This is a genomic window from Burkholderia sp. APQ4-4ca (genome assembly GCF_057837105.1).
Genome location: NZ_JBYQCG010000076.1, coordinates 1 through 113348, shown reverse-complemented (window position 1 = coordinate 113348; position 113348 = coordinate 1). Strand labels below are relative to the sequence as shown.

General features: G+C 67.1%; 95 protein-coding genes and 3 pseudogenes (1 of these 98 running past the window's edge). 67 read left to right on the top strand and 31 right to left on the bottom strand.

Annotation, left to right across the window (positions count from 1 at the left end):
* Nucleotides 1-237, top strand: partial view of an Lrp/AsnC family transcriptional regulator gene (locus tag AC3IFE_RS08830; RefSeq protein WP_006479115.1) — the 3' portion only. Its footprint begins 246 nt before the window's first position; 237 of the gene's 483 nt are visible here — the last part of the coding sequence; the start codon falls outside the window, past its left edge; its stop codon occupies nt 235-237.
* Between the two features lie 796 nt (nt 238-1033).
* Here the strand turns inward: AC3IFE_RS08830 and AC3IFE_RS08825 are convergent.
* On the bottom strand, nt 1034-2683 hold the full coding sequence (locus tag AC3IFE_RS08825; protein WP_089469725.1) for an IclR family transcriptional regulator: 1650 nt from the start codon (nt 2681-2683) through the stop codon (nt 1034-1036).
* 178 nt (nt 2684-2861) lie between these two features.
* Here AC3IFE_RS08825 and AC3IFE_RS08820 point away from each other — a divergent pair, with 178 nt between their 5' ends.
* The 3 genes from AC3IFE_RS08820 (at nt 2862) to AC3IFE_RS08810 (ending at nt 6785) form a co-directional block, all read left to right on the top strand.
* Nucleotides 2862-3821 carry an MBL fold metallo-hydrolase gene (locus AC3IFE_RS08820; protein ID WP_006482658.1) on the top strand — a complete coding sequence of 320 codons (960 nt, stop codon included), beginning with the start codon at nt 2862-2864 and terminating at the stop codon, nt 3819-3821.
* 167 nt (nt 3822-3988) lie between these two features.
* Entirely contained in the window at nt 3989-5341 is a 1353-nt protein-coding gene (locus AC3IFE_RS08815) for an MFS transporter (protein WP_489190259.1), read from the top strand.
* Nucleotides 5342-5435: 94 nt separating this feature from the next.
* Entirely contained in the window at nt 5436-6785 is a 1350-nt protein-coding gene (locus AC3IFE_RS08810; protein ID WP_089469727.1) for an MFS transporter, read from the top strand.
* 118 nt (nt 6786-6903) lie between these two features.
* Here the strand turns inward: AC3IFE_RS08810 and AC3IFE_RS08805 are convergent, their stop codons facing one another.
* Complete coding sequence (locus AC3IFE_RS08805; protein ID WP_489190257.1) at nt 6904-7704, bottom strand: SDR family NAD(P)-dependent oxidoreductase; 801 nt, start codon at nt 7702-7704, stop codon at nt 6904-6906.
* A 133-nt stretch (nt 7705-7837) separates the two neighbouring features.
* Here AC3IFE_RS08805 and AC3IFE_RS08800 point away from each other — a divergent pair, with 133 nt between their 5' ends.
* Together AC3IFE_RS08800 and AC3IFE_RS08795 are read left to right on the top strand one after the other, a co-directional pair.
* Nucleotides 7838-8797, top strand: a complete 960-nt coding sequence (locus tag AC3IFE_RS08800; protein WP_301737857.1) for a GlxA family transcriptional regulator — start codon at nt 7838-7840, stop codon at nt 8795-8797.
* Between the two features lie 87 nt (nt 8798-8884).
* Nucleotides 8885-9022: pseudogene (locus AC3IFE_RS08795) on the top strand (epoxide hydrolase); the annotation flags it as partial.
* Between the two features lie 106 nt (nt 9023-9128).
* On the opposite strand, the gene AC3IFE_RS08790 reads toward AC3IFE_RS08795, so the two are convergent.
* A complete protein-coding gene (locus tag AC3IFE_RS08790; RefSeq protein ID WP_089469730.1) occupies nt 9129-9620 on the bottom strand; it encodes a 2,4'-dihydroxyacetophenone dioxygenase family protein in 492 nt (163 codons plus the stop codon).
* Between the two features lie 158 nt (nt 9621-9778).
* On the opposite strand from AC3IFE_RS08790, the gene AC3IFE_RS08785 reads away from it, so the two are divergent.
* The 3 genes from AC3IFE_RS08785 to AC3IFE_RS08775 are packed head-to-tail and all read left to right on the top strand — an operon-like array spanning nt 9779 to nt 11878.
* The gene (locus AC3IFE_RS08785) at nt 9779-10267 is read left to right on the top strand and encodes a MarR family winged helix-turn-helix transcriptional regulator (protein WP_489190256.1); all 489 of its coding nucleotides are present in this window, start codon (nt 9779-9781) and stop codon (nt 10265-10267) included.
* A gap of 37 nt (nt 10268-10304) precedes the next feature.
* Nucleotides 10305-10640: a hypothetical protein gene (locus tag AC3IFE_RS08780; RefSeq protein ID WP_089469732.1), complete on the top strand. Its 336-nt coding sequence runs from the start codon at nt 10305-10307 to the stop codon at nt 10638-10640.
* The gene (locus AC3IFE_RS08775; RefSeq protein ID WP_489190255.1) at nt 10637-11878 is read left to right on the top strand and encodes an MFS transporter; all 1242 of its coding nucleotides are present in this window, start codon (nt 10637-10639) and stop codon (nt 11876-11878) included. The genes AC3IFE_RS08780 and AC3IFE_RS08775 overlap by 4 nt, the downstream gene beginning before the upstream one ends.
* A gap of 31 nt (nt 11879-11909) precedes the next feature.
* On the opposite strand, the gene AC3IFE_RS08770 is transcribed toward AC3IFE_RS08775, so the two are convergent.
* Nucleotides 11910-12860, bottom strand: coding sequence for a LysR family transcriptional regulator (locus AC3IFE_RS08770; RefSeq protein ID WP_301737855.1), 951 nt, complete (start codon nt 12858-12860; stop codon nt 11910-11912).
* 105 nt (nt 12861-12965) lie between these two features.
* Here AC3IFE_RS08770 and aptA point away from each other — a divergent pair, with 105 nt between their 5' ends.
* Both aptA and AC3IFE_RS08760 read left to right on the top strand, forming a co-directional pair.
* Complete coding sequence (gene aptA / locus AC3IFE_RS08765; protein ID WP_301737854.1) at nt 12966-14321, top strand: omega-aminotransferase AptA; 1356 nt, start codon at nt 12966-12968, stop codon at nt 14319-14321.
* Nucleotides 14322-14370: 49 nt separating this feature from the next.
* Entirely contained in the window at nt 14371-15888 is a 1518-nt protein-coding gene (locus AC3IFE_RS08760; protein ID WP_489190254.1) for a CoA-acylating methylmalonate-semialdehyde dehydrogenase, read from the top strand.
* Nucleotides 15889-16017: 129 nt separating this feature from the next.
* Here AC3IFE_RS08760 and AC3IFE_RS08755 read toward each other — a convergent pair whose 3' ends face one another.
* Nucleotides 16018-16392: a COG4315 family predicted lipoprotein gene (locus AC3IFE_RS08755; RefSeq protein ID WP_050010995.1), complete on the bottom strand. Its 375-nt coding sequence runs from the start codon at nt 16390-16392 to the stop codon at nt 16018-16020.
* 408 nt (nt 16393-16800) lie between these two features.
* Here AC3IFE_RS08755 and AC3IFE_RS08750 point away from each other — a divergent pair, with 408 nt between their 5' ends.
* A complete protein-coding gene (locus tag AC3IFE_RS08750; protein ID WP_089469736.1) occupies nt 16801-17178 on the top strand; it encodes a nuclear transport factor 2 family protein in 378 nt (125 codons plus the stop codon).
* A 95-nt stretch (nt 17179-17273) separates the two neighbouring features.
* Here the strand turns inward: AC3IFE_RS08750 and AC3IFE_RS08745 are convergent, their stop codons facing one another.
* The gene (locus AC3IFE_RS08745) at nt 17274-18077 is read right to left on the bottom strand and encodes a helix-turn-helix transcriptional regulator (RefSeq protein WP_301737852.1); all 804 of its coding nucleotides are present in this window, start codon (nt 18075-18077) and stop codon (nt 17274-17276) included.
* A gap of 132 nt (nt 18078-18209) precedes the next feature.
* Between AC3IFE_RS08745 and AC3IFE_RS08740 the strand changes: the two genes are divergently transcribed.
* Together AC3IFE_RS08740 and AC3IFE_RS08735 are read left to right on the top strand one after the other, a co-directional pair.
* Nucleotides 18210-19616 (top strand): APC family permease, encoded by a 1407-nt coding sequence (locus tag AC3IFE_RS08740; RefSeq protein ID WP_489190253.1) that lies wholly within the window; start codon nt 18210-18212, stop codon nt 19614-19616.
* A 64-nt stretch (nt 19617-19680) separates the two neighbouring features.
* Nucleotides 19681-20790, top strand: coding sequence for a DmpA family aminopeptidase (locus AC3IFE_RS08735; RefSeq protein WP_301737851.1), 1110 nt, complete (start codon nt 19681-19683; stop codon nt 20788-20790).
* Between the two features lie 147 nt (nt 20791-20937).
* On the opposite strand, the gene AC3IFE_RS08730 is transcribed toward AC3IFE_RS08735, so the two are convergent.
* Both AC3IFE_RS08730 and AC3IFE_RS08725 read right to left on the bottom strand, forming a co-directional pair.
* On the bottom strand, nt 20938-21150 hold the full coding sequence (locus AC3IFE_RS08730) for a hypothetical protein (protein WP_069616510.1): 213 nt from the start codon (nt 21148-21150) through the stop codon (nt 20938-20940).
* A gap of 136 nt (nt 21151-21286) precedes the next feature.
* Nucleotides 21287-23470 carry an FUSC family protein gene (locus AC3IFE_RS08725; RefSeq protein ID WP_301737849.1) on the bottom strand — a complete coding sequence of 728 codons (2184 nt, stop codon included), beginning with the start codon at nt 23468-23470 and terminating at the stop codon, nt 21287-21289.
* Nucleotides 23471-23669: 199 nt separating this feature from the next.
* On the opposite strand from AC3IFE_RS08725, the gene AC3IFE_RS08720 reads away from it, so the two are divergent.
* Nucleotides 23670-24617, top strand: a complete 948-nt coding sequence (locus AC3IFE_RS08720; RefSeq protein ID WP_089469741.1) for a LysR family transcriptional regulator — start codon at nt 23670-23672, stop codon at nt 24615-24617.
* Nucleotides 24618-24777: 160 nt separating this feature from the next.
* On the opposite strand, the gene AC3IFE_RS08715 is transcribed toward AC3IFE_RS08720, so the two are convergent.
* Both AC3IFE_RS08715 and AC3IFE_RS08710 read right to left on the bottom strand, forming a co-directional pair.
* Nucleotides 24778-25080: a DUF4148 domain-containing protein gene (locus tag AC3IFE_RS08715; protein ID WP_089469742.1), complete on the bottom strand. Its 303-nt coding sequence runs from the start codon at nt 25078-25080 to the stop codon at nt 24778-24780.
* A 213-nt stretch (nt 25081-25293) separates the two neighbouring features.
* The gene (locus AC3IFE_RS08710; protein WP_489190252.1) at nt 25294-26436 is read right to left on the bottom strand and encodes a porin; all 1143 of its coding nucleotides are present in this window, start codon (nt 26434-26436) and stop codon (nt 25294-25296) included.
* Between the two features lie 337 nt (nt 26437-26773).
* Between AC3IFE_RS08710 and codA the strand changes: the two genes are divergently transcribed.
* The gene (codA, locus tag AC3IFE_RS08705; protein WP_489190251.1) at nt 26774-28015 is read left to right on the top strand and encodes a cytosine deaminase; all 1242 of its coding nucleotides are present in this window, start codon (nt 26774-26776) and stop codon (nt 28013-28015) included.
* 167 nt (nt 28016-28182) lie between these two features.
* On the top strand, nt 28183-29517 hold the full coding sequence (locus AC3IFE_RS08700) for a chloride channel protein (RefSeq protein WP_489190250.1): 1335 nt from the start codon (nt 28183-28185) through the stop codon (nt 29515-29517).
* Between the two features lie 338 nt (nt 29518-29855).
* On the opposite strand, the gene AC3IFE_RS08695 is transcribed toward AC3IFE_RS08700, so the two are convergent.
* Nucleotides 29856-30647, bottom strand: coding sequence for an IclR family transcriptional regulator (locus AC3IFE_RS08695; RefSeq protein WP_089469745.1), 792 nt, complete (start codon nt 30645-30647; stop codon nt 29856-29858).
* A 159-nt stretch (nt 30648-30806) separates the two neighbouring features.
* Between AC3IFE_RS08695 and AC3IFE_RS08690 the strand changes: the two genes are divergently transcribed.
* The 5 genes from AC3IFE_RS08690 to AC3IFE_RS08670 all read left to right on the top strand — a co-directional run bounded on the left by AC3IFE_RS08690 (nt 30807) and on the right by AC3IFE_RS08670 (nt 35191).
* On the top strand, nt 30807-31583 hold the full coding sequence (locus AC3IFE_RS08690; RefSeq protein WP_089469746.1) for an ABC transporter substrate-binding protein: 777 nt from the start codon (nt 30807-30809) through the stop codon (nt 31581-31583).
* Between the two features lie 88 nt (nt 31584-31671).
* Nucleotides 31672-32328, top strand: a complete 657-nt coding sequence (locus AC3IFE_RS08685) for an amino acid ABC transporter permease (protein WP_489190248.1) — start codon at nt 31672-31674, stop codon at nt 32326-32328.
* Nucleotides 32325-33080, top strand: a complete 756-nt coding sequence (locus tag AC3IFE_RS08680) for an amino acid ABC transporter ATP-binding protein (protein ID WP_489190247.1) — start codon at nt 32325-32327, stop codon at nt 33078-33080. Before AC3IFE_RS08685 ends, AC3IFE_RS08680 begins: the two co-directional genes overlap by 4 nt.
* Complete coding sequence (locus tag AC3IFE_RS08675) at nt 33077-34372, top strand: NAD(P)/FAD-dependent oxidoreductase (RefSeq protein WP_489190245.1); 1296 nt, start codon at nt 33077-33079, stop codon at nt 34370-34372. The genes AC3IFE_RS08680 and AC3IFE_RS08675 overlap by 4 nt, the downstream gene beginning before the upstream one ends.
* Nucleotides 34373-34450: 78 nt before the next feature.
* Nucleotides 34451-35191: a class I SAM-dependent methyltransferase gene (locus AC3IFE_RS08670; protein WP_489190244.1), complete on the top strand. Its 741-nt coding sequence runs from the start codon at nt 34451-34453 to the stop codon at nt 35189-35191.
* Between the two features lie 25 nt (nt 35192-35216).
* Here AC3IFE_RS08670 and AC3IFE_RS08665 read toward each other — a convergent pair whose 3' ends face one another.
* Both AC3IFE_RS08665 and AC3IFE_RS08660 read right to left on the bottom strand, forming a co-directional pair.
* Nucleotides 35217-36638: a cytochrome-c peroxidase gene (locus AC3IFE_RS08665; protein WP_489190243.1), complete on the bottom strand. Its 1422-nt coding sequence runs from the start codon at nt 36636-36638 to the stop codon at nt 35217-35219.
* Nucleotides 36639-36733: 95 nt separating this feature from the next.
* Nucleotides 36734-38410 (bottom strand): phospholipase C, encoded by a 1677-nt coding sequence (locus tag AC3IFE_RS08660; protein ID WP_489190242.1) that lies wholly within the window; start codon nt 38408-38410, stop codon nt 36734-36736.
* Between the two features lie 345 nt (nt 38411-38755).
* Here AC3IFE_RS08660 and AC3IFE_RS08655 point away from each other — a divergent pair, with 345 nt between their 5' ends.
* Nucleotides 38756-39667 (top strand): EamA family transporter, encoded by a 912-nt coding sequence (locus AC3IFE_RS08655; protein WP_489190241.1) that lies wholly within the window; start codon nt 38756-38758, stop codon nt 39665-39667.
* 33 nt (nt 39668-39700) lie between these two features.
* Here AC3IFE_RS08655 and AC3IFE_RS08650 read toward each other — a convergent pair whose 3' ends face one another.
* Nucleotides 39701-40174: an Lrp/AsnC family transcriptional regulator gene (locus AC3IFE_RS08650; RefSeq protein WP_069616529.1), complete on the bottom strand. Its 474-nt coding sequence runs from the start codon at nt 40172-40174 to the stop codon at nt 39701-39703.
* 322 nt (nt 40175-40496) lie between these two features.
* Between AC3IFE_RS08650 and AC3IFE_RS08645 the strand changes: the two genes are divergently transcribed.
* From AC3IFE_RS08645 to AC3IFE_RS08620, 6 genes are all read left to right on the top strand, one after another.
* Entirely contained in the window at nt 40497-41882 is a 1386-nt protein-coding gene (locus AC3IFE_RS08645) for an amino acid permease (RefSeq protein WP_301737841.1), read from the top strand.
* Nucleotides 41883-41928: 46 nt separating this feature from the next.
* Nucleotides 41929-43131 (top strand): amino acid aminotransferase, encoded by a 1203-nt coding sequence (locus tag AC3IFE_RS08640; RefSeq protein ID WP_069616531.1) that lies wholly within the window; start codon nt 41929-41931, stop codon nt 43129-43131.
* Nucleotides 43132-43299: 168 nt separating this feature from the next.
* Nucleotides 43300-43698, top strand: coding sequence for a DUF488 domain-containing protein (locus AC3IFE_RS08635; protein WP_089469754.1), 399 nt, complete (start codon nt 43300-43302; stop codon nt 43696-43698).
* A gap of 111 nt (nt 43699-43809) precedes the next feature.
* Complete coding sequence (locus AC3IFE_RS08630; RefSeq protein WP_489190239.1) at nt 43810-44100, top strand: DUF1488 family protein; 291 nt, start codon at nt 43810-43812, stop codon at nt 44098-44100.
* A gap of 16 nt (nt 44101-44116) precedes the next feature.
* A complete protein-coding gene (locus tag AC3IFE_RS08625; protein WP_006479066.1) occupies nt 44117-44356 on the top strand; it encodes a hypothetical protein in 240 nt (79 codons plus the stop codon).
* Between the two features lie 152 nt (nt 44357-44508).
* Nucleotides 44509-44859, top strand: a complete 351-nt coding sequence (locus AC3IFE_RS08620) for a metal ABC transporter ATPase (RefSeq protein ID WP_089469756.1) — start codon at nt 44509-44511, stop codon at nt 44857-44859.
* 28 nt (nt 44860-44887) lie between these two features.
* Here AC3IFE_RS08620 and AC3IFE_RS08615 read toward each other — a convergent pair whose 3' ends face one another.
* The 3 genes from AC3IFE_RS08615 to lhpI form a co-directional block, all read right to left on the bottom strand.
* Entirely contained in the window at nt 44888-45661 is a 774-nt protein-coding gene (locus AC3IFE_RS08615) for a helix-turn-helix domain-containing protein (protein ID WP_489190237.1), read from the bottom strand.
* Between the two features lie 16 nt (nt 45662-45677).
* On the bottom strand, nt 45678-46082 hold the full coding sequence (locus tag AC3IFE_RS08610) for a response regulator transcription factor (RefSeq protein ID WP_089469758.1): 405 nt from the start codon (nt 46080-46082) through the stop codon (nt 45678-45680).
* A 169-nt stretch (nt 46083-46251) separates the two neighbouring features.
* The gene (gene lhpI, locus AC3IFE_RS08605) at nt 46252-47187 is read right to left on the bottom strand and encodes a bifunctional Delta(1)-pyrroline-2-carboxylate/Delta(1)-piperideine-2-carboxylate reductase (RefSeq protein ID WP_489190236.1); all 936 of its coding nucleotides are present in this window, start codon (nt 47185-47187) and stop codon (nt 46252-46254) included.
* A gap of 264 nt (nt 47188-47451) precedes the next feature.
* On the opposite strand from lhpI, the gene AC3IFE_RS08600 reads away from it, so the two are divergent.
* From AC3IFE_RS08600 to AC3IFE_RS08570, 7 genes and pseudogenes are all read left to right on the top strand, one after another.
* Nucleotides 47452-48189 (top strand): FadR/GntR family transcriptional regulator, encoded by a 738-nt coding sequence (locus tag AC3IFE_RS08600; protein ID WP_489190235.1) that lies wholly within the window; start codon nt 47452-47454, stop codon nt 48187-48189.
* 115 nt (nt 48190-48304) lie between these two features.
* The gene (locus tag AC3IFE_RS08595) at nt 48305-49426 is read left to right on the top strand and encodes a branched-chain amino acid ABC transporter substrate-binding protein (RefSeq protein ID WP_489190234.1); all 1122 of its coding nucleotides are present in this window, start codon (nt 48305-48307) and stop codon (nt 49424-49426) included.
* Nucleotides 49427-49493: 67 nt separating this feature from the next.
* A complete protein-coding gene (gene lhpH / locus AC3IFE_RS08590) occupies nt 49494-50501 on the top strand; it encodes a trans-3-hydroxy-L-proline dehydratase (RefSeq protein ID WP_489190233.1) in 1008 nt (335 codons plus the stop codon).
* A gap of 177 nt (nt 50502-50678) precedes the next feature.
* Nucleotides 50679-53264: a penicillin-binding protein 1A gene (locus AC3IFE_RS08585; protein ID WP_489190232.1), complete on the top strand. Its 2586-nt coding sequence runs from the start codon at nt 50679-50681 to the stop codon at nt 53262-53264.
* A 114-nt stretch (nt 53265-53378) separates the two neighbouring features.
* Nucleotides 53379-53584: pseudogene (locus AC3IFE_RS08580) on the top strand (PilZ domain-containing protein); the annotation flags it as partial.
* A gap of 223 nt (nt 53585-53807) precedes the next feature.
* Nucleotides 53808-54137, top strand: a complete 330-nt coding sequence (locus tag AC3IFE_RS08575) for a DUF4148 domain-containing protein (protein ID WP_089469763.1) — start codon at nt 53808-53810, stop codon at nt 54135-54137.
* A gap of 373 nt (nt 54138-54510) precedes the next feature.
* Complete coding sequence (locus AC3IFE_RS08570) at nt 54511-54915, top strand: lysozyme inhibitor LprI family protein (protein ID WP_489190231.1); 405 nt, start codon at nt 54511-54513, stop codon at nt 54913-54915.
* An 82-nt stretch (nt 54916-54997) separates the two neighbouring features.
* Here AC3IFE_RS08570 and AC3IFE_RS08565 read toward each other — a convergent pair whose 3' ends face one another.
* Nucleotides 54998-55645, bottom strand: coding sequence for a response regulator (locus AC3IFE_RS08565; protein WP_006479054.1), 648 nt, complete (start codon nt 55643-55645; stop codon nt 54998-55000).
* Nucleotides 55642-57741: a PAS domain S-box protein gene (locus AC3IFE_RS08560; RefSeq protein ID WP_489190230.1), complete on the bottom strand. Its 2100-nt coding sequence runs from the start codon at nt 57739-57741 to the stop codon at nt 55642-55644. Before AC3IFE_RS08560 ends, AC3IFE_RS08565 begins: the two co-directional genes overlap by 4 nt.
* 321 nt (nt 57742-58062) lie before the next feature.
* On the opposite strand from AC3IFE_RS08560, the gene AC3IFE_RS08555 reads away from it, so the two are divergent.
* The 9 genes from AC3IFE_RS08555 (at nt 58063) to AC3IFE_RS08515 (ending at nt 75450) form a co-directional block, all read left to right on the top strand.
* The gene (locus AC3IFE_RS08555) at nt 58063-58533 is read left to right on the top strand and encodes a universal stress protein (RefSeq protein ID WP_089469766.1); all 471 of its coding nucleotides are present in this window, start codon (nt 58063-58065) and stop codon (nt 58531-58533) included.
* A gap of 292 nt (nt 58534-58825) precedes the next feature.
* Nucleotides 58826-59332: a cupin domain-containing protein gene (locus AC3IFE_RS08550; protein WP_089469767.1), complete on the top strand. Its 507-nt coding sequence runs from the start codon at nt 58826-58828 to the stop codon at nt 59330-59332.
* A 183-nt stretch (nt 59333-59515) separates the two neighbouring features.
* Nucleotides 59516-60541 carry a DedA family protein/thiosulfate sulfurtransferase GlpE gene (locus tag AC3IFE_RS08545; protein ID WP_489190228.1) on the top strand — a complete coding sequence of 342 codons (1026 nt, stop codon included), beginning with the start codon at nt 59516-59518 and terminating at the stop codon, nt 60539-60541.
* A gap of 526 nt (nt 60542-61067) precedes the next feature.
* On the top strand, nt 61068-62375 hold the full coding sequence (locus AC3IFE_RS08540) for a two-partner secretion domain-containing protein (protein WP_489190227.1): 1308 nt from the start codon (nt 61068-61070) through the stop codon (nt 62373-62375).
* A 108-nt stretch (nt 62376-62483) separates the two neighbouring features.
* The gene (locus AC3IFE_RS08535; protein ID WP_489190226.1) at nt 62484-70289 is read left to right on the top strand and encodes a hemagglutinin repeat-containing protein; all 7806 of its coding nucleotides are present in this window, start codon (nt 62484-62486) and stop codon (nt 70287-70289) included.
* The gene (locus AC3IFE_RS08530) at nt 70252-70539 is read left to right on the top strand and encodes a hypothetical protein (RefSeq protein WP_489190225.1); all 288 of its coding nucleotides are present in this window, start codon (nt 70252-70254) and stop codon (nt 70537-70539) included. The genes AC3IFE_RS08535 and AC3IFE_RS08530 overlap by 38 nt, the downstream gene beginning before the upstream one ends.
* Before the next feature lie 270 nt (nt 70540-70809).
* A complete protein-coding gene (locus AC3IFE_RS08525) occupies nt 70810-72477 on the top strand; it encodes a ShlB/FhaC/HecB family hemolysin secretion/activation protein (RefSeq protein WP_489190358.1) in 1668 nt (555 codons plus the stop codon).
* Between the two features lie 443 nt (nt 72478-72920).
* Nucleotides 72921-74303 carry an amino acid permease gene (locus AC3IFE_RS08520; protein WP_489190224.1) on the top strand — a complete coding sequence of 461 codons (1383 nt, stop codon included), beginning with the start codon at nt 72921-72923 and terminating at the stop codon, nt 74301-74303.
* Between the two features lie 211 nt (nt 74304-74514).
* Nucleotides 74515-75450, top strand: a complete 936-nt coding sequence (locus AC3IFE_RS08515) for a universal stress protein (protein WP_489190223.1) — start codon at nt 74515-74517, stop codon at nt 75448-75450.
* A 487-nt stretch (nt 75451-75937) separates the two neighbouring features.
* Here AC3IFE_RS08515 and AC3IFE_RS08510 read toward each other — a convergent pair whose 3' ends face one another.
* Entirely contained in the window at nt 75938-76372 is a 435-nt protein-coding gene (locus tag AC3IFE_RS08510) for a hypothetical protein (RefSeq protein WP_489190221.1), read from the bottom strand.
* A 539-nt stretch (nt 76373-76911) separates the two neighbouring features.
* On the opposite strand from AC3IFE_RS08510, the gene AC3IFE_RS08505 reads away from it, so the two are divergent.
* Nucleotides 76912-77166 (top strand): DUF3562 domain-containing protein, encoded by a 255-nt coding sequence (locus AC3IFE_RS08505; protein WP_089469772.1) that lies wholly within the window; start codon nt 76912-76914, stop codon nt 77164-77166.
* A 188-nt stretch (nt 77167-77354) separates the two neighbouring features.
* Nucleotides 77355-79154, top strand: coding sequence for a methyl-accepting chemotaxis protein (locus tag AC3IFE_RS08500; RefSeq protein ID WP_489190220.1), 1800 nt, complete (start codon nt 77355-77357; stop codon nt 79152-79154).
* A gap of 35 nt (nt 79155-79189) precedes the next feature.
* On the opposite strand, the gene AC3IFE_RS08495 is transcribed toward AC3IFE_RS08500, so the two are convergent.
* Entirely contained in the window at nt 79190-80230 is a 1041-nt protein-coding gene (locus AC3IFE_RS08495) for a sigma-54 interaction domain-containing protein (RefSeq protein WP_489190219.1), read from the bottom strand.
* Nucleotides 80231-80618: 388 nt separating this feature from the next.
* Between AC3IFE_RS08495 and AC3IFE_RS08490 the strand changes: the two genes are divergently transcribed.
* The 4 genes from AC3IFE_RS08490 to AC3IFE_RS08475 all read left to right on the top strand — a co-directional run bounded on the left by AC3IFE_RS08490 (nt 80619) and on the right by AC3IFE_RS08475 (nt 84389).
* On the top strand, nt 80619-82613 hold the full coding sequence (locus AC3IFE_RS08490; RefSeq protein ID WP_489190218.1) for a hybrid sensor histidine kinase/response regulator: 1995 nt from the start codon (nt 80619-80621) through the stop codon (nt 82611-82613).
* A gap of 66 nt (nt 82614-82679) precedes the next feature.
* A complete protein-coding gene (locus AC3IFE_RS08485) occupies nt 82680-83090 on the top strand; it encodes a BON domain-containing protein (RefSeq protein WP_489190217.1) in 411 nt (136 codons plus the stop codon).
* A gap of 80 nt (nt 83091-83170) precedes the next feature.
* Nucleotides 83171-83716, top strand: a complete 546-nt coding sequence (locus AC3IFE_RS08480) for a hypothetical protein (RefSeq protein WP_489190215.1) — start codon at nt 83171-83173, stop codon at nt 83714-83716.
* A gap of 49 nt (nt 83717-83765) precedes the next feature.
* Nucleotides 83766-84389: a DUF4142 domain-containing protein gene (locus AC3IFE_RS08475; protein ID WP_489190214.1), complete on the top strand. Its 624-nt coding sequence runs from the start codon at nt 83766-83768 to the stop codon at nt 84387-84389.
* A 31-nt stretch (nt 84390-84420) separates the two neighbouring features.
* Here the strand turns inward: AC3IFE_RS08475 and AC3IFE_RS08470 are convergent, their stop codons facing one another.
* The 3 genes from AC3IFE_RS08470 to AC3IFE_RS08460 all read right to left on the bottom strand — a co-directional run bounded on the left by AC3IFE_RS08470 (nt 84421) and on the right by AC3IFE_RS08460 (nt 86102).
* Nucleotides 84421-84924: a PRC-barrel domain-containing protein gene (locus AC3IFE_RS08470; protein WP_489190213.1), complete on the bottom strand. Its 504-nt coding sequence runs from the start codon at nt 84922-84924 to the stop codon at nt 84421-84423.
* Between the two features lie 103 nt (nt 84925-85027).
* Complete coding sequence (locus AC3IFE_RS08465; RefSeq protein ID WP_089469779.1) at nt 85028-85459, bottom strand: CBS domain-containing protein; 432 nt, start codon at nt 85457-85459, stop codon at nt 85028-85030.
* 394 nt (nt 85460-85853) lie between these two features.
* A complete protein-coding gene (locus tag AC3IFE_RS08460) occupies nt 85854-86102 on the bottom strand; it encodes a hypothetical protein (protein WP_089469780.1) in 249 nt (82 codons plus the stop codon).
* Nucleotides 86103-86223: 121 nt separating this feature from the next.
* Between AC3IFE_RS08460 and AC3IFE_RS08455 the strand changes: the two are divergent.
* From AC3IFE_RS08455 to AC3IFE_RS08435, 5 genes and pseudogenes are all read left to right on the top strand, one after another.
* A pseudogene (locus tag AC3IFE_RS08455) lies at nt 86224-86516 on the top strand (hypothetical protein); the annotation flags it as partial.
* Between the two features lie 305 nt (nt 86517-86821).
* The gene (locus tag AC3IFE_RS08450; protein ID WP_041492268.1) at nt 86822-87133 is read left to right on the top strand and encodes an ATP-binding protein; all 312 of its coding nucleotides are present in this window, start codon (nt 86822-86824) and stop codon (nt 87131-87133) included.
* A gap of 203 nt (nt 87134-87336) precedes the next feature.
* Nucleotides 87337-88218, top strand: a complete 882-nt coding sequence (locus AC3IFE_RS08445) for a MipA/OmpV family protein (protein ID WP_089469781.1) — start codon at nt 87337-87339, stop codon at nt 88216-88218.
* Between the two features lie 95 nt (nt 88219-88313).
* Entirely contained in the window at nt 88314-90008 is a 1695-nt protein-coding gene (locus AC3IFE_RS08440) for a VRR-NUC domain-containing protein (protein ID WP_489190212.1), read from the top strand.
* Nucleotides 90005-92305 (top strand): ATP-dependent DNA helicase, encoded by a 2301-nt coding sequence (locus AC3IFE_RS08435; protein WP_489190211.1) that lies wholly within the window; start codon nt 90005-90007, stop codon nt 92303-92305. Before AC3IFE_RS08440 ends, AC3IFE_RS08435 begins: the two co-directional genes overlap by 4 nt.
* 9 nt (nt 92306-92314) lie before the next feature.
* On the opposite strand, the gene AC3IFE_RS08430 is transcribed toward AC3IFE_RS08435, so the two are convergent.
* On the bottom strand, nt 92315-93088 hold the full coding sequence (locus AC3IFE_RS08430; RefSeq protein WP_089469784.1) for an IclR family transcriptional regulator domain-containing protein: 774 nt from the start codon (nt 93086-93088) through the stop codon (nt 92315-92317).
* A 202-nt stretch (nt 93089-93290) separates the two neighbouring features.
* On the opposite strand from AC3IFE_RS08430, the gene AC3IFE_RS08425 reads away from it, so the two are divergent.
* Nucleotides 93291-93767, top strand: a complete 477-nt coding sequence (locus AC3IFE_RS08425) for a hypothetical protein (RefSeq protein WP_489190210.1) — start codon at nt 93291-93293, stop codon at nt 93765-93767.
* Between the two features lie 243 nt (nt 93768-94010).
* Here AC3IFE_RS08425 and AC3IFE_RS08420 read toward each other — a convergent pair whose 3' ends face one another.
* Both AC3IFE_RS08420 and shiA read right to left on the bottom strand, forming a co-directional pair.
* The gene (locus AC3IFE_RS08420) at nt 94011-95312 is read right to left on the bottom strand and encodes a UDP-N-acetylglucosamine 1-carboxyvinyltransferase (protein WP_301737822.1); all 1302 of its coding nucleotides are present in this window, start codon (nt 95310-95312) and stop codon (nt 94011-94013) included.
* 210 nt (nt 95313-95522) lie between these two features.
* Nucleotides 95523-96830, bottom strand: a complete 1308-nt coding sequence (gene shiA / locus AC3IFE_RS08415; protein WP_089469786.1) for a shikimate transporter — start codon at nt 96828-96830, stop codon at nt 95523-95525.
* A 360-nt stretch (nt 96831-97190) separates the two neighbouring features.
* On the opposite strand from shiA, the gene AC3IFE_RS08410 reads away from it, so the two are divergent.
* Nucleotides 97191-98318 carry a 4-hydroxyphenylpyruvate dioxygenase family protein gene (locus AC3IFE_RS08410; protein ID WP_301737821.1) on the top strand — a complete coding sequence of 376 codons (1128 nt, stop codon included), beginning with the start codon at nt 97191-97193 and terminating at the stop codon, nt 98316-98318.
* A gap of 242 nt (nt 98319-98560) precedes the next feature.
* On the opposite strand, the gene AC3IFE_RS08405 is transcribed toward AC3IFE_RS08410, so the two are convergent.
* The 3 genes from AC3IFE_RS08405 to AC3IFE_RS08395 all read right to left on the bottom strand — a co-directional run bounded on the left by AC3IFE_RS08405 (nt 98561) and on the right by AC3IFE_RS08395 (nt 101154).
* The gene (locus AC3IFE_RS08405; protein ID WP_489190209.1) at nt 98561-99901 is read right to left on the bottom strand and encodes a type II toxin-antitoxin system HipA family toxin; all 1341 of its coding nucleotides are present in this window, start codon (nt 99899-99901) and stop codon (nt 98561-98563) included.
* A 2-nt stretch (nt 99902-99903) separates the two neighbouring features.
* On the bottom strand, nt 99904-100311 hold the full coding sequence (locus AC3IFE_RS08400; protein WP_089470574.1) for a helix-turn-helix domain-containing protein: 408 nt from the start codon (nt 100309-100311) through the stop codon (nt 99904-99906).
* 177 nt (nt 100312-100488) lie between these two features.
* Nucleotides 100489-101154, bottom strand: a complete 666-nt coding sequence (locus AC3IFE_RS08395) for a cation diffusion facilitator family transporter (RefSeq protein ID WP_489190208.1) — start codon at nt 101152-101154, stop codon at nt 100489-100491.
* Between the two features lie 469 nt (nt 101155-101623).
* On the opposite strand from AC3IFE_RS08395, the gene AC3IFE_RS08390 reads away from it, so the two are divergent.
* On the top strand, nt 101624-102643 hold the full coding sequence (locus AC3IFE_RS08390) for a DNA-binding protein (RefSeq protein WP_489190207.1): 1020 nt from the start codon (nt 101624-101626) through the stop codon (nt 102641-102643).
* Between the two features lie 103 nt (nt 102644-102746).
* On the opposite strand, the gene AC3IFE_RS08385 is transcribed toward AC3IFE_RS08390, so the two are convergent.
* The gene (locus AC3IFE_RS08385; RefSeq protein WP_489190205.1) at nt 102747-104318 is read right to left on the bottom strand and encodes a hypothetical protein; all 1572 of its coding nucleotides are present in this window, start codon (nt 104316-104318) and stop codon (nt 102747-102749) included.
* A 284-nt stretch (nt 104319-104602) separates the two neighbouring features.
* On the opposite strand from AC3IFE_RS08385, the gene AC3IFE_RS08380 reads away from it, so the two are divergent.
* From AC3IFE_RS08380 to AC3IFE_RS08345, 8 genes are all read left to right on the top strand, one after another.
* A complete protein-coding gene (locus tag AC3IFE_RS08380) occupies nt 104603-105223 on the top strand; it encodes a TetR/AcrR family transcriptional regulator (RefSeq protein WP_489190204.1) in 621 nt (206 codons plus the stop codon).
* Between the two features lie 234 nt (nt 105224-105457).
* On the top strand, nt 105458-106516 hold the full coding sequence (locus tag AC3IFE_RS08375; protein WP_489190202.1) for an NADP-dependent oxidoreductase: 1059 nt from the start codon (nt 105458-105460) through the stop codon (nt 106514-106516).
* A 91-nt stretch (nt 106517-106607) separates the two neighbouring features.
* The gene (locus tag AC3IFE_RS08370) at nt 106608-106907 is read left to right on the top strand and encodes a putative quinol monooxygenase (RefSeq protein ID WP_089469792.1); all 300 of its coding nucleotides are present in this window, start codon (nt 106608-106610) and stop codon (nt 106905-106907) included.
* 146 nt (nt 106908-107053) lie between these two features.
* The gene (locus AC3IFE_RS08365) at nt 107054-107509 is read left to right on the top strand and encodes a (2Fe-2S)-binding protein (RefSeq protein WP_089469793.1); all 456 of its coding nucleotides are present in this window, start codon (nt 107054-107056) and stop codon (nt 107507-107509) included.
* Nucleotide 107510: 1 nt separating this feature from the next.
* On the top strand, nt 107511-109730 hold the full coding sequence (locus AC3IFE_RS08360) for a xanthine dehydrogenase family protein molybdopterin-binding subunit (RefSeq protein ID WP_489190201.1): 2220 nt from the start codon (nt 107511-107513) through the stop codon (nt 109728-109730).
* 15 nt (nt 109731-109745) lie between these two features.
* Nucleotides 109746-111050 carry a c-type cytochrome gene (locus AC3IFE_RS08355; RefSeq protein WP_489190200.1) on the top strand — a complete coding sequence of 435 codons (1305 nt, stop codon included), beginning with the start codon at nt 109746-109748 and terminating at the stop codon, nt 111048-111050.
* Between the two features lie 153 nt (nt 111051-111203).
* Nucleotides 111204-112649: an NAD-dependent succinate-semialdehyde dehydrogenase gene (locus AC3IFE_RS08350; RefSeq protein ID WP_089469796.1), complete on the top strand. Its 1446-nt coding sequence runs from the start codon at nt 111204-111206 to the stop codon at nt 112647-112649.
* A gap of 334 nt (nt 112650-112983) precedes the next feature.
* A partial coding sequence (locus tag AC3IFE_RS08345) for a helix-turn-helix domain-containing protein (RefSeq protein WP_489190357.1) occupies nt 112984-113348 on the top strand: 365 nt, incomplete at its 3' end.

Here is a 113348-nt window from a genome sequence, read left to right as displayed (position 1 = left end):
CGCCATGAGGACGACGCGCTGGCGCGCTTCGGCGCCGAACTGGCGGCGCTGCCGGAAGTGCTCGAGGCGTATCTGGTGTCGGGCGAGTACGACTACTGGATCAAGGTCGCGGTGGACGGCACGGCGGGCTACGAACGCTTCCTGCGCGAAAAGCTGTACCGGATATCGAGCATCCGCCACAGCCGTTCGATGTTCGCGCTGCGGTGCATGAAGGATGTGCCTTCGATTCAGGTGTGACGGAAGGGAGATGGAAGCGCGACCGGCGTGGCAACGGCGCGCGGATGCGGCGAGGCACTGGCGCGAACGTAACTGGTGAAAGGCTGAAAGGGAAGGCTGGCCGTGAAGACGGGCCGTTGACCCACAAAAACGGATGAATCTTCCGATTACGATTGCCGGGCGCTAATCGCCGTCGCTTTTCATGCGAGCAACCGGCTTGCAGCAAGCGATTCGCGCCGATACATACGAATCGGCGCCTATATCGGCCTGAAACGCGGCCTCGACACGATCTTGAAACGCTCGCCGCCCGGCGAGCGTATTCGGCCGGGACGGGCCCGGCCGGCCTCTTCCTATCCGACCGGCGCACCCGTCCGGTGCCCGGTGCAACAGCCGCTCGCGGTGCGCGTCAGCGCAAACGCATCAGGCGGCTGGCGGTTCGCTCAGCGCGGCAGGCGCGCGTGTGCTTCAGCGATGACTTCGCAGTTCTCGAGGTGCAGTGCCCAGGCTTCCGCAAGCAGCTCGCCAACACGTGCGAGCCAGCCAGTGGATTGGGTGGAACGATCGGAGACATTAGACGTTTGCATGACGAAGCCCCATATAGGTGGCGAGTTAGGGATAACCCTAATCATAGCGAAACGACCTCGTCTTGTGAAATGCGATTTCGTTATATGAGAATTACTAACAATTTATGTTGCTGCTGCGCAACATGAATATTGGCTGTCCGCGCGTGTCGGATAGGCGTGACGAGGCCGTGCCAGCACGGCCCCGCGGGCAGAAAGAAAGGGAGTCGAACGTACGGTGTGGGGAAAGGGCGCGGCTACCGGCCGATCCACCCGAAGCGCCAGGACAGCCGTCGCGTCGCCGCGCGCAGTGCTTGCGCCAGCTCGCTGTCCGGCCCGCGCGGGAAGCCGCGCGACGAGCCGATGATCGCGATCACGAGGCGGATGCTGCCAGTGTGATCGAACACCGGCGCGGCGATCGTCCCGATACCGGGCACCGGCGCGTCGAATGCGAAATCGAGTTCGTCCGCGCGGATCGCCGCGAGCCGTGAGCGGAAGGCCGCGTCGTCCGGCGCGGTGCGCGCGCCGGCGAGGCGCACCGGCTCGTTGGCGAGCAGGTCGGCCAGCACGTCGTCGGACATGCCCGACGCGAAAATCCGCCCGATCGCCGTATTGACGAGCGACATCACGGTGCCCACCTGCAGGCTCACGTGCTGCGGCCGCGCCGATTCTTCCAGCCGGATCACGGTCGGCCCGAGCGGCCCGAGCGTCGCGGCGGCCACGCTCATGTCGGTCGCGCCGGCGAGCGCGACGATCTCCGCTTCCGCGTCGCGCGTCGGCGACACGCGTTGCATCGCGATCAGCCCGAGCGCCTGCGCGAGCGGGCCGCCGTTGAAGCAGCCGGCGTCGTCGCGGCCCAGCAGGCCGATCTTCTGCAGGCTGACCAGATGCGGAAACGCCTTCGCGGCCGGCATGCCGGCCGCCGTCGCGAGATCGCGCAGCGGCAATGCGCGGCCGGCCGACACCAGCGCGAGCAGCAGGTCGCCGGTGCTGTCGAGCGCATTGATCCCGCGCTGCGCCTTCGCGTCGTCGCCCAGCGCGGGCGGTACGCGTGCGGTGCCCGGCGCCGGCGCGGGCACCGGCTCCGCCGGTTCCGCGCCGAGCGACGCGGTGGCCTGCCGCGCCGCATCGCGCAACGCCGCCGCGATCGGGCCATCCCAGTCGACATCGATCGATCCCGTCGAACCGATCACGGTCAACGCGAGCTGCAGGCGCCCGTGCGCATCGAGAACGGGCACGCACATCCCGCTGACGCCCGGGCTCGGCCGGTCGATGCTGCGTTCGATGCCGCGCGCGCGGATGGCGTCGAGGTCCGCGTGTCGCGCGTCGGCGTCCGTCACGCGCGATGCGTGTTCGGCGCCGGCGAGCGTATCGCCCGCGCCGGCCTGACTGGCCGCCATCGCACCGATTTGCGCGGCGTCGCCGAACGCGCGGAACACCCGGCCGGTCGCCGTGGTGTCCAGCGACATCACCGAACCGACGTGCAGGTTCATGTGTAGCGGATAGCCGCCGTGCTCGATGCGCACGATCGTCGGGCCGAGCACGCCCGGCACCGACAGCGCGACGCTCAGGCCGACCGTTTCCGCGAGCCGCGCCGCATGCGGCAGCGTCGCGCGGTAGGCCGGCTGGCGCTCGATCGACATCAGCCCGAGCCGCAGCGACAGCGGGCCCGGCTCGTAGTTGCCGGTGATCGCATCGCGCTTCACGAGCGCGAGCCGCGTCAGGCTCACGAGATAGGTGTGCGCCTGCGCGGTGGAGAGATCGGCCGCCGCGGCCAGCTCCGACAGCCCGAGCGGCTTGCGCCGGCGCGCGAGCGCGTCGAGCAGCCGGCCGCCGACCTCGACGCTCTGGATGCCGCGCTGCGCCTTGGGCGGCGCATCGTCCGCGCTGACTTCGTGGTTCTGCACGCGATGATTCTTCCGTTGACGAAACCCCGCATGGTATCCGACGCCGTTTTTGGCGCCAGCCCCGCAGGTTTACCCGTATTAAACAATAGCAAGCAGATTTGCCATTGACAAATATTCAGGGCAGGCAGATGATCCGCTCATTCCCCTCAACACATGGCTCGCAGCCACGGAACGCACAATGGCCAAAGCATTCGCCTCCCAAGCCGATCTGGAAGAGAAGAAAGTCACCTGGACGAAGCTGTCCGAGAACGCGTACGCGTACACAGCCGAAGGCGACCCGAACTCGGGCGTGATCATCGGCGACGACAGCGTGCTGATCGTCGACACGACCGCGACGCCCGCGATGGCGCAGGACCTGATCGCGAAGATCCGCAGCGTGACCGACAAGCCGATCAAGCACGTGGTGCTGTCGCACTACCATGCGGTGCGCGTGCTCGGCGCGTCCGCGTACTTCGACGAAGGCGCGCAGCACGTGATCGCGAGCCGCGGCACGTACGAGATGATCGTCGAGCGCGGCGAGGCCGACATGAAGTCGGAAATCGAGCGCTTCCCGCGCCTGTTCGCCGGCGTCGAGACGGTGCCGGGCCTGACCTGGCCGACGCTCGTGTTCGAGCGCGAGATCACGCTGTTCCTCGGCAAGCTCGAAGTGAAGATCATGCACGTCGGCTCGGGCCACACGAAGGGCGACACGATCGTGTGGCTGCCGTCGCAGAAGGTGCTGTTCTCGGGCGACCTCGTCGAATACGACGCTGCGTGCTATTGCGGCGACGCCCAGCTCGAACAGTGGCCGGCCACGCTCGAGGCGCTGCGCGCGCTCGGCGCCGAGAAGCTCGTGCCGGGCCGCGGCCCCGCGCTGCTGAATCCGGCCGAAGTGAACAAGGGCCTCGACTACACGAAGGATTTCGTCACGACGCTGCTCGCGCAGGGCCGCAAGGCCGTCGAGCGCAATCTCGACCTGAAGGCGGCGATGGCGCTCACGCGCGAAGCGATGGACCCGAAGTTCGGCCACGTGTTCATCTACGAGCACTGCTTGCCGTTCGACGTGTCGCGCGCGTTCGACGAGGCGAGTGGCATCGCGCATCCGCGCATCTGGACCGCGCAGCGCGACAAGGACATGTGGGCCGCGCTGCAGGATTGAACGGCACGCGGCGGCGAGGCGGCGTTCGCATGATCGCCTCGCCGTTTCACTGAGGGTTGCGGCATCCGCGGCGGCATCCGTATCCGGTCTCACAAGAAAGCAGGGCGCATGCACGCCCTCGGAGACTGCCGCGCGATCGATATCGCGCGGCCCGTTTGGAGAGAGACATGCCTCAATCGCTTCCCGCCGAAGCGACGCTCGCGCACGCGAGCGCGTCGGCGCCGGCTTCCGCATCCGCATTCGACGACGCGCTGCTGTTCCGCAAGATCGCGTGGCGGATCGTCCCGTTCCTGTTCCTCTGCTACGTCGTGTCGTTCCTCGACCGCATCAACATCGGCTTCGCGCAGTTGCAGATGAAGCACGATCTTGGCTTCAGCGATGCGATGTACGGCCTCGGCGCCGCGGTGTTCTACGTCGGCTACGTGTTTTGCGAAGTGCCGAGCAACATGCTGCTCGCGCGGTTCGGCGCGCGTCGCACGTTCACGCGGATCATGCTGCTGTGGGGCCTCGCGTCGACCGGGATGATGTTCGTGTCGCAGCCGTCGCATTTCTACGTGCTGCGCTTCCTGCTCGGCGTGTTCGAGGCCGGCTTCTTCCCCGGCATCGTGCTGTACCTGACCTACTGGTTTCCCGCGAACCGGCGTGCGGCGGCGATCTCCGTGTTCTTCGCGGGCGTCGCGGTGGCCGGCGTGCTCGGCGGCCTGATGTCCGGCTGGATCATGCGCGACATGAGCGGCGTGCTCGGGCTGCACGGCTGGCAGTGGATGTTCGCGATCGAAGGCGCGCCGGCGATCCTGCTCGCGTTCGCCGCGTTCACGTTCCTCGTCGACCGGCCGCAGGGCGCGACGTGGCTCACGTCCGACGAAAAGGCCCGCGTCGCCGCGCTGTGCGCCGAAGGCCGCGCACACGGCAATGCGCACGACGGACGCAGCGTGATGGCCGCGCTCGCGAACCCGCGCGTGTACCTGTTCGCGTTCATCTATTTTTCGCTGACCTGCGCGTCGCTGACGCTCAACTTCTGGATGCCGCTGATGATCCGCGATTTCGGCGTGACCGACGTCGTCGCCGTGAGCCTCTACACGGTCGTGCCGAATGCGGTGGGCGCGGTGGGGCTGGTGCTGATCGCGCGCCGCTCGGATCGCACCGGCGAGCGCCGCAAGCACTTTGCGTGCTGCACGATCGGCGGCGGTCTCGCGCTCGCGGCGCTGACGCTGCACCTGCACAGCTTCGCGGCGATGCTTGCATGCCTGTCGATCGCGGCGACGCTGATCTTCGCCGCGCTGCCGATCTTCTGGGCCGTGCCGACCCGCTACCTGTCCGGCCACGCGGCCGCGGCCGGGATCGCGTTGATCAGCAGCATCGGGATCACGAGCGGCATCGTCAGCCCGTGGGTGATCGGGATGATCCGCACGCGCACGGGCAGCATGGATCTCGCCGTGTATCTGCTGGCCGCGCTGCTGGTCGCGAGCGGCGTGGCGCTGATGGCGGGCGTGAAGGGCGAATCCGCGCGGCGCGGTTGACCGTCGATTTCGGCCGGTCGCCGTCGGCGGGCGGCGGCGACCGCCGTCGCGTTTCACGTCCGGCCCGTATTCGCATCCATCGAGGAGACGATCGATGTCCATCCCCCTGCAAGCGGACGCCGCGCACGCGGCTGCGTCCGGCCCCGCCGCGTCCGGCAACGACGCGCTTTACCGCCGCATCGGCATGCGCATCGTGCCGTTCCTGTTCGTCTGTTACATCGTGTCGATCCTCGATCGCAGCAACATCGGCTTCGCGCAGTTGCAGATGCGGCAGGATCTCGGCCTGACCGACGCGATGTACAGCCTCGGCGCGGTGCTGTTCTTCGTCGGCTACGTGCTGTTCGAGGTGCCGAGCAACGCGCTGCTGCGCCGCTTCGGCGCGCGCCGCACGTTCGCACGGATCATGGTCCTGTGGGGGGCGGTGTCGGTCGCGATGATCACCGTCGACAGCGCCAAGCAGTTCTACGTGCTGCGCTTCCTGCTCGGGCTGTTCGAAGCCGGTTTCTTCCCCGGGGTGGTGTTCTACCTGACGTACTGGTATCCGGCGCGCCGTCGCGCGTCGGTGCTGTCGATCTTCTACGCGGGCGTCGCGGTGGCCGGGATGATCGGCGGGCTGCTATCGGGATGGCTGATGCGCGGGATGTCCGGCGTGCTCGGGCTGCACGGCTGGCAATGGATGTTCGCGATCGAGGGCGCGCCCGCGATCCTGCTCGGCGTGATCGCATGGTTCTGGCTGTGCGACCGCCCCGAACACGCGCGCTGGCTGTCCGGCGACGACCGGCAGCGGCTCGCGGCCGATCTGGCCGCCGATCGCGCGGATGCGCCCGCGCACGCGGCTGTTTCGCTGCGGCAGGTGCTGACCGAACCGCGCACTTACCTGTTCGCGTTCATCTATTTCTCGCTGACGACCGCGCTGCTGATGCTGCTGTTCTGGATGCCGCTGATGATTCGCGAATTCGGCATTCACGATGTCGTGCACATCAGCCTGCTGTCGATCGTGCCGAACGCGATCGGCGCGGCCGGGCTGATCGCGATCGCGCGGCGCTCGGACCGCAAGCGCGAACGCCGCCGGCATTTCGCCGTGTGCGCATTCGGCGGCGCGGTGGCGCTTGCGTTGCTGACGCTGCACCTGCCGAGCATCGTCGCGATGATGGCGCTGCTGTCGATCGCGGCGATGCTGATCTTCGCCGCGCACCCGGTGTTCTGGGCCGTGCCGTCCGCGTATTTCGCGGGGGCCGGCGCGGCGGGCGGGATCGCGCTGATCAGCAGCATCGGCGTATCGAGCGGGATGATCACGCCGTGGATCGTCGGCGTGATCCGCACGCGCACCGGCAGCATGGATGCGGCGATGCTGATGATCGCCGGATTGCTGGCCGCGTGCGCGGTGGCGATGCTGCTGGGCGTGCGCGCGACGCCGCGGGAGCCGGCGCACGCGCCGCGTTGATCGACCTGCGCCGGATGCATCGACGCGGCGGGCCGGACGATGCCGGCCGGCCCCGCCCGGTGAGCAACGGCCACGCGAGATGCCGGCCTGGCCCGGGCGCGATGCCGATACCGTCCGGCTAGCGCACGGCCGCGTAGCGCGGCGCGGGCGTATCGGCCGACAGGTGCGGCGCCATCGTGCGGCGCGCGGCCTCGTATGCGTCCCATTCGTCGCCCGCGTGCAGCGACGGGATCGTCACGAGTTCGCCGCGATCGAACCCGACCAGCGCCGCATCGACCATGTCCGGGGCCGCCATCACGATTTCCTTCGGCAGATGCTCGAGCGGCAGGCCGCCCGTCTGCCAGAAATCGGTGGCCGTCGCGCCGGGCAGCACGGCCTGCACCTGCACGCCCTTGTCGGCGATTTCGTGATGCAGCGACTGGCTGAACGCGAGCACGAACGCCTTGCTGCCGCCGTACACGCCGTTCAGCGTTTCCGGCGAGATCGCGACGATCGACGAAATGTTGATCACCGCGCCGCGGCCGCGTGCGACGAAGCCGGGCACGGCCGCATAGGTCAGCCGCATGAGCGCGGTCACGTTCAGGTCGATCATCCGCGTCATCGCGTCGACGTCGCTGTCGAGCAGCGGCGCATGCGTGCCGATGCCCGCGTTGTTCACGAGCAGCGTGATGCTCGCGTCCTGTTTCAGCTTCGCTTCGACGGCGGCGAGCGCCGCGCGGTCGTTGAGGTCCGCGTCGACGATCTCGACGCCGCGCTGCGTGTCGTTCGTGATGCGCTCGGCGAGGGCGCTCAGCCGGTCGCGATTGCGCGCGACCAGGATCAGGTCGTAGCCGCGGCGCGCGAGGCGATCGGCGTAGACGGCGCCGATGCCCGACGACGCGCCGGTGATGAGGGCGGTACCGCGATGTGCTTGCGTCATGAATGTGCTCCGTTTCGATGAGGATGGCCGGATGGCGTGAAGGCATTCTGGCCTCGAAACGCGGCGACACAAATGACGTAGATGGGTATGATTCCGGACATCGGGCCATTCGGCACGAAACCGGAGAACGCAGATGCACCGAATCGGCTTTCTGATCAGCGACGGCTTCCAGATCATGGCGCTCGCCGCGCAGTCGGTGTTCGAGTACGCGAACGTGGGCATGGACGCGCCGTTCTACACGATGGACAACTATTCGGTCGACGGCGGCGACGTGCGCTCGTCGCTCGGGCTGCCGGTCGCCACGCGCGCGCTGCGCGGGCGGCTCGGCGTCGACACGTGGATCGTCGCGGGCGTCAACGATCCGCTCGCCGCGCCGGCGCCGGCCGGCGTCGTCGCCTATCTGCGCCGCGCGAATGCGCATGCGCGGCGGATCGCCGGCATCTGCACGGGCGCGTTCGTGCTGGCCGAGGCCGGGCTGCTCGCGCAGCGTCGCGCGACCACGCACTGGGCGTTCGGCCGCGACATGCAGCGGCACTACCCGGAGATTCGCGTCGAGGACGACCGGATCTTCATCGTCGACGGCCCGATCTGGACGTCGGCCGGAATGACGGCCGGCCTCGATCTCGCGCTCGCGATGGTGGAAAAGGACCTCGGCGCCGACGCCGCGCGGTCGGTCGCGCACAAGCTGGTGATGCATCAGCGCCGCGCCGGCGGCCAGTCGCAGCATTCGGAAATGCTCGAACTTGCGCCGAAATCCGACCGGATCCAGAACGCGCTGAACTACGCGCGGCAAAATCTCGGCCGCGCGCTGACCGTCGAGGAGCTGGCCGAGGCCGTGCACCTGAGCCCGCGCCAGTTCAGCCGCGTGTTTACGCTCGAAACCGGGCAGTCGCCGGCGAAGGCGATCGAGCGGCTGCGGCTCGAATCGGCGCGGCTGATGATCGAACAGAGCCGCCATCCGCTCGACGTGATCGCGAAGGAGAACGGCTTTCGTGACCGCCGGCACATGCGCGACGCGTTCGTGCGCGGGTTCGGCGTGCCGCCGCAGGCGTTGCGGCGCGACGCACGGGCGGATGAGCGGGAAACGGGCTGACGCGCGCGGCCGCACGCCAGCGCGGGTCGGAAAAATCGCGCAGAATTTCGTCGACATGTTTCGCGAGGAGACACGATGCACGCCGAGCCGTTCAACAGTTGGCTCGAACGCGTGTTCGACGTGGCGCAGTGGACCGACATGCCGAGCGGCGGTCATTTCGCGGCGATGGAAGAACCGGATTTGCTTGCCGACGATATTCGGCGGTTTTTCAGGCGTTTTCGATAACGCGCGGAGCGGCCGGCGAAGCGGGTGAAGGACGCCGGTGGCCATCCTGGCGACCGGGTGCGGCCGCATCGCGCGGATCGCGCCGCGCCGACGCCTGTCCCGAGTCTTACCGCGTAACGAACGCCGTGGCCGCATCCGGCGCCGTACGCGCATGCTTGCGCTGGCGCAGCAGCGCGACGCGGCAGTTCTCGCGCGCCGTTTCGCGGCCGTCGTCGTCGAGCAGCACGAGGTCGCCGCGCATCACGTTCAGCGTGATCACGTCCTCGCCCGGCGCGCCGAGCGTTTCCGGCGTATGCACCGAGCCGGCCGGTTCGAGCACCGTCGAGCCGGCGTGCGCGACCCAGTCGTATTCCCGGTAGCGCCATGCACCCTGCAGCGTATGGACGAACACCTCGCCGTCATGCCGATGGCGCGGCAGCGTGCCGCCGGCCGGCATCTTCAGCAGCGCGGTGAGCGTGTCCTCGGCCGCGTTGATGTGCAGGTACTTGATCGCGAGCCCCGGCAGGTCGGCGCTCATCGGCAGCCACGGCAGCGCGTCGCCGGGCAGGCACGAGATCGGCGGCAGGTCGGTGGAGAACGGGGCGGACGGCTGCGTCATGGCGGAAGGCGGCGCGGAAACGGGAGAAGCCCGCATTATCGCAGAGCCGGCTCGAGCGGCCGGACGGAGGCGGCATCGCGGCGAAAGCGGGTGCGGGTGCGGGTGCTCCGATCCTTACACGATTAAATATACAGCCAAACTGTACAGTTTGGCTGTCGATGTGCTATCTTGAATTCATGAATTCCCCCTTGTCTCCCCCTGACACGCTCCCGCTGGCCAGCCTCGCCGGCGAACTCCGCATCTCGGTCGGCAAGCTGATGCGGCGAATGCGGGAGCAGGCCCATCCGAACGACCTCACGTCCTCGCAGAAATCGGTGTTGCTGCGGCTCGATCGCGACGGCCCGGCAACCGTGTCGGCGCTCGCACGTGCCGAAAGCGTGCGTCCGCAGTCGATGCGCGTGACGGTCGCGACGCTGGAGGCGCTCGGCGCGGTCGCCGGCGCGCCCGATCCGACCGACGGCCGGCAGACGCTGATCGCGCTCACGCCTGGTTTCCGCAAGGTGCTGCAAGCGAACCGCGCGGCCAAGGACGACTGGCTGTTCCGTGCGCTGCACGCGCAACTGTCGGCGGCGGAACAGGCCGAGCTCGCGGCGGCCGTGAAGCTGTTGCAGCGGCTCGCCGAATTCCAGGACCCGGCACGTCCGTAAACCGTATCGACCCGCTCGCCGAAAGGATGGCCCGCCCATGAACTTCCTGCATCTCGTGTCGTACTTCTTCTGCGGCGCGTTTCTCGCGAACGCCGTGCCGCATCTCGTCAGCGGCCTGCGCGGCGAGCCGTTCCAGACGCCGTTCGCGAATCCGCCCGGGCGCGGGCTGTCGTCGTCCACCGTGAACGTGGTGTGGGGCGTCGTGAACCTCGTCGTCGCTTATGCACTCGTGCGCCGGATCGGCGATTTCGACCTGAAGATCACGGCCGACGCGGCGGCGTTCGGTCTCGGCATCCTCGTTCTGGGGCTGTTCCTCGCGCGGCATTTCGGCGAACTGCACGGCGGCAACGCGCCCGACCGGGAGCGGCGATGAGCGTGCCGGCCGCGGGCGTGTTCCGCTCGCTTCGCAGCTTCAACTATCGCGTGTGGGCGATCGGGTCGCTCGTGTCGAACATCGGCACGTGGATCCAGCGCACCGCGCAGGACTGGCTCGTTCTCACGCAGCTCACGCATCACGACGCATCGGCGGTCGGCACGGTGATGGCGCTGCAGTTCGGCCCGCAATTGCTGCTGTTGCCGTGGACCGGCTACGCGGCCGACCGCTTCGACCAGCGCAAGCTGCTGATGGCCACGCAGGCGCTGATGGGTGCGCTGGCGCTCGTGCTCGGCGTGCTGACGGTCACCGGCGCCGTGCGGCTCGAGCACGTGTATGTGTTCGCATTCCTGTTCGGCTGCGCGTCGGCGTTCGACGCGCCGGTGCGGCAGACCTTCGTCGCGGAACTCGTCGGCGACCGCGAGCTTGCGAACGCGGTCGCGCTCAATTCGACGTCGTTCAACGCCGCGCGGATGGTCGGCCCGGCGGCGGCCGGCTTCCTGATCGCATCGGTCGGCACCGGCTGGGCGTTTCTCGCGAACGGGCTCAGCTTCTTCGCGGTGCTGGCGTCGCTGTCGCGGCTTCGGGAAGACGAGTTGCGCGCGAACGTACGGGCCGGCCGCTCGCGCGGCAGCCTGCTCGACGGGTTCCGCTACGTGTGGCGCCGCCCGGACCTGACCGCGATCCTCGTGATGCTGTTCCTGATCGGCACGTTCGGGCTCAATTTCCAGTTGTTCATTTCGACGATGGCCGCCAGCGTGTTTCACGTCGATGCGCGCGGGTTCGGCTTCCTGTCGTCGATGATGGCGGTCGGCACGATCTCGGGCGCGCTGCTCGCCGCGCGCCGCGAGCAGCCGCGGTTCCGTCATCTGTGGATCGGCGCGGCGCTGTTCGGGCTCGGCTGCACGTTCGCGGCGCTGGCGCCCGGCTACTGGTCGTTCGCCGCCGCGCTGGTGCTGACCGGCATCGCCGCGATCACCTTCATGAACTCCACGAACAGCTTGATGCAGCTCTCCACCGAGCCGGCGATGCGCGGCCGCGTCATGGCGCTGCGCCTCGCGGTCGCGCTGGGCGGCACGCCGATCGGCGCGCCGGTGGCCGGTTGGGTCGCGAACCATCTCGGCCCGCGCTGGGCGCTCGGCGTCGGCGCGGCGTCCGGGTTTGCCGCGGCGCTCGTCGCGACCCATTTCGTCACGCGCGGGCGGGCGCGGCCGCGCGCGGCCGACGACGGGGCCTGAACGAAACCGAAACCGAAACCGAAGCCGCCGGCTAAGCCGCCGGCAACACCGCCGCATGCGCGGCTTCGAGGCACGACTGGAACAGCAGCGCCGCCCGCGACGGCCGCGGCGAGCGCCGCAGCAGGCTCACGAACCGGCACTGGTAATTGAACCGGTGCGGCGCGATCGGCTGCATCAGCCCCTTGTTCTCGAAACTCTCCGCGTAGTGATCGGGCAGGAAGCCGAGATAACGGCCCGACAGGATCAGCGTCGCGATCGACTCCTGGTCCGACGCGGTCGCGCTGCGCGTGAGCTTCGCGCGGTGGCTCAGCTCCATGTTCGGGGAATGGAAGCCGAGCCCCGCGAATGCGTGGTGGCGGATCGTCGTCCACGTGAGCTTGCCGTGCGGCGCGTCGAAGAGCGGATGCTGGCGGCCGCAGTAGAGCAGCATCCGTTCGTCGAACAGCGCCGAATACACGAGGCTGCCCGAGTTGCGGTGCGCGGGAATGATCCCGACGTGGTAGCTGCCGTCGATGACGCCGCGCTCGACCTCGTTGATCGACGCGACGTGCAGGTTCAGCGCGACGTCGGGCGCTTCGTCCGCGAACTGGCGGATCGCGTCGCCCAGGCGCGCACGCGGGTTGGTCGCCGTCTTGTCGAACACCGCGATGTGCAGTTCTCCGCCCATCTTGTCGTGAATGCCGTCGATCCGGCTGCGAAACGCTTCCATCGACGCGAGCAGCCGCAGCGTTTCCTCGTACACCGTCTGTCCCTCGGGCGTCAGCGTGAAGCCCGCACGGCCGCGCCGGCACAGCACGAGGCCGAGCCGCGTTTCCAGATCCTTCACGTGCCGGCTGATCGTCGAGATGCCGATATTCAGTTCCAGTTCGGCCGCCGCCATCCCGCCGCACTGCACGACGCCCTTGAAGACCCGCAGCAGGCGGAGATCCATGTCGCTGAGCTGCCCGAGCAGCGCGCGGCTCTTCGGTTTCTTTGCTTGCATGGTTGCGCAAGTGAACATTGATATTGCGATATTCAAAAGACTAATTGGCGTCCCGACAATGCGCAATATCAATACGAGAAGGAGGGGCGCGCCGCGCCGACCGACATGACCGACATCACCACCGCCCAGCACGACGACACGAACCTCCGCACCGATGCCGCATGGCTCGACGCGCACTGGATGCCGTTCACGGCCAATCGCCAGTTCAAGGCCGATCCGCGCCTGATCGTGTCCGGCAAGGGCGCGTATTACACCGATGGCGAAGGCCGCAAGATCTTCGACGGCCTGTCGGGCCTCTGGTGCACGGGACTCGGTCACGGCCGCACGGAAATCGTCGAGGCGGTGAGCCGCCAGGTCGCGCAGCTCGACTACGCGCCGGCCTTCCAGTTCGGCCACCCGAAATCGTTCGAGCTGGCCAACAAGATCAAGGAACTGACGCCGGCCGGCCTCGACTACGTGTTCTTCACGGGCTCGGGCTCGGAAGCGGCCGACACGTCGCTGAAGCTGGCCCGCGCGTACTGGCGCGCGAAGGGCAAGGGCACGAAGACGCGCCTGATCGGCCGCGAGAAGGGTTACCACGGCGTGAACTTCGGCGGTATCTCGGTCGGCGGGATCGGGCCGAACCGCAAGCTGTTCGGCCAGGGCCTCGACGCCGATTTCCTGCCGCATACGCAACTGGCCGAGAACAAGTTCTCGCGCGGGATGCCCGAACACGGCGCGGAACTGGCCGACCGCCTGCTCGAGCTGATCGCGCTGCACGACGCGTCGAACATCGCGGCCGTGATCGTCGAGCCGTTCTCCGGTTCGGCGGGCGTGGTCGTGCCGCCGAAGGGCTATCTGAAGCGCCTGCGCGACATCTGTACCGCGCACGACATCCTGCTGATCTTCGACGAGGTCATCACGGGCTTCGGCCGGGCCGGCGCGATGACGGGCGCCGACGCCTTCGGCGTGGTGCCGGACATCATGAACTTCGCGAAACAGGTGACGAACGGCGTGCAGCCGCTCGGCGGCGTGATCGCGACGAAGGAAATCTACGATACGTTCATGGCCGCCGGCGGGCCCGAGTACATGCTCGAGTTTCCGCACGGCTACACGTATTCGGCGCACCCGGTTGCATGCGCGGCCGGCGTCGCGGCGCTCGACTTGCTGGTGAAGGAAGATGCGGTGGCCCGCGTGCGCGATCTCGCGCCGCATTTCGAGGCGGCCGTGCACGGGCTGAAGGGCCAGCGCCACATCGCGGACATCCGCAACTACGGGCTGGCCGCCGGCCTGACAATCGCCGCGCTGCCGGGCGAGCCGGCGCGGCGCCCGTACGAGATCGCGATGCGCTGCTGGGCGAAGGGTTTCTACGTGCGCTACGGCGGCGACACGATCCAGCTCGCGCCGCCGTTCATCGCCGAGAAGCGCGAGATCGACAACCTCGTCAACGCGCTGTCCGACGCACTGAACGAAGTGGACTGAGCCCGTGCGCGCTCGAAGCGACAACCGAATTCACGAACGAGCCTGAACGATGAAACACGACAGCAATGTGACTTCCACCGTCGGCCACCTGATCGACGGCAAGCGCGTCGACGGCGGCAGCCGGGTCCAACCGGTGTTCGACCCGGCCACCGGCGAATCGCACAAGAGCGTCGCGCTCGCCGACAAGCTGACCGTCGAAGCGGCGATCGCATCCGCGCAGGCCGCGTTCCCGGCCTGGCGCAACACGCCGCCGCTGAAGCGCGCCCGCGTGATGAGCCGCTTCAAGACGCTGCTCGAGGAGCACGCGGAAGAACTGTGCGCGCTGATCACCGCCGAGCACGGCAAGGTGCTCGCCGACGCGATGGGTGAACTGCAGCGCGGGATCGAGAACGTCGAATACGCGTCCTACGTGCCCGAACTGCTGAAGGGCGAGCACAGCAAGAACGTCGGCCCCGCGATCGATTCGTGGAGCGAGTTCCAGGCGCTCGGCGTGGCCGCCGGCATCACGCCGTTCAACTTCCCGGTGATGGTGCCGCTGTGGATGTGGCCGATGGCCGTCGCGTGCGGCAACACGTTCGTGCTGAAGCCGTCGGAGCGCACGCCGTCGTCGACGCTGCGCATGGCCGAGCTCGCACTCGAAGCCGGCCTGCCGCCGGGTGTGCTGAACGTCGTGAACGGCGACAAGGAAGCGGTCGACACGATCCTGACCGATCCGCGCGTGAAGGCGGTGAGCTTCGTCGGCTCGACGCCGATCGCCGAAACCATCTATTCGACCGGCTGCGCGCACGGCAAGCGCGTGCAGGCGCTCGGCGGCGCGAAGAACTTCGCGGTCGTGATGCCGGACGCCGACATCCCCAACGCGGTGAACGCGCTGATGGGCGCCGCGTACGGCTCGTGCGGCGAGCGCTGCATGGCGATTCCGCTCGTCGTCGCGATCGGCGACGACACGGGCGACCAGGTCGTCGCGGGGCTGAAAGCCGAGATCGAGAAGATGAAGGTCGGCCCGGGCAACGGCGCGGGCATCGACATGGGCCCGCTCGTCACGCAGCAGCATTTCGAGAAGGTGACGGGTTTCGTCGAAGCGGGCGTGGCCGCGGGCGCGACGCTCGTCGTCGACGGTCGCGGCGTGAAGGTCGACGGCCACGACGGCGGCTATTACCTCGGCCCGTGCCTGTTCGACAACGTGAAACCCGGCATGCCGATCTATCAGCACGAGATCTTCGGGCCGGTGCTCGGCGTGATCCGCCTGAAGTCGCTCGACGACGCGATGGCGCTGATCGACGCGCACGAATACGGCAACGGCACGTGCCTGTTCACGCGCGACGGCGAGGCGGCCCGCTACTTCAGCGACAACATCCAGATCGGCATGGTCGGCATCAACGTGCCGCTGCCGGTGCCGGTCGCGTATCACTCGTTCGGCGGCTGGAAGCGTTCGCTGTTCGGCGATCTGCACGCGTACGGCCCGGATGCGGTGCGGTTCTACACGAAGCGCAAGACGATCACGCAGCGCTGGCCGTCGGCCGGCGTGCGCGAAGGGACGGTGTTCAGCTTCCCGTCGAACCGCTGAGTCGACGCGCGCCGGCAGCATGCAGCCGGCGCGACGTAAGAAGGCGCCGCCGAGGCCCGCTCCGATCGACGATCGGAGGCGGGCTTTTTTACGTCCCGGCGAAACGCGCGGAACGCGTCGAAAGCAGGTTCAAGGCGCGACCACGTGCCACACGTTCTTGAAGTTGTCGCCGTTGCGTTCGCCCTGTTTCATGTCCTTCGAGTAGAAGTACAGCGGCTTGCCCTTGTACGCCCATTGCGGGCTGCCGTCGTCGCGCTTGACGATCGTGTAGGGGCCGACCGGTACGTCGGTCGCGCTGGCCTTGTACGGCGGCCAGAGGGTCTCGCATGGGCCTGAACAGGCGCTGGTGCCGGCGTTGGGCTTGTCCTTGTCGAACGAGTAGACGGTCATCCCGTTCGCGGCGACGAGTGCGCCGTTTTCTTCCTTCGTGATGGAACCCTGGGCCGTGGCCGAAGCTGACGCAATGGCGAGCAGGGCGGAGCTGACGAGCAGCGCGGCTTTCATGAGTGCCTCCTGATAATCCGGTGGGCGGCCGCGATTGCGTGCACGGGCGAGCGTGCGCCGGAATCGCGATGAATGGTGCCGGAGCACGGCGCCGTCGCCGCCCCCCGCGAGCGAGCGACGTCGGGGCGAAAGGCGGCAAACGGAGCGCCTTATTCACGATAGGCGGTTTTTGGCGGTGCTGCGAGAAGATCGGGGGGCATATCGGCGGCGCGCACGCAGTGCGCCACGGCGCGACGATCGTCGTCGTGCCCGGGTATTCGGCATCCGTCCCCGAGCCCCAGCCGCGCGTGCGTTGCGGCGGCAACGACCCGGATACGGGTTTGCGTGGATGACATCGCGCGCATTCCGCCGGAATATCGTCGTCAGCGCGAGCCCGGCTCGCGCCGATCCTTCCGGGAGGGGACGACGATGCTTCAGGATCCAGGCGATGTCGCGCGCGCCAGCTATCGCGCGTATGTCGACAAGGACCGCGATGCGATCGAAGCGCTGATCGCGCCGGATTTCCATTTCACGAGCCCGCTCGACAACCGGCTCGATCGCGATGCGTATCTCGCACGCTGCTGGCCGAACAGCGCGATGCTCGCCGGTTTCGAATTCGTCGACGTCGCCGTGCACGGCGAATACGTGTTCGTCGTGTACGAAGCCGTGACGACCGCCGGCAGGCGGTTCCGCAACGCCGAACGGTTGCGCGTGCGCGATGGCCGGCTCGTCGAGGCCGAAGTGTATTTCGGCTGGTACGTGCCGCATCCGGCGCCGGATGGCGGGTTCGTCGAATCGGGCAGGTGAATGCAAGCGCGCGGTGCGAAGCCGACGTTTCGCCGTCGCCCCGCCCGCGCAGGGCCGCCTGCCGGTGCATCGCCGGCCGACGGCGCACGCGCCGCTCAACCGGCTGCGTCGTTTTCCCCCAGCGCCTGAATGAACCGCGAAAACAATTCGGGCTGTGAAGAAATCCCGAGCTTCGCGTACAGGTGCCGCCGATGCACCTTCACCGTTTCGGGTGAGATCGCCAGCCGTTCGGCAATTGCCTTGGACGAATTGCCGCGCAGCACCATTCTTGCGATCGCCATCTCGCGATCGGTCAGCACACCCGCGCCGAAGCGCGCGAGCGCCTGCTCGACGCGCGCGCCGAGGTCCGCGTCGGGCGCGGCGCGCGCGGCATCGCCCACCAGCCGCCAATGCTGCCGGATGACCGCGAGCACCCACGGCATCGCGGCCGTCAGCTTGCCGAGCGGCTCGACGTCGAAGCGCGTCGCCGCACCGAGCGACAGCGACAGCAGCGTGTCGGCATTCGGCCGCACGAGGATCTGGATCTCGTCGTCGCCGACCGCATCGCGGAAGTAGCTCTGGAAATACTCGCTCTGCCGGAACAGGTCGGGCGCGACTTCCTCGAGCCGGTAGCAGCCGTCGGCGAGCCCGTCGTGCGCGGCCTGCAGGAACGGATCGAGCAGATATAACCCGTTCAGGTAAAGCGGCACCGGCGACGCGGAGTCGGTGCCGCCCGTGTCGTATTCGTCGAGCACGAGCGGCACGCCGTCGCGGCCGATCGCGGTCGCGAGCGCGTTGTCGAACGGCGTCATTTCATTGAGCAGCAGCACGAGGAACCGCCAGAAGCGCGGCTGGCCGAGATGGTCGATCGCGCGGCCGAGCGCCTGATGCATCGCGATTTCGGAAAAGAGACGATCCATACCACCACCGGAAGGGCGTAACACGAAGGGGGAATAGCGGTCCTGAAATTGGCTTCCTAGACTGCCACGCAATCAATCGGGCCCGAGTATGGGTGTTCAAAAAAAGGCGGCAAAGGAACAAAGGAGCACGAAATGGCGATGATGTCGGAATCGACGGGCACGCTGCAAGCGGCGCCTGCAACGGAAGACGCGCCGCGCGCGCTGTCGCAGACGCTCAGCGTGCGCGACGCAGTGATGATCACCGTATCGGGCGTGACGCCGGCCAGCTCGATCTTCGTGATCGCGCCGTTCGCGATCCAGCAGGCCGGCAGCGGCGCGGTGCTGTCGTTCGTGCTCGGCGGCGTGCTCGCGCTGGCGTTCGCGCTCTGCTATGCGGAACTCAGCGCCGCGCACCGCAGCGCGGGCGGCGAATACGTGATGGCCAAGCGCGTGTTCGGCACGCTGCCCGGCTACCTGACCTTCATCACGGTGCTGTCCGTCAGCGTGTTCATCCCGGCCGTGCTCGCCAGCGGCGCCGCGCCGTACCTGAACAGCGCACTCGGCACGCACTTCGGCAACCAGTCGGTCGCGCTGACGATCGTGCTGCTCAGCTATCTGCTCGGCATGCTGAACATCAAGACGAATGCGTGGATCACCGGCGCGTTCCTGGTCGTCGAAATCGGCGTGCTGATGCTGATCGCCGGGCTCGGCTTCGGGTCGCCGCATCGCGGCGCCGAAGTGCTGATCGCACCGGTCGTCGCGAGCGGCAATGCGCTCGTGCCGGCCACGCTCGCGGCCATCGTGCCCGCGATCGGCACCGCGATCTTCTGCTACAACGGCTTCGGCTCGGCGGCCTATCTCGCGGAAGACCTGCGCGGCGGCAACCGCAACGTCGCGAAGGCGGTGATCTATTCGCTGCTCGTGATTCTCGTCGTCGAGCTGGTGCCGCTCACCGCGATCGTGCTCGGCGCGCCGTCGCTGACGGAACTGACGAAGAGCGCCGATCCGATCGGCTATGTCGTGCGCTCGCTGAGCAATCCGGCCGTGTCGCGCGTGATCAGCGGCGGGATCTTCCTGTCGGTGTTCAACGCGATCATCGCGATCGTGATCGCGATGGGCCGCCTGCTGTACAGCAGCGGCCGGCATGCGCTCTGGTCGCGCACCTGCAATCGCGCGTTCTCGACGATCCATCCGCGCCTCGAATCGCCGTGGCTCGCGACGATCGCGCTCGCGATCCCGTCGGCCGGGCTCGTGTTCGTGTCGAGCCTCGACGAGCTGACCGCGTTCACGGTCGACCTGTTGCTGCTGATCTACCTCGTCGTCGGACTGGCCGCGCTTGCGAGCCGGTTCGTGCGCCGCGACGTCGAGCATCATTACCGGATGCCGCTGTGGCCCCTGACGCCGCTGGTCGCTGTAGCGGGCGCCGCATACACGCTCTACACGACGCTCGCGACGGCGACGAAGCCGACCGACCTGATCGTCATCGCCGGGCTGCTGGTCGCGGCGCTCGTGATGTACGCAGCGTGGGCGCGCCACAGCGCGGCATTCCGCGCGCTCTGAGCATCGGGTCGACACCCTGTATCACCGCTACACCGAATCATTGAAAGACGGGAGGAATGACATCATGCGCACGAGGGATCTCGGCATCCGCATCGGACTCGGCACGCCGGGCCGCTTCAACGCGATCACGGACGTCGCGGGCGTGCGGGTCGGTCATTGCACGCTGAACGTGGAGAACGGCGACGCATCGATCCGCACCGGCGTCACCGTCATCGAGCCGCGCGCGGGCGCCGCGCACGATTCGCCGTGCTTCGCGGGCGTGCACGTGCTGAACGGCAACGGCGACGCGACCGGGCTCGAATGGATCCGCGAAGCCGGCCTGCTGACCACGCCGATCGCCTATACGAACACGCACAGCGTCGGCGCGGTGCGCGACGCGTTGGTCGCGAACGAACGCGAAGCGGCGGCCGGCCGCGTGTACTGGTGCATGCCGGTCGTGATGGAAACCTACGACGGGCTGCTGAACGACATCTGGGGGCAGCACGTGAACGCCGCGCACGTGCAGCGCGCGCTGGCCGCCGCGCAGCCGGGGCCGGTCGCCGAAGGCGGCGTGGGCGGCGGCACGGGCATGATCTGCCACGAGTTCAAGGGCGGCATCGGCACCGCGTCGCGCGTGCTGGCGAGCGACGCGGGCGGCTGGACGGTCGGCGCGCTCGTGCAGGCGAACTACGGCGTGCGCGAGATGCTGCGCGTGGCCGGCTACCCGGTCGGCGAAGTGCTGCGGCACGTGCATTCGCCGTTTCGCGAAGCCGAAGCGAAAGGCGAGGCGGGCATGGGTTCGATCGTCGTCACGATCGCGACCGACGCACCGTTGCTGCCGCATCAATGCAGGCGTCTCGCGCAGCGCGCGAGTGTGGGGCTCGCCCGCGTCGGCGGCGGCACCGAGGATTCGAGCGGCGACATCTTCCTCGCGTTCGCGACCGGCAACGCCGGCTTGCCTGCCGTGAATTACGGCAGCAAGGGCACGCCGACCACCGACGTGCGGATGGTCAACAACGACCATATTTCCGCGCTGTTCGTCGCGGCGGCGGAAACGGTGGAGGAAGCGATCGTGAATGCGTTGGTTGCAGGCGGCGACGTCGAGTCGCGCGGGGCGCGGGTCGAAGGGCTCGGGCAGGCGCGCTTGCTGGATGCGTTGCGCGAAGTGGGCTGGCGGCCGGGGCGCGGCGCCTGAAACGGCAAGCGCCGCTTCAATCGAAGCGGCGTGGTGCAGGGCGGCGATGCGGCGATCGGCCGGACCGCCGTTCGCCCGCGCACGTCATGCATGCGGTGCGGGCGATGCGGGCGATGCGGGCGTGGCCGTGGCGACGCGGCGTCATGCTCAACTGCCGAAATAGATGTTGCAGAAGCTGACGGGGCCGACGCATGCGTTCGGGTCTTCCTGCTTCGATTGCGCACGATCGACGCGGCCGGCGGCCTTGACGGCCTCGGCGCGGTTCGCCTGTTGCGGTGCGGCGTCTGCCGGCGCCGGCTGCGCGTGGGCGACGGCAGCGGTGAGCGACAGGGCAACGAGGGCGAGGTGCAGCGGCTTCATTTTGTTTCTCCTGGGTGAGTGCCAGTCTCGCTGGCAGTGAGGAAACTATAGGCTCGCACTGCTTAAAGATTAATCACCACGCCTGGAGAGCTTATTTCCATCCGGAACAACGATCCCGTTGCGCGCGCATCGATCTTCAATGGCGGTGCCGGTTGAACGGTGCATCCTTGTCGAGCAGCGCGCTGCGCATGAAGTGCAGGCAGCCGACGATCCGCTGCATGTTGCGCCGCGCGTCGGGCACCGCGTACCACGCCTGCAGCGCGTGCTGCGCCGCGCGGATCGCGAGATTCACGGATTTCAGCGTGCGCGCATGGTGGGCGGGCGTCGGATCGTCGAAGAAGCGTGGCAGTTCGAGCAGCACCGCATCGATCGACCCGGTCCAGCGCAGCATCTGCGGCGGCTTCGCCGCGCCGAACGCGTGCAGCTCGTCGCGCAGATCGATGACCGCGTGGCCGATCTCGAGCGTCGACAGCATCCAGCGCAGCGCATCGCGATGCTGCCGCGTGCGGCGCACCAGCAGCGTCCGCAGTTGCGCCATCAGGTCATGCGTGCTCGACTGGAAGCGCTGCGCGAGGCCGTCCGGCGCGCCTTCGCACGCAAGCGTCACCTGGCGGCGCAAGTCGTGCGCGATCCGACTGGTGAGCCAGGGCATGTGGGTGGGGAACACGACGGCGAACACGAGCGAGCACGCAAGCATCGCGACGACGACCGCCAGCCCGTTGTTGATCAGCACTTCGGGCGTATACGCGATCGTGTTGTCGGGGCCCGCGAGCAGGCAGAAGAACACCGCGAAGCCGATCCCGTAGCCGGACAGGCCGGGCCGCATCGCGAGAAACGCGCCGAGGCCGAGCACGGGGGCGAGCGCCGCGCACAGCAGCGGAAAGCCGTCGATGTTCGGATAGACGTAGCACAGGAACAGATAGCCGACCGCGGTCGCGAACGCCGCGCCCGCGCCCATTTGCGCGACGAACTTCGGCGCGCGCGGCGACGTCGAGCTGAGCGCGCACGCGATCGCGGTGGCGATCACCGCGAGCGAGCCGCTCGGCCATTCGGACGCGATCCAGAACGCGCTCATCGCGCCGACGGCGACCACCGTGCGCAGGAACGCGAAGCCGACGAAGAACGCATTGGTTTTCACCGCGTAATGCGTGACCGAGCGCTCGAACGCGTGATCGTCCTGATCGAGCGACGCGTAGGTGTCGACGTAGCCGAGATATTCGTCGATGAACCGGTACAGCAGTTCGATCGCGGTATCGAAGTCGAGCAGGCCGCCGGCCGCATGGTCCTCGATGGCCCGCCGCGACGCGCGCGCGGCCTTCGGCAATGCACCGTGGAAGCGGCGCAGTTCGAGCAGCGCGCCCGTGGCCGGCGCGATGCCGCGCGGGCGTTCGTCGCGTAACGCGGCAAAGCGCAGCGCCAGCGCGTCGACGTGCGGCGCCAGCGCATCGAGCACCGCGTCCGACTGACTCGCACGCAGCCGTTTGACGAGCTGGTGCAGCGCATGCAGCCGCGTGCATGCGTTCATGAACTCGCTGTTCAGCCGCGCGAGCCGGCGGCTGCGCGCGCGAATGTGCGGGTCCTCGAACGACGCGAACGCGCGGTTGGCTTCGAAGCCGACGATATCGTCGACGAAATCGGCGAAGCGCCGCTCGAAATCGCCGCGCGCGACGTCGCCCGAGAGCGCGCCGGCCGCGAACGCCGCGAACGTCGCGTGGCGTGCGCTCAACGAGCGCATCAGCGCCTTCGCGGAACTCAACGGCAGGATCAGCGCGCTGACCGCGCCCGAGCACGCGATGCCGAGGGCGACTTCAGCGGCGCGCGTGAGCGCGGACTGGAACAGCGTCTGCGGCGTCATCACGGCCGGCAGGCCGATCAGCGCGGCCGTATAGCCGGCGAGCACGAAGCCGTACCAGCGGAAGTGGCGGTTGCGTACCGCGAGCGCGATGCAGCCGCCGATCCACAGCGTGATGCCGGCCATGTACAGCTCCGGCTGCTGCGCGAACAGCCCGCCGAGCGCGAGCGCGCCGACGAGGCCGGCCGCCGTGCCGAGCACGCGGTAGAAGCTCTTCGCGAACACCATCCCCGACAGCGGCTGCATCAGCACGAACACCGTCGTCATCGCGGTACGCGGCTGCGACATCTCGAGACGCATCGCGATGCCCATCGCCAGCAGCGCCGCGAGCACGGTTTTCGCGAGGTGCAGCCAGATCATCCCGTCGGTCGTGGCCCAGTCGCGCGCCGCGTTGCCGAGCGGATCGAGCCATCGCCTCCATCGTGCCGGTTCGATGGAAGGTCGCGCGATCGCAGGTGGTGGCTTCATGAAAAGAGGGCCCAAGGCCGACCGCGCGAGCTGCCGCGGCGGGTCCGAACGGGTCCGTTCGACTGGTGAGGCGCCGATTGTAGGAGTGCGGCGCCCGCGCATTAACGCAGTTGCGGGGAAACGATAGTTGCAGCCGGAGTAACAATCTGTCGCATCCGGTGGAGGAAAATGGCGGCTCCGCTACAGGTCGCTCACAGGAATGGATACCCTACAAAACATGCGGGTGTTTTCGCGCGTCGTCGAGACGGGCAGCTTCACCGCCGCCGCGCAATCGCTGAATTCGACGACGGGCGCGATGTCGCGCGCGGTGTCGGAGCTCGAGGCGCGCTTGCGCACCCGTCTGATGAATCGCTCGACGCGGCGTCTCGCGCTCACGTCGGCCGGAGAAAGCTATCTGCGGCGCTGCCGCCAGATCCTCGCCGACGTCGACCGCGCGGAAGAAGAGGCGAGTTGCGCGCACGAGCGCCCGGCCGGCGTGCTGCGCATGCACAGCTTCGCGAGCGTCGGTCATCACTATGTCTTGCCCACGCTGACGCGCTATCACGCGCAATTCCCGGACGTGTCGATCGAGCTGTCGCTGTCGCAGCGCATGCCCGACCTGTTCGACGGCACGAGCGACACGGCCGTCGTCACCGCGTCGTCGCTGCCCGATTCGGAACTCGTGTCGCATCTGCTCGGCTCGACGTTCAGCATTCTGTGTGCATCGCCCGACTACGTGAAACGGCACGGCGTGCCGGCCCGCCCGCAGGATCTCGCCGCGCATGCGTGCCTGACGCTGTGTACGCCGGCGTTTCCGACGCATGAATGGGTGCTCGAAGGGCCCGAAGGCGTCGAGCAGATCCACGTCGCCGGGCCGGTGCAGACCAACACCGCCGAATCGCTCGCGCTCGCGATCCGCGACGGCATCGGGATCGGCATGCTGCCGCTGTATTCGGCGATCGACGCGCTGCGCGACGGCACGCTCGTCCGCGTGCTGCCCGCGCATATCCTGCAGAAGATGAACGTGTATGCGCTGTACCCGTCGCGCCGCTTCGTCGATGCGAAGGTGCGGACCTGGGTCGAGATGCTGCGTGCGCAGGTGCCGACGATGATCGCGCGCGACGTCGAGATGCTGAACGCGATCGGCCGCGAACCGCAGGCCGCCTGAGCGCAGGCCGCCTGAGCGCAGGCCGCCTGAGCGCAGGCCGCCTGAACGCAGGCCGCCTGGACCCCGCGCGCGCGTCGGCGCGCGGCGGGTTGCTTCATTTCATGACCATGCCCAAACCACGTCGCTCGCCATGCACGCTTGATGCGAGCGACGCGCGTCGTCACAGCGCGGGCTTGGCCGCCGCGCCCGATTCGGTTGCCGGCTCGCCGGCCGGGCCGTACGCGGCCCGCGCCGCTTTCCGCTCGGCAAGACGCTTCGCCTGCAGTCGTTCCTGCGCCGCGAGGACGTCGTCCGGATAGTTGCCGACTTCCCCGCGCGCCGGGTTGTAGCCGACCGATTCGAGATCGATCAGCTCCTGCAGCACCTGCGCGCGCGTGACGGGCGACTTCGCCTGCTGGGCGAACGACAGGGCCGGTGCGGCAAGCAGGACGGCAGCGGCGGCGGTAACGACGAGCGATTTCACGAGGTTCTCCTGAATAAGGGGTGGGTGGCCGGATCGACACGCGGTGCGCGGCGCCGACCTTCGACGTCAGTCTACGTAGCGAGTCCGCGTGCAAACACCCCGATTCCAGGAGGGCTGCGTTCCAGAAGGAACAACATTGGCGTCGTCGTCCGCGGCCGCCGGACCCGTGTGTGCACGGCGCCCGTGCATACGGACGACGTCGCGCGAAGTCCGTCAGAACCGCGTGCGCATGCCGATCGTGCCGACCACCTGGTTCGCGGTGCTCGATGCGCCGCCCGACGTATTGATGAACGCCTGGTAGCCGCGGCCCGACGCATGCTGGAACATCGCTTCCGCGTACAGGTCGGTGCGGCGCGACAGCTTGTACACGGCCTGCAGGTTCGCCTGATGCCATTTCGGGTCGGTGCCGTGCTTGCTGTCGGGATTCGACACGCTGGCGTCCGTGTACACATAGGCCGCGCCGACGCTGATGGCCGGCGTCACCGCATAGCGCACGTTCAGGTCGTAGTTGTTGAACGCGATCTGGCCGCTGGAGCCGAACGCGCCCGTGTTGTCGTACTGCGAACGCGTGTAGACGAAGCCGACGGTCGCCGGGCCGAACACGTAGCTGACGCCGCCGCCGTAGGTGCGCATGCGGTCCGAGCCGATCGACCAGCCGCCCTGGTTCAGGCTCTTCGCTTCGGCCGAATCGGTCGCGCCGGGGCTCGCGCTCGTCGAGCCCTTCGTGCCGTTCATCTGCAGGTAGGCGCCGGCCAGCTTCAGCGGGCCGTTCGTGTAGCTCGCGGCCATGCTGTACGCGCGGTTCGCGCTGAAGTTCGCCGAGTTGGAGAACGCGTACAGCGCGCCGACCTTGAAGCCCGCGATCGTGTCGCTCGTGTACTTGACCGCGTTGTTGATGCGCAGCGAGTGGTTCAGGTTGTCGTTGTCGAACGGATGCGCGAAGCCTGCATCGCCGAAATCGCCGGACGTCGCGGACAGCGGCGCGACGAAGTCGACCATCGTGTCGTACTGCCGGCCGAGCGTCAGCGTGCCGTAGCCGGCCTGGCTCAGGCCGACATACGCGTGACGGCCGAACAGCTTGCCGTCCTGGCCGAGCCCGCCGTTGTTCGCGTTGAAGCCGTTCTCGAGCACGAACAGCGCCTTCAGGCCGCCGCCGAGATCCTCGGTGCCGCGCAGGCCGAAGCGGCTGCCGTTGATCGTGCCGGTCGCCATGCGCCACTGCGACGCGCCGTTCACGTTGTTGGTATAGGCGATGCCGGCGTCGATCAGGCCGTACAGCGTGACCGAGCTCTGCGCGTGGGCGAGCGGCGCGAACAGGGCGGCGGCGCACGCGCCGGCGATCAGGGTTTTTTGCATCATCAAGCTCCTGCGTGTGGGACGGGAAACCAAAGTTCGGCGCAAGTATAGGAATGCGCGTCGCGCGCACGGGCCAAGCGGCCGCGAGCGCACTGTTCCGGATCCTGCAAGAGTCGTTCACAAAACCGACACGACGCGATGCGCCCGCGCCGGCCGGCGGTTCCTGCGCGACGGCCGGCCCGCGGCTTCCGTCCGGCGCGGCCCGGCTGTCGTGTCGATGCAACATGCGCGGTACGTGCGCGCATCGCCGCTTTTCCTCCATACTGGTCGCCCGGACCGCACGGCCGCCGATGCAGATCGCGCGACCGTGTCAACGCATACGACAAGAGGCCACCCCATGAACCTGTTCAACGTACGCCTGCGCGGCCGCGACGGCCTGTTCACGATCGGCATCGATGCCGGCAAGATCGCGCGGATCGATGCGCAAATCGCACCGGTCGCGTCGACGAACCCCGACCATATCGACGGCGGCGGCCGGCTCGCGATCGCGCCGCTCGTCGAACCGCATATCCACCTCGATGCGGTGCTGACGGCCGGCGAACCCGCGTGGAACATGAGCGGCACGCTGTTCGAGGGCATCGAGCGCTGGGCCGAGCGCAAGGCGACGATCACGCACGAGGACACGAAGGCGCGTGCGCATGCGGCGATCGGCATGTTGCGCGACCACGGGATCCAGCACGTGCGCACGCACGTCGACGTGACCGATCCGACGCTCGCCGCGCTGAAGGCGATGCTGGAAGTGAAGGACGAGGCGCGCGGGCTGATCGACCTGCAGATCGTCGCGTTCCCGCAGGAGGGCATCGAATCGTTCGACGGCGGCCGCGCGCTGATGGAGCAGGCGATCGAACTCGGCGCGGACGTCGTCGGCGGGATCCCGCATTTCGAGAACACGCGGGAGCAGGGCGTCAGCTCGATCCGCTTCCTGATGGATCTCGCGGAACGCACGGGCTGCCTCGTCGACGTGCACTGCGACGAGACCGACGATCCGCATTCGCGCTTTCTCGAAGTGCTCGCGGAAGAAGCGCGCGTGCGCGGCATGGGGGCGCGCGTCACCGCGAGCCACACGACCGCGATGGGTTCGTACGACAACGCGTACTGCTCGAAGCTGTTCCGGCTGCTGAAGCGGGCGGGGCTGAACTTCATCTCGTGCCCGACCGAGAGCATCCATCTGCAAGGACGCTTCGACACGTTTCCGAAGCGGCGCGGCGTCACGCGCGTCGCGGAACTCGACCGTGCCGGGATCAACGTGTGCTTCGGGCAGGATTCGATCAAGGACCCGTGGTATCCGCTCGGCAACGGCAACATCCTGCGCGTGCTCGACGCGGGCCTTCACATCTGCCACATGATGGGTTACCAGGATTTGCAGCGCTGCCTCGACTTCGTGACCGACCACAGCGCGACGACGATGCATCTCGGCGATGGCTACGGCATCGCGGTCGGGCGGCCGGCCAATCTGGTCGTGCTCGACGCGGACAGCGACTACGAAGCCGTGCGCCGGCAGGCGAAGGCCACGCTGTCGGTGCGACACGGGGAAGTCATCATGCGGCGTGAACCGGAGCGCATTACGTATCCGGATTGATGCGGAAGGCGGGCCGTCGTGGCCCGCTGGGCGTCAAGTATTCGTAAAATACATCAGTCGATTCGAAAAATACGTTTGTCTCATGAGAGGCCGGGGCCTACGATTCGGTCCTGACGACGGCGTGCCCCTTTGCGCACCGTCCTTTTCCCTCTTCGTTCGCCGACCCCATGCGCCTCGATCTTCCGTCCGCCCCCGTTGCTGCTTCGCCGACCGCCAGTCCGTTCGCGCGCATGGCCGCCGTCACTGTCCTGACCGGCCTCGGCGCGGGCCTCGGCGGCATGCTGCTCGCGCTGCTGCTGCATGCGATCCAGCACCTCGCGTACGGCTACAGCCTCGCGCACGTGATCGGGCCTGAGAGCTTCCTCACTGGCGTGACCGCGGCCGAGCCGTTGCGCCGGTTGGCGGTGCTGGCCGGCTGCGGGATCGTCGCCGGCGGCGGCTGGTGGGCGCTTTACCGGTATGGCCGGCCGCTCGTCAGCATCCGTCGAGCGGTGCGTGCTGCCGATCCTCGGATGCCGTTCGTCAGCACGACGGTTCATGCGCTGTTGCAGATCGTCACCGTCGCGCTCGGCTCGCCGCTCGGTCGCGAAGTCGCGCCGCGCGAGATCGGTTCGCTGCTCGCCGGGCGGTTTGCCCACGCGGCGCGACTCACGCCCGACGACTGCCGGCTGATGGTCGCGTGCGGCGCCGGCGCGGGGCTCGCGGCCGTCTACAACGTGCCGCTCGGCGGTGCGATCTTCGTGCTCGAGGTGCTGCTCGGCACGTTCGAATTGCGGGCGCTGATCGTGGCGGTCGTCACGTCCGCGATCGCGGCGGTCGTCGCATGGATCGGCCTCGGCAACGAGCATCAGTACACGGTGCCGGCGTTCGTGCTGAGCACGCCGCTCGTCGCATGGTCGATCGTCTGCGGGCCGCTGTTCGGCTTCGCCGCGTACGGTTTCGTCCGGCTCACGAGCCGCGCGCGGGCGAACGCGCCGAAGGACTGGCGGCTGCCGGTGTTCGCGCTGCTCAATTTCGCGGTGATCGGCGTGCTTGCGATGGGGTTTCCGCAACTGCTCGGCAACGGCAAGGGCCCGGCGTCGCTCGGTTTCGACGGCACGCTGACGATCGGTTTCGCCGCGACGTTGCTCGTGCTGAAGGTGCTGATCGAGGCCGGCAGCCTGCGGGCCGGCGCGGAAGGCGGGCTGCTGACGCCGGGTCTCGCGAACGGCGCGTTGCTCGGGGTCGTGCTCGGCGGACTGTGGAGCGCGGTGTGGCCGGGCGCATCGCTCGGCGGATGCGCACTGATCGGCGCGACCGCGTTTCTTGCCGCGTCGATGCAGATGCCGATCACGGCCGTCGTATTGATGCTCGAATTCACGCGTGCGAATCACGACAGCCTCGTGCCCATGCTGCTGGCCGTGGCGGGCTCGCTTGTCGCGTACCGGCTTGCGCAGAAGCTGGCGGAGCGGCGAGCGACAGCGATCGCCGCCGTCAGCACGCCGGAGGCGGTTGCCCGCTAGCGGGCTTACCCCAGGACTCGAATACGCATCGACGATCGCCGCGATTCATCCACGACGTGGCGTATCTGGGGGCGTTGCGCGGGTACGGGAAGAGCATGCAACGCTGACGCCTCAATTCCGTCTCGGAGTGGATTGGCTGGCAAAACCATCGTACCGATCGCGCAAATTTCTGGAGCCTGTCATGAGGGGAGTCCGGATCGCTGCCGCGTTGGTGTGCATCGCGTTTCAACCGACGATGGCCGTGGCGAAGGCGTCGTACAAACCTCGCCCGAGGCCGGCTCACGAACTTGCCTCCAAAACTTCAATGCAACGGCGCGCCGCATGCCATTTCATCGACGCTACTCAAGCGTCCGGATCGAATTGCTGATCCCGCGCGCGCAGTCGATTACCGCCGGCGCGAGCTTGCGACGCGCGTCGTCGAACGTCCAGCGGCTCGTCGGCGCGACCACGTGCACGGCCGCGACCGGCTGCCCCTGGCTGCCGAGCACGGGCGCCGCGATCGACATGTCGCCGATGAACAGTTCTTCCTGGTTGGTCGCGTAGCCTTCGCGCCGCGCGCCGTCGAGCAACGCGACGAGATCGTCGAGCGCGGTGACCGTGCGCGGCGTATGCGGCGTGCGCGCCATGCCGTCGAGCCGCATACGTGCTTCTTCCGGCGGCAACGCGCTCAGGAACGCGCGGCCGGAGCCGGTGCAGTACATCGGGATGCGGCTGCCGATCGGCATGTGGATCGGCACGAACTTCGTCGACACGAAACGCGCGACGTACACCATTTCATCCTCGTCCGGCTCGGTGAGATTGGTGGTTTCGCCGGTCAGGTTCGTGAGCTCGGACAGGAACGGATTCGCGACGTCGATCAACGTATCGGCCGCGAGATAGTTGAAGCCGATCCGCATCACGTGCGGCGTGAGCTGGTAGCGCCGCGTGACCGGATGCTTGCGGATGTAGCCGAGCTTCTCGAGCGTATAGACCATCCGCTGCGCGGAGCTTTTCGTCATCCCCGCCGCGTCGGCCACTTCCGCCAGCGTCATCGTGCGCCGCTTCGCGCTGAACGCGCGCAGCACGTTCAGCCCTTTTTCCAGCGACTGGTTGAACAGCAGATCGTTTGCTTGGTCGGGCGACGTGTCCATGGCGAGGGGTGGGATCAATTCGATATCACATCATATCGTATCGAATATCGATACGCAAAAATCTATTTGCGATATTTTTGATTCGTTTTAAGATCAAGTCATCGTCGCAGCGTCGATCAGCGACCGGCCGGCGCCCGGATTATTCGAGGAGGAGTCACCATGGTTCCGTTCATCAAGCGGTTCGGCGCACTGGCCGCCGGTTTCGCCACCTGTATCGCACTCTCCACGGCATCGGCGGGTGCCGTTGCGGCCGAGCCCACGCTGAAGGTCGGCGCGACGGCCACCGGCGTGCCGTTCACGTTTCTCGACGTCAAGAGCAATTCGATCCAGGGGATGATGGTCGATGCGATCACCGCGGCCGGGAAGTCGGCCGGGTTTCGCGTCGACGTGCAGCAGACCGTGTTCTCGGCGCTGATCCCGTCGCTCACCACGCAGAAGATCGACATCATCTCGGCCGCGATGCTGAAGACGCCGGCGCGCCAGCAGGTCGTCGATTTCTCCGACACCGTCTATTCGTTCGGTGAAGGCCTGATCGTGAAGGCCGACGACCCGGGCCGCTATACGTCGATGGACGATTTCAAGGGCCAGGTGGTCGGCGCGCAGGTCGGCACGGCGTTCGTCGACGCGCTCAACAAGAAGGGCATCTTCAAGGAAGTCCGGACCTACGATTCGATCGCGGACATCATGCGCGACGTCGCGCTCGGACGCATCAAGGCCGGCTTCGCCGACCAGCCGATCGTCGCGTACCAGATCGAGCACGGCGTCAATCGCCAGGTGCGGCTCGTGCCCGAATACCAGAGCGTCGTGAAGGGGCAGGTGTGTTTCATCGTGCGCAAGGGCGATACAGCGACGCTCGAACAGCTCAACGGCGCGATCCGCAAGATGAAGACCGACGGCACGCTGCAGCAGATCTTGCAGAAGTGGCACATGAGCTGAGCGTCGTCGCTCGACTCCCGACCCGCATCGCCCGCGCGTCGCGGGCATCCATCGCGGCGCGCCGTCCGGTCGTCGCATAGGAGACCTCATGTTTTTTCAGAACGCGATCGATTTCCTGCCGATCCTGCTGAAGGGCGCGGTGGTCACGATCGAGATCACCGCATGCGCATTCGTGCTCAGCTCGGTGCTCGGGCTGATCCTCGCGCTGCTGAAGGTGTCGCGCCATCGTGCCGTCTCGACGGCCGGCAGCTCGATCATCAACGTGATCCGCGGGCTGCCGATCATCGTGCAGCTGTTCTACATGTACTTCGTGCTGCCCGATCTCGGCGTGCAACTGTCGGCGTTCCAGGCCGGCGTGCTGGGCCTCGGCATCGCGTACTCGGCGTATCAGGCCGAGAACTTCCGCGCGGGCATCGAGGCGATCGACCACGGCCAGATCGAAGCCGCGCACGCGATCGGCATGCGCGGCCCGATGATCATGCGGCGCGTGGTGTTGCCGCAGGCGTTTCGCATCGCGCTGCCGCCGTACGGCAACACGCTGGTGATGCTGCTGAAGGATTCGTCGGTTGCGTCGACGATCACGGTCGCCGAGATCACGCGCGCCGGCCAGTTGATCGCATCGTCGACGTTCCAGAACATGAGCGTCTACACGCTCGTCGCGCTGCTGTATCTCGCGCTCGGCCTGCCGCTGATGTTCGGCGTGAACCGGCTCGGCAAGCGGCTCGCACTGAGGAGAGGCGCATGATCCGGATCGATTCGATACACAAGCGGTTTCAGCAGCACGCGGTGCTGAAGGGCGTGAGCCTCGACGTGCGGCAGGGGGAGGTCGTGTGCCTGATCGGGCCGTCCGGGTCCGGCAAGTCGACCGTGCTGCGCTGTATCAACGGCTTCGAGACCTACGACGAAGGGTCGATCACGATCGACGGCGTGAAGGTCGACGCGCATTCGAAGCGGATCCACGAACTGCGGATGCGGGTCGGCATGGTATTCCAGCGCTTCAACCTGTTTGCGCACCGCACGGCGCTCGAGAACGTGATGGAAGGGCCGGTGCACGTTCGGCGCGTGCCGGTGGCCCAAGCGCGCGAGCAGGCCCGCGCGCTGCTCGACAAGGTCGGGCTTTCGCACCGGATGAATGCGTATCCGTCGGAGTTGTCGGGCGGGCAGCAGCAGCGCGTCGCGATCGCACGCGCACTCGCGATGGCGCCGCAGGCGATCCTGTTCGACGAGCCGACGTCGGCGCTCGATCCCGAGCTCGTCGGCGAAGTGCTCGGCGTGATGCGCGGGCTCGCCCGCGACGGGATGACCATGGTGGTCGTCACGCACGAAATGGCATTCGCGCGCGAGGTGGCCGACCGCGTGTGCTTCCTGCACGACGGCACAATCTGCGAAAGCGGGCCTGCGCGCGACGTGCTGACCCAGCCGGCCCATCCCCGCACGCAGGAATTCCTGCGTCGTCTGCTGGCGTCGGACGGCGCCGATCACCCGGATCGAACATGAGCGCAACGAACGCGGCACCCGGATGGCCGGATTCGCTGTGGGCGGCGACCGCCGCACCGGCCCCGGATACGCCCGCGCTCGATGCGTCCGTATCGTGCGACGTGGCGATCGTCGGCGCCGGCTTCACGGGCTTGTCGACGGCACTTCATCTGGCCGAACGCGGCGCCAACGTCCGCGTGATCGACGGCGCGCAGCCGGGCTGGGGCGCATCGGGCCGTAACGGCGGGCAAGTGATTCCAGGGCTGAAATACGATCCGGACGAACTGGTCCGCCGGTTCGGCGACGAGACTGGCGAGCGGCTTGCCGGCATCGTCGGCGGCGCGGCCGATACCGTGTTCGACCTGATCGCGCGGCACGGAATCGACTGCGATGCGCGTCGCGCCGGCTGGATCCAGCCGGCGCCGACCGCCGCGATGCTCGACACGGTCGCGCGCCGTGCGCAGCAGTGGGCCGCGCGCGGCGCGCCGGTCGACGTGCTGAGCCGCGACGACGTCGCGCGGCGGCTCGGCACGCCTGCGTATGCGGGCGGCTGGATCGATCGCCGCGCGGGCAGCGTGCAGCCGCTCAGCTATACGCGCGGCCTGGTGCGCGCCGCGCAGGCGAGTGGGGCGGTCGTGCACGGCTCGACCCGCGCCGTCGGGTTGACACGTGCCGACGGCCGCTGGCGGATCGCGACGTCCGGCGGCGCGACGTTGTCGGCCGAGCGCGTCGTGATCGCGACCAACGGCTACACCGACGGGCTATGGCCCGGCTTGCGCCAGTCGGTGATCGCCGCGAACAGCTTCATCGTCGCGACGGAACCGCTCGCGCCGGCGCTCGGTCGCGACATCCTCGCCGGCGGCGAGGTCGCATCGGATGCGCGGCGCCTGCTGCTGTACTTCCGCCGTGACGCGGCCGGGCGCTTGCTGATGGGCGGCCGCGGCCCGTTTGCCGACCCGCGCGCGCCGAGCGACTGGCGCCACCTCGAACGCGCGACGACGCTGTTGTATCCGCAACTGAAGGGTGTTCGGTTCGAATACCGCTGGGCGGGGCGCGTGGCGATCACCGCGGATTTTCTGCCGCACGTGCATGAGCCCGCGCCGGGCGTGACGATCGCGCTCGGCTACAACGGCCGCGGCATCGCGATGGCGACGACGCTCGGCAAGCATCTGGCCGCCCATTTGTCGGGCGATGCGCAACTGCCGCTGCCGTTTCGGGTCACGCCGATCCGGCCGATCCCGTTGCACGGGCTGCAGCGCTTCTATATCGCGGCCGGCGTCGCGTGGTATCGCTTGCTCGACAGTCTGTCCTGACGCAGGCGTGACGGCAGTCGCCATCCGTTATCCGATCGGGCAGAATCGGTCTGCCCCGTTTCGACCGACGGATACCGCATGAACGAACCGACCGAACCGAACGCATCACCCGGCCGCTGCGCGTACGCGAGCTTCGCGCAACGCTATGCGGACATCGCGCCGACGAAGGCGCACAACGCGCTCTACGAGCGACCGGCCACGATGGCGCTGCTCGGCGACGTCGACGGCCTGACGGTGCTCGACGCCGGCTGCGGGCCCGGCATCTGCAGCGCGCATCTCGCCGGTCACGGCGCGACCGTGCGTGCGTTCGACGTGACGCCGGAGATGGTTGCGCTCGCGCGAACCCGTTGCGCGGGGCTGGCGGTCGACGTCACGGAAGGCGACCTCGAAGCGCCGCTCGCGTGGCTGCCCGACGCATCGGTCGACAAGGTGCTGTGCTCGCTCGCGCTCGACTACGTGCGCGACCTCGCGCCGACGCTGCGTGAATTTCGGCGCGTCGCACGCCCCGGAGGGACGCTCGTGTTCTCGATGGCGCATCCGATGCGCGACTGGATGGACGAACGCACGCGCGGCGACGGCACGTACTTCGACACGTCACGCTTCGGTTTCCACTGGTCGGGGTTCGGCGAACCGCGGCCCTACGTCGAAGCGTGGCGGCGGCCGCTCGCCGACATCCTGAACGCGGTGGCCGACGGCGGCTGGCGGCTCGACCGCTTCGTCGAACCGACGCCGCTGCCGGAGATGAAGGCCGTATCCGAACGGCTCCATGCGGAGCTGTCGCTGGCGCCGGCCTTCCTGTGCATCCGCGCGCGCTGCTGACCCGTCGCGGCGCCCGGCCGGCGGCTCAGTGCTGCGCCGGGGCGTCCGTCAGCGTGCCGAGAAACGCCTCGATATCCTTGATGTCCTGCGCCGTCATCGCGGGTTTGTCGCCCGGCTTGCGATCGAACGGCGCGTCGGTCACGTCGACGTTCGCGCGATATTTCGGCGGAATGTCGTCGTATTCGTCGACCTTGCCGTCCGCGCCGCGCGAATAGAACTTCTGCGGCGAAATGCTGCGCTCGTTGTAGAACGCCATCACCTGATCGAGCGTATGGAACACGCCGTTGTGGAAGAACACGTGGCGCGTCGCCGAATTGCGCAGCGTCGGCGTCAGGAACATCCCGCAATACTGCGTCTGGTCCTTCAGGTCGTCGCGGAACGGCCCACACACGCCGAGATCGTAGAACGCCGGGTTGCGGTTCTGCGCCAGCGCCCGGTTGCGCGGCGCGCCGAGCGCCTCGTACTGGTAATCGGTAAACATCGGCGGCAGCCCGTCCTTGCCGGGTTTCGACAGGTGGCAACCCGCGCAATTCGCCTTGTCCGGATCGTTGAACAGGCGCAGCCCGCGCAACTCGGCCTGCGTGAGGCGCGCGCGGCCTTCGAGCCAGCGGTCGTACTTGCTGTCGTACGGATGGAACGACGGATCCTCGACCTGATACCGCGCGATCGCGAACATCGCCTCCGACACCGCGAGCTGCGGGGTGGAAAACACGCGCGGCCCGAACAACTGCTCGATCTGCGCGCGATGCGACGACTGCGCAAGCTTGCGGGCGACCTCGTCGACGCTCGCATTCGCCATCTCGACCGGATTCAGCAGCGGGCCGAACGCCTGCTGCTGCAGCGTATCGGCGCGGCCGTCCCAGAACATCCCGCCCTGCGGCACGAGCTGCGGCGCGGCCGCCGTGCCCGCCACCTTCTGCGCCTTGACGACGCCGGCCGCCGCCGTGGCCTGCTGCGCGACGCTCGGCGCGGCATCGTTTTCGCCGGCATCGGGGCCGATGCTGAAGTTCGGCTGGCGGTACAGGTACATCAGCGACGGCGGCGGACGATAGCCCTGCTGCGTCATCGCGAGGCCGCCCGGCTGCACGTCGAGCCCATTCGGCGGGCCGTACGCATGATCGGGGCTGTGGCACGACGCGCACGACTGCTTGCCCGACGCCGACAGCGACGGATCGTTGAACAGCGCGCGGCCGAGCTGCGCGACCGCGGACAGCGGCTGCGCGGCGGGCCGCTGCAGCACGACCGGATGCGGGTTCGCGCCGGTCCAGTCGGCGACCACGGTGCCGATCGCCGCCGGCACCCGCGCGGGAAACGCGATCGCGAACGCGGCATAGCCGAGCACGGCCGCGCCGAGCACGAACGCCGCGCGGCGCGGCAGGCGGGAAAGGGCGCGCGGCGCGGGCGTGCCGGCGGCATCGGGAGACGGAAACGCGGAGCGAGCTGTCATGCTGTCGTTCGAAAATCGGGCGCCGCACGAAGCGACGCGTTGAAATGGAAACGGCCGGCGCGTGACGCGCCGGCCATGCGGTCAGGCAGTACCGGTCAGATCGCCGGGGCCGCGCTCAGTGCGGTGCCGAGCGTCGGGTCGAGATACAGCGGCGACGTGTTCGGCTTCGACGTGAAGTCGAACAGGTTGCGCAGGTCGCCGGCCGTCGCATCGAACGAACCGCCGCCGATACGCTGGCCGCCGAGCCAGTTGTCCTCGATGAAGCGCACGACGGACGCCTGGTCGAGCATCGTGTGATCGACGTAGTTCTGCTTGGCGTACGGCGAAATGACGACGAACGGGATACGGACACCCGGGCCGCAGCGGCCGTTGACCGGCTGCCCGGCCAAGCCTGCGTCAGCCGTGCCGGTGCCGCACTTTCCGGCGCCGTTGAGCTGATCGACGGCATCGAACGACGCGTGCGTCGGCGGCGTGTACACGTGGTCGTACCAGCCGTCCGAGTCGTCATAGGTGACGATCACGGCGGTGTTCTGCCAGTCCGGCTGCTGCTGCAGGAAGTTGACCACCTTCGTCACGAACACCTGCTCGTCGAGCGGATCCGAGTAGCCAGCGTGGGCGTCCTGCGCGGCCGGTGCCTTCAGAAAGCTGACCGACGGGAAGTTGCCGGCTTTCACTGCCGCGAAAAAGTCGTCGCTGTCGTACTGGTGATTCGCCGGTTCAGCCGTCTTGCCGTCGGTCTGGACGCTGGAGCCGATCGCCGCGATCGAGCTCGGGCGCGTGTGTTGCGGGTTGGCGGTCGACGCGTAGTACTGGAACCAGTTGTGGTGCGGGATGTAGTCGGCCGTCGCGGCGTTCACGGCGGTGGCGACCGTGCTGCGCGCGCAGCCCGTCGTGCCGTTGCCGTTCGTCGTCGAGAGGTTGAAGCCGCCCATGAAGCCGCCCCACGTGATCTTGGCCGCGTTCAGCAGGTCGCCGATGTTCTTGCCGGTCATCATCGCCTGGTCGGTCTTGCTCGAGCACACGTCGTAACCCGGATCGACGTCGTTGATCATCGTGTAACCCGTCTGGCCGTCGTTGATGTAGTACGACGTGGCGGCGAGCGTGGACGGCTGCTTCGAGGTCTTGACGATCTGCATCCCGTTGGTTTGGCCGGCGATCAGGTTCAGCGCGCCCGGCGTCGACGGGCCGTAACCCGTCGTGAACGTGTTGTCGCTCATCGCGAAGCGCTGCGCGTAGTTCCACAGCGCGGTCACCGTGTTGCCGTCGAAGTAGCCCATCACCTGGCCCTTCGTGCCGAATGCGCCGGCGCCGCCGGACGAGCCCTTGCCCGTGTATTTCGGGAACAGGTCCGCCAGGCCGTTGTCCTCGGCCTGCTGTTCGGCCGTGTACGCGTGGTTCTGGTCGGCGGTCGCGGCCTGCGTGCGGTCGAGACGGAACGGGTTCGCCGCGTCGGTGCCGTTGGCCGTGTTCGTGAAGTTCGGGTTCGCGGTGAGCAGCGTGCCCGTCAGCCCGTTGATCGCCGGCGTGCCGGCCTTTGCGGTGAACGCCGGTTCGCCGGCCGGGTTCGACGCGTTCGGGTAGGTGCCGAAATAGTGATCGAACGACACGTTTTCGCCGTAGATCACGACGACGTGCTTGATCGGCGTGGCGGTCTGCAGCGCATCCTGCGACGACACGGCGGGCGTCGGCGTGGAATCGTCGCTGCCGCCGCAGGCGAACAGCGCCAGCGCTGCGGCTGCGCAGGCAGTGACGAGCAAGGCTTGACGGAACATCGGGAAACTCCAAAAGGTCTTCGGTGGTGGAGAGCGGCCCCGTCGCCGTGTCGGTTCGGCGCGAAGCTCGCGAGAGAGCACGCGCATTGGAACAGCCGCATGTGAAGATATGGGGACGGAGTGTTTTCGCGACGGTTGCGCTCCGGTATCGGTTTCATTACGGTGCGGCGCGAGACGAAAGAGAATGGAAAGGGATGGGGCGCCCGCAACCTCCGCGTCACATGTCGTGGCGTGGCGGCTGCTTGCGGCGCAAGCATTGCCGGGCGGGCGATGGGAGCACGCGGCTGGAACGTTGACGGCGCGTCGAGCGTCGCGTTTTTGACAATCCGGTGACGCGTTCATACGATGGACGCCTGCCGCGCGCCGCGCGGCCCTCCCACCCGTCAGCGAGGTTTCAGCGTGCCGATCCCCGTTCTGTTTGCCGTTCTGTGCGCGGCGTTCCTGCATGCGTCATGGAATGCGCTGGTGCGCAGCAGCGGCGACCGGCTGCGCTCGGCGACGGTGCTGCAGATCGCGATCGGGCTGTTCGCGCTGCTGTTCCTCCCGGCCGCCGCGCCGATCGCACCCGCGAGCTGGCCCTGCGTGGTCGCGTCGGCCGTAATCCACGTCGTCTATACGCTGCTGCTCGTCCGCGCGTACGAGCATGGCGACCTGAGCGTCGCGTACCCGGTCGCGCGCGGCACGGCGCCGCTGCTCGTCACGCTCGGCGCGGCGGCGTTCGCGGGCGAGCGCCTGAACGTCGGCGCGCAATGCGGGCTCGTGCTGATTTGCGCGGGCATCATGGCGATCGGGCTGGAGCGCGGACGCGGCGCGCAACACCGGATGATGCAGGTGCTGCCGACCGCGGTCGCGACCGGCGTGTCGATCGCGGCATATAGCGTGGTGGACGGGATCGGTGTGCGCGAGAGCGGCAGCACGGTCGGCTATACCGCGTGGATGTTCGTGCTGACCGGCGCGATGATGGCCGCTTACTACCGGCTGCGGGCCGGGCCGTTGCGGCTGACGCAGGCGGTTGGCGAGACGGCGAAGGCCGCCTGCGGCGGGGTATTCGCGGCGCTCGCGTACGGCATCGTGATCTGGGCGATGGATCGCGCGCCGATGGGGCCGGTGTCGGCGCTGCGGGAAACGAGCGTGGTGTTCGCGGCGCTGATTGCGCGCGTGTATCTCGGCGAGCGGCTGACGCCGCGCCGGGCGGCCGGTTGCGCGGTGATCGCGTCGGGCGCGTTGTTGATCAGTGCGTTCGAGGTGGTGCGGTGAACGCATCCGCCTGGTACGCGCCGGCCGGGTGGGTCAGCTTTCCACCGGCATCGCACTCGTACACTTGATTTCGTCGAGGCATACGCTCGAATGCACGCCGCTCACGCCGGGAATGCGCATCAGCGTCTCGAGCAGGAATCGCGACAGCCCCTTCAGATCGTGCGCGACGACTTTCAGCACGTAGTCGATGTCGCCCGTCACCGAGAAACATTCCTGGATCTGCGCGAGATCCGACACGAGCTTCTGGAATTTCGACAAATCGCGGATATGCCCGCGCTCCATCGTCACGTGCACGAACGCGGTGACGCCGAAGCCGAGGGTGTCGGGGCAAAGCCGGGTTTCGTAGCGGCGGATCGCGCCGATTTCCTCCAGCCGCCGGTGACGTCGCAACGTCTGCGCGGGTGACAGCCCCACGGCCTTCGCCAGATCGAGATTCGACGCGCGGCCGTTCTCCTGCAGCACCGACAGCAACTGGCGATCGATACGATCGAGAACCGGGTCAGGCATTTTTGTTTCCTCATTCGTCTCCCGGATGCAATCTTATCTCATAATGTAGGGTTTGCATGAGCGGGTTACGCAACCCGATTTCGCGGTCGCGACGCTAAACTGACGCCGGATTTTCGTGTGCGGCCGCAGCAGTGCGGCGTGAGCGGGCGACTCGGCGGCCAGTCTGGCCGGCCCGCTGACGCGGATCGGTTGCGGCCGCACGCGAAGATTGCAGTCCCCAACCCGGCGCCCCCACGAACGGTCGCCGGCACAGCAAAACAGCGCCCGGCACACCGAGGCGCGCCGCACCGCTTCCGGCGGAGGCGGGCAGAATGGAGAAGACATGGTTTCTGGAAACGAGAGCGACGGCCTGAAGCGCGGGCTGAAGAACCGGCACATCCAGCTGATCGCGCTCGGCGGCGCGCTCGGCACGGGGCTGTTCCTCGGCATCGCGCAGACGATCAGGATGGCCGGCCCGTCCGTGCTGCTCGGCTATGCGGTGGCCGGCATCGTCGCGTTCTTCATCATGCGCCAGCTCGGCGAGATGGTCGTCGACGAGCCCGTCGCCGGCTCGTTCAGCTACTTCGCGAACAAATACGTCGGCCACTTCACCGGCTTCCTGTCCGGCTGGAATTACTGGGTGCTGTACATCCTCGTCAGCATGGCCGAGCTGTCGGCCGTCGGGATCTACGTGCAGTACTGGTGGCCCGGCGTGCCGACCTGGGTGTCGGCGCTGGTGTTCTTCGTCGCGATCAACCTGCTGAACCTGGCCAGCGTGAAATCGTACGGCGAGACGGAGTTCTGGTTCTCGATCATCAAGGTCGCCGCGATCGTCGGGATGATCGGCTTCGGCGGCTGGCTGCTCGCGAGCGGCCATGCGGGGCCTGAAGCGAGCATCGCGAACCTGTGGCAGCACGGCGGTTTCTTCCCGAACGGCGTGTCCGGGCTCGTGATGTCGATGGCCGCGATCATGTTCTCGTTCGGCGGGCTGGAGCTGATCGGCATCACCGCGGCCGAAGCCGACGATCCGAAGCGCAGCATTCCGCGCGCGACCAACCAGGTCATCTACCGCATCCTGATTTTCTACATCGGCGCGCTGGCCGTGCTGCTGTCGCTGTATCCGTGGGAGAAGGTCGTCACCGGCGGCAGCCCGTTCGTGCTGATCTTCCACGCGCTGAGCAGCAACCTGGTCGCGAACGTGCTGAACGTCGTCGTGCTGACGGCCGCGCTGTCGGTCTACAACAGCGGCGTGTACAGCAACAGCCGGATGCTGTTCGGCCTCGCGCGACAGGGCAATGCGCCGAAGGTGCTGTGCTCGGTCAACAAGCGCGGCATCCCGCTCGCCGCGCTCGGCGCGTCGGCGCTCGCGACCGGCGTGTGCGTGCTGGTCAACTACTTCATGCCGGGCAAGGCGTTCGAGGTGCTGATGGGCCTCGTCGTGTCGGCGCTGATCATCAACTGGGCGATGATCACGGTGATTCACCTGAAGTTCCGCCAGGCCAAGCGTGCTGCCGGGGAGCAGACTTCCTTCCGCAGTCTGGGCTATCCTTTCACGAATTACCTGTGCCTGGCATTCATGGCCGGCATTCTCGTCGTGATGTACCTGACGCCGGATCTCCGCCTGTCGGTGTACCTGATCCCGGTATGGCTCGCGGTGCTCGCGATCGGGTATCGCTTCCGTCAGAAGAATGCCGGCTTTGCGGTGCACGACGGCGCTTCCGCACGCTGATGCAGGCCACGACCGACCATTCTTCCAAACGAGACCGACTCAAGCCATGTTCGAACACATCGACGCGTACCCGGGCGACCCGATCCTGACGCTCAACGAGAACTTCCAGAAAGATCCGCGCGACCAGAAGGTCAACCTGAGCATCGGGATCTATTTCGACGCCGAAGGCCGGATTCCGGTGCTGGGCGCGGTGCGCGAAGCCGAAACCGCGCTGCAGCGCGACAGCGGCCCGAAGCCGTACCTGCCGATGGTCGGCCTGGCCGCATACCGCGACGCCGTGCAATCGCTTGTGTTCGGCGCCGATCATCCGGCCCGCGCGGCCGGCCGCATCGCGACGCTGCAGACGCTCGGCGGCTCGGGCGCGCTGAAGGTGGGCGCCGATTTCCTGAAGCGCTATTTCCCGGATTCGCAGGTGTGGCTCAGCGATCCGAGCTGGGAAAACCATCGCTTCATCTTCGAGCGCGCCGGCTTCACGGTGAACACGTATCCGTACTACGACGAAGCCACGGGCGGCCTGAAGTTCGACGCGATGCTCGCGGCGATCGACGCGCTGCCGGCGCGCAGCATCGTGCTGCTGCACGCGTGCTGCCACAATCCGACCGGCGTCGATCTCGACGAAGGCCAGTGGGAGAAGCTGATCGACGTGATCGAGGCGCGCGGGCTGCTGCCGTTCGTCGACATGGCGTACCAGGGCTTCGGCGCGGGCCTCGACGCGGACGCGTTCGCGGTGCGCGAGCTGGCCCGCCGCGGCGTGCCGACGCTCGTCGCGAACTCGTTCTCGAAGAACTTCTCGCTGTATGGCGAGCGCGTGGGCGGCCTGAGCGTCGTCTGCGAGGACGCGGCCGCGGCCGAGCGCGTGCTCGGCCAATTGGCCGGCGCCGTGCGCTCGAACTACAGCAATCCGCAGACCTATGGCGCGAAAGTCGTCGCGGCCGTGCTCGGCACGCCGGCGCTGCGCAAGCAGTGGGAAGAGGAACTGTCGGCGATGTGCCGCCGCATCGCGCGGATGCGCCAGTCGATCCATGACGGCCTGCGCGACCACGTGAGCGGCGAAGCGCTCACGCGCTACGTGAAGCAGCGCGGGATGTTCACGTACACGGGCCTGACCGAATCGCAGGTCGACGCGCTGCGCGAAGTGCACGGCGTGTACATCCTGCGTTCGGGCCGGATGTGCGTGGCGGGCCTGAACGACTCGAACGTCGGCATCGTCGCGGATGCGATCGGCAAGGTGCTGAAGAGCGGCGTCTGAGCGCGGCGCGGCGGTGCGCCAAGATGAAGAACCGGCTGTGTCCCGTCGCGGGCGCAGCCGGTTTTTTGTTGGGCGGCCGCGGTCATGTGCGATGCCCGGCTGACGCATGGGCAAGCGCGGCGGTACGATCACGGGATCGCATGCGGGACAGGGAGGCAGAGGAGCGACATGGGCATCCGGATCATCCAGCTCGGCACGCCGCGCGCGGCCGGCGAGGGCCTGCGGATCGGCACGGTGCGGCGGCCGCCGCGCGGCGTACCGAAGGCGGAATTCGCATCTCGCGACTACTATGACGTATGGTTGCCGACGCTGTCGCCGAGCCCCGAACTCGTCGCACAGGCGCAGGCCGCCGAAACCGACGCCGAATGGAAGGCGTTCAAGCGCCACTTCCGCGCGGAGATGGCGCACGGCGACGCGGCGAAGGTGCTGGATCTGCTGGCCGCGCTGTCGGCGACGACCGCGTTCGCGATCGGCTGCTACTGCGACGACGAAAACCATTGCCACCGCGGCGTGCTGCGCGAACTGCTCGCGGCGCGCGGCGCGGCGATCGAGCCCGACGCCGGCTGAAGCGGCGGCGCGGCGCCGCACCGTGATCGTGCGGCGCAGCGAACCGATTGACGTGAATCAAGCGCGCGGCCGCGCGCGCCACTATGCTGTCGTCATGGAGCCATCACGACGATGACAGACCGACACATGCACATCGTTTTCCCGCCCGAACCGCCGGAATACTGCGCGCGCGATCTGGTCGTCGCGTTTTCGGCGCTGGTCGACGGGCGTTGCGTCCAGTGCGCGGTCACGGCCGAGGCGCTGGAAGACCATTTCGGCGCGCGGTCGCTGCTCGAACGCGATCTGCTGGGCGCATTCGACGCGCATCGGTCGGCCATCGAGGCGATGGCCCGGCGAATGCTGGAGGAAATCGGCGGCCGGCCGGTGCTGCTGCATAGCGGGCACTTCCGGCTCGAAGGCTGATACCGCAGGAGGGCGCATGACACTGCAGGGCAACATTCACGAACGCGACTGGTCGGTCGAAGTGGAGACGCGCCCGTGCGAATCGGGCGAATTCCGCTGCCGCGTGTCGGTCGAGCACGGCGCCGGCGCCGCGCGGTTTCATCATACGTTCGAGCACAGCCACGCGTATCCGACGGAGCGCGAGGCGATGATCGAAGGGCTGCGAGCCGGCATGACGTGGATCGAGATGAAGGCGTCGCAGACCTTCAACGTATGAACGGCCCCGCGCCAGCGCGGCGCGGGCAGACTATCGGCCGGCAGCGATCGAAGAATGCGCGCCGCGCCACGGGAAACACGTGCCGCCCATCGTGAGGCGGACGGTACATGCAAGGCGGTCGACGAGCGGGCGGCCCCGTCAGGAGAGACGACATGGGCGTGGGCATGCAGATCGCCTGCCTCGGATTCACGGGTTCGGCTGCGGTCGAGGCCGAAGCCGGCGCGCAACTGGTGCGACTCGAACGGTTTCGCGCGCTGATCGACGGTTGCCATCTCGCGATCGAATCGCGCGCGGCGGCCGATGGCGCGCACCGGTACGACGTGCGGCTGGACCTGGTGATGCGCGACGCGACGCTCCGGTCGCTGCCGCCGTGCGTCGGGGCCGACGTGGACGACGCATTGCGTCGCGCGTTCGCGCAGGCCGAACGGGCGCTGCTCGCGTGGCAGGCAGGCGCCGCCACGGTCGCGCTGCGCGACGCGGCGACAGGCGACGCGACGCGGTGACGCCGCGCCGGCCGTCCGGCGCCGTGCGTCAGACCCGCGCGAGCGCTTGCGCGTCGATGATGCGCACGCGCTTGCCGCGCGTTTCGACGAGCGCGTCGCGATGGAACCGCGAGAACATCCGGCTGACGGTTTCGAGCTTCATCCCGAGATAGCAGCCGATTTCCTCGCGCGTCATCCGCAGGTTGAATTCGGTCGCCGAATAGCCGCGCGCCTCGAACCGCGACGACAGGTTCAGCAGGAAATGCGCGACGCGCTGCTCGGCCGACATCGTGCCGAGCAACAGCATCTGGCTCGATTCGCGGACGATCTCGCTGCTCAGCATCTGGTAGAGGAAGTGCTGCATCGGCTTAATCTCGCGGCACGCCGCTTCGAGCGCGCCGAACGGGATGATGCACACCACGCTGTCCTCCAGCGCGATCGCGTCGCAGCAGTGCTGGCCGCCGCCGATGCCGTCCATCCCGAGCGTTTCGCCGGCGATCTGGAAGCCCGTCACGTGCTCGCGGCCGTCGCGATGCATCATCACCGTCTTGAACGAACCCGCGCGCACCGCATAGATGCTCTGGAACGGATCGTCGGTGCGGAACAGCGCGTCGCCCTGGCGAACCTGCCGCGTCGTGCAGATGATCGCGTCGAGGCGGCCGTATTCGGCGGGCGTCAGTTGCGGCGGCAGGCACATCGAGCGCATCGCGCAGGCCGAGCAGCGTGCGGCCGGGTGCTTGGCGGTATCGGCGCGCGCGACCGGGCGCAGCGGAATCGTTGGCCGGGGGACGGACACGTCGGCGAAGGCGGTGGCGGTGGACATGAGGCGCTCCGGCTCGTCAGGGGCGGCGCACGCGAGCGTGCACCAGGGATTCGATGACACGGCATGCGGCGTCGAATTCGACGGTCTTGTCGAAGAAGTAGTCGGCTCCCGCCGTCGCGCATGCCTCTCTGAATGCCGGCGCCGAGTGGTTCGTCAGCACGATCGTGACAATGCGCGGCGCGGCCTTCGACAGCATCCCGATCAGGTCGAGACCGCTGCCGTCCGCGAGCCGCACGTCGACGATCACCACGTCCGCACGGCTGATGCGGATAAGCGTCCACGCGTCCTGTCCGTCTTCCGCTTCGCCCACGACGGCGACGCCGCGGATCGCGCCGACGAGCAGCGCGATCCGCTGGCGGACGGCAACCGCGTGATCGACGAGAAACACCCTGAGTGCGGCGGGGGACAGGCTGGCATTCATGCGGGCAGTATCGTGTTGCGCCGCCGAAATTGAAATCGGCCGAATTGGAACTTCATGTAGGCCGCTTCGACGCGGTGTAGGGCGTTTCCTACACCGCGTACGGGAAATCGCCGGTATGAATCCGACGATGCGATGCCGCGCGAGCGGCGCGAACGACTGGGCGGCCGGGTCAGCCGGCCTCGCGCGCGGCCAGTGCGTCGCGCGCGGCGCGACACGCGGCCAGATCCCACGCGGCGCAGCCGACGCTCTTGAACAGCAGCGGGCCGCTGCGGGCGAAGGTGCCGTTCAGCACGTCGGCGAGCGACGCGACGTGCTGCCAGTCGACCTGCGCGACGATCAGGTCGCCGGCTTCGTGGCGCGCGCCGGCCGGATCGTCGACGACGAGCCGGCTGCTCCGCACCGTGCTCGCGTCGATCTCGGCGGCATCCGCGGTGAACGCGCCGACGCCGACCACGAGCCGGCCTTCGCGCGCCGCTTCGCGGTAGACGGGCGTGCGGCTCGTCGTCAGCGTGACGACCGCGTCGATCGCGTCGGGAATCGCGTCGCCGTCGAGCGGTGCGAGCCGCGGCGCATGCGCGCGATGGGCGGCGCAGAAGGCCGCCGCGCTGTCCGCGCTCGTGCCGCGCACGTGAAGGCGCGCGTCAGGGAAGATCGCCGCGAGCGCTTCCGCGTGATTGGCCGCCTGCTTGCCGGTGCCGATCAGCAGGATGTCGCGCGGCGCGGCGCCGTGCAGCGCCTGGATGCCGAGCGCGGTGATCGCCGCCGTGCGGCGGCCGGTGACGGTCGGGCCGTCGAGCGCGAAGCGCATTTCGCCAGTCGTCGCATCGTACGCGGTCACTTGGCCGAGGATCGTCGGCAGCCCGCGTGCGCCGTTGCCGGGACACACGTTCACGAGCTTGTGGCTCGCCAGGTCGTGGGCGCTCGACGGCATCGACAGCATCACGCCGCCGCGTTGCAGCGGCACGACCAGGCGTTCGGGGCTGACGATGTCGCCCGCCGCATAGTCGACGACCGCTTGCCTCAGCGTGGCGAGCAGCGCCGGGTAGTCGAGCAGCGCGGCCGTGTCGGCCGCATCGAAAACGGGAATCGGGGAAAAGGCGGTCATCGTGTCCGTCGTGGGCGTCGGTGAGCGTGGGCGGCGGACGCATGCCGCGGCCGCCGCAGGTCTGCCGGGTACCGTGACACACGGCAGTGTGGATCGAATCTATACCACTTGCTGGCGCGGCGGCAACCCAGAAAATAAAGCGCGTCGGGGATTTTGGTTCTAATATCTGGCCAAAACGTTCGCCGCTGCCGCGCTGCCCGCGCCGCTCCGCTATAGTGCGAACCCATTCCAGATCCACGCCCGCGAACGGGCAGGAGCCAACCGATGATGTCCGCGCGTCCCGACTCACTCGAAGGCGGTTTCAGGCCGCTGCAGATCTACGAGCAGGTAGCCGAAAAGATCCGCGACGAGATCCGCGCGGGGCGCTACGCGGCCGAGTCGCGGCTGCCGTCCGAGCGCGAGCTCGCGGCGCTGTTCCAGGTCGGCCGGCCGGCCGTGCGCGAAGCGCTCGGCGCGCTGCAGAACGAAGGGCTCGTGTTCACGAAGCGCAATTCGGGCACTTACGTCGTCGCGGCACCGCTCGACGTGCTCGCGCAGCGCGGCGACGCGCACGCGGCATCCGAGGCCGACTTCAGCCCGACGTCGACGCTCGACGTGCGGCTGATCCTCGAGCCCGCGATCGCGCGCCTCGCGGCCGCCCACGGTCGCCCCGATCCCGGCGCCGAGCGCTATCTCGCGCAGATGGAAACCATCACCGACGTCGACGATCCGCACCAGCGCGCGCTGTGGAACGAGAGCGACCGGCTGTTCCACCGGCAGCTCGCGCTGATGACCGGCGACGCGCTGATCGTGAAGATCGCGGACGAGGTCGCGAAGACGATGGATCAGCCGCTGTGGAAGCGGCTGAAGGACGACGGCATCTACGACGCGGGCCGGATCCGGCTCTACGTGTCCGAGCATCGGTTGATCTACGAGGCGATCGTGTCCGGGGATGCCGATGCGGCCGCATTCTATGTCGAACAGCACATTCGCCGCGTGCGGCGCGACATTGCGCCGAAGTGAAGGGCGTGCTTTGGTCTTTAACGTGACCAAAATCCTGATAATTATTTTGAAATTGCTTGCGATGTAACCACGCGTGTCCTACATTGGTTTCACACAAAACCAATCAGGAGGCATCATGCGACACCTCGTGACCGCGCTCTCGGTGGCCGTTGCCGCCGGCGCGCTGACTTCCGCTCATGCGCAGGAAGTCGTGATGATCGGCCATTCGGCGCCGCTCACGGGCCCGCAGGCCGCCAACGGCAAGGACAACGAAAACGGCGCGCGGCTGGCGATCGACGAGCTCAACAAGGCCGGCGTGAAGGTCGGCGGGAAGACCGTGACCTTCAAACTGGTCTCCGAAGACGACCAGGCCGATCCGAAGGCCGGCGTGCAGGTCGCGCAGAACCTCGTCGACAAAGGCGTCGTCGCGGTGCTCGGGCCATACAACTCGGGCGTCGCGATCCCCGCGTCGCGCGTGTATTCGACCGCCGGCGTGCCGATCCTGCCGGTCGCGTCGAACCCGGCGCTGACCAGGCAGGGCTTCAGGAACATCTTCCGGATCGGCGCGAGCGACGAGCAGCTCGGCGGCACGATGGCCACGTTCGCCGCGAAGACGCTGAACGCGAAAACCGCCGCCGTGATCGACGATCGCACCGCGTATGGGCAGGGCGTCGCCGAGCAGTTCATGAACGTCGCGAAGGCGAACGGGATCAAGATCGTCGACCAGGAATACACGAATTCGTCGGCCAGCGATTTCCTCGGCATTCTCACCAAGATCAAGGCGGCCAACCCCGACGTGATCTTCCTTGGCGGCTATGCGGCGCAGGGCGCGCCGATGGCCAAGCAGATGAAGCAGCGCGGCTTGCGGGCGAAGCTGCTCGGCGGCGACGGCATCTGTTCGGCCGACATGGGCAAGGTCGCGGGCGAGGCCGCGTCGATCGTCTATTGCGCGCAGGGCGGCGTCGCGCTCGAGAAGACGCCGGCCGGGCGCGAATTCCTGAAGAAGTACCACGACACCTATCACACGGATACGCAGGTCTACGGCGTCAACTACTACGACGGCGTGAAGCTGCTCGCCGACGCGATGGTCAAGGCCGGCACGACCACCGACAAGGCGAAGCTGATCGCGCAGTTGGCGAAGTCGAACTACGCGGGCGTGGCCGGCACCTACTCGTTCGACGCGAACGGCGACCTGAAAGGCGCGCCGACCACCGTCTACGTGATCCGCAACGGGCTGCCGGTACCGTACGCGAAGTAATTGCCGTACGCCCGTTACCGGACGGCGGCCCGGCCGCCGTCCTTCGTTTCAACGCATTCGATTTCCCATGAAAATTTCCCGATCCCTGTCCACCGTCGAAGTGCACACCGGCGGCGAGGCGTTTCGCATCGTCACGAGCGGGTTGCCGCGGCTGCCCGGCGACACGATCGTCCAGCGCCGCGCGTGGCTCAAGGAGAACGCCGACGAAATCCGCCGCGCGCTGATGTTCGAACCGCGCGGCCATGCCGACATGTACGGCGGCTATCTGACCGAGCCCGTGTCGCCAAATGCCGATTTCGGCGTGATCTTCGTGCACAACGAAGGCTACAGCGACCATTGCGGACACGGCGTGATCGCGCTGTCGACGGCGGCCGTCGAGCTCGGCTGGGTGCAGCGCACGGTGCCCGAGACGCGGGTCGGCATCGACGCGCCGTGCGGCTTCATCGAGGCGTTCGTCCGGTGGGACGGCGAGCATGCGGGGCCCGTGCGCTTCGTCAACGTGCCGTCGTTCATCTGGCGGCGCGACGTGTCGGTCGACACGCCGTCGTTCGGCACCGTGACCGGCGACATCGCGTATGGCGGCGCGTTCTATTTCTACGTCGACGGCGCACCGTTCGACCTGCCGGTGCGCGAATCGGCGGTCGAGAAGCTGATCCGCTTCGGCGCGGAAGTGAAGGCGGCCGCGAACGCCAAGTATCCGGTCGTGCATCCGGAGATCCCGGAAATCAACCATATCTACGGCACGATCATCGCGAACGCGCCGCGCCATGCGGGTTCGACGCAGGCGAACTGCTGCGTGTTCGCGGATCGCGAGGTCGACCGCTCGCCGACCGGCTCCGGCACCGGCGGGCGCGTCGCGCAGCTCTACCAGCGCGGGCTGCTCGCGGCCGGCGACACGCTCGTCAACGAATCGATCGTCGGCACGGTTTTCAAGGGCCGCGTGCTGCGCGAAACGACGGTCGGCGACATTGCGGCCGTGATCCCGGAAGTGGAAGGCAGCGCGCATATCTGCGGGTTCGCGAACTGGATCGTCGACGAGCGCGATCCGCTCACGTACGGATTTCTCGTGCGCTGAGCCGCAGCGCCGCTCGCGCAGCCGTCGCGCGGCGTTCAGGGTGTCGTACCAGGTTTGGCGCGTCGCTCCGGTTGCCGGGCACGCGCCTTTTTTGCTTCGTGAGCGCCGTCGTCATTCCGCACCGCGTGTGCCGGCCCGGGGCCGTCGCGGGTCGGCCGGCCGCGCGAGTTTGGTACGATGCAGCCTTTTCAGCCGAGCTCCACCCGCGTGAATCGCCGAAACGTGTCGTCAGTGCGTACCTTGTGGGCCAGATGGGTCGCGCGCGCCCAACCCGTCGCGGCGGCCGCCGTCGCGCGGGTCAAGCCTCTCGCCGCCACCGCGTGGCGCCATGTCCGTCATCCGACGCGCCGCGGCGCGCTGCTCGCGGCCGCCGCGGTGCCGGCGTTGTTCGCGGTGTACGTGGTCGTGCTCATCCCGTTCACGCCGGGCATCGGCGACATCCGCAAGGCGCGCGTCGACCAGCCCGCGCAGGTGCTGTCCGCCGACGGCAAGCTGCTGGCCGAATTCAAGCCGTCGAACCGCGAATGGGTGTCGCTCAAGCAGATCTCGCCGCACATGGTCGATGCGCTGATCGCGACCGAGGATCACCGCTTCTACGAACACCACGGTCTCGACTGGAAGCGCACCGCGTCGGCCGCGCTCCATACGTTCTCGGGCAGCCGCCAGGGCGGCTCCACCATCACGCAGCAGCTCGCGCGCAACCTGTATCCGGACGAGATCGGCCGCGCGCCGACCCTCACGCGCAAGGTGAAGGAGGCGATCACCGCGCTGAAGATCGAGGCCGTCTACAGCAAGGACCAGATCCTCGAGACCTACCTGAACACGGTGCCGTTCCTGTACAACGCGTATGGCGTCGAGATGGCCGCGCGCACCTATTTCGACAAGTCGGCCGACGAACTCGACGTGCTCGACAGCGCGACGCTCGTCGGGATGCTGAAGGGCAACAGCTACTACAACCCGGTGCTGAACCCCGAGCGCGCGCTGCAGCGGCGCAACACGGTGCTCGGCCAGATGGTGAAGTACGGCAAGCTGTCGCCGGCGCAGTTCGCGCAGTTGCAGCGCCGGCCGCTGCGCATCGATTTCGAGCGCCAGAAGGAGCCGCCCGGGCCCGCGCCGCATTTCGCGCAGCAGTTGCGCAAGTGGCTGATCGCGTGGGCCGACCGCAACGACTACAACATCTACTCGGACGGGCTGATCGTGCGCACGACGATCGACTCGCGGCTTCAGCAGATGGCGACGCAGGCGCTGACGCAGCACGGCAATCAGTTGCAGGGCATCGCGAACAACGCATGGAGCGGCCGCGACGGCTGCGGCACCGACAACGAGGTGTTCCGCACCTTCATGCGCGAATCGCCCGAGTACAAGGCCGCGCAGGACGCCGGCAAGGACGACGCGGCGGCGATGAAGATGCTCGCGGCCGACCGTGGCTTCCTGCACGCGCTGTGCAAGACGAAGACCGACGTGCAGGCCGGCTTCCTCGCGATCGATCCGCGCGACGGGCAGATCCGCGCGTGGGTCGGCAGCCGCGACTTTACCCGCGAGCCGTTCGACCACGTCGCGCAGGCGCGGCGCCAGCCGGGCTCGACGTTCAAGCCGTTCGTCTATGGTGCCGCGTTCGCGAGCGGGATGAAGCCGGAGGATACGTTCATCGACCAGCCGGTCGAGATCCCGCTGAAGGGCGGCGAGATCTGGCGGCCGAACGACGACGTGCCGCCCACGGGCAAGCCGATGACCCTGCGCGACGCCATCGCGCTGTCGCGCAACCGGATCACCGCGCAGGTGATGGAGAAGGTCGGGCCGGCCGCCGTCGCGCGGCTGGCGCGCGACATGGGGGTGCGCGAAAGCCCGCTCGAACGCGTGCCGTCGCTCGCGCTCGGCACGAGCCCGGTCACGCTGAAGGAAATGGTCGCGTCGTACGCGACGATCGCCAACGGCGGGCTGTACGTCGAGCCGCAAATGGTCACGCGCATCGAGAATCGCCAGGGCGAGGTGCTCGCCGAATACGCACCGGCGCCGCCCGAGCGCGCGCTCGATGGCGAGACCGACAAGACGCTGCTCGACGTGATGCGCGACGTCGTGACACGCGGCACGGGCGGCAGCATCCGCACGCGCTTCGGGATCCGCGGCGACGTGGCCGGCAAGACCGGCACCACGCAGGACAACGCGGACGGCTGGTTCATCCTGATGCAGCCGGGCCTCGTCGCCGGCGCGTGGGTCGGGTTCGACGACGGCCGCGTGACGTTGCGCAGCGATTACTGGGGGCAGGGCGCGCACAGCGCGCTGCCGATCGTCGGCGACTTCTTCCAGCGCGCGCAGCGCGCCCGGATCGTCGATACGAAGGCGAAATTCGATACCGAGCCGTCGCCGGGCTGGTTCGGGTCGCTGCGCGAGCGCGCGACCGATCTGTTCGACACGTGGTTCCCGCCCGAGCCGAAGAAGGCGCCCGCGCCGGTCAGGACGCAGCGCATCGAGCGCCCGGCCGAGACCGACGAAGGCGCGGCGTCAGAGGCGTCGGGCGCATCGGGCCCGGAAGCCGCATCCGGCGGCATCGTCGAGGAATGGGTGCCGGCGTCCGAAGTGGCCGCGTCGGCCGCGGCGCTGTCGGCGGGCGCATCGCAGCCCGCAGAGCCGCCGGCTAGCGCCAGCATGACGAGCGCAAGCAGCGCCGGTGTCGGCGCCGCCCCATCGGCCGTGCCGGCTCCGCCACCGCCGCCGCCAGTGCCGGTGCCTGCCGCGCCCGATGCCACGGGCGCGTCGCAGTAGCGAAGCCGTTCAGATGCGCGCGATGCTGCCGTAGTCAAGTCGTCACGATAGCTCGCGCGGTCGCTCCGCGCCTCTCCGATGCGGCTTTCCACCGACTACGTCGCACTCGCGCACGTGCTGCTTCCCTACGAAACCGGCGGTCGCGTCGAGCAACTGGTGCTCGAGTGCACGGTGCGAGCCGTGCATGCGACCCGGCGGCCCCGGCGCTGACGCTGCATCATGCGGCGTTCGGCGACATCGATCCCGACGATCGGGTGCGCCTCAAGGCGTTGCTGTTCGACAGGCAGATGGCGTCGGCGGATCCCGATCGGTTGCGCTGATGCGTTGCCGGGCGTGCCGGATGCCGAGTCGCGGCATTCGGTGCGCGAGCGTCGACAATCGTCTGATGAAACGGGTTATTCCCGCGAGATTGTACGGTTTCCGTCAACAGTGAATTTGCGATTTAAGTATTTACCCTGATAGTCGGGCCTCCTAGACTTCTACTCATGCGCAACGACCCCGAGTCCGAAGCGCCTGACAAAACAATCCTGGAGGTAACGCATCATGAAATCGCTGATCAAGGCAGTTGCACTGGCCGCCCTCGTGGCCGCACCGGTCGTCTCGTTCGCCCAATCGAATCCGCAGCCGCTGACGCGCGCGCAAGTGCGCGCCGAGCTGGTTCAGCTCGAAAAGGCCGGCTACAACCCGAACGACTGGATCAACTATCCGGAAAACATCCAGGCCGCCCAGGCCAAGATTGCCGCCGCGCAGAACACCGGTGTACAAGCCGACGCAACCGGCTACGGTTCGAACCCGGTCGCGACGTCGCAGTCGGGCCAGCGCGCGGTCGTGCCGACCGTCAGCGACCGCTCGTCGGTGTATTTCGGCCACTAAACCGGCCGTTGTGGCGCGGTCCTCGGGCCGCGGCTTTAAGGCTTGTCGAGAAAGCCCGCACTCGTTTCAGTTTCGAGTGCGGGCTTTTTTGCGTCTTCCTCATCGAATTCCCGCCACGCGAATTCCGGTGGCCGAATCGGTCGTGGATATTCGGCGGCGCGCATGAGCGAAGCGAAACGCCGGATGCCGGCCGGCGCCGGTTCGGTAACACCTTGCCGTGAACGGTCGCACCTCTCGCAGCGCCGCACCCGCTGACAATCCGCCGCGGGTGCGCTAGCATCGCGGTCGATGTCGCCGCGGTGGCGCGGCCCAGGCACACGGGGCGCAACAAGGCACCGGATTCCACACTTCAACGAACAACAAAGGAGCATCCATGCGTGTCTTGACCGGTCTGTTGGGCTTGTTGGCGCTGGCGGCGAGCGTCGCCCATGCGCAGGCGAACTGTGCGGACGCGACGGATCAGGCGACGATGACGGCGTGTGCCGATCGCGCGTACAAGAAATCCGACGGGGAACTGAACCGAACCTACCAGGCCGTCATCGCGCGCCTGCACAACGTGCGGCCGCTTGCCGACAAGCTCGTGGACGCGCAGCGTGCGTGGATTGCGTACCGCGACGCCGAATGCCGCTTTTCGAGCGCGAATGCCGAGGGCGGCAGTGCGTACCCGATGGTCGTATCGACCTGCCTCGACGATCTGACGAAAACGCGAACCGAAACGCTGAAGGGCTATCTGTCCTGCGAGGAGGGCGACCTCGCTTGCCCCGTGCCCGCGAAGTAACGCGTCATGAGCGGGCGCGCCGAGGCCTGCACCACGCCGGCTATACGTCGTCCGTTACACGTCGTCCGTTACACGTCGTCCGTTACACGTCGTCCGTTTCGTCGAGCAGCTTGTGCCGCATCGCGTAACGCACGAGCGCCGCTTCGTGCGGCATCTGCATCTTTTCCAGGATCCGGGTCTTGTAGGTGCTGACCGTTTTCGCGCTCACGCACAGCGCATTCGCGATCTCGGTCAGCGTCTGGCCGGCCGCGATCCGCCGGAACACGTCGAATTCGCGGTCGGACAGCCGCTGATGCGGCAGCGTTTCGGCCGGCTCGTTCAGGCTCTGCGCGAACTGCTCGGCCATCGCGAGGCTCACGTAGACGCCGCCCGACGCCACTTTCGTGACGGCGCCAACCAGTTCCGCGCTCGCGCTTTCCTTCGTCAGATAGCCGGACGCGCCCGCGCGGAACGCACGCACCGCGTATTGCTGCTCCGCGTGCATCGTCAGCACGAGTACGCGCAGCGCGGGCTTCTCGTCCTTGATCTGCTTGATCAGTTCGACGCCGTTGCGGCCCGGCATCGACAGGTCGAGCACGAGCACCTGCGCGGGCGTCGCCCGCACCAGCGCGATCGTCGACGGGCCGTCGAAGGCTTCGCCGGCCACCTCGAATCCGGTGGCGTTCTGGAGAATGTGCCGCAGACCGTCGCGTACGAGCGTATGGTCGTCGGCGATGAGCACCTTGATCATGTGATGAGCGTGTCCTGTTGAACGGCGCCGAGCGGAAACGCGACGGTAATCGAGAAACCGCGTGCGAGCGCGGTGTCGATGGTCACGGTGCCGCCCAGCATGTGTGCGCGTTCGCGAATGCCGATCAGGCCGAATGATTTGTCTTCGTGGGCCGGACCGCCGGGCGACGCGCCGCGGCCGTTGTCCGCGACGCGCAGCACGCAAAAGCCTTCCTCGATGTCGAGCCGCAACGTCACGCGCGTCGCATCCGCATGGCGCGCGACGTTCGTCAGCGCCTCCTGGACGATCCGGAACAGCGTGGTCGCGCCCGTGCTGGTGAACGTGAGGCCGCCCGTTTCGATGTGACGCTCGACATCGATCCCGTAGCGGTTCGTGAAATCGTTCGCAAGCCATTCGATCGCGGGCACGAGGCCGAGGTCGTCGAGCATCACCGGCCGCAGGTCGGCCGCGATGCGCCGCACCGACGCGACTGTCGCGTCGATCAGCCGCCGCATGCCTTGCAGATGTGTCTGCAGGCCGTCGGGCTGCGCGCGGCCGGGCATGCGCAGTTGCTGTTCGACGACCGACAGGTCCATCTTCAGCGCGGTGAGCTGCTGCCCGAGATCGTCGTGCAGCTCGCGCGCGATGCGGGTCTTTTCCTCTTCGCGCACGTTCTGCAGGTTCGCCGACAGTTCGCGCAATTCCTCGCGCGATTGCTTCAGTGCGTTCTCGGCCCGCTGCCGCTCGGTGATGTCGCGCAGCATCACCGTATAAAGCTTGCCCGACGCGTCGCGGATCTGCGAGATCGATGCTTCGATCGGGAATTCCTCGCCGTTGGCCCGCAGCCCGAACAGCACGCGCTGGCGGCCCATCTGCCGCTCGGACACGCCCGTCACGCCGAACTGGTCGACGTGTTTCGCGTGCGCCGCGCGGAACCGCTCGGGAATGAAGCGCGACAGCGGCGCGCCGATCGCCTCCATCGCGGACACGCCGAATACCTGCTCGGCCATCGGATTGAAGATCACGACCGTCTGCTTTTCGTCGATCGTGATGATCGCTTCCATCGACGAACGGATGATGCCCATCATCCGCGCCTCGTTGAGGATGCCGCGGCTGCTCGCACCGGCATCGGCGCGGCTGCGCAACAGCGCATGGACGAGCGCCGCGAACCCGAACGATGCGATCAGCCCGGCGGCGAGCACGGTGCCGGCCGCACGTTGCGCGCCGGTCGCGCTAGGCCGGCCGTCCGCGGAATAGGCGAGCGTCAGCGCGGTGCCGCCGAAATTCAGCACGTCGGTGCGCCGCATCAGGTCGGGCGACGCCGACGCTTCGTCGGTCGTCGTCTCGACGCTGACGATCGCGCGCGAATCGCCGCTGGCGGTCATCCACAGATCGATCCCGCGTTCCGCGTCGAGCGCGCGCTCGACCAGGCGCCGCGGGCTCAGCGCCGCGAACAGCATCCCGTCGGCGCCGGCTTCGCGCGTGCCGGACGGCGTGGCGGCGGCCAACGGCGAGGTCGTCACGGGCAGGAACAGCGTCAGAGTGCGGGCGTCGCGGGAGGCATCGTCGTCGGCAGGGTGGACGCCGAGCGCGATATCGCCGGTCCGCAGCGCGCGCGTGAGCGGCGCCGCGTCGGACGCGCCGAAGCGCACGACCGGCGAGCTCGAGGCGGGAGCGCTGAGCGTCGCTGCCGCGAGCGGATCGGCCGGCAGCGGCTTCGCGCCGGCCAGCGCGCCGCGCGCCGCGCGCGTCAGCGGCGCATAGCCGATCTGCCGGACCGGCGAGCGGCCGCTGTCGAGATCGAGGGTCTCCGCATACCGGCGCCATTGGCCGGGCGTCATGTCCGGGACGAGGCCGAACGCGCCGCGCGCACCTTCGAGCACGGCGACACCGGCCTGCAGTTCATGCCGCAGCATCGCGGTCACGTGCGTCGTCCGGCGTTCGAAACGCGTATGAACGGCGGTTTGCCACTGTTCGCGCACGAGCAGCGCGACGCCGAGCGACAGCACGGCGCCCGCGCACAGCGCAACGACGCCGGCCGCGAGCGGCTGGCGTAACATGATCTCGAGGCGCGTGGGCTCTCGCGCGTCCCGCGTCGGGGTTCCACTGGCGGTCATTCGATGGCCATTCTGTTGTTCGGGCTGCCCGGGGGCACTTGGGCAAGCGCGGCAAAACCGGGGGAAACTCGCACCGGCTGCATGCAACGACTATTTTCAAGATGAAATTGTGCGCGTTTTACACATTTTTTGTAATGGGGTCGGTTGAAATTGCGGCAAACGGCGTGAAGCAGCGGGCGCGCCGGCACGCTTGACGCGCGTCAACGCACGCGTCGGCACGTGGGGCAGACTGTTCGGCAGGCAAGCCGGCACCGGGCCGGCTCGCGGTAACGGGCCGTCGTTGCGCAAGTGCGCGACGCGCGCCCGGTCGGAGGACGGACCATGTACAAGCGGATTTTCGTCGGGCTCGACGGCAGCCCGAGCGCGCGTCTCGCGCTGAACGAGGCGATCCGGATCGCGGCCGCGTCCGGCGGCGAAGTGACGTGTGCTTACGTCGTCGAACATCGGCCGCAACTCGTCGACGTCGACGCCGGCTTCGCGGCCGAACGCGACGGCGATGTCGCCGCGACCGATGCCGCGACGCCGGTGCTCGACGACGCGAAAGCCGCGCTCGCGCAGCAGCATGTGCGGGGCACGGTGCGCGCGCTCGACGCGTACGGCGAGGACATCGCGACGGTGCTGATGCGCACGGCGGCCGAAGCCGACGCCGATCTGGTCGTGATGGGCACGAGCGGGCGGCACGGCCTGCGCAGGCTGTTGCTCGGCAGCGTGGCCGAATCGCTGCTGCGCGCGGCCGACCGGCCCGTGCTGCTGGTGCGGCACGCCGAGGCCGGGACGTCGGCGGCCGCGTAAGCGACGCGATACGGCGGCCGGCTGGCGGGCCGCGCGGCGTCGCGCGCTTGGTCGCACATGGGCGCGATCGGGCGGACTGCGCCGTGCCACCGGTACGCGCGCCGGTGCGCGATTGCACGTCGGCGGTTGCATCCCGCCACGCAGTTCTGGCAGCATCGGCCGGTGTCCGCTTGTTCGCCGCGCGCATGGCCGCGGCGATCGACGCAGGGACATCCGGCGGCGCCCGATCGCAAGAATGAGGATCGGGCAGCCCGCCGGATGCCGGTTTTCATCCTTACCGACGTCATCCGCCATGCCGATTTCCGCGACCGACCTGATTCGCCAGTTCGACCTGCAGCCGCATCCCGAAGGCGGCTATTTCCGTGAAACCTACCGCGCGACCGATTCGGTCGTGCGTCCCGCCGACGGCGCGCCACGTGCCGCGTCGACCGCGATCTACTATCTGCTGTGCGACGGCGCGTATTCGTCGTGGCATCGCATCCGCTCCGACGAGGTCTGGCATTTCTACGCAGGCGATCCGATCGAAGTGTGGGTGCTCGACGCGCGCGACGGGCTGACGATCCACCGGCTCGGCAACCCGCTCACGCATCCGGGCACCGTGTTCCAGGCGGTCGTGCCGGCCGGAAGCTGGTTCGGCGCGCGCTGTGCGTCGCCGGAGCACGTCGCGCTCGTGGGCTGCACGGTTGCGCCGGGGTTCGAATTCGCGGAATTCGAGCTGGCGGATGCCGCCGCGCTGGCGGCCGAGTTTCCCGACTACGCGGAACACGTCGCGCAACTCGCGCAGCGCCCGGACGTGTGACTGTCACGGTCGCGTCACGCCGGGCAAAGCCCGTGCGGACGGCCCGTGTTCCGCGCGGCCGCGGCCAAACCCGTTTAGAATGCGCAGGATGCACCGGTCGGTCGCGGACATGCCGCGGCGGCCGTTGCGCCGCCGTACCGACGGCCCTGTCGCGCGGCCCGCATGTCTTCCAGGAGCGCCGCCGTGTGGCACTTTCCCATTGCTATTCCATCGTCGCTCGGCCCGTGGGCCGTGTTCGCGAGCGTGTTGATCACGCAGCTCGGCGTGCCGGTGCCGGCCGTGCCGATGCTGATTCTCGGCGGCACGATGGCGGCGATGGGGCAGGCGTCCTGGGTCAGCATGTTCGCGGCGGCGATCGGAGCGACGATGCTGGCCGATTCGCTGTGGTTCTTCATGGGCCGCACGCGCGGCCGACGCCTGCTGAACGGCCTCGTGCGCTTCTCGCTGTCGCTCGACACGACGCTGCGTTTCGCGCGTAACGTATTCGAAAGGTACGGCGCGCCGCTGCTCGTGCTGTCGAAATTCCTGCCGGGCCTCGGCCTCGTGTCGGCGCCGCTGCTCGGCACGACCGCGATCGGCATCGGCGTGTTCCTGTTCTGGGATCTGGCCGGCGCGTCGCTGTGGGCGGCGTTCTGGCTGATCGGCGGCGCGGCCATTCACGACCAGATCGTCCAGTTCGTGCTGTGGGTGCGCGCGAGCGGCGGCACGATTCTCGACGCGTTCCTCGCGATCTTCATCACGTTCCTGCTGTACCGCTGGGTGCGCCGCGTGCAGTTCCGCCGCTATCTCGCGCAGGTGCGCATCTCTCCGCCTCAGCTCGTCGAGATGATGACGTCCGACGAACCGCCGCTGATTTTCGACGCGCGCCCCAAGGCGATTCGCGAACGCGAGCCGTACCGGATTGCCGGCGCGGTGCCGGTCGATCTCGATTCACCGGATCTGCTCGACCCGGAAGTGCTGAAGCGGCCGATCGTCGTCTATTGCGTGTGCCCGAACGAGGCGACCGCGAAGCGGCTCATCGCGAAGATGCAGCGCAAGAAGATGATCCACAACCTCCGGGCGTTGAAGGGCGGGCTCGATGCGTGGGAAAAGCACGGGTATCCGGTCGAGCCGCTGCCGGCCGATCTGGATTCGTCGCGGTATTTCGTGCGGCCGGAGCACGGCGGGCTGGAAGGCGAGTATACGGTGCGGGCGACGTTGTCGAAGTGATGCAGCCCGCGTTGCTGGTTGCGGCGCTCGAGAGCGCATAGTTTCCTATCTCGATTTATATATTTTCGACAAGCGAATTTCGCGGCACTGTCGCCGCTTATCTCGCAATCGTTCGGCCAACAATATCATGAGCATCCGGCCGTGCAGTGTCTAAAACCACGTAGAGCCTATCCCAATAAAGTCGCATCCCGCCTCAGAATTAACAATCTTAAAACATTATAAAAATATTAATTATTCGGAATTTTTTAAAATCTCCGGCTGCTGGAGCAGGGAAGACCGATGATCCCTCGCATCGCGTTAATCATTTCTGACAGTGTGCGGTGATTGCTTCTGCTAGCATCGCGCAGCGGATAAGAGGGGGCCCATTGCGAGCGCTGTCTCGCAATCGTGACAAGTATGAGAGGCGTTGTCGCTCTGACTATCCGTTGCAAGCGCGTTCAAGACCAGACGGCGAATTACGTTCTGTCCTATCGGCGCTGAATTCAAATAAGACTGCAAGCAGGGGCGCAGTGCGCGTCCACGAAGAATGAACAAGAAAAGCTATCGGATTGTGTTCAATCGCGCGCGGGGCGCGATGATGGTCGTTCAGGAAAACGGTAGTTCACCGCATGCAGCCGGGAATTCCAAAGGCGTGAGTGCGCCATCGCGCTTGCTTATCGTATGGCAGCCGATCGCGATGGCGGCTGCATTGCTGTTCGGGGTGCCGTTATTCAGCTTCGCGCAAATCGCGCCGACTTCGGGCACCAGCACGCATGTGATTCAGACGCAGAGCGGCATCCCGCAGGTGAATATTGCCGCGCCGTCAGGCGCTGGCGTATCGGTGAATACGTACAACCAGTTCGACGTACAAAAACCAGGGGCGATCCTGAACAACTCGCCGACGATCGTTAACACGCAGCAGGCGGGGATGATCAACGGCAACCCGAATTTCGGTGCGGGCCAGTCTGCGCGGATCATCGTCAACCAGGTCAACAGCAATGCGCCGTCGCAACTGCGAGGTTACGTCGAGGTCGCAGGCAATCGCGCCGAAGTGATCTTGTCGAACAGTGCCGGTATTCAGGTTGACGGTGGCGGGTTCATCAATACGTCGAGAGCCGTTCTCACGACTGGCACGCCGTATTACGGCGCCGATGGATCGCTCGGTGGATTCAACGTATCGCGCGGCCTGATTTCAGTAAGCGGTGCCGGCCTGAATGCATCGAATGTCGATCAGGTCGACTTGATTTCGCGCGCAGTGCAGGCCAATGCAGCCATTTACGCAAAGAATCTGAATGTCGTCGCAGGTGCGAACCAGGTCAACCACGACACGCTGGCGGCGACACCGATTGCTGGCGACGGTGCCGCACCCGCTATCGCGATCGACGTGAGCCAACTCGGCGGCATGTACGCGAACAGGGTCTTTCTCGTATCGAACGAGAACGGCGTCGGTGTCGCGAACGCCGGGATGATCGCGGCACAAGCCGGCGACTTGACGCTGCAATCGAACGGCCAACTCGTCCTCACGGGCAAGACGACTGCGAGCGGAAATCTCACCGCAACCGCAAACAGTATTCAAAACAGCGGCACGACGTATGCGCAACAGAGTGCAAACGTTTCAGCAGCCGGGACCTTGTCGAACAGCGGTACGCTCGCCGCACAGCAAAATACGACGATCAGCGCAGGCAGCATCAATTCGACCGGGACGCTCGGCGCGGGTGTAAATAACGATGGTTCCGTCGGGAAAAGCGGCGATCTGAATCTGTCGAGCACCGGCCAATTGACGGCGACCGGGCAGAACGTTGCGGGTGGGAGCACGTTGATTTCAGGGGCTGCCGTGAGCCTCGCGGGTAGCTAGACGGCCGCGAACGGTAACGTTTCGCTGAACGCAAGCGCCGGGGACTTGAACCTCTCGAATGCGACAACGAGTGCTCAGGGAGCTCTCGATGCGAACGCAGCGGGTGCGTTGATCAACGATCACGGCACGCTATCGAGCCAAGGCAACGCAACGTTGACCGCAGGCAGCATTTCGAATCAAGGCGGCAAGATCTCGGCGCAAGGTCCGCTGAACGTGCAGTCGAACGGCGCAATCGCGAATCAGGGCGGCACGCTGGTTTCCGACAATGCGATGCAGGTGCGCGGCGGTGCAATCGCGAACAACCAGGGCACGATCCAGAGCGCGGCCGGAATGAATATTTCGGGAAGCTCGTTGGACAACAGCGCAGGTCGCGTCACGTCGCTGAATTCGGATGGCCTGTCCATTACCACGACGGGGCAACTGACGAATGCAGCCGGTACGACCGCACTTGGCGCCCAAGGCGGTGTCATTGGTGGCAACGGCGGCGTGGCGATTCAATCGGGCAGCGTCGTGAACCGTGGCGCGGTCAGTGCGCAAACGAATCTGAATGTCGACACGCAATCACTCGACAACGGCAGCGGTACGTTGTCGGCTGCACAAAGCGCCGTGATCAATGCGGGTGCGCAGTTGACGAACGGTTCGGGCAGTATCACGGCCGGACAAGCCGCGACCGTGAATGCCGCGACGCTGAGCAACGATGCGGGTTCGGTACAGGCAGCGCAGTTGTCGCTCGGGGCGACGAATTTATCGAACCACGGCGGCACCATTACACAAACCGGGACCGGCGCAATGAATGTCGCCGTCTCGAACACACTCGATAATTCGAGCAACGGCGTTATTCAGACCAACAGCACCGACCTGAACCTGACGCCCGCGACCCTGATCAACGGCCACGGGAAAATTACTCACGCCGGAAGCGGTGCGCTGTCAATTTCGACCGGCGCATTGTCGAACCAAGGCGGCACGATCGCGACCAATGGCGCGTTGAGCCTAAAAGCGGCGGCCGTATCGAATAGTGCAGGTACGCTGGCCGCGCAGCGACAGGCGGCGCTCGACGTGCAGTCGCTCGATAACCATGCGGGCGGCTACGTCGGTGCGGACAGCATTACGCTGAAGGCTCAAGGCGCTGTCGATAACCGTGCGGGCACGCTCGAAGCGAACAACGGCGTTTCAGTAGCCGCTGATAGTCTCGCGAATGATGGAGGTTCGCTTAAAAACGTGGGCTCGAGCGCGCTGTCGGTTACGACGACAAATGCGCTGACGAATACGGCGGGCGGCACCATTGGCGGCAACGGGAACGTCTTGGTGTCGGCAGGCAGCGTCGATAATTCCGATGGCTCGGTGCTGGCTGGACAGGCGCTTTCGGTGCAGTCGAACGGTGCGATCGCGAATGCAGCCGGTCTTGTTCAGGCGAACGGGAATCTGTCGCTGCGGGCACAGGGCGCGATCAACAACAACGCAGGGCAAATCGAAGCGAACGGCACGAATTCGACGCTCGCGCTGTCGGGGAGCAACGTCGACAACAGCGACGGGCGTATCGCGAATATCGGCAGCGGTGCAACGACGATCGACGGCGGTGCGTCGATCACGAATACGAACGCGTCCGGCAAAGCGGGGGCGGGCACGATCGGCGGTAATGGCGATGTTACGCTGACCGCCCAAATGCTCACGAATGCACAAGGCGGTCAGACGCTCTCCGGCCACGATCTGACGTTGAACGTTGCAAATAACGTAAGTAATGCGAGTGGTGTACTGTCGGCCGCGAACAACCTCAAGCTGAGCGCGGCAAACGCTGCGTTGTCGAATCAGGCCGGATCGATCCGTGCAAACGGCGCACTGTCGTTGAACACGGCATCGATCGACAACACATCCGGCAAAATCGGCAACGACGCAGGCAGCGGCGGCAGTATTTCAATCCAGACAGGCACGTTCGCCAACCAGAACGGCGTTATCGGAAGCGATCAGGACCTGACGTTGACCGCGAGCGCATTGAGCGGTGACGGATCGATCGTGGCAGGCCGAAACGGTTCGGTGACACTCGGGAGCGACTACACGCAGACCGCGGCGAACAAGCTGCACGCAAACGGCGACCTCACGTTTTCCACGTCGGGCAAGCTGACGAACCAAGGCGTGCTGGATGCGAACGGTGCGCTGACGGTGAATGCAGCGAACGTCGAAAACCAAATGGGCGCCGATCTGAATTCCCGCACGACGACGGTCAACGCGAACGGCGGCGCGATCGATAACGCAGGTCGCATCGAAGGCGATACGGTCGCGACCAACAGCGCGACGCTGAATAACACCGCGACGATCATCGGGCGCGAAATCAGTGCCAATGCGAGCACGATCACCAACACCGGCGCAGCGGCGGTGATCGCCGCAGCCGAACGGGTGAATTTGTACGCGTCCAACCAGTTGTCGAACACGGGCGGCGCGAATGTCTTCAGCGTTGGCGACATCAATATCGCAGCGAATGGTCAGCGCGACGCGAACGGGTTTCTCGCGAACCGTACGCAAAATGTCTTGAACGATCAGTCCACGATCGAAGCGCAAGGCAGTATCGAACTCGCGGCTGGCACGTTCACGAACACGCGTCCGGCTCCGGTGGTGACCACTGAAACCACGAGCACGACGAGCAAGCACGAAACCAAGCGTCAGAAGTACATCGTGTGCGCGACGATGAATGCGGACCCGAACGGCGGGTGCTCGCAGGCAATGTGGGTGAACGGCTATAAGACGCCGCTCACCTCGACCTATAGCCCTTCGCAGGTTGTATCGGAAACGTCCGGACCGAACGCGACTGACAAGGTGTTGGTCGTGAACGTGAACGGCAAGCAGCAGACGATTTACTACAACACGCTGACGACCAACGCGGACGGTACGGTTACGGTCAACTATTGGGATGCGTACGATCCGCACGTCAACTACGTTCCGGATACGGAATACACGACGCGCAGCGACGGCCACAACGGTTATCAGCGTGTCGAAATCTGGCGCGACACGACCACCACGGTTCGGCAGGAAAAGATTGCAAGCCAGGCGCAGCAAGCGCAACTCGTGGCTGGCAACAACATCGTGATGAAGTACGTCGGCACGATCAACAACGAATACAGCTCGATTGCGGCGGGCGGCTCGATCAAGATCGGCGATTCGGATGTGTCCGGCAGTGCAGGTTCAGGCAGCTACGGTGGTACGGTCGTGAACAACGTCGGGCGGACGCTGTATCAGTATCAGACCGACAGTATCGTATCGATGTACGCGTGGAACGAGGACACGACGCAGGACCGCGGCACGATCGTTCAGCCTTCGAGGGTGTATACGCCGGTTGCCATCGGCGGCACGGGCGGCACGATCATCGCCAACCAGTCGGTGATCATCGACGCGAAGGATGTCAACAACCAGAACGTTGCCGCGCAGAATTCTTCGACGGGAGCAACTGGCGGCACGCTTGGAAATAATTCGGCGAATGAGGGCGTATCCGGTGGCAAGTTGACGCCGGTTGGAGCCACAGGCGGCTCATCGACACCGGTTGGCGCGCAGCAATCGGTCGCGAATGCGTCGGGCGCGCTGCCGATCACGTTGCCGACGAGCGGTCTTTATTCGATTCACGACGCCCCGGGTCAGCCGTATCTGATCGTGACCGATCCACGCCTGACGAGCTATACGAAGTTCATTTCGAGCGATTACATGCTCGGCCAGTTGAACCTGAACCCGGCGAGCATCGAAAAGCGTCTGGGTGACGGAATGTACGAGCAGCAGATGGTGCGCAATCAGATCACGCAACTGACGGGGCGCACGTTCTTGCCGGGCTACGCGAGTGCCGAGGATGAATATCGTGCGCTGATGACGAACGGGGCGAACTACGCAAAAGAGTTCGGCCTGGTACCGGGAATGGCGCTGACGGCCGCGCAGATGGATGCGCTGACGAGCGATATCGTATGGCTGGTCGATCAGATGGTAACGTTGCCGAACGGCAGCACGAGGCACGTGCTGGCTCCTGTCGTCTACATGGCGCAGACGCATGCGAACGATCTGCAACCGACTGGTGCGTTGATCGCGGCGGACGATGTGGAAATTCATGCGACGGGTAGCGCAACGAATTCCGGCGTGATCAAGGGCGGAACGAAAACCGTGCTGACGGCGACGGACATTTTGAATCGTGGCGGTACGATTTCGAGTAGCGGCAGGAACGGTACAACGGTCGTGTCGGCAAGCAACGATGTCGTGAATGCGTCGGGGATGATTACCGGCAATCGGGTCGCAGTGTCGGCCGGTCGCGATATTGTCAATACAACGTTGGTCGACACAGTCGGCGCAACCGGCACGTCGGGCGCAAGCAAGGTCAGTACGAGTCTGATTGGCCAGCAAGGCACGATCGCGGCAACGGGTGATCTGTCCGTTCAGGCCGCGCGCGATTTGAGCATTCACGGCGCGAATTTGTCGGCGGGCGGCGATGCACTGGTGACGGCGGGTCGGGATATCAACGTCGATACGGTTCAGTCCACGACGAACCAATCGATGTATCTGAATGATCAGCATCATTGGGAAGAATCCACGACGAAGAACGTGACGAGCGGCATCACCGCAGGCGGCAGCTTGGGGATGCAAAGCGGCAACGACATGACGCTGAAGGGCGCGACTGTATCCGCCGGAAAAGACTTGTCTGCACTTGCAGGCGGGAATTTGATGGCAACGACGGTCACGGATACCGCGAAGCTCGACAATGTGGCGGCGGACAGCAAGACGCGTAAGGAAGTCGATCACAACTATGACGAGCACGCTGTTGGCACGCAATTCACGGCAGGCGGCAATGCGACGCTCGGGGCGGCGAGCACCGATGTGTCGAAAGGCAACGTCACGCTGACAGGTTCGTCGCTGACGGCGGGCATGACGAACGGCGTTGAGAACGGCACCGGCGCAGCGAACATCGTTGCAACGGGCAACGTCACGGTGAACGAAGCCCGCGAGGAACACGACAAGTACCAGTCGGTGCAGGTCCAACGCGGCAGCTTCGTCAGCAGCACGAAAACCGATTCGATGCAGAATACGCGGGCGAACGTTGGCGTCGGCAGTACCGTGTCCGGTAATACGGTCAACATTCAGTCAGGCCGTGACCTGACCGTTCAAGGTAGCACGGTCGTAGGGACGAACGACGTCAATCTCTCGGCGGCGAACAACGTCAATATCACCACGTCCAAGGATACGGTCACGCAGGACAGCTACTATCACGAAACGCATTCGGGTATTGGCACCAGCGGCTTGAGCGTGAGTATCGGCACGCAAACTAAGAAAGATACGGATCATGCTTCGTCCGTCACGAACAACGCGAGCACGATTGGATCGCTCGATGGCAATCTGAATATCAAGGCTGGCGATACGCTGCACGTGACGGGTAGCGACTTGATCGCCGGGAAGAATTTGACCGGCGTAGCGTCGAATGTTGTGATCGATTCGGCAACCGATACCAGCAACAAGACCCATAGCGAGACGACCAGTAGCAGTGGTGTCACGCTCGGCTTGTCGGGCAGCATCGGCGATGCGATCAACGGTGCGTATCAACAGGCGCAGGCGGCAAAGAGCGGTGCCGGCGACAGTCGTGCGACGGCCCTGCACGCGATTGCAGCGGCAGGTAATGCAGCGATGGGTGTAGCCGGTCTGACGGGCGGTGCGCTTGCGGGCGGCGGCACGCCGAGCATCGGCGTTCAAGTTAGCGTTGGATCGAGTCATAGCCGACTCGATACGTCGGAAAATCAGACGACGCAACGCGGATCGAGCGTCAGCGCTGGCGGTACCACATCGCTGATTGCGACGGGTAGTGGCACGCCGGGCAGTGGCAATATCACGGTGGCCGGTTCGAATGTCTCGGGCAACGATGTGTTGTTGGTCGCGAAGAATCAGATTGACTTGAAGAACACGACGAACACCGATTCGACGCGTAGTTCGAATTCGTCATCGAGCGCCAGTGTCGGCGTGTCGATCGGCACGAACGGTATCGGTGTGTCGGCCGCTATGTCGCGTGCGCATGGCGACGGCAACAGCGATGCCGCGATGCAGAACAATTCACACGTGACCGGTGCGAACAGCGTGACGCTTCTCAGCGGCGGCGATACGAACGTGATCGGGTCCAATGTGAACGGCGGCAAGGTCACGGCGGACGTGGGCGGAAACCTGAACGTGCAGAGCGTACAGGACACGACGTATAGCACGGCACATCAAAGCAGCGCAGGCGGCGGGTTCAGCGTTAGCACGATGGGCGGCGAGAGTGCGAGCTTTAGCGCGCAGAACGGCCATGCGGATGGCAATTATGCCGGCGTGAACGAACAGGCGGGGATTCAGGCGGGCGACGGCGGTTTCAATGTCAACGTCAAGGGCAATACCGACCTGAAGGGTGCATATATCGGTAGCACGGCCGATGCGTCGAAGAACACGTTGACGACCGGTACGTTGACGACCGGCGATATCGAAAATCACTCGCACTATGCAGCAGACAGCAACGGATTTAGTGCAGGTGTAGGCGTGGGCAATACCGGCAAGGCGATCGGACCGGGGTCGGTTAGTGGATCGGGTGGCGTAACACCGATGATTTCGCAGTCGGATAGCGGCGATGAGCAATCGACTACGCGTAGCGGCGTAAGCGCCGGCACGATCAATATCACGAATCCGGCAAATCAGACGCAGGACGTAGCGAACCTGAACCGAGACACGTCGAACCTGAACGGAACGGTATCAAAGTCGCCGGACGTGCAGAATCTGTTGGATAAGCAAGCCGACACGATGAATGCAGCGCAAGCGGCCGGTCAGATGGTGTCGCAAGGCATCGGGGCGTATGCCGACATGAAGCGCTCGGACGCGCTAAAGGCCGCACAGGCGGCATCGGATAGCGGCGATATCGAAGGCATGGTGTCGGCGCTGAAGGACTACAACAATTGGCGTGAAGGTGGAGATTCGCGTGCAGCGCTTCAAATGGGAGGCGGCGCTCTCATTGGTGGCCTTGGCGGCGGTGGATTCGGCGCAATGGGCGGTGCGGCGGGAGCAGGTCTGTCATCAAAACTTGCTGAGCAGACCAAAGCATTCAGCGACAGTGTTGGAAACGCGACGGGTTCCTCTCTGATTGGCAACATCAGCGCGAACATTCTTTCGGGACTGGCCGGTGCTTTGGTTGGCGGTAGTGCAGGCGCTGCGATGGCATCGAACGTCAATCTCTACAATGCGGGAAATGATGTTGGCGAAGCGAAGGACAATGAAAAGGCGCGCAAGCTGATTGAAAACACTGTTGGCAAGGCAGTAGCGGATCAGTTAGCTGCGATGGACAATTACTCGGTCAGCAAACTGATCGATCAATTCATCGGGCTGATGCAGGCAGGTGCTAAAGCAAAGATGTCAGAATCGCCGACGGCCTTGATCAGTCAGAGTATTGCAACGGGAGCGGGCGCGGTCGTCGGCATGGGCGGAGGTAAGCCCCCGACGAGTCCGGGAGCGGTACTGGTGAATTCGTCGGCAGGCCAAGCCGCTGATGCCGCGCTTACCGCTGCGGGTAGGACACCGCCGAACGCAATTTTGAACAGTGGAAGTGACGACAATGCACAGATCTCCGGAAGTGGTGCTCGCGATGTCAAAGTAAGCGACTATCAGAAGGCAGCGGATCAACCCTATAACGACTCCGGCTTATCTGCGGCGGCTAGAGCGTGGGATAAGCATGCTGGTCGTCCCGGAGGAACATTTGAACCGCTCACAGGCTCTATTGCGGATAAAAATGCTGCTGCTAGCGATTTCGTGAGTAGTGTCCTGAACAATCCCAATACGACTCGGACTGAACTTTCTCGCGGAGGCGTCGAATTCCGCTTGCCTAGTGGACAAGGAATACGATTTAATTCAGATGGCTCTTTTTCTGGAATTTTGGACCCCAAGAAATAAGGTGAATGGCGTGTCGAAATTTGATATTGATTTTGTTAGTGATATGGATCACGAGCATCTTATGGCAGAGATTAGCTTTGAGGGGCAAAGACTGTGCATAATCGACAAGGAATTCGGAAATGATGATATGCAGATTGAATTTTTGGTTGATTTGTACGTTCTGTCAGAAAGCGTAAAAATGAAATTCAATCTTGATGATTTTATTGGGATGATTAATTCTGCGAGGGATGAGTTGCAGAAGTGTGCCTAGTTGATTAAGCGGTTGACTGCGCTTTTAATCCGGCCTCTGCGGCGGTCGGATCAAGGAAGAGGTGGCGATCTCTATGATCGTGATTTTGCCGTTCACTGCGCTGCACAAACATATTTTGCGACGAGTGCACGCGGTCGATGCGATTGTTATTCTATTTTGATTTCGGATCGTCACGGGGCATGCGCAATCGAGAGAATCAAATACATGAAGAAGAAAATCCGAGGGAGTAGCCTTGTCGCGGGGTCGTTGCTTATCGTATCAACCGGTGCGATGGCACAATCGCTACAGCCGCTTGGTAACGAACAACAGGCTCGTCAGCAGGAAGAAGCACGCGAGCGTGAACGAACCGTTTCCACACCGGGAGTTCGTTCGAGTGTCGCGGCGAGTGCAGGCCATCCACAGCTTCCGACCGAAACACCGTGCTTCCGCATTGACCGCTTCACGCTCGATGTTCCCGATTCGCTGCCCGCAGTAGTGAAATCGCAAGGCGCTTCCGCGTTGCCGATGGACGGTTTTGCTTTCGCACGTGAGTGGCTTGAACACTACACCGGACAGTGCGTCGGCAAGCAAGGGCTTGATCTTCTCGTCAAGGCGTTGTCGCAAGACATTCTGTCGCGCGGCTACATCACGACGCGCGTACTGCTGCCCGAACAGGATTTGTCGACGGGCACATTGAAAGTCTCGCTGATTCCCGGCGTGATCCGACACGTGAGCTTCGCCGATGAAAAACTACGCGGTACATGGAAAACTGCGTTCCCGACGCGCGACGGCGAACTGTTGAACCTGCGCGACCTTGAACAAGGTCTGGAGCAGATGAAGCGTGTTACGAGTCAGGACGTGTCGATGCAAATCGTTCCGGCCGATATGCCGGGCGAGAGCGATGTCGTGCTCGATGTGAAGCGTGGCAAGCCTTGGACAGTCGTTGCATCGATCGACAACTCGGGCACGCGCGCGACCGGGAAGCTGCAAGGCAACCTGTCGATCGGCATCGATAACCCGCTCGGTCTGAACGACATCTTCAACGTCGGCGTGAGCCAGGACCTTGAACTTGGCGACAAGCGTCTTGGTTCGCACGGCTGGAACGGCTTCTACTCGATCCCGTGGGGCTACTGGACCGCGACGTTATCGGCCTACACGAACACGTATTACCAGCAAATCGCTGGCGTGAATCAAACGTTCGTGGCAAGCGGCAATTCGAAGACGATCGATTTCAAACTGGCACGAGTGCTTGCCCGTAGCCAGAACGACGTATTCGGCGGCTATGTCCGATTGTCCCGTCGCTTCGGCCAGAGCTTCATCGAAGATACGGAAATCTCGCAGCAGCGGCGCAACAACACGTTCGTTGAATTCGGCCTGACCGACCGTCATTACTTCGACGGCGCGCAGTTCGATGGCACGCTGTCGTACCGACAGGGCGTCGCGGGCCTGGGTGCGCAGGACGACATTCTTGCTGCCGGCGGCGGCCCGACTTACCGCTTCAGGATGGCGGTACTCGATGCGAACCTGTCGGCGCCTTTCGCGATCGCGAAGCAGCCGTTCCGATACGTGACGAGCATCCACGGCCAATATACCGGGAACTCGCTGTACTACATCGATGACTTAACGATCGGCAGTCGCTACACAGTTCGCGGTTTCGACGGCGAAACGATGCTGGCGGCGGCACGCGGTTTCTATTGGCGCAACGAGCTGCAGATGCCGATCGGGCAGACCGGACAGGCGATCTATGCAGGATTGGATTACGGTCGCGTTTGGGGACCGCAGCCGGTTGCGTTGGTCGGTACGCAGTTGGCCGGCGCAGTAATTGGCGTCAAAGGCAGCGTAGCGACACGTTTCGGCGGCTACGGTTACGACCTGTTCGCCGGTACGCCGGTCTACAAGCCGTCTGAATTTCCGACCGCACGCGTGACGGTCGGATTTCAGGTGACCGCGCAATTTTGAGCGGGATCGTGACGCGCGTTGCGATCTCGCGTTATTTCGCATATGTGGCACTGGCTTTCCCCCAAAATCGCCTGGCGTGAAGCCGCCGATCCTCCCTATAATCCCGCCTGCATATTGCGTGCGCTTGACTGCGCACATTCGACGCGCGTTCGTTCGCGCCGAAGGCGATGGATCCCGTTACCGCTCGTCACGCGCACAGCCGCGTCGCGCGGGCCGCTCGGGTGTATTCCATGAAAGGCCTTATCCGTATTTCCAGATTGTTCCGGGAATTACGGATAATCCGCGGCAATCCCAACCGAATTGCCACGGCATCCATGTCGTTTCTCATTCGGAAATCGACAGCAGGGATTATTTCGTTTTCGGCTGCCAAAATGGGCATGAACGACCGCGCATTATCATCGCCGCAATGACGGCGGCCCGCTCGCGGTCGCCAGGAGACGAATTTGAAACAACCAGAGGACCAGTTGCACCGTGGGCTGGAAGAACGGCACATCAACCTGATGGCGCTCGGCGCGACGATCGGCGTCGGCCTGTTCCTCGGCTCGGCCACCGCGATCCGCACGGCCGGCCCCGCCATCCTGCTGACCTACCTGCTCGGCGGCCTCGCGATCTTCCTGATCATGCGCGCGCTCGGCGAGATGGCGATCACCAACCCGGTCGCCGGCGCCTTCAGCCGCTATGCGCGCGACTACCTCGGCCCGCTCGCCGGTTACCTGACCGGCTGGACCTACTGGTTCGTGTGGATCGTCACCTGCATGGCGGAAATCACGGCGGTGGGCGTCTACATGCACATGTGGTTCCCCGCCGTGCCGAACTGGATCTGGGCGCTCGCGGCGCTGCTCGCGATGGGCTCGGTGAACTTCATCGCGGTCAAACTGTATGGCGAATTCGAATTCTGGTTCGCGCTGGTCAAGATCGTCACGATCGTGCTGATGATCATCGGCGGCGGCTTGATGATCGCGTTCGGCGTCGGCAACGGCGGTATCGCGACCGGCATCTCGAACCTGTGGTCGCACGGCGGCTTCATGCCGAACGGGATCAACGGCGTGATCGCCGCGCTGCCGATCGTGATGTTCGCGTATCTCGGCGTCGAGATGCTCGGCCTCACGGCCGGCGAGGCGCGCAACCCGGAGAAGTCGCTCACCAAGGCCGTGAATTCGGTGTTCTGGCGCGTGCTGATTTTCTACATCGGCGCGCTGTTCGTGATCATGTCGCTCTATCCGTGGGACCAGATCGGCACGCAGGGCAGCCCGTTCGTGATGACGTTCTCGCGGCTCGGCATTCCGGCCGCCGCCGGCATCATCAACTTCGTCGTGCTGACCGCGGCGCTGTCGTCGTGCAACAGCGGCCTGTTCAGCACCGCGCGGATGCTCTACAACCTCGCGCAGCAGGGCCAGGCGCCCGCCGTGCTCGGTCGCGTGAATCGCAGCGGCGTGCCCGTGCATGGCGTGGCCGTGTCGGCTGCGCTGCTGCTGATCGGCGTGTTGCTCAACTATCTCGCGCCGCAGCACGTGTTCACGTGGCTCACGTCGGTGTCGACGTTCGGCGCGATCTGGACGTGGTGCGTGATCCTGGTCGCGCAGATGCGTTTTCGCCGCACGCTGTCGGCCGATAGGATCGCGCGTCTGCCGATCCGCGTGCCGTTCTATCCGCTCGGGTCGTTCGTCGCGCTCGGGTTTCTCGTGCTGGTCGTCGTGCTGATGGCGTTCACGCCGGATACGCGCGTCGCGCTCGTGATCGGGCCGGTGTGGATCGTGCTGCTCGGCATCGCGTACGCGCTGTTCTACGCGAACCGTCCGGCCGCGTCGATGCCGACGAAGTCGTAAGTCGCGCGGGCAGGGGGCGGCGCGAGCGTTCGCGATCGTTGATCGCGATCATGCACGCGCGGGCCGGACGGCCTATGCTGAACGAACGCATCGCTTGTCCGCGCTTCGCGCGGCATCCCGCCGATCCCTGCGACCGCGGCGGCTAGCCGGCCACCGCGCGAAGCGCCCCGTCGTCGCCCGGCGACGACGGGCACGCACGGAGACCTTCGCCATGCAGCCTGTCCAGCCCATCCCGACGCTCGCGCGGATCGCGCTGGCCGTCGATCCGACGCCCGAATCGCTGACCGCCGCCCGTTACGTGCGCACGCTGCTGCGTCCCGGCATGCGATTGCGCATCATTTGCACGATCGACAATCCGCGCCTCCTGTTGCCCGACATTCCGCGCATCGATGCGCTGCTGACGTCGGCACGCGAGGACATGATGCGCGAAGCGCAAGCCACCTGCGCGCGGATCGCGGCGCTGTTCGCCGACAGCGGCATCGAGGTCGAACAGGTGGTCGTCGATACGTCGGTCACGGGCGGCTCGGTCGCCGACGCACTGATCGACGATACGTCGACGTGGCATGCGGACGTGCTGGCGATCGGCGCGAATCCGCATCACGGGCTGTTGCGGCTCGTCGAAGGTGCGATGTCGGACACGCTGACGAGACGCGCGCGCTGCGCGCTGCTGATCGTGCCGACCGCCTATGTACGGCCGTCGGACGGCACGCTGCAGCGGCTGATGTTCGCGGTCGACGGTAGCGAGCCGTCGCTGCATGCGGTACGTGTCGGGCTCGGCTTCGCGGGGCCGACGACGTTGCTGTATGCGGCGTACGTGGTCGATCGCGCGGTTCGTCTGACCGATGTCGTGCCGGTGCGCGCGCTCGAGGATGCGTACCGCGCGGAGGGCGAGGATGCGCTCGCGAAGATCGGCCCGCTGTTTCATGCGACGGGCAATCCGACCAAGCGGGGCATTGTCGAAACGCATCCGACCAGCGACGACGTGGCCCATGCGCTGATGCGCGATGCGGTGCACTGGCGGGCAGAGCTGCTGGTGGTCGGTACGCACGGCCGTCGCGGCATCGCCGCCTGGCTGATCGGCAGCGTCGCGCGGCGGGTCGCGCATCTCGCGCAGGTGCCGGTGCTGCTGGTGCGCGGCGCGGAATGAATCGCGGGTCGTCGCGATCGAAGCGGGTGCGGATTGACCTGCATCAGAAACGCGACGCATATCGCGTGAGACAGTGACGGAGCGTCCCGTGGCGCGGCTGGCCTGTCGTGCAAACGTGACCATCGCCGCGCCTGCATGCGAAAGGCGATCGCTGTCGCACTCGCCGCCACACTATGTTCGGACGCCGCGCCGCGTGTTTGTCCGGCGCGTCATCCAACCGGAAACTCTCTGGCACGAGGGTAGGCAACCAACGGTTGCCTTGGAGGACGGGCGGGGTGGAAGTCACCCCGTCCGCTTTCCGCCTGGCCCCGTCGAATTCATTTCCCCGCAGGCATGGTTTGGAAGGCGGCGCGTCATCGTGCGCGGTCACCTCGATACGGATCGCGGCGGACATGGCGCATGCACGGCGAGGCGCCGGCATGGCGCGCGTGTCGTGACGCGCAACCGATGCCCGGCCCCCGTGCAGTGCGCCGGTGACGTACGCAGATCAGAGGGATCGAAGAATCGAGCGCAAGTCGTGCCGGCGGCCCGTGCCGCGACGTACTCGCGCATGCGGATGCATGACATGGAGCGGCGCACATGGGCTGCACGTGCGGCTGCGCAAACGATTCGCATGCGGCCAGCCGGGGCGCGCCTTGCGACGCGGCTCCCGCTCGGCCGGCGCGTCGGCTGCGTTGCGCGCGCGCAGTGCCGCGGCGAATCGCTGCAACGCGAGGACCGACCCCGCGACGCTCTGATACTTTTCGCGGCCGATCTGCCCGTCGAGCGTGACGAGCAATCCGGCCTCGCGTGCGAGCGCGAGCAAGGTGTCGAGGTCGTTGGGCGGACGGTTGCCGGCCGACGCGGCCCGGGCGGGCAGGGCGCGCGCGTTGCCCGACGCGTGCCGCTGGCCGTCCCGGCCCGGTAAATTGCGATGTGCCATGGTTGGTCTCCTGCGCCGGCCCCCGCGTGCCGGCTCGATGGCCGACTGAGCGATGTTCCGGTATGAACGCCTGGTTCATGTGATCAGTATCGTGTGGCGACCGCCCGCTGCCAAGCGGCGCGCGCTGAAGTCGCTGTCAGGAAATTGCGCGACGCTATCGGAATCCGCTGACACGCGCGGCGGCCAACTGGCCGCACCGCCGCGCTCGTCCGGCGAATGGATGGCCGCAGGCGCTTGACGCAGGATTTCGGACGGTCTAAGTTTCCCCACTGCATCGGCGTCGCGCGGCGTTTCACCCGCCGCTCGTCGCCCATGCCGCGCCCCGGGGTGGCGTGGCAAGGCTTCCATCCAGTCTCGTTCGCGGGCCATGTGCAACGCGAACCCTTGCGAACGGTTCGGAAACGGACCGAGCGGCGGCACGCAATGTGCCGTTGATCGCGCGCAAACCCGCGCCGGCGCATCGTACGCCGTGCGTCTGCCCAGTCTTTAAGCTTCCAGTACCGTCATCTTTTCGTTCCTCGACCGTCAGGAGCCTGTCGATGTCCAAGGACAATTTGCTCGATTCACTCAAGGAAGCCGCCGAACGGCGCGCGATCGGCGCGGATCAGCTGCGTGCGATGCTCGACGACGAAGTGCGCGCGCTGTCGTCCGGTGCGCGGGTGCACGACTACATCCATGTATTCGCGATCCGGCACCTGCGCGAGCGGATGCGTCAGAAGGACGTTTTCGACCGCGACACCCGGGCCGATGCGGCGCCCGCGGACGCCGATCCGCGTCCGAGTCACCGGCTATAGCGGGCGGGGGCCGGCGCGCAGCTCACGCGTCGAAGCCGGCCATCTTGACGATCCGCTGACAGTCACGGACGCCAGTCGTCATACGTTTCATTGAATCGTCACAACGACCTCAAGGAAGCGGCGCGTTTTGCCGTTTACCCGGTGAATTCGTCCACGGGGTATTCCCGCTTTCTTACCGAGTCGTTGCCATGTTCTCGTCCATTCGCGCCCGCATCCTTGCCGCGTGCGTCGCCATCGTCGTATTCGCGCTCGTCGCCACGACACTGATCAACTATTTCATTGCACGCTCGTACAACGACGACGCGATCGACCGCAACCTGATCTCCGTCGCCAGCGGCCACGTGGTCGGGATCGCCGATTGGGTCGCGACCCGCAGCCGGATGATCGCGTCGCTGCAGGATGCCGCGCTCACGCCCGATCCGCTGCCGGTGTTCAAGCAGATGGCCGCGGCCGGCGGCTTCACCAACGTCTACGCCGGCTATGCCGACAAGACGTTCCACTTCTCCGACCCGACCGGCATCCCGCCTGACTACGACCCCACCGGCCGCCCGTGGTACAAGCAGGCCGCGCAGGCCGGCAAGCCTGTCGTCACGCCGCCGTACGTCGACGCCGGCACGGGCAACCTCGTCGTCACGTTCGCGGTGCCGATCCTGCGCGACGGCGCGCTGAAGGGCGTGGTCGCCGCGGATCTGTCGATGGACAGCGTGATCGCCAACGTGAAGTCGATCCACCCGACGCCAGCGAGCTTCGGGATGCTGATCGACAGCAGCGGCCACGTCGTCGCCCACCCGGACGCGAAGCTCACGCTGAAGCCGGTCGCCGACGTGTCGCCCGAACTCGGCGCACTGGGTGTGGCGTCGATCGCGGCGGCGAACGCGCCGGTCCAGGTCAGCGTCGGCGGCGACGCGAAGCTGGTGCGCGCGAAACCCGTACCGGGCACCGACTGGTACGCGCTGGTGCTGCTCGACAAAAACGAGGCGACGGCCGGGATGCGTTCGCTGCTGACCGCGTCGCTGATCACGCTGATCGTGATCGTCGGCGTGGCGTCGCTGATCATCGGCGCGATCACCGCGACCGCGTTCCGCCGTCTGTCGCAGGTGCGCCAGGCGATGGCCGCGATCGGCTCGGGCGCCGGCGACCTGACGCAGCGGCTGCCGGCGGACGGCCGCGACGAAGTCGCCGACATCGCGCGCTCGTTCAACAGTTTCGTCGACAAGCTGAACGACGTGATGCGCCAGATCCGCGAGGCGAGCGAATCGGTGCGCACGGCCGCGAACGAGATCGCGGCGGGCAACCAGGACCTGTCGTCGCGTACCGAATCGGCGGCGGCGAGCCTGGAGGAAACCGCCGCGTCGATGGAAGAGATTACCGCGACCGTCGGTCAGTCGGCGGCGGCCGCCGGCCAGGCCGACGAGCGCGCGGCGGCCGCGTCACGGATCGCGTCGCACGGCGGCGTGGTCGTGTCGGACGTCGTCGCGACGATGGGGAAGATCGAGGAAGCGTCGGGCCGGATCGGCGACATCATCGGCGTGATCGACGGGATCGCATTCCAGACCAACATCCTCGCGCTGAACGCGGCCGTCGAAGCGGCGCGGGCGGGCGAACAGGGCCGCGGCTTCGCGGTCGTCGCGCAGGAAGTGCGCAGCCTCGCGCAACGCAGCGCGCAGGCCGCGCGCGAAGTGAAGGTGCTGGTCGAATCGACGGTCGCGAGCGTGTCGGCCGGGTCCGGGCAGGTGCGCCAGGCCGGCGACACGATGCGCGAGATCGTGGCCAACGTGGCCAACGTGACGACCATCATCTCCGAGATCACGCATGCGGCGAACGAGCAGACGCGCGGGATCCAGGAAGTGAACCGCGCGGTCGGCCAGCTCGACGAAATGGTGCAGCAGAACGCGGCGCTCGTCGAACAGTCGACCGCGGCAGCCACCGCGTTGCAGTCGCAGGCGAATGCGCTCGCGACGACGGTCGGGCAGTTCAAGGTCGCCTGACGCGGTAGCGGCCTGCGGCAGGCGGGCCGCGCGGCTTACGAACCGTCCTGGTCGCGCATCAGCGCGAGCCGGTTGTAGAGCGTCTTCAGGCTGATGCCGAGCGCCTTGGCCGCGCGCGGCTTGTCGCCGTCGAAGTGATGCAGCGTCGCCGCGATGAAGCGCTGCTGCACGTGGTGCAGTGTCGCCCCGACCGGCAGGGCCATCGCGCCTGCCGACGTGCTGTCGGCCACCGGCATCGGCTGCTTCGGCAGGGCGACGTCGATGCCTTCGTCCGCCAGGATGTACGCGCGCTCGATCGTGTTGTGCAGTTCGCGCACGTTGCCGGGCCACGAATACGCGCGCAACGCGGCGATCGCCGCGTCGGTCAGCCGCTTGTGCGCGCGATGCCGCGCGTTCAACGTGTCGACGAATTCCTGCGCGATCGTCTCGACGTCACCGTCGCGCTGGCGCAGCGGCGGCACGTAGATCGCGAACGCGGCGAGCCGGTAGAACAGGTCCTCGCGCAGCCGGCCGTCGCGCACGGCGTCGGCCGGATTGTGGCGGGTGGCCGATACGAACCGCACGTCGAGCGGAATCGATTCGGTGCCGCCCACGCGCACGATCGTGTTCGACTCGATCGCCCGCAGCAGTTTCACCTGCAGCACGGCGGGCATTTCCGCGATCTCGTCGAGCAGCAGCGTGCCGCCCCGCGCGGCTTCGAAGAAACCTTCGCGCTGCGCGATCGCGCCGGTAAAGCTGCCTTTCTCGTGCCCGAACAAGTGCGCCTCGGCAAGATCGGCCGGAATCGCGCCGCAGTTCATCGGCACGAACGGGCCGTCGCGCCGCGTGCTCAGATCGTGCAGCCGGCGCGCGACGATATCCTTGCCGACCCCGCTTTCGCCGGCAATCATCACGCTCGCGCCGGTCGGCGCGATTTTCTCGATACGGCCAAGGAGCGTGCGCATCGCGGCGGACCGGCCGGACAGCCGGCGACCGTCTGCGCGCTGCTTCGTCCGGTTGGCGGATTCACCCATAGGCGTTCGCGGGCCGTTTTGAAAAACGGCATCACACGTCCCGTTGATTGCAATATTTATCATCGACAGCGAAACGATGGTGAAGGTGCCGCGGTATAGAAAATTCCAATGTGCGGGATGCGAGCGAAAGAAACAGGCCATCGTTGTTTCGCGCACCCTTGCACGACGCCTCTTCTGAGTGACAACCGGCGCTTTTTTACAGAAACCCGACGAAAAGCCGCCAGCGACACATTGCGTCGGCGCGCCCGGCTCTACCGACAGCCGCCCATGCAGGCTCCGGCCGCGCGGGCGCAGGGCCCGGCCATCCAGGGCTGGAACGCCGCACGCGCCCGCCACCGGGCACGACGTTTGCTGGCGTCTTCACGCTCGCCCGGCGCGCTCGACGGTATGCCGGATGGCCGAAAGGCGGCATCCCCCCGCACGACGGGAGCCGGCGCGATGCAAGGACGCAATGAGGACTTTGACCCGTGAGTTGTTTCGGCAGGGTGCATGGGTCGTGCTGGCCGTCGGGCTGGCGTCCGCGCTGCAGGCGTGGGCGATCCAGGTTGTCGGCCAGCACGCGCCGTTTGCGCCGCTGCCTTTCTACGCAGGCGTGGCCGCCGCCGCGTGGCTGACTTCGTTCGGCGGCGGCCTCGTCGCGACCGTCGCGAGCGTCGGCGTGATCGCCGCGTTGTGGTGGCGCGACGCGCCACTGGCCACGCTGCTGGCGCAAGCCGGCGCGTTCGTCGCGATCGGTTTCGTCGAATGCGTGCTGGTGGCGGCCGTGAAGCCGCTGCTCGCGAACGATCGCCCGCGCGAGATCGGCGACGTCGACGGCGGTCCTTCCACGCCGCGCGAACCGTCGTCCGTCACCGGCGTGTCCGACGACGGACTGTTGCGCTGCGTGGTCGATGCGTCGCCGGACGCGATCGTCGGGACCGACGCCGAGCGCCGGATCGTCAGCTGGAACCCGGCCGCCGCAAGAATCTTCGGCATCGATGCGGTCGAGGCGAACGGACGCGACGTCGTCACGATGATCGCGCCGCGCTGGTTGCGCCGGCATTCGATGCCGGCGTCGTTCGCGGAACTGCGCAAGCTCGTCGGGCCGCTCGACGTACTGTGCATGCGTCCCGACGGCAGCCGTTTTCGTGCCACCTTCGCCGCGGCGCCGATCGTCGACGCGCAGGGCAATTGCGCGGGTCTGTCGCTGACGCTGCGCGAGGCGGGCGAACGCCGCCACAACGAACGCCATTACCTGCGCTCGTTGCGCGGCGCGCGCGACGCGCGCGTGCAGGCCGACGCGTCGAACCGGCTGAAGGACGAACTGCTGGCGACGGTGTCGCACGAACTGCGCACGCCGCTGAACGTGATCTACGGCTGGGTCGAGGTGCTGCGCAACGCCGACGGGCAGGGTTTCACGCAGCAGGCGGTCGATGCGATCGATCGCAGCGCGCGGTCGCTGTCGCACATGGTCGCCGACTTGCTCGACGCATCGTCCCTCGCGACCGGCCGGCTGCGCCTCGAACGCGTGCCGGTCGATCTCGTGCGGATCGTGCGCGACGCCGCGCGTGAATTCGACGCGACGGCCGAGGCGAACGGGCTCGTGCTGTCGACGGAGTACGCGATGCCGGCTTGCGTGATTCCGGCGGACGGCGAACGCCTGCGCCAGGTCCTGTCGAACCTGCTGTCGAACGCGATCAAGTTCACGCCGCCGGGCGGACGCATCGACGTATCGCTGACGCGCGCCGGCGAGCGGGTGCGGCTGTCGGTCTCCGATACCGGGCAAGGCATCGCGCCGGAATACCTGCCGCACCTCTTCGAGACGTTCAGCCGGCCGGAAGGCGCATTCACGTCGCCCAAGCGCGGCCTCGGGCTCGGTCTGTCGATCGTGCGCAACATCGCGCAACTGCACGGCGGCGAGGTCGTCGCGACGAGCGCGGGCGCCGGGCGCGGCATGACCGTCACCGTGACGCTGCCGGCCGGCTGGGACGCCGACGATCCGGCGGAGCAGCCGCGCGCGAAGGGGGCGTCCGATACGGTCGCGCTCGACGGTCAGCGCGTGCTGGTGGTCGACGACGACCCGACGTCGCGGACGAGCCTCGCGACCGCGCTCGAAACGATGGGTGCGCAGGTCTCGACCGCGCGGTCGGGGCACGATGCGCTCGATGTGGTCGAAAGGCAGCAGCCGAGCGTCGTGCTGTCCGATCTCGCGATGCCGGACGGCGACGGTTACTGGCTGTTGGACCGGATCCGGCGCCTGCCGAAGGGCGGTGGGCACCTGCCGGTCGTCGCGGTGACCGCGCACGCCGGCAAGGCCGACCGGCGCCGCGTGATGGCCGCCGGGTTCGATGCGTATCTGTGCAAGCCGGTCGACATGCCGACGCTCGCGAGCGTGATCGTCGACGTCGTGCCCGACGACAGGCGGGACCGGAACGACACGGGCGACGGGAAGCCCCGCAAGCGGTAGCGGCGCACACGGACCATGCGGCGCGCTGTTCGCCTGACCGCTGACCGCATACGAAAAGGAGACACGATGGACGCAACGGAAAATACGCGGCGCGACGGCACGGGCAGCAAGCCGGCACGCACCCGACGCAGGACGCCGATCGTGCCGATCGCGAGCATACTGATACTGTCGTGTGCCTGGATCGCGACGCCCCGCACCGCATCGGTCGAGGAGAGCACGCGTGCGAAGCTCGCGAGCCAGGCGTCGGCCGTCGGCGGCCAGATTCGCGATGCGACGCTCGCGTCCCGCGTCAGGGCCGCGCTCGTCGCCGAACGCGGCCTGGCTTCCGGCGACATCGACGTGCAGGTTCGCGACCGCGTGGCCGAACTGACGGGCAACGTCCCCGACGAGCGGCAACGCGCGACCGCGATCCGTGTCGCGCACGACGTCAGCGGCGTGAGCGGCGTGCGCGACAAGCTGCAGATCCGCCGGAAGTAACGTGATGCGCGGGCCAGCGCCGGGCCGATCGGGCGTCGCGCGCTCGCGACCCTGCGCGTCACCGGGCAGGAGAGTTCGACATGGACACCATCATCGCGGGCCGTTTCTCGCGGCTCGAGCAGGCGGAACGCTGCGCGAAGCAATTGCGCGGCCACGTTATCCATCGGGACGACGTGAAGGTCTTCTTTCTCAATCCGCCCGGACAGCACGCGCTGTTCTGGCTCGGCGGCAACGTCGATGCGGACTCCGCCGCGCGGCCGGGCGGGATCGGTGCGCTGGAAGGCGTGGCCGTCGGCGCGATCGTCGGGCTCGCCGGGGCCGCGCTGCTGTATCTGGGCGGCCTTCATGCGCCGCTCGCGTGGATCGGCGTGCCGCTCGTGGGCGGTTACGTCGGCGCGTTGTGCGGCGCGCTCGGCCGGATGCGCGGCGACGCGCCGGAGGGGCATGGCGCGCTCAAGCAATGCGAAAACGGCGTCGTGCTGGCCGCGCATGTGACGCGGCGCACGATCACGTTCGCGGAGCGAACGATGCTCGCCGCCGGCGCGCTGTCGGTGGAGCGCACCGAGGGCGCATGGCACCGCGGCGCGTGGACCGATTTCTTCGCGTCGTCCCACCGTCCCGCGTGACGGCCCGCCGCGCGGCTGGCCCGCTCCGTCGTCTCACACGGAGGCCCGCATGACAGAACCGAACCGGATCAAGCACCGCACGCCCCGGCCGCTGGTCAGCGTGCTGACTGCCATCGCCGGCGTTGTGGCGCTCGCGTCGTCGCACGCGCAGACGCCGGCTTCGTCCGCGCAGGTCGCTCCGGGCGTCATCCGCCCCGGCCCGACCGCCGACGAGCCCGGCATGACGCAGCGGCCGACCGGCATCGACGCCGAGTTCGTCGACAAGGCGGGCATGATCGGCAAGGTGGAACGGCAAGCCGGCCAACAGGCGCTCGACCGCTCGTCGAACGCGGACGTCAAGGCCTTCGCGCGCCGGATGGTCGACGATCACGCCCGTATCGCGGAAGAATTGCGGCACCTCGGCGCGCAAAAGGGCGTGCCGGTCCAGACGCGCATGCTGGTGGACCCGGCAGTGACGGCATTGCGGGCGAAGGAGGGACGCGCGTTCGATACGGCGTATGTGGCCCTCACCGGGCCACGCGCGCACGAAGCGGCGATCCGGCTTTACGAAACCGAGGCGAAAGAAGGCCGCGACCCGCAGCTTCGCGCGTTCGCGGCCCGCACGCTGCCGATGCTGAACGCGCATCTGGGCGCCGCGCGGCGACTCGCGAAGACGGTGGCCGCCGCGCAGTGACCCGCTTTCCGGCGGCCAGGCCCGGATCGCTTCAGTGCCGCCTCGTGCCGTCTTCGGGGCCGCCCGGCGACGCCTCGTACGGCGGCGAATCGAGCGCCGTTTCGCCTTCCTCGATCAGCCAGTACGGCGACCGGCCGTAATACGCATGCAGCGCTTCGGCCCATTCGGGGTCGGCCATCGTCGGCCAGTGGCTCTTGTCGAAGCCGGGTGACTCGCGCACACGTGCGGTATCCACGGGCAGCACGAAGCATCGGCGTTCGGCATCGAGGACGAGCGCGTTCCACGGCACCGCGAGCAGCTTGTCGCCGATGCCGAGCAAGCCGCCCGACGACACGACCGCATACGCGATCCGCCCGGCGCGCACGTCGAGCATGATATGGGCGATCTTGCCGATGTCGTCGCCGTCCATCGTCAGCACGCGGTCGCCTTCAAGCGTGCCGGCGGTCATGACGTCGGGCCCCGGCCCGCCGACGGCCTTGCGCGGGTTCGCGCCGGCGATGCGCGCGGCGTCGCGCGACGGTTTGTCCGTTGTCATCGAAAACCTCCTGGTCGAAGCGGCACCCTGGCGCAAGCGCAACTTGATTGCGCGGATAGTGCGCCAGGGCAGCAGGCCGCGGGATGATGGGCACGCCGATCGGTCAGCGGCGGCGCGGTAACGAGACGTCCTCGAGCGTATTGGCCAACTCGTCACGCGCCGGGCCGCCGGCGCGCGTCGCGATGTCGCCGAGCGACACCATGCCGACGAGCTTCCGGCTGCGGTCGAGCACCGGCAAGCGGTGCAACTGCACGTCGGCCATCCGCTGCTGGACGTCGCCGACGCCGTCATCCTCGACGCACCACTGCACGGGCCTGGAAGCGACCGCCTGCACGGGCGTATCGGGCGAATGACCGTGCGACAGCGCGCGCACGGCCAGGTCGCGATCGGTCACGATCGCGACGAGTTCGGTGCCGTCGCAAACGGGCAGCACGCCGATATCGAAGCGCTGCATCAATTCGGCCGCATGGCGAATCGTGTCGGTCGGCGCGACGCACACTACGTCGCGCGACATGATTTCGTTGACGCGATACATGAACGCCTCCTTCGTGGTCGGGACGAGTGGGAAGCACCGCGCGTGCCGCGCATGGGGCGCGCACGCCGGCGCCAAGGCCTGTTCGCGGTGATAACGTCGTTGCGCAACGCGCAAAACGGGCTTGCACCGGGCTACCGGGCGACGGAGCAATTTGCCAGCGTGCTTGTACATCTTCCACGGCGGCGGCCGTGGCCGGTCGACGCGGGACGTCAGTGGCCGATGCCCGTCATCGTGACAATTGCCAGCACCACCGCGCTTTCGAGCGCGGCCAGCGCCGCAACGCCGGCCGCGCCACTGATTTCATGCCATCTGCGTTCAAGGACTTTCATCGAATCGCTCCTGATTGGGCCGACGCGCGGGTGCGCTGCCACGCCACGCGCGCCGGGTGCCGCCGTCAGCCGTGATCGCGGGGCGGGGAAGGGACGTGCGGGGCGCGCCGTTCGCGCTCGCCGGACGGGTTGGCGGGGTCGATACGCGTCGCACCGCCGACGGCGGGCGGATCGCTGGCCGGAAACGTCTCCTCGAGCCCTTCGTCGATGCGCTCCTCCGTCTTGTCTTCAGACGGTGGACGCGACGGGGCGAACCGGAGCAGTCCGGCAGCCGGTGACACGGCGTCGCGGCGGCCGGTGGCGTGTACGGTCATGGTCGAACCTCCTTGTCGATGAGAAGACGCAAGCCTTGTACCCGCGCCGGCCGCGGCACGGCGCTTGCAAGCCGGCGGGAACCGGCCGGCACGCGTCCGGGATGGGCGAGAGGGCATCGTGATGAAGGCAGCCAGGGAAAGAATACGTTACGACGCGAACGTACGCGGTGGCGATTCGGCCACGTTCGCGAGCGTTTCGATACGTGGAAGCGCGAATCGCGGGTCTATCGGCCGGAGCGGCGCCTATTCGACGGCAAGGACGAGGTACGCGAACTGACCGACACCGTCTACGACGGCCCGGAACGCGCGCAGCAGCCGCTCGTCGCGCAATGCGAACCGTCCGATCCGTTCGCGCTCGCCGTGCAGCTGACCGCCGAGGGGCGCACGATGTGGCTCGTCATGGCGGCGTACGACGAGCCGACCGGCCAATGGCATGGCGCGACAGCAGGCACGCCGCTTGCGAGGGCTCGCCTCATCGAAAGGCGCGCGCCGTCGCGCAGGAGTGACATGAACACGCCATCCATGCTGCACCGTCCCGAACCGACGACACCCGACGTCGACCCGGATCCGCCGCCGCCCGGGCACGACGACCCGGTCGATCCGCCCGTGCCCGACGGGCTGCCGCAAGGCGACCCGCCGTCGAATCCGCCGCCGATGCGGATGCCGGGCGGGGGCCATGCGCCACGACCGGCCGCGCGAACATTGAAAGGAGGACCGTCATGGACATTCACGTGCAATCGCCCGACAAGCGCGCGATCGCTCAGGTACTGGGCCGCTATTTCGAATCGCGTTCGCTCCGCTATCACATCGAGGAATTGCCGGGCGGCGTGCTGCAGATCGGCTTTCGCGCGAGTGGCCGTCCGGTCGCCGTCACCGTTTCGTTCGACGATGCCGCCTACGACACCTACACGCACTGGGACGCGAGCCAGAAGCAGCTCGCGCTCGGCCGGCTCGCCGACGGTTTCTCGCGGATGATGTCGACCCGCAGTCCGGCCGCGCTCGCCGGCGACTATCACGTCGAGCGTTTCTGATTCCGCAATTGTCCGCCGGCGCATGCCGGATCCCGGCAAAGTGCCCGCATACAACGGGCGCTTTGCGTCTGCGCGCGCCTCGCGTAGGATGTCCGTTAATTCAGCGCATGCTACGTTCGCGCCACAGGCTGCCTGCCGTTGCAGCCGGTGAAGCGCGACGCGCTTTCCTTCAGGTTCGTTTCGTGCAGCCGACGGAGACCGCCTTGACCACTGTTGCTCGCCTGTTGCTGTCCCCCGGCGCACGCCGGTTCGTATCCAGCCTCTCGGCATTCGCGGCGCTCGCCGCCGCCGGCGCCCGCGACGCGTCGGCCCAGACGCCTTCGCCGCTCGGCGAATGGCAATACACGGCGGGCGTACCGCTGCGGAAACTCTTCGATCCGAACATCCCCACGTGGCAGGTAAGCGTCGGCGCCGCGATGACGCTGCAGCCGCGCTACGCGGGCGCCGACCGCTATCGCGTGATGGGCGGCCCGAATTTCGACGTTCGCTATCGCGACCTGTTCTTCCTGTCGACGGGCGAGGGCCTCGGCGCGAACGTGCTGCGCGGGCCGAACTGGCGCGTGAGTTTGTCGGTCGGCTATGACCTCGGGCGCCGTTCGGCCGACGATCTCGGTCATCTGAACGGTCTCGACAACATCAACGCGGCGCCCGTGATGAAGCTCGCGGCCGACTACGTGGTCTCGAAGGATTTCCCGCTCGTGCTGCGCGCGGACGTCCGGCGCAGCATCGGCGGCTCGAACGGCTGGACCGGCGATTTCTCCGCGTACATGCCGATGCCCGGCAGCAACGAGCACTTCTTCTGGTTCGCGGGGCCGACCGTGTCGTTCGCCGACTCCCGCTACATGAACAGCTGGTTCGGCGTGAACCAGGGCGCGGCCGCGCGCTCCGGGCTGCCGGCCTATTCGTCGGGAGCCGGGATCAAGTCGGCCGGCGTGGGCATGACGATGGTGTGGTTCGTGAACAAGCACTGGTTCGTCACGGTGGACGGCGCGCTCGAGCAGCTCGTCGGCCGCGCGGCGCGCAGCCCGATCACGCAGCAGTCGACCAACGGCGTGTTCGACATGTCGGTGAATTACCAGTTCTGACCGGGCCGGGCGGCGGAAGGGCGATGCCGCGTGCGGCATTGCCCGTCACATTTGATATGATTCCGACCTGTACAAATGTACAGTGATCGATCCCCGTGACGCCTGCCTCGCCGACGCCTCCGGCGTTTTACTACCTGACCAATTTCGAACGTGCGCTCGCCTGGCTCGGCGAGCGTTACGACGACCTGTTCGACGCGCACGAGCACGCGTTCGTCCGGCAATTCGCGACGCTGCCGCAGGCGTCGCGCGCGCTGCTCGTGCGGATGCTGATGCGCAACGGGGCCGATTTCCGCGCGAGCAAGCTCGTGTACGACGAGATCGGCTGCACGCTCGACGCCGCCGCGCCGCTCGTCGCGCTCGGCTGGGTCGATCCGGCGCCCGCGCTCACGCTCGACGCGTTGTTCGCGCTGTCCACCAAGGCCGATCTGCTGCGCATCTTCCCGGCGCTCGCCGCGCATGCGGGCGAGCGCAAGGCCGACTGGCTCGAGCGGCTGCGGCCCGCGCACGACGTCGCGCAACCGCTCGACGCGTGGTGCGCGCAGGCCGACGACCGGGTGCTGCGCGTGACGGTCGGCGCGCTGTGCGACCGGCTGCGGCTGATGTTCTTCGGCAATCTGCATCAGGACTGGAGCGAATTCGTGCTCGCCGATCTCGGCGTGTTCCAGTACGAAAGCGTGCCGATCGCGCCGTCGTCGCGCGCGTTCCAGCAGCGCGGCGACGTCGACGCGTATCTCGCGCTGCAGATGTGCCGCGACGCGCTCGAAGCCTGGCCCGACGATCTGCCGTTCGACGACCTGATCCGCGCGCTGGACGCGGTCGACTGCGCGCAACCGTGGCTCGCGACGCGCCGCGCGAAGCTGCTGTTCGCGCTCGGCCAGGCGTGTGAACGCCGTGCCGACTGGTGCGCCGCACTCGACGCGTACGCGCGCAGCGCGTGGCCCGGCAGCCGCCATCGGCGCATCCGTGTGCTCGAACGCTGCGGGCGCGACGACGACGCGCTCGCGCTGGCGCTCGACGCACGCGGCGGCTTCGAGAGCGACGAGGAGCGTCAGCGCGTCGAACGCATGCTGCCGCGCCTGCAGCGCCGCGCCGGCCAGCGCGTCGAACGCGCGGCCGCTGCCGCGGCCGTGCCGCGCGAGACGCTCGTGCTCGCGCGCCCCGACGCATCCGTCAGCGTCGAATTCGCGGTGCGCGACCATCTCGCGCAGCCGGCGTCGCCGGTCCACTACGTCGAAAACACGTTGATCAATTCGCTGTTCGGGCTGCTGTGCTGGGAGCCCGTGTTCGCGGCCGTGCCCGGCGCGTTCTTCCACCCGTTCCAGCGCGGCCCGGCCGATCTGCACGCCCCCGATTTCGCCGTGCGCCGCGCGGCGGCCTTCGACGCCTGCTTCGCGCAGCTCGATTCGGGCGCGTACCGCGACACGATCCGCCGGCATTTCGCGACGAAGGCCGGGCTGCAGTCGCCGTTCGTGTTCTGGGGCGTGCTGACCGACCAGCTGCTCGACGAAGCGCTCGCGTGCCTGCCGCCCGAGCACCTGCGGCTGTGGTTCACGCGCCTGCTCGCGGATATCCGCGGCAACCGCTCCGGCTTGCCCGATCTCGTCCGCTTTTGGCCCGACGAGCGCCGCTACGAGTTGATCGAGGTGAAGGGCCCCGGCGACCGGCTGCAGGACAACCAGGCGCGCTGGCTCGCCTACTGCCTCGCCCACCGGATGCCGGTGCGCGTCGTCGATGTCGAGTGGGCCGGCGACGGCGTCGCGCACGCCGAGGCGGCGGAGTTGTCCGCATGAGCTACGTCGTCGCGGTGCGGGCGATGTGCGAGTTCACCGCGCGGCGCGGCGATCTCGACCTGCGCTTCACGCCCGCGCCGACCGCGCTCGAAGGCATCGCCGGCCACGGCGCGGTCACGTCGAAACGCGGCGCGCGCTACGAAACCGAGATCGCGCTGACGGGCACGTGGGGCACGCTCACCGTGCGCGGCCGTGCCGACGGCTACGATCCCGTGGCGAACCGGCTCGAGGAAATCAAGACCTATCGCGGCAGCCTCGACGCGATGCCGGCCAACCATCGCGCGCTGCACTGGGCGCAGGCGAAGGTCTATGCGCACCTGATGTGCGACGCGCGCGATCTCGAGGCAATCGACGTCGCGCTCGTGTATTTCGACATCGTGTCCGAGCGCGAGACCGTGCTGACTCAAACGCTGGATGCCGCCACGCTCGCCGCATTCTTCGCCGAGCAGTGCGCGTGCTTCGTCGGCTGGGCCGAACGCGAGACGGCCCATCGCGCCGCGCGCGACGCGGCGCTGCGCGCGCTCGCGTTCCCGCACGGGCAGTTCCGCAGCGGCCAGCGCGAGCTGGCGGTGGCCGTCTATCGCGCGGCGCGCGACGAACGCTGCCTGATGGCGCAGGCGCCGACCGGCATCGGCAAGACGCTCGGCACCGTGTTCCCGCTGCTGAAGGCATGCGGCGAGGGCGAGCTCGATCATGTGTTCTTCCTCACCGCGAAAACACCGGGCCGCGCGCTCGCGCTCGACGCGGCGACGACGCTCGGCGCCGGCACGCCCGCGCTGCCGCTGCGCGTGCTGGAACTCGTCGCGCGCGACAAGGCGTGCGAGCATCCGGATCTCGCATGCCACGGCGAATCGTGCCCGCTCGCGAAAGGCTTCTACGACCGGCTGCCGGCCGCGCGCGATGCGGCGATCGAGGCCGGGCTGCTCGATCGCGATACCGTGCGCACCGCCGCGCTCGCCCACGACGTCTGCCCGTATTACCTGGCGCAGGAGCTCGCGCGCTGGTCGGACATGATGATCGGCGACTACAACTACTATTACGACGGCAGCGCGATGCTGCACACGCTCGCGCAGCAGAACCAGTGGCGCGTCGGCGTGCTCGTCGACGAAGCGCACAACCTGCTCGACCGCGCCCGCAAGATGTACAGCGCGTCGCTCGATCCATTCGCGTTCGCGGCCGCGCGCGACGCCGCGCCGGCCGCGCTGCGCAAGGCATTCGACCGGCTCGCCCGCGCGTGGGGCACGCTCAATCGCGCGCAGGCCGAGCGCTATGCGGCCTATCCCGAGGTGCCGGGCCCGATCGTGTCGGCCGTGCAGAACCTCGTCGCGGCGATCGGCGAGCACCTGACCGACGCGCCGCGCGCGAACGGCGACGCGCTGCTGCGTTTTCATTTCGAGGCGATCCAGTTCGGCGTGCTGGCCGAAGCGTTCGACAGCGCGTCGATCTTCGACGCGACGCTGCATGGCGAGCCGATGCCGCGACAGCCTGCGCTCGATGGCGTCGCCACGGCCGGCCGCCGGCGCCGCGTCCAGTCGACGCTGTGCGTGCGCAACGTGATCCCGGCCGGTTTCCTGGCGCCGCGCTACGAAGCCGCGCGTGCGACCGTGCTGTTCTCCGGCACGCTGAGCCCGTTCCATTTCTATCGCGACACGCTGGGGCTGCCCGGCGATACGGGCTGGCTCGACGTCGACGGGCCGTTTCGCGCCGAGCAACTGACGGTGCGCGTCGCGAGCCACGTGTCGACGCGCTGGCACGACCGCGATCGTTCGCTCGAACCGATCGCCGACCTGATCGCCGCCCAATACGCGGCCCGCCCCGGTAACTATCTCGGCTTCCTGAGCAGCTTCGACTATCTCGGGCGCGTGGTCGCGCTGATGCAGACTCGCCATCCGGACGTCCCCGTGTGGGCGCAGGCGCCCGGCATGGCCGAAAGCGAGCGCGACGCGTTTCTCGCGCGCTTCGACGCGGGCGGCCGCGGCGTCGGCTTCGCGGTGCTGGGCGGGGCGTTCTCGGAAGGCGTCGACCTGGTCGGCGAGCGGCTGATCGGCGCGTTCATCGCGACGCTCGGGCTGCCGCAGGTCAACGACATCAACGAGCAGATGCGGCGCGCGATGGACGCGCGCTTCGGCAACGGTTACGACTACATGTACCTGTATCCGGGGCTGCAGAAGGTCGTGCAGGCGGCCGGGCGCGTGATCCGCACCGAGCACGACGAGGGCGTCGTGCACCTGATCGACGACCGTTACCGACGGCGCGAGGTGCGCAACCTGCTGCCGCGGTGGTGGCGGATCGGGTGACGGCGGCCGCTACAGCACGTTGAGCATCGCGAGTGCGGCTTCCTGCAGATGCGGCAGCACGCGCCGCACGGCCGCGTCGGTCGTCTCCGCGCCGATCGGCATGTTCGTGCTCAGCGCGGCGACGACTTCGCCGTGACGGTTCTTCAGCGGCACCGCGATCCCGCGTACGCCGACCTGCAATTGCTGTTCGATCGCCGCGTAGCCGGCGTCGCGCGCGTGGTCGACCTGTTCGAGCAGCCGCGCCTTGTTGGTGATCGTATGCGGCGTGAACGGCGGCAGTTCGGTCTCGTCGAGCCATGCGCGCACGGCTTCGCGATCGGGATGATGGGCGAGGAGGACGACACCGGGCGACGTCAGCGGCGCCGGCACGCGCGCGCCGAGCACGAAGCCCGTCGTCATCACGCGCGACACGCCGTTGCGGGCGATGAACACGAGCTCCCAGCCGTCGAGCACGCTGACGTACGCCGATTCGTTCAGCGACGCGCTCAGTTGCTGCAGATAAGGCTGGACCGTGCGCGGCAGCCGCGCCGAATCGAAGTACGACCAGCCGACGCGCAGCACGCGCGGCGTGAGGCCGTACAGCTTGCCGTCGGTGTACACGTAGCCGAGCGATTCGAGCGTCAGCAGGTAGCGCCGCGCGGCCGTGCGCGTGAGGCCGGTGCGTGCGGCGGCCTGCGTGGGCGTCATGCGTGCGTGCTGGCTGTCGAACGCCTCCAGGATCATCAGGCCTTTTTCGAGGCCGGCAATCCAGTCGCGTCGGTCGAGGTCGGGCTTTTTCGTCATCACGGGTGAGCGGTGGCGCGCGGTGTTCGCGCAGGAGTGGGCGATTATCGCGCGAGCGGTGGGGGAACGGGAGATCGGTTGAGGCGTTTCAGAGGCAAGCTGCCGGGCGATTTCAGGTTCAGGCGGAACGACGCAAACGAGTCGGACTGAGTCGACCCATTCAAGCGTCGGAGCGCAGTTGCGGCGCGGTCGGCGCTTACCTGTGTTCGTGGCAGAGCGCGGCAATGCGCCATCGCGCGTCGATCACGCACCACTGCTCGACGAAATCGAGGCGGGAATCGGTTGTGTGGTTGATCCGTACCGCCCCGATGCCCGTTATCGTCGCCCGTTGCCCGCGCGTGACAATCTGCATGGTTTCGTCCCGATATGCGATACCCGATCTGTCCGACGGGCGCTCGGCCGCGACTACGCGCATTCACGCAAGAAATTGCGCCTTCGTGCGAATGCGAGCTTCGTGCTGGACAAAGAAGCCCGGGCTAGCGACGAAATCGAGTTGTTCGACGTCGGCGTGACGATACGCGTCGATCCACACGTCGCGCATCTGCGCCAGGGTGAATCGGGGTTCCATGGGCTACGCATTTTCCTGCTGGAGCGCGGGTGCGCGGTTTTTGGCGCTATCCGCCGGGTCAGGAAGGCAGCCTATGGCCGGGCTCACGTTTCGGCAATTGGACAGGTCTGAATCTGGTTTTCCGCGAGCGGGAAAAAGCCGATGGGTCGTGGAAGCCGATGTCCCGATGACGCATCGTCGGCCTGGCGCCGACTACGGGAAGAGGCGTGAAGCAGCACGTAGCGTGCTGACGTGAACGGAAAGCTGGCGATGGCAGAGCGCTGCACGGCCGCGCATTGAAGCGGCCGATACGGCATGAAAAGCGGAGAAACCGGATGCGACGCGACCCTTCCGCGCGCCGCATCCGTCACGACCTTACTCGCTGCTCGTCCACTCGACGTTCGCACCGACCGAACGCAGGTTCTCGACGAAATGCGGATGCGCGCGGCGGATCGGCAGCGCGTTCATGATTTCCGAGCGGCCTTCGATGCTCGCGGCCACCATCAGCAGCGCGATCGCGACGCGAATGATGTACGGGCTCTCGACGCGCGCCGGCGTCAGTTGCAGCCCGCCGAACGTGATCAGCCGGTGCGGGTCGGACAACAGCACGTGCGCGCCGAACTTCGACAGTTCGCCGGACCAGCCGAGCGCGCCGTCGTAGACCTTGTTCCAGAACATCGCGCTGCCTTCCGCGCGTACGCCGAGCGCGATGAAGATCGGCAGCAGGTCGACCGGCAGGTACGGCCACGGCGCGGCCTCGACCTTGGTCAGGATGTTCTGCGTGAACGGCCGGCGCACGCGCAGCGGGCCGTCGCGTTCCGCCCGCGACCAGCCGTCGCGGTGCGTGACGGTGACGCCGAATTTCGCGAACGTGCGGTCGATCAGCGGGAAATGCTCGGGCGACGAATTGCGCACCGTGATGTCGCCGCCGGTGATCGCGCCGAGCGCGAGGAACGTCGCGATTTCGTGGAAATCCTCGGCGAAGCGGAACTCGCCGCCGCCGAGCTTGCCGCCGCCCGTCACGCACAGCCGCGACGTGCCGATGCCCTCGATCGCGACGCCGATCATCGCGAGGAACTGGCAGAACTCCTGCACGTGCGGCTCGGAGGCCGCGTTCATCAGCGTCGACGTGCCGTTCGCGGCCGTCGCGCACAACGCGAAATTCTCGGTGGTCGTCACCGACGCGTAGTCGAGCCAGTGATCGTTGGCCGTCAGCGGGCCGTCGGTACGGACGATCAGCGAATCGGGCGTGCGCTCGATGTGCGCGCCGAAACGTTCGAACACCTCGACGTGCGGATCGATCTCGCGCACGCCGAGCGTGCAGCCTTTCACGTCGTTCTCGAGGCGCGCGACGCCGAAGCGCGCGAGCAGCGGCGGAATCAGCATGATCGACGAACGCATCGCCTCGGGCAGCCGATGGACGGCCGGATCGAACGTCGTGTTGCGATGGTGAAGCTCGAGCAGGCCCGTCGCGAAATCGACCGACACGTCGCTGCCGAGCGTGCGGAAGATATCGAGAATCTTGCGCACGTCGGTGATGTCCGGTACGCCGACGAGACGCAGCGGCTGATCGGTCAACAGGGTGGCGCACAGAATCGGCAGGACGGCGTTCTTGTTCGCGGACGGCTTGATGTCCCCGCGCAGCGGAGTGCCGCCGTGGACGATGAGATTCGACATGATATGGGGGCGTATCGGTGACTGACGTAGGCCCATATGATGCCATTGGTCGGCACGCGGCGTGGAATGTTCGGAGGGGAAAAGGGGGAATCGGCGCGCGCAACTGACAGTGTTTGACGTCGCGTCCGCGATGCAGCAGGTCGAGTACCGGCCGGCGCCGGCATGGCGAAATGGCCGGCCGCGTATCGGGCCGGCCACGCGCTCATTACGTCATTGCGCGGCCCGCATCCGCGCGGCGACCACCAGCGAGATCAGGCAGCCGATCGCCAGGTAGCCGGCGACGAGGTGCCACGAACCGCCGGCCACGCTGACGAGCCCGACCGCGATGAACGGCGTGAACCCGCCGCCGACGACGCTCGCGAACTGGTAGCCGACGCCCGCGCCGCTGTAGCGGTATTCGGCGCCGAACAGCTCGGTGAACAGCGGCTGCTGGACGCTCACGACCATGTCGTGCGCGGCGTTCGCCAGCAGGATCGAGAAGATCACGATCCATGCGATCGAGCGCGACTCCAGCGCGACGAAGAACGGCACTGCGGATGCGAGGCCGATCAGCGCGCCGATCAGGTAGATGCGGCGCAGGCCGTAGCGGTCGGCCAGCCAAGCGAAGCAGGGGATCGTCACGCAGCTCACCGCGCCGACCAGCAGGCCGATGTTCAGGAACAGGTCGCGCGACATGCCGAGGTTCGTCGTCGAATAGCTGAGCGCGAACGCGGTGACGATGTACATCGTGAACAGTTCGGCGAGCCGCAGCGCGACGATCAGCATGAACGCCTTCGGGTGGCGCGTCAGCGCTTCCAGCACCGGCAGGCGCAGCTTGCGGTTGCCGTGCTCGACCTTCTCGACGAACTCCTGCGATTCGTCCATGTTCTTGCGCACCCAGAGCCCGATCAGCACGAGCACGATGCTGAACACGAACGGCAGGCGCCAGCCCCACGACTTGAACGCGGCCTCGCCGAGCGTATGGCTCAGGATCGAGACGATGCCGGTGGCCAGCACGAGCCCGACGCCGTAGCCGACCTGCACACCGCTGCTGTAGAACGCCTTCTTCTGCTTCGGCGCGCTTTCGACGGCCATCAGCGCCGCACCGCCCCATTCGCCGCCGACCGCGAACCCCTGGATCGCGCGCATCAGCACCAGCAGCACGGGCGCCCACCAGCCGATCGTCGAGAACGCCGGCAGCAGGCCGATCGCGACCGTCGACAGCCCCATCAGCATCACGGTGAGCACGAGCATCCGCTTGCGGCCGAGCCGGTCGCCGTAGTGGCCGAACACGATGCCGCCGAGCGGCCGGAACAGGAAGCCGACACCGAAGGTGGCGAACGCCGCGAGCGTGCCCATCGTCGGGCTGACTTTCGGAAAGAACTCGGAATTGAACACCAGCGCGGCGACGATCCCGTACAGCAGGAAGTCGTACCAGTCGACGACGGCGCCGACGAAGCTGCCGATCGCGGCCTTGCGGGCCTGGCTGCGCGCACGGGCGCCGGCGGCGGCGTCGAGGGTGTCGAAGGTGGGGGTCATGGCGATGTCTCCTGGCACGGCGCATCGTGGAATCGTGGCGGCGCCGCGTCCGATGCTGCATTGAAGTCGATGGGTGAACGGAGAATAGGGCTCGCGCCGCGGGTCGGCAATTAGCCAATCGGATAATGTGCGCGATTATCGTTCAATTCCGTGCGATTATCGAACGATTTCCGGGTTTGCACTAGGCGGCGCGACGATATCCCGTTCGGCCGGGGTGTGCCGCCGTGAACGATCTGGTTAAAATCTGCTGCATCGACAACTCGCCCGTCCGGGGCGGAGGCGCGGCCGCCACATCGGCCGCGCACGCCGCACGCGACAGGCACCATTCCCCCCATCGACCGCATGCCCCCGGAGACTGGAATGCCCGGCAATTCCCCCCCCTTGTCCAGCGATACGCCGCCCGTTGCCGATCCGGCCGCCAATCCGCTCGGGATGGCCGGCCTCGAATTCGTCGAATTCGCGGCGCCCGTGCCGGACGCGCTTGCACAGCGCTTCGAGCAGCTCGGGTTCAAGGCGATCGCGCGGCACGTCAGCAAGAACGTCACGCTGTACCGGCAGGGGCAGATGCATTTCCTGATCAACGCCGAGCCCGATTCGTTCGCCGCGCGCTATGCGGAGGAATACGGGATGGGTGTCTGCGCGATCGGGTTGCGCGTGGCGAACGCCCGGCGTGCGTTCGAGCGCGCGATCCAGCTCGGTGCGTGGGCGTTCGAAGGCGAGAAGGTCGGCGTCGGCGAACTGAAGATTCCGGCGATCCAGGGCATCGGCGATTCGCACCTGTATTTCGTCGACCGCTGGCGCGGGCGGGACGGCCAGCGCGGCGGCGTCGGCGACATCTCGATCTTCGATATCGATTTCCGGCCGATCGACATCGCGACCGCGCATACCGATCTCGATTGCGCGGGCGTCGGCCTGCAGCAGGTCGATCACTTCACGCAAACCGTCGGCGCGGGCCGCATGCAGGAGTGGCTGGATTTCTACCATGACCTGCTGCATTTCCGCGAGATCCACCAGATCGACGCGCACTGGCATGTGTCGGAGGAATCGCGCGTGATGGTGTCGCCGTGCGGCGCGGTACGGATTCCCGTCTACGAGGAAGGTACGCGGCGCACCGAGCTGATGCATGCGTACCTGCCTGACCATCCGGGCGAGGGCGTGCAGCACGTGGCGCTGGCGACCGACGACATCCTGGCGTGCGTCGATGCGCTGCGTGCGAACGGCGTCGAGTTCATCGAGCCGCCCGCTCGCTATTACGACGACGTCGATGCGCGGCTGCCGGCGCATGGCGTCGATCTCGATGCGCTGCGCCGCCGCGCGGTGCTGGTCGACGGCGAGATCGGCAGCGACGGCGTGCCGAAGCTGTTCTTCCAGACCTTCGTGAAGCGCAAGCCCGGCGAGATATTCTTCGAGATCGTGCAGCGCAAGGGGCACCACGGGTTCGGCGAGGGCAACCTCGCGGCACTCGCCCGCGCACGCGACGCCGGCTGAACGTTCAGGCGCCGGCTGCCGTTACGCTGCCGCGCGCCCTCGGCCACGCCGATCTTGCAGGCCACGGCGAAATCGTGGCCCACCGCATCGGCCACGCGCGGCACGTGTGCCGGAAACGCTGCCGGTGCGCGGCCTCGCCGTACGCACCGCGGCGGCGATTGCACAGCGGCGACAGGAACCGGCCCGACAGCCATTGAACTCGCGCAGCGAAGACCGGCGCCCCGTTGCTGCCGGTCGATTCGTCACGCGGGATCGGCCGCCGCGAGCTTGCGGCTGTGCCGACGCATGCCGTCGAAGATCGCGTCGGCCACGTCCGCCGGAAAATCCGCCGGGATCTGCGCGGCGGCTTCGGCAATCGCGGGCTCCGTTCGTGCGGCGACGGCCGCCATCGCGGCACGCACGTCGTCTTCGGTCAGGCCGACGCGGCGGCCCTGCGCGATCCAGTGGCGCGGCTGGATTTCGCCGATCACGTAGTGCCGGTTCTTCCCGCAGACGGCCATCGCGAGGCGTGCGCGGCGCGGCGGAATCTGGTTGCGGCGTGTACCGATGATCGGATGCGCGGACAGCACGTCGTACAGCGGCGTGCTGCGATACGCATTGCCGGGCAGGTGCGCGATGCTGAAGTTTTTCGCGTGGCCGTCGATCGCCGCCAGCACCCAGAACACGAGCTGGGCGACGAAAAAATTCATTCGGTCGCGGGACGCATCGGCCGAATTCGCGAGGATGCCCATGATCGTCTCGATGCCGGGGCCGCCGTCCGATTCGTATTTCGCCCCCGATGGCGTGCCGGTCGCCTGGCACATGTCCTCCTGCGGCAGTCGCAGGATCCACGAGCCGTCGCGCGACGGACGCCGGTCGAAGCGCTCGACGATCAGCGCCTTCTGGTCGTCGAACCGGCCGATCTCGCACGGTGCGACCGACAGGCCGTACGCGGCGACGAGCTTCGAACACAGCCATTCGTTTTCGACGGAGGTGCGCATGTCGGCCTGCATGTTGCCGACACGACCGAGCGGCAGCTTGAAGATGTGCGTCGTCGGCGTGCTGCCCGACGGCCGCAGCCAGCGATTGCGCCGACGCAGCAGCGCGGTCTTTTCCTGCGCGCCGGCAATCGACAGGCGCAGATCGGCGTCCGGCTCCGCGCGGCCGGGCAGCGGCGCGGCAGTCGCGTGGCGCAGCACATCGGCGACGGCTGTGTCGTCGAGCGTCGCGCCTTCGATGGCCTCGAGATCGACCGGCGTCTCGCCTGGCGGCAGCATCTGGAGCGCGCCGACGCAGTCGCGGCCGATCGACGCGAGCAAGTCGAACGGCGCCGTCGATCCGAGCCGGTAACGCTGCGCGATGCGGCGGCGGATCGGCTCGCTGTCCGGCAGCAGGTTGTCGAAGTAGTCGGCCACGATCGCGCCCTGGTGCGGCTGGTTGCCGGGCGTGAAGGGCAGCGACAACGACAGGGGCCGCCCTTGGGGATCGTCGAGCCAGTCCGGCAGATAGACGAGACGCTCGACGCCGCGGCGGATTTCCCAGTACCCGACGGGAATGCCGTTCATCCACAGGTCGAGCCGGTCATGGCGGGCGCGTGCGGCCATCGTCACCAGTCCTCCCGCTTCGACACGCGTGGTCTGCCCCGAGTCGTCGCGGCCGGGCGCTTTCGCGCGGCGTCGGCCGCGGCTCCGGTCGGGGCGTTGGCGGCCGTGGTGCCGCGCTTGTTCGCGACCGGCTTGCGGCGCGCCGCCGGCTCGGCGCTGGAGGTCGAATCGGCCGCTTCCGCCGGTGCATCCCGTTCGTCCAGGCCGAGCATCATGCGAACGCCGAGCGCGTTCAGCACCTTGAAAAGCCGCTCGATGCTGACCGCCGACGGGTTGGCTTCGAGCTGGGCATAGGATTGCTGGGTGATGCCTAGGCGGGCGGCCAGTTGCGCCTGCGTGAGCCCCGCGGATTTCCGAAAGCCGACGAGTATCGGGCGCAACTGGGTCAGGGTCTGGACAGGAAAGGCCATCGGGCGCTCCGCGAGATGACAGGCGATCGTTTGTAATTGGAAAATACAGTCTATGGCATGTATTGTGAAAATACAAATCATAGCCTGTATTGACGAAAAACAAGCGATAGCCTGTTACGCGGAGGCCGATTGTCCACGCAGCGGCGCGAACCGGACGTCAGGCGAGACCTGCGGCGTTCACGACCCGCGCGTCGAGCGATTCGCCCAGTCCGCCCATGCCGGCCACTGCGCCCAGCCGCGCCGGACGAACCCGGCGCCCGTGCGGATCACGAGCGCGCCGATCGCGAGCGCCGCGAGGTCGTCGAGACGGCCGAAGCCGACCAGCGCCGCGCTCATCGCGAGCGCCGCGACCAACGACGACAGCGCATCGGTCCGCACGTGCCAGCCGCTCGCCTCGAGCAGCGCGGAGCCGGTCTCGCGCGCCTTGCGCAGCATCCAGTACGACAGCGCGGCCTTGCCGGCGAGCGTGGCGATGACCAGCACGAAGGCGGTCGCGCCCGGCTGCACGGCGGGCGGCGTATCGAACCGCGTCAGCGCATGCCAGATCATCTGCGCGCCGGTTACGGCCAGCAACGCGCCGAGGCCCGCGAGCGCGAGCGGCTCGTAGGTCGGGCGGCGCTCCGGAGGCAGGCGTGCGTCCAACCGGCAGGCGACGAGGAGCAGCGCATCGGCCGCAAGATCGATCGCGGCGTGCGCGACGTCCGCGAGCAGCCCCGACGAATGCGCGAACCATGCCGCCGTCGCCTCGGCGGCGAGCAGCAGCAGGTTGATCGCAAGACTGACGGCGAGGGCGCGAGACGTGGCTGCGTAAACGTGGGACTTGGTACGCGACGGGCGCTGCATGGCGGATCGCTTGTCGGAATCGGGGACGACTTCGAACGCTACCGGCCGACGGTGGCACGCGAATGACAGCCGGGTGATCGATTTCTTCAGGGAGGCCGCCCGGGGGGCTGAACGCCACTCCCGTAACGCGTCGCGCCCGGAGTGGCCATCGCACGCATGCCTATGTTGCCGGGCGGGGCGTGTAACGCGTAACGCCATCGCACTCGGTGGCCCGCCGCGCAGGGGGCGCCGTTCCGATCTGGCGGATTCCCCGGGACCCTCGGCGAATCTACGCCCCATGACCCGATAGAGAATTCCAACGTTTGGTTGCCGCACCGTGCCACGCCGCCGTAACAAGCGGAACGGATTTGCATGTCTCTGCCTACAAACTCTCAACATTATAGAAATAATGTCAAATTAACGCGAAAATGAAATGAGATATTTAACGGTTTACGTTATATTATTTACGAAATTCCCCTCGAAGCCTGCCATGTCCGATCTCGCCGCCGACGAACCCCGCCTGACCGCCGAAATCGAGCGCCTCAAGGCCAACTTCCCCAAAACCCGCGAGCTGTACCGCGAAGCCTGCGCACTGCTGTTCTTCCGTTTCGGCATCACGCCGACGGCCAATCGCCTGTACCAGCTCGTTCGCAAGGGCAGCATGAGCACGCCGACCGCCGTGCTCGGCGAGTTCTGGGCCGAGCTGCGGGAAAAGAGCCGTATGCGCATCGAGCATCCGGACCTGCCGGCCGATCTGCAGGCGGCAGCGGGCGAACTGGTCGCGGCGCTGTGGAACCGGTCGAGTACCGACGCGGCCGCCGCACTCGACGCGCTGCGCGCGGAAGTCGAGGCCGAGCGGGCAGCGGCGCGAACGGAAGTGGCGACCTTGCAAGCCGAACTCGCCCGCACCGAAACCGCGCTGGAGCAACGCACGGCCGCGCTGCTGTCCGCGCAGGTCCGCATTCAGGAACTGGAGCAGGCGAGGGCGGCGGACGATGCCTCGCGGCAAGCCATGCAAGCGGATATCGCACGCCTGAAGGCCGACAACGCGGAGGGCGACCGTGCACTCGCGCAGGCCCGTGCGGATTTCACCACCCAGCTCGACCGGTTGCGCGACGACGCTGGCCGCGCGGAAGAGCGGCTGCGCGCATCGGAGAAGCGGGCGCTTCAGGAAATCGATCGCGAGCGGCTCGCGGCCGCGCGCTTGCAAAAGGAACTCGACGCGGCGACCTCGCGGGCGGAACAGCGCGATGCGCAGCAGCGGAAGGAAATGACCGCGCTGCAGGCACAACTCGGCGATGCGCTGCATCGCTGTGGCGTGCTTCAAGGGCAGCTCGACGGCGCACTGGCGACCGGCTTGGCGCGCAGCACCGAGCTCGATGCGCTGAGACGCGAGATGGCGGCGCTGGTGCGCCGGCCGCCGTTGCGCGGCGTCAAGACCATCCCGGCCGCCGAGCGGAGCGAGCGGCGGGCGCGCACGAGAAAGCGCGCCGACGAGGCGCCGCGCTGACGGCGAAACCGCGTGCGTGCGCCGACCGTCGGCGACGCACGCACGCCCGAAGCAACGCAGGCGGGATGTCCGCCGCCCCCGAACGCCCGGCTGTCCGTTCGACTCAACTCAGCACATACCGCGCCGGCAGCGGCGGCGCGTCCGCCGGAATCGTCACGAGCGACGTATTCAACCAGCCTTGTGGCGTGCCGTTCGACTGCGCATACGCGCCGACGTACGGCATCATCCGCGTCGTCTGATAGACCTGCGGCGTCCAGCCCGCCGGCGCGAGGAAGATCGACGTCGCGCGCTTCTCGCTATACGCGGATGCGCCGTACGTCGAGATGTTCCACAGCGTCTGCCGATAGGTCGCGTAGTCGGCGTCGTGGCGCGAGCCGCCGGCCTGCCAGCCTTCGAGCTGGATGAACGTGTTGTACGTGCCGGCGCCGGCGAGCAGGTCGTTCACCGTGCGCCCGTACAGGAACGACAGGATCAGCCCGCAGTTCGCCGGCGCGAAATCGTTGCCGACGCTCAGGTAATAACGCCCCGTCGTGTTCACGACCGATGCGTAGTGTGAATTGCCGATATCCGTCGACGTCGACAGCCCGCTCGCGCCCATGAAGCTGTCGAACGCCTGCATCGTCACGCCCGCCGGCAGGTCGCTGCTCGCGCTGATCGCGACGAGGTGCGACCCGGCCGCCAGCAGCGTCAGGAACGCGGACAGCGTGGCGGCGTTCCAGTTGCCCTGCGCATCGACGAACGGAAACGCGCGATAGCCGGTCAGCGAGAAAACCGCCGGATCGGAGCCGGCCTGCCATGCGATTTGCGGCACCCACATCGTCAGCGGGCCGGCGTTCGACGCGCTGGACACGTACTGCTTCAGCGCATCGATCAATTGTGCATCGGCGCCGGGCAGCACCGTGTACGACGCGCCGCTCTGCCAGCGCCGCACCCATTGCGCGACGAAGCCCGCCAGTTGGCCGCCGGTGAAATCGGCGGGCGGCACGTAGCCGAGCGCGCCGGTGCCCTGATACGCGGACCGGATCGCCGCGGCCGTGCGCACGTTGCTGCCGAACATGCTGTTCGCGAAATCCTGGCAGTTGTTGGCCGGCGGCGTCGCGAGCTGCGCGAGCGGGACGACCCATGCGCCGTTCGCGGTCGCGACACCGCGGTACAGGTTGAGATTCGCGACGGAGTCGTGGCCCGGAAACGTCGCGGCGTCGGCGCCCGATACGTAGCCGGCCGACGGCGTGACGCTGACGGTGGTCGGCTGCGAGCCGAACGGATGCGTATACGCGATCGCAAACGATGCATCGCCGTCGGCCAGGCTGAACGATCCGGTGCAGTCGCCCCAGCTGTTCGATGCGCTGACGGCGGTCGATTGTCCGGTCGCGACCGACGCTCGCGATGCCTGTGGCGTCGAGCCGCTCTGGCTCGACGCATTGCCGAACGTGAGCGTCGTCGATGCAATCGCATTGACGACGTTGATCGTGATCGAGCGATCGGCAATGCCGTAGCTGCGTGCCGACGTATTCGCGGCGCCGGTGGCGGCGAACGACGACGCGGCGGCCGGGCTGCCGTCGCCGCCGCAAGCGGCCAGCGTGCCGACGAGCGGCGACAGGGTCAGCGCAGCGCCGCGCTGCATGAAGCGGCGGCGATTCGGCGCGGTCGGTCGGGCGGGTTTCGAAGCGGTCATGGAGCGTTCCTGGTCACGGGTCGAGAGGAGGCAACGACGGTTCGGCGCGTTGCACACGTGTGCAATGCCGGCCGCATCCTGGCGGGTCGTCGGCACACGCGCCGCGCGTATTTATGCGGGAAATCGATGAAATGCCCGCGACGAATTCGAGTCGCCGATGTGACGCGGCCCGCGAAGCGCCGGGCAGGCATTGGGCAGGAGACAGGGATCGGGTAAAGTGCCGCTCAACATGCCGGCTCGACGTTACTAGACGACCGGTCTAATCGTTGTTACCATACGCCATCATGAATGCATCTTCAGGCGCCGAAGTTCGCCAGCACATCCTGAACATCGCGAAGCCGATCATGCTCCACAAGGGGTTTTCGGCGGTCGGTCTGAACGAGATTCTCGCCGCGGCGGGCATCCCGAAGGGCTCGTTCTACCATTACTTCGGCTCGAAAGAAGCATTCGGCGAAGCGCTGCTCGAGTCGTATTTCGAAGGCTATCTCGCGCATCTCGACAAGCTGCTCACGCAGCAGGCCGGCACGGGCGCCGAGCGCCTGATGACGTACTGGGGCAACTGGCTGCACACGCAATGCGCGGACGACCTGGAAGGCAAGTGCCTCGCGGTGAAGCTCGGCGCGGAAGTGTCGGATCTGTCGGAAGCGATGCGCGCGGTGCTGCGGCGCGGCACCAGCCGGATCATCGAGCGGCTCGCGGGCGGCATCGAGGCCGGGCTCGCCGACGGTTCGCTGAGCGGCGTCGACGATCCGTCGCACACGGCCGCGATCCTGTACGAGCTGTGGCTGGGCGCGACGCTGCTGGAAAAGATTCACCGCAACCGCCAGCCGCTCGAAAGGGCGATGGCCGAAACGCGGCGCATGCTGAACCTGCCGCCGGCCGCGCCCGGCGGCGCGCAGTCGTAGCCCGGGCGCGCATCGGCGCGCCTTGTTTTTGCGTTGACTCTAGACGACTGGTCTACTCAATCACTCATGACGAACGCTTCCCGCCGCGTTACGCTGTCCCGATCGTTTCCACCGCCTGCGTGCGACCGCACCGGCCCGACGGCCGATGCCGCGTCAGGCGCGCACTTCCCGCTGGTCCATCCCTGATCCGATCGTGCCCACGAAGCACGTTCATTCCTGTTGACGGAGGCTCACATGCCGCAAAGCAAGACCGCAAACCGCCAGATCGTCCTGAATTCGCGCCCGGTCGGCGCACCGACGCCCGACAACTTCCGCGCCGAAACCGGTGACGTGCCGGTTCCCGGCCCCGGCCAGGTGCTGCTGCGCACCGTCTGGTTGTCGCTCGACCCGTACATGCGCGGCCGCATGAGCGACGCACCGTCCTATGCGCCGCCCGCCGAACTGGGCCAGCCGATGGTCGGCGGCACGGTCAGCCGCGTGGTGTCGTCGAACCTGCCGGCGTTTCGCGAAGGCGATCTCGTCGTTGCCGGCGCCGGCTGGCAGGACTACGCACTGTCCGACGGGCGCGACCTGATTCCGCTCGGCCGCGACTTCGCGCAGCCGTCGTATGCGCTCGGCGTGCTCGGCATGCCGGGCTTCACCGCGTACACGGGGCTGCTGAAGATCGGCGAACCGACGGCCGGCGAAACCGTGGTCGTCGCGGCCGCGAGCGGCGCGGTCGGCGCGGTGGTCGGCCAGATCGCGAAGCTGAAGGGGTGCCGCGTGATCGGTGTCGCGGGCGGCGCCGACAAGTGCGCATACGTGACCGGTACGCTCGGCTTCGACGCGTGCATCGACCATCGCGATCCGGCGTTTGCCGCGAAGCTGAAGGACGCGTGCCCGAACGGCATCGACGTGTATTTCGAGAACGTCGGCGGCGCGGTGTTCGACGCGGTGTGGCCGCTGCTGAACGACCATGCGCGGGTGCCCGTCTGCGGGATCATTGCGCACTACAACGACGCGGCCTACGACGACAAGGCGGTGTCGACCGGCCATGACCGCGTGCCGGCGCTGATGGGCGCGATCCTGCGCAAGCGCATCCGCGTGCAGGGTTTCATCATCCTCGATCACTATGCAACGGGCTACGCGCCGTTCCTGAAAGACATGAGCGAATGGGTCGCGCAGGGCAAGGTCAAGACGCTCGAGGACGTCGTGCCCGATCTCGACGACGCTCCGCAAGCGCTGATCGGCTTGCTCGCCGGCAAGAATTTCGGCAAGGTCGTCGTGCGCGTCGGCCCGGACGAACTGGCCTGACCCGCCGCTCGGCGACAGACAACCGCTGCACGCTGGCGTCGCGAGACGCCCGCTTGTGGCATGCTCGTTTCCGTTTTCAAAGGAGTAGAAAATGGCGCTTCACGTGATTGCTTCGCTGTTCCCGAAACCCGAACATGCGCAGGCCGCCGAGGCCGAACTGCGCAGCATGGTCGCGAAGACGCGCACCGAGCCGGGTAATCGGCGCTACGACCTGTTCCGCGAGCAGGACGGTTCGCCGAACCTGCATCTGTACGAGATCTTCGATGATCAGGCGGCGTTCGACGCCCACCTCGCGAGTCCGTACTTCGGCGAATTCCGCACGAAGTCGGCTGACTGGTTCACCGCACCGTCGGTGATCAAGGTGCTGTCGGCCATCGACGTGGCCGAGTAACGACGCAGGCCCGCCACACCACCGCCGCGGCTCGCCCGCACCCGGGCCGCGCGGCGCCCGTTGCGCACGACGCAACGGCGACGACCTCATGACGCAGCGCGCATCGTTCGCGCCGCTCCCCCCAATACAACGGCCCCGGAGGCTGAATGATCACCCTCAACATCAACGGCGAAACCCGCTCGGTCGACGCCCCCGACGACATGCCCTTGCTCTGGGTGCTGCGCGACGTCGTCGGGCTGACCGGCACCAAGTTCGGCTGCGGGATCGCGCAATGCGGCGCGTGCACCGTGCATCTCGATGGCGTGGCCGCGCGTTCGTGCGTGCTGCCGGTCGCCGCCGTCGCGGGCCGCAAGATCACGACGATCGAAGCCGTCGGCGCGACGCCGGCCGGCCACAAGGTCCAGCAGGCCTGGCGCGAGCTCGACGTCGTCCAGTGCGGCTACTGCCAGTCGGGGCAGGTGATGGCCGCCACCGCGCTGATCGCGTCGAACCCGAACCCGAGCGACGACGACATCGACGCGGCCATGGCCGGCAACATCTGCCGCTGCGGCACGTACCACCGGATTCGCGCGGCCGTCAAACAAGCCGCGAAGGAGGCCTGACATGTCGCGAGGACTGATCGAAGCAGGTCGGGCCGGCGCGGGCGTGTCGCGCCGATCGTTTCTGAAACTCGGCATGTCGCTCGGCGCGGCGGCCGGCGGCGGCTTGCTGCTCGGCTTCAGCCTGCCGGCCGCGGGTGACGACACGCGCCGGTCGGTGATCGGCGGCGACGCGGCCGAGCCCGCACCGTCGGGCGTATTCGCCCCGAACGCTTTCGTGCAGATCGACCGCGCCGGCAAGGTCACGCTGGTGATGCCGAAGGTCGAGATGGGGCAGGGCGTCTATACCGCGCTGCCGATGCTGATCGCGGAAGAACTCGAAGTGCCGCTGTCGAGCGTGACGCTCGATCATGCGCCGCCGAACGAGAAGCTGTTCCTCGATCCGCTGCTCGGCGGGCAGCTCACCGGCGGCTCGACGTCGGTGCGCTACGCGTGGGACCCGCTGCGCCGCGCGGGCGCCACCGCGCGCACGCTGCTGGTTTCGGCGGCCGCGAAGCAATGGAACGTCGATCCGGCCAGTTGCCGCGCGGCGAACGGCGAAGTGCAGCATCCGCCGAGCGGCCGGCGCGCATCGTACGGCCAATTGGCCGACGCCGCCGCAAAACTGCCGGTGCCGAAGGACGTCGCGCTGAAGCAGCCGGCGGATTTCAAGCTGATCGGCACGCCCGCGAAGCGCCTCGATTCGCCGGAGAAGGTCGACGGCACCGCGCAATTCGGGCTCGACGTGCGCCTGCCCGGCATGCTGTACGCGGTGATCGTGAACAGCCCGGTGTTCGGCGGCACGGTCGCAAGCGTCGACGACACGGCCGCGAGGAAGCTCCCCGGCGTGCGCCAGATCGTGCGCGTCGACAACGCGGTCGCGGTGATCGGCGACCACACGTGGGCCGCGAAGCGCGGCGCATCGGCGCTCGTCGTGAAGTGGAACGAAGGCGCGGGCGCGAAGGTGTCGACGAAGGATCTGTTCGCGGATCTCGCGCAGGCCGCGGCGAACGGCAAGGGCGCGGTCGCACGCAAGGAAGGCGACGTCGGCAAGGCGTTCGAGAACGCGAAGACGCGCGTGGATGCCGTCTACGAGCAGCCGTTGCTCGCGCACGCGACGATGGAGCCCGTGAACTGCACGGTGCACGTGCGCGGCGACGGCTGCGAGATCTGGGTCGGCACGCAGGTGCCGACGCGGGCGCGCGATACCGCGCAGCAGCTCACCGGCCTGTCGCCGGACAAGATCGTCGTGCACAACCACCTGCTCGGCGGCGGGTTCGGCCGGCGGCTCGAAACCGACATGATCGGGCAGGCCGTGAAGGTCGCCAAACAGGTCAATGCACCGGTGAAGGTGATCTGGACGCGCGAGGAAGACGTCCAGCACGACATGTACCGGCCGTGCTACTACGACACGATCTCGGCCGGCCTCGACGCGAACGGCAAGCCGGTCGCCTGGCGGCACCGGATCGTCGGCTCGTCGATTCTCGCGCGCTTCGCGCCGCCCGCGGTCAAGGACGGCGTCGATCCCGACGCGGTCGAAGTCGCGGCCGAGCTGCCGTACGACCTGCCGAACCAGCTCGTCGACTACGTGCGCCAGGAGCCGCGCCACGTGCCGACCGCGTTCTGGCGCGGCGTCGGGCCCACGCGCAGCACGTTCGTCGTCGAAAGCTTCATCGACGAACTGGCCGCGCAGACCAAGACCGACCCCGTGCAATACCGCCGCGCGCTGCTCGACAAGACGCCCCGCGCGCGCAACGTGCTCGACGTCGCGACGAAGGCGGCCGGCTGGGGCGCGTCGCTGCCGAAGGGGCAAGGGCGCGGCGTATCGGTGATGCACGCGTTCGGCAGCTTCTTCTCGATCGTCATCGACGTCGCGGTGGACGGCGGCGAAGTGCAGGTCAAGCGCGCGGTGTGCGCGGTCGATTGCGGGATGTATGTGAATCCGAACACGATCGAGGCGCAGGTGCAGGGCGGCATCATCTTCGGGATCACGGGCGCGCTGTACGGCGAGATCACGATCGAGGACGGCCGCGTCGTGCAGAGCAACTTCACCGACTACCGGATGATGCGAATCAACGAGGTGCCGCCGATCGAAGTCCATCTGGTGAAGAGCGGCGAGGCGCCGGGCGGCATCGGCGAGCCGGGCACGGCCGCGACCGCGGCGGCGCTGGCGAACGCGATCTTCGCGGCGACCGGCACGCGGCTGCGCAAGCTGCCGGTCGGCAACCAGCTGAAAACGGCCTGAGGGGAGGGAACGACCATGCGACATCTCATCCTGAACCCGAATGCGCTCCGCGCGTCGCTGCTCGCGCTGTCCGCGCTGATGGCCGGCACGGCCGCGCAGGCCGCGCAAACGACGCCCGCCGACAGCGCGCTCGTCGCGCGCGGCGCCTATCTCGCGAAAGCCGGCGACTGCGTCGCGTGCCACACCGCGCCGCGCGGCACGCCGTTCGCGGGCGGCCTGAAGATGGTCACGCCGATGGGCGCGATCTACACGACCAACATCACGCCCGACCCGGAGACCGGCATCGGCGGCTATACCGAAGCCGAGTTCGCCGGCGCGTTGCGCAAGGGCGTCGCGAAGGACGGTCACAACCTGTATCCGGCGATGCCGTATCCGTCATACGCGAAGCTGAAGGACGACGACGTGAAGGCGCTGTATGCGTACTTCATGCACGGCGTCGAACCGGTGAAGCAGGCGAACCGGCCGTCCGACATCCCGTGGCCGCTCAACATGCGCTGGCCGCTCGCGTTGTGGAACAAGGTGTTCCTCGACACGACGCCTTATGCCGACAAACCGGCGAAGGATGCGATGTGGAACCGCGGCGCGTATCTCGTGCAGGGGCTCGGGCACTGCGGGTCGTGCCACACGCCGCGCGGCGTCGGCTTCCAGGAGAAGGCGCTCGACGAAAGCGGCGCGGCGTTCCTGTCGGGCGCCGCGATCGACAACTGGTTCGCGTCGAACCTGACCGGCGAGCCCAACACCGGGCTCGGCCGCTGGAACGAGGCCGACGTCGCGCAGTTCCTGAAGACCGGCGCGAACCAGCACGCGACCGCGTTCGGCTCGATGGTGAGCGTGATCAACCACAGCACGCAGGAGCTGACCGACGACGATCTGGCATCGATATCGCGCTACCTGAAATCGCTGCCGGCGGCAGGCGGCACGGGCGCGCCGCCGTACCGCTATGATCCGAAGGCGACGCAGGCCGCGCTGGGCCGGCCGGCAACGGATCCGGGCGCGAAGGTGTATAACGCTTACTGCCTGCATTGCCACGGTGTGGACGGGCGCGGCTACGCGCCGCTGCTCGCGCCGCTCGCCGGCAATCCGAACGTGCTCGAGGCCGATGCGTCGTCGCTGATCAACGTGACGCTGAACGGCAGCGACACGCTCGTGATCGGCGGCGTGCCGTCCGCGTATCCGATGCCGGCGTTCGCGAACCAGTTGAACGACCGGCAGATCGCCGACGTGCTGACGTTCATGCGCGCCGGCTGGAACAACGGCGCGCCGGCCGTGCAGGCGGCGGACGTCGCGAAACTCCGCAAGGCGACGGCGGCCGCGCACTGAGCGCGGCGCGCCGCGCAACGACGGCGGGCCGGCGTGCCTGCCGTCGACGCCGCCGGGTGCGTGCCTGCCCCGGCGGTGTGGTTTTTTCTGTCAACCGGCGTGCGGCCGTTCGCGGCAGCGCGCGTTTTATCGACGCAATGTAGGGGTGTCTGGATGGCTAACGTGACTTATACGGATACGCAATTGCTGATCGACGGCGAGTGGGTCGACGCCGCGAGCGGCAAGACGATCGACGTCGTGAACCCGGCGACCGGCAAGGCGATCGGCAAGGTGGCCCACGCGGGCATCGCCGATCTCGACCGTGCGCTCGCCGCCGCGCAACGCGGCTTCGAAGCATGGCGCAAGGTGCCCGCGAACGAACGCGCGGCGACGATGCGCAAGGCGGCCGCGCTGGTGCGCGAACGCGCCGACGCGATCGCGCAGCTGATGACGCAGGAGCAGGGCAAGCCGCTCACCGAAGCACGCGTCGAAGTGCTGTCGGCGGCCGACATCATCGAATGGTTCGCGGACGAAGGCCGGCGCGTGTACGGCCGGATCGTGCCGCCGCGCAACCTCGGTGCGCAGCAGACGGTCGTGAAGGAGCCGGTCGGCCCGGTCGCGGCGTTCACGCCGTGGAATTTCCCCGTCAACCAGGTCGTGCGCAAGCTGAGCGCGGCGCTTGCGACCGGCTGTTCGTTCCTCGTGAAGGCGCCGGAAGAAACGCCGGCATCGCCGGCCGCGCTGCTGCGCGCGTTCGTCGACGCGGGCGTGCCGGCGGGCGTGATCGGCCTCGTGTACGGCGATCCCGCCGAAATCTCGTCGTACCTGATTCCGCACCCGGTGATCCGGAAGGTCACGTTCACGGGTTCGACGCCGGTCGGCAAGCAGCTGGCCGCGCTCGCGGGCCAGCACATGAAGCGCGCGACGATGGAACTGGGCGGCCACGCGCCGGTGATCGTCGCCGAGGACGCGGACGTCGCGCTCGCGGTGAAGGCCGCCGGCGGCGCGAAGTTCCGCAATGCGGGGCAGGTCTGCATTTCGCCGACGCGCTTCCTCGTGCACAACAGCATCCGCGACGAATTCACGCGCGCGCTGGTCAAGCATGCACAAGGGCTGAAGGTCGGCAATGGTCTCGACGAAGGCACGACGCTCGGCGCGCTCGCGAACCCGCGACGCCTGACCGCGATGGCGTCGGTCGTCGACAACGCGCGCAAGGTCGGCGCGAGCATCGAGACCGGCGGCGAGCGGATCGGCGCGGAAGGCAACTTCTTCGCACCGACCGTGATCGCGAACGTGCCGCTCGAAGCGGACGTGTTCAACAACGAGCCGTTCGGCCCCGTTGCCGCGATTCGCGGGTTCGACAAGCTCGAGGATGCGATCGCCGAGGCGAACCGTCTGCCGTTCGGTCTGGCCGGCTACGCGTTCACGCGGTCGTTCGCGAACGTGCACCTGCTGACGCAGCGCCTCGAAGTCGGGATGCTGTGGATCAACCAGCCGGCGACGCCGTGGCCGGAAATGCCGTTCGGCGGCGTGAAGGATTCGGGCTATGGGTCGGAAGGCGGGCCGGAAGCGCTGGAGCCGTATCTCGTCACGAAGTCGGTGACGGTGATGGCTGTTTGATGGTCGGTTGAGGGTGGGCGCGCTGCTGTTGGGGTGGCGCGCCCGTTCGGCGGATTTTGTGGCGCGTTGCTGAAAAAGGTGTTGGGAATTTGGGGCGCCGGTTGTTGGTGCCACCAGGACGCGTTCGAGATGGCAGGAACGCCGTGCCTTGGACGGTGCTGATGTTGATTCATTATTTTACATAACATGAATTATCGATAATTTTTTGTGTAAGAGCAAAGTTGTAATGTCGTATCTGGGCAAAGTTGAAATGTCGTAGTTCGAGGGTTTCGGCGCATGCTGGCGGCGGTTTGAACTGCCGGAGCGCATCGTGGGCCAACCTGGACTGATCACCATGAGCATGCGGGAGCTGGACCGTCTGAAGGTCGTGGAAGCCGTGATCGAGCAGCATCTGATGCCTTGGCGAGCCGCGGAGCGGCTCGGGATCAGTCGCCGGCAGATTGAACGGCTGGTCGCCCGGTATCGCGCTGCTGGCCCGGTCGGGCTGATTTCGCAGCGTCGTGGTCACGCGAGCAACCATCAACTGCCCGAGGATTTGGCGCATCGTGCCTTGAGCCTGATTCGTGAGCGCTACGCCGATTTCGGGCCGACGCTGGCCTGCGAGAAGCTGTGGGAATGCCACGGGCTGCAGTTGTCGAAGGAAACGGTCAGAAGGCTGATGACGGACGCCGGGCTGTGGATTCCGCGCCGGCAACGACC

Excerpts from the sequence above, each read along its gene's own strand:
- AC3IFE_RS08395 (WP_489190208.1), bottom strand. The coding sequence starts at position 101,154 with ATGCAGCGCCCGTCGCGTACCAAGTCCCACGTTTACGCAGCCACGTCT.
- AC3IFE_RS08465 (WP_089469779.1), bottom strand. The coding sequence starts at position 85,459 with ATGTATCGCGTCAACGAAATCATGTCGCGCGACGTAGTGTGCGTCGCG.
- AC3IFE_RS08410 (WP_301737821.1), top strand. The coding sequence starts at position 97,191 with ATGCCCGGCAATTCCCCCCCCTTGTCCAGCGATACGCCGCCCGTTGCC.
- AC3IFE_RS08355 (WP_489190200.1), top strand. The coding sequence starts at position 109,746 with ATGCGACATCTCATCCTGAACCCGAATGCGCTCCGCGCGTCGCTGCTC.
- AC3IFE_RS08675 (WP_489190245.1), top strand. The coding sequence starts at position 33,077 with ATGAGCGCAACGAACGCGGCACCCGGATGGCCGGATTCGCTGTGGGCG.
- AC3IFE_RS08785 (WP_489190256.1), top strand. The coding sequence starts at position 9,779 with ATGTGCTATCTTGAATTCATGAATTCCCCCTTGTCTCCCCCTGACACG.
- AC3IFE_RS08495 (WP_489190219.1), bottom strand. The coding sequence starts at position 80,230 with ATGATAAATATTGCAATCAACGGGACGTGTGATGCCGTTTTTCAAAAC.
- AC3IFE_RS08435 (WP_489190211.1), top strand. The coding sequence starts at position 90,005 with ATGAGCTACGTCGTCGCGGTGCGGGCGATGTGCGAGTTCACCGCGCGG.
- AC3IFE_RS08740 (WP_489190253.1), top strand. The coding sequence starts at position 18,210 with ATGGCGATGATGTCGGAATCGACGGGCACGCTGCAAGCGGCGCCTGCA.
- AC3IFE_RS08665 (WP_489190243.1), bottom strand. The coding sequence starts at position 36,638 with ATGACAGCTCGCTCCGCGTTTCCGTCTCCCGATGCCGCCGGCACGCCC.
- AC3IFE_RS08490 (WP_489190218.1), top strand. The coding sequence starts at position 80,619 with ATGAGGACTTTGACCCGTGAGTTGTTTCGGCAGGGTGCATGGGTCGTG.
- AC3IFE_RS08685 (WP_489190248.1), top strand. The coding sequence starts at position 31,672 with ATGTTTTTTCAGAACGCGATCGATTTCCTGCCGATCCTGCTGAAGGGC.
- AC3IFE_RS08760 (WP_489190254.1), top strand. The coding sequence starts at position 14,371 with ATGAAACACGACAGCAATGTGACTTCCACCGTCGGCCACCTGATCGAC.
- AC3IFE_RS08565 (WP_006479054.1), bottom strand. The coding sequence starts at position 55,645 with ATGATCAAGGTGCTCATCGCCGACGACCATACGCTCGTACGCGACGGT.
- AC3IFE_RS08560 (WP_489190230.1), bottom strand. The coding sequence starts at position 57,741 with ATGACCGCCAGTGGAACCCCGACGCGGGACGCGCGAGAGCCCACGCGC.
- AC3IFE_RS08525 (WP_489190358.1), top strand. The coding sequence starts at position 70,810 with ATGGCACAATCGCTACAGCCGCTTGGTAACGAACAACAGGCTCGTCAG.
- AC3IFE_RS08615 (WP_489190237.1), bottom strand. The coding sequence starts at position 45,661 with ATGTCCACCGCCACCGCCTTCGCCGACGTGTCCGTCCCCCGGCCAACG.
- AC3IFE_RS08690 (WP_089469746.1), top strand. The coding sequence starts at position 30,807 with ATGGTTCCGTTCATCAAGCGGTTCGGCGCACTGGCCGCCGGTTTCGCC.
- AC3IFE_RS08735 (WP_301737851.1), top strand. The coding sequence starts at position 19,681 with ATGCGCACGAGGGATCTCGGCATCCGCATCGGACTCGGCACGCCGGGC.
- AC3IFE_RS08450 (WP_041492268.1), top strand. The coding sequence starts at position 86,822 with ATGGACATTCACGTGCAATCGCCCGACAAGCGCGCGATCGCTCAGGTA.
- AC3IFE_RS08645 (WP_301737841.1), top strand. The coding sequence starts at position 40,497 with ATGGTTTCTGGAAACGAGAGCGACGGCCTGAAGCGCGGGCTGAAGAAC.
- AC3IFE_RS08610 (WP_089469758.1), bottom strand. The coding sequence starts at position 46,082 with ATGAATGCCAGCCTGTCCCCCGCCGCACTCAGGGTGTTTCTCGTCGAT.
- AC3IFE_RS08540 (WP_489190227.1), top strand. The coding sequence starts at position 61,068 with ATGAACAAGAAAAGCTATCGGATTGTGTTCAATCGCGCGCGGGGCGCG.
- AC3IFE_RS08660 (WP_489190242.1), bottom strand. The coding sequence starts at position 38,410 with ATGTTCCGTCAAGCCTTGCTCGTCACTGCCTGCGCAGCCGCAGCGCTG.
- AC3IFE_RS08460 (WP_089469780.1), bottom strand. The coding sequence starts at position 86,102 with ATGACCGTACACGCCACCGGCCGCCGCGACGCCGTGTCACCGGCTGCC.
- AC3IFE_RS08575 (WP_089469763.1), top strand. The coding sequence starts at position 53,808 with ATGAAATCGCTGATCAAGGCAGTTGCACTGGCCGCCCTCGTGGCCGCA.
- AC3IFE_RS08470 (WP_489190213.1), bottom strand. The coding sequence starts at position 84,924 with ATGACAACGGACAAACCGTCGCGCGACGCCGCGCGCATCGCCGGCGCG.
- AC3IFE_RS08810 (WP_089469727.1), top strand. The coding sequence starts at position 5,436 with ATGTCCATCCCCCTGCAAGCGGACGCCGCGCACGCGGCTGCGTCCGGC.
- AC3IFE_RS08475 (WP_489190214.1), top strand. The coding sequence starts at position 83,766 with ATGACAGAACCGAACCGGATCAAGCACCGCACGCCCCGGCCGCTGGTC.
- AC3IFE_RS08730 (WP_069616510.1), bottom strand. The coding sequence starts at position 21,150 with ATGAAGCCGCTGCACCTCGCCCTCGTTGCCCTGTCGCTCACCGCTGCC.
- AC3IFE_RS08430 (WP_089469784.1), bottom strand. The coding sequence starts at position 93,088 with ATGACGAAAAAGCCCGACCTCGACCGACGCGACTGGATTGCCGGCCTC.
- AC3IFE_RS08670 (WP_489190244.1), top strand. The coding sequence starts at position 34,451 with ATGAACGAACCGACCGAACCGAACGCATCACCCGGCCGCTGCGCGTAC.
- AC3IFE_RS08815 (WP_489190259.1), top strand. The coding sequence starts at position 3,989 with ATGCCTCAATCGCTTCCCGCCGAAGCGACGCTCGCGCACGCGAGCGCG.
- AC3IFE_RS08790 (WP_089469730.1), bottom strand. The coding sequence starts at position 9,620 with ATGACGCAGCCGTCCGCCCCGTTCTCCACCGACCTGCCGCCGATCTCG.
- AC3IFE_RS08695 (WP_089469745.1), bottom strand. The coding sequence starts at position 30,647 with ATGGACACGTCGCCCGACCAAGCAAACGATCTGCTGTTCAACCAGTCG.
- AC3IFE_RS08585 (WP_489190232.1), top strand. The coding sequence starts at position 50,679 with ATGCAGCCTTTTCAGCCGAGCTCCACCCGCGTGAATCGCCGAAACGTG.
- AC3IFE_RS08550 (WP_089469767.1), top strand. The coding sequence starts at position 58,826 with ATGCCGATTTCCGCGACCGACCTGATTCGCCAGTTCGACCTGCAGCCG.
- AC3IFE_RS08625 (WP_006479066.1), top strand. The coding sequence starts at position 44,117 with ATGACACTGCAGGGCAACATTCACGAACGCGACTGGTCGGTCGAAGTG.
- lhpI (WP_489190236.1), bottom strand. The coding sequence starts at position 47,187 with ATGACCGCCTTTTCCCCGATTCCCGTTTTCGATGCGGCCGACACGGCC.
- AC3IFE_RS08655 (WP_489190241.1), top strand. The coding sequence starts at position 38,756 with ATGGACGCCTGCCGCGCGCCGCGCGGCCCTCCCACCCGTCAGCGAGGT.
- AC3IFE_RS08710 (WP_489190252.1), bottom strand. The coding sequence starts at position 26,436 with ATGCAAAAAACCCTGATCGCCGGCGCGTGCGCCGCCGCCCTGTTCGCG.
- lhpH (WP_489190233.1), top strand. The coding sequence starts at position 49,494 with ATGAAAATTTCCCGATCCCTGTCCACCGTCGAAGTGCACACCGGCGGC.
- AC3IFE_RS08570 (WP_489190231.1), top strand. The coding sequence starts at position 54,511 with ATGCGTGTCTTGACCGGTCTGTTGGGCTTGTTGGCGCTGGCGGCGAGC.
- AC3IFE_RS08420 (WP_301737822.1), bottom strand. The coding sequence starts at position 95,312 with ATGTCGAATCTCATCGTCCACGGCGGCACTCCGCTGCGCGGGGACATC.
- AC3IFE_RS08720 (WP_089469741.1), top strand. The coding sequence starts at position 23,670 with ATGGATACCCTACAAAACATGCGGGTGTTTTCGCGCGTCGTCGAGACG.
- AC3IFE_RS08350 (WP_089469796.1), top strand. The coding sequence starts at position 111,204 with ATGGCTAACGTGACTTATACGGATACGCAATTGCTGATCGACGGCGAG.
- AC3IFE_RS08635 (WP_089469754.1), top strand. The coding sequence starts at position 43,300 with ATGGGCATCCGGATCATCCAGCTCGGCACGCCGCGCGCGGCCGGCGAG.
- AC3IFE_RS08780 (WP_089469732.1), top strand. The coding sequence starts at position 10,305 with ATGAACTTCCTGCATCTCGTGTCGTACTTCTTCTGCGGCGCGTTTCTC.
- AC3IFE_RS08555 (WP_089469766.1), top strand. The coding sequence starts at position 58,063 with ATGTACAAGCGGATTTTCGTCGGGCTCGACGGCAGCCCGAGCGCGCGT.
- AC3IFE_RS08745 (WP_301737852.1), bottom strand. The coding sequence starts at position 18,077 with ATGGATCGTCTCTTTTCCGAAATCGCGATGCATCAGGCGCTCGGCCGC.
- AC3IFE_RS08805 (WP_489190257.1), bottom strand. The coding sequence starts at position 7,704 with ATGACGCAAGCACATCGCGGTACCGCCCTCATCACCGGCGCGTCGTCG.
- AC3IFE_RS08770 (WP_301737855.1), bottom strand. The coding sequence starts at position 12,860 with ATGCAAGCAAAGAAACCGAAGAGCCGCGCGCTGCTCGGGCAGCTCAGC.
- AC3IFE_RS08485 (WP_489190217.1), top strand. The coding sequence starts at position 82,680 with ATGGACGCAACGGAAAATACGCGGCGCGACGGCACGGGCAGCAAGCCG.
- AC3IFE_RS08530 (WP_489190225.1), top strand. The coding sequence starts at position 70,252 with ATGGCTCTTTTTCTGGAATTTTGGACCCCAAGAAATAAGGTGAATGGC.
- AC3IFE_RS08725 (WP_301737849.1), bottom strand. The coding sequence starts at position 23,470 with ATGAAGCCACCACCTGCGATCGCGCGACCTTCCATCGAACCGGCACGA.
- AC3IFE_RS08370 (WP_089469792.1), top strand. The coding sequence starts at position 106,608 with ATGGCGCTTCACGTGATTGCTTCGCTGTTCCCGAAACCCGAACATGCG.
- AC3IFE_RS08405 (WP_489190209.1), bottom strand. The coding sequence starts at position 99,901 with ATGGCCGCACGCGCCCGCCATGACCGGCTCGACCTGTGGATGAACGGC.
- AC3IFE_RS08510 (WP_489190221.1), bottom strand. The coding sequence starts at position 76,372 with ATGGCACATCGCAATTTACCGGGCCGGGACGGCCAGCGGCACGCGTCG.
- AC3IFE_RS08400 (WP_089470574.1), bottom strand. The coding sequence starts at position 100,311 with ATGGCCTTTCCTGTCCAGACCCTGACCCAGTTGCGCCCGATACTCGTC.
- AC3IFE_RS08505 (WP_089469772.1), top strand. The coding sequence starts at position 76,912 with ATGTCCAAGGACAATTTGCTCGATTCACTCAAGGAAGCCGCCGAACGG.
- AC3IFE_RS08385 (WP_489190205.1), bottom strand. The coding sequence starts at position 104,318 with ATGACCGCTTCGAAACCCGCCCGACCGACCGCGCCGAATCGCCGCCGC.
- AC3IFE_RS08360 (WP_489190201.1), top strand. The coding sequence starts at position 107,511 with ATGTCGCGAGGACTGATCGAAGCAGGTCGGGCCGGCGCGGGCGTGTCG.
- AC3IFE_RS08700 (WP_489190250.1), top strand. The coding sequence starts at position 28,183 with ATGCGCCTCGATCTTCCGTCCGCCCCCGTTGCTGCTTCGCCGACCGCC.
- AC3IFE_RS08380 (WP_489190204.1), top strand. The coding sequence starts at position 104,603 with ATGAATGCATCTTCAGGCGCCGAAGTTCGCCAGCACATCCTGAACATC.
- AC3IFE_RS08820 (WP_006482658.1), top strand. The coding sequence starts at position 2,862 with ATGGCCAAAGCATTCGCCTCCCAAGCCGATCTGGAAGAGAAGAAAGTC.
- AC3IFE_RS08630 (WP_489190239.1), top strand. The coding sequence starts at position 43,810 with ATGACAGACCGACACATGCACATCGTTTTCCCGCCCGAACCGCCGGAA.
- codA (WP_489190251.1), top strand. The coding sequence starts at position 26,774 with ATGAACCTGTTCAACGTACGCCTGCGCGGCCGCGACGGCCTGTTCACG.
- AC3IFE_RS08365 (WP_089469793.1), top strand. The coding sequence starts at position 107,054 with ATGATCACCCTCAACATCAACGGCGAAACCCGCTCGGTCGACGCCCCC.
- shiA (WP_089469786.1), bottom strand. The coding sequence starts at position 96,830 with ATGACCCCCACCTTCGACACCCTCGACGCCGCCGCCGGCGCCCGTGCG.
- AC3IFE_RS08500 (WP_489190220.1), top strand. The coding sequence starts at position 77,355 with ATGTTCTCGTCCATTCGCGCCCGCATCCTTGCCGCGTGCGTCGCCATC.
- AC3IFE_RS08680 (WP_489190247.1), top strand. The coding sequence starts at position 32,325 with ATGATCCGGATCGATTCGATACACAAGCGGTTTCAGCAGCACGCGGTG.
- AC3IFE_RS08390 (WP_489190207.1), top strand. The coding sequence starts at position 101,624 with ATGTCCGATCTCGCCGCCGACGAACCCCGCCTGACCGCCGAAATCGAG.
- AC3IFE_RS08750 (WP_089469736.1), top strand. The coding sequence starts at position 16,801 with ATGCTTCAGGATCCAGGCGATGTCGCGCGCGCCAGCTATCGCGCGTAT.
- aptA (WP_301737854.1), top strand. The coding sequence starts at position 12,966 with ATGACCGACATCACCACCGCCCAGCACGACGACACGAACCTCCGCACC.
- AC3IFE_RS08515 (WP_489190223.1), top strand. The coding sequence starts at position 74,515 with ATGCAGCCTGTCCAGCCCATCCCGACGCTCGCGCGGATCGCGCTGGCC.
- AC3IFE_RS08650 (WP_069616529.1), bottom strand. The coding sequence starts at position 40,174 with ATGCCTGACCCGGTTCTCGATCGTATCGATCGCCAGTTGCTGTCGGTG.
- AC3IFE_RS08375 (WP_489190202.1), top strand. The coding sequence starts at position 105,458 with ATGCCGCAAAGCAAGACCGCAAACCGCCAGATCGTCCTGAATTCGCGC.
- AC3IFE_RS08600 (WP_489190235.1), top strand. The coding sequence starts at position 47,452 with ATGATGTCCGCGCGTCCCGACTCACTCGAAGGCGGTTTCAGGCCGCTG.
- AC3IFE_RS08640 (WP_069616531.1), top strand. The coding sequence starts at position 41,929 with ATGTTCGAACACATCGACGCGTACCCGGGCGACCCGATCCTGACGCTC.
- AC3IFE_RS08775 (WP_489190255.1), top strand. The coding sequence starts at position 10,637 with ATGAGCGTGCCGGCCGCGGGCGTGTTCCGCTCGCTTCGCAGCTTCAAC.
- AC3IFE_RS08800 (WP_301737857.1), top strand. The coding sequence starts at position 7,838 with ATGCACCGAATCGGCTTTCTGATCAGCGACGGCTTCCAGATCATGGCG.
- AC3IFE_RS08595 (WP_489190234.1), top strand. The coding sequence starts at position 48,305 with ATGCGACACCTCGTGACCGCGCTCTCGGTGGCCGTTGCCGCCGGCGCG.
- AC3IFE_RS08620 (WP_089469756.1), top strand. The coding sequence starts at position 44,509 with ATGGGCGTGGGCATGCAGATCGCCTGCCTCGGATTCACGGGTTCGGCT.
- AC3IFE_RS08755 (WP_050010995.1), bottom strand. The coding sequence starts at position 16,392 with ATGAAAGCCGCGCTGCTCGTCAGCTCCGCCCTGCTCGCCATTGCGTCA.
- AC3IFE_RS08480 (WP_489190215.1), top strand. The coding sequence starts at position 83,171 with ATGGACACCATCATCGCGGGCCGTTTCTCGCGGCTCGAGCAGGCGGAA.